The 115,343-nt window shown below is 56.5% G+C and carries 85 protein-coding genes and 1 tRNA gene (1 of these 86 cut by a window edge); 49 read left to right on the forward strand and 37 right to left on the reverse strand.

Translation table 11 applies throughout. From position 1 onward, the window contains the following. Both IEW66_RS06930 and IEW66_RS06935 read left to right on the forward strand, forming a co-directional pair. The coding region (locus IEW66_RS06930; RefSeq protein WP_188681506.1) for a hypothetical protein at nucleotides 1–935 on the forward strand (935 nt) is incomplete at its 5' end. A gap of 71 nt (nucleotides 936–1,006) precedes the next feature. Further along, nucleotides 1,007–1,816: an FkbM family methyltransferase gene (locus tag IEW66_RS06935; RefSeq protein ID WP_188681507.1), complete on the forward strand. Its 810-nt coding sequence runs from the start codon at nucleotides 1,007–1,009 to the stop codon at nucleotides 1,814–1,816. A gap of 151 nt (nucleotides 1,817–1,967) precedes the next feature. On the opposite strand, the gene glpK is transcribed toward IEW66_RS06935, so the two are convergent. Then, nucleotides 1,968–3,473, reverse strand: a complete 1,506-nt coding sequence (gene glpK, locus IEW66_RS06940) for a glycerol kinase GlpK (protein WP_188681508.1) — start codon at nucleotides 3,471–3,473, stop codon at nucleotides 1,968–1,970. A gap of 889 nt (nucleotides 3,474–4,362) precedes the next feature. On the opposite strand from glpK, the gene IEW66_RS06945 reads away from it, so the two are divergent. The 5 genes from IEW66_RS06945 to IEW66_RS06965 all read left to right on the forward strand — a co-directional run bounded on the left by IEW66_RS06945 (nucleotide 4,363) and on the right by IEW66_RS06965 (nucleotide 11,152). Beyond that, nucleotides 4,363–5,811 (forward strand): extracellular solute-binding protein, encoded by a 1,449-nt coding sequence (locus tag IEW66_RS06945; RefSeq protein WP_188681509.1) that lies wholly within the window; start codon nucleotides 4,363–4,365, stop codon nucleotides 5,809–5,811. Between the two features lie 101 nt (nucleotides 5,812–5,912). Then, the gene (locus IEW66_RS06950; RefSeq protein WP_229657549.1) at nucleotides 5,913–6,725 is read left to right on the forward strand and encodes a carbohydrate ABC transporter permease; all 813 of its coding nucleotides are present in this window, start codon (nucleotides 5,913–5,915) and stop codon (nucleotides 6,723–6,725) included. A 10-nt stretch (nucleotides 6,726–6,735) separates the two neighbouring features. Further along, a complete protein-coding gene (locus IEW66_RS06955) occupies nucleotides 6,736–7,647 on the forward strand; it encodes a sugar ABC transporter permease (RefSeq protein ID WP_229657550.1) in 912 nt (303 codons plus the stop codon). A gap of 9 nt (nucleotides 7,648–7,656) precedes the next feature. Beyond that, nucleotides 7,657–8,787 (forward strand): ABC transporter ATP-binding protein, encoded by a 1,131-nt coding sequence (locus tag IEW66_RS06960; RefSeq protein WP_188681510.1) that lies wholly within the window; start codon nucleotides 7,657–7,659, stop codon nucleotides 8,785–8,787. A 31-nt stretch (nucleotides 8,788–8,818) separates the two neighbouring features. Beyond that, nucleotides 8,819–11,152, forward strand: coding sequence for a glycoside hydrolase family 31 protein (locus IEW66_RS06965; protein WP_188681511.1), 2,334 nt, complete (start codon nucleotides 8,819–8,821; stop codon nucleotides 11,150–11,152). Here IEW66_RS06965 and IEW66_RS06970 read toward each other — a convergent pair. Then, nucleotides 11,138–12,970, reverse strand: a complete 1,833-nt coding sequence (locus IEW66_RS06970; protein WP_188681512.1) for a glycoside hydrolase family 13 protein — start codon at nucleotides 12,968–12,970, stop codon at nucleotides 11,138–11,140. The genes IEW66_RS06965 and IEW66_RS06970 overlap by 15 nt on opposite strands. A gap of 77 nt (nucleotides 12,971–13,047) precedes the next feature. Between IEW66_RS06970 and IEW66_RS06975 the strand changes: the two genes are divergently transcribed. Further along, the gene (locus IEW66_RS06975; RefSeq protein ID WP_188681513.1) at nucleotides 13,048–14,061 is read left to right on the forward strand and encodes a TrmB family transcriptional regulator; all 1,014 of its coding nucleotides are present in this window, start codon (nucleotides 13,048–13,050) and stop codon (nucleotides 14,059–14,061) included. Nucleotides 14,062–14,457: 396 nt separating this feature from the next. On the opposite strand, the gene IEW66_RS06980 is transcribed toward IEW66_RS06975, so the two are convergent. After that, nucleotides 14,458–19,473 carry a glucodextranase DOMON-like domain-containing protein gene (locus IEW66_RS06980; protein WP_188681514.1) on the reverse strand — a complete coding sequence of 1,672 codons (5,016 nt, stop codon included), beginning with the start codon at nucleotides 19,471–19,473 and terminating at the stop codon, nucleotides 14,458–14,460. A 1,153-nt stretch (nucleotides 19,474–20,626) separates the two neighbouring features. Here IEW66_RS06980 and bgaS point away from each other — a divergent pair. Together bgaS and IEW66_RS06990 are read left to right on the forward strand one after the other, a co-directional pair. After that, a complete protein-coding gene (bgaS, locus tag IEW66_RS06985) occupies nucleotides 20,627–22,102 on the forward strand; it encodes a beta-galactosidase BgaS (protein ID WP_188681515.1) in 1,476 nt (491 codons plus the stop codon). 536 nt (nucleotides 22,103–22,638) lie between these two features. After that, nucleotides 22,639–23,184: a carbonic anhydrase gene (locus tag IEW66_RS06990; protein WP_188681516.1), complete on the forward strand. Its 546-nt coding sequence runs from the start codon at nucleotides 22,639–22,641 to the stop codon at nucleotides 23,182–23,184. On the opposite strand, the gene IEW66_RS06995 is transcribed toward IEW66_RS06990, so the two are convergent. From IEW66_RS06995 to IEW66_RS07005, 3 genes are all read right to left on the reverse strand, one after another. After that, entirely contained in the window at nucleotides 23,175–24,320 is a 1,146-nt protein-coding gene (locus IEW66_RS06995) for a DNA methyltransferase (protein WP_188681517.1), read from the reverse strand. The genes IEW66_RS06990 and IEW66_RS06995 overlap by 10 nt on opposite strands. An 8-nt stretch (nucleotides 24,321–24,328) precedes the next feature. Then, nucleotides 24,329–25,447, reverse strand: a complete 1,119-nt coding sequence (locus IEW66_RS07000) for an alkaline phosphatase family protein (RefSeq protein ID WP_188681518.1) — start codon at nucleotides 25,445–25,447, stop codon at nucleotides 24,329–24,331. Nucleotides 25,448–25,631: 184 nt separating this feature from the next. Continuing rightward, on the reverse strand, nucleotides 25,632–26,156 hold the full coding sequence (locus tag IEW66_RS07005) for a hypothetical protein (protein ID WP_188681519.1): 525 nt from the start codon (nucleotides 26,154–26,156) through the stop codon (nucleotides 25,632–25,634). Nucleotides 26,157–26,449: 293 nt separating this feature from the next. Here IEW66_RS07005 and IEW66_RS07010 point away from each other — a divergent pair, with 293 nt between their 5' ends. Then, complete coding sequence (locus IEW66_RS07010) at nucleotides 26,450–27,052, forward strand: DUF998 domain-containing protein (protein WP_188681520.1); 603 nt, start codon at nucleotides 26,450–26,452, stop codon at nucleotides 27,050–27,052. Nucleotides 27,053–27,163: 111 nt separating this feature from the next. Next, complete coding sequence (locus IEW66_RS07015; RefSeq protein WP_188681521.1) at nucleotides 27,164–28,462, forward strand: MFS transporter; 1,299 nt, start codon at nucleotides 27,164–27,166, stop codon at nucleotides 28,460–28,462. Nucleotides 28,463–28,467: 5 nt separating this feature from the next. On the opposite strand, the gene IEW66_RS07020 is transcribed toward IEW66_RS07015, so the two are convergent. After that, the gene (locus tag IEW66_RS07020; RefSeq protein ID WP_188681522.1) at nucleotides 28,468–30,099 is read right to left on the reverse strand and encodes an acyl-CoA dehydrogenase family protein; all 1,632 of its coding nucleotides are present in this window, start codon (nucleotides 30,097–30,099) and stop codon (nucleotides 28,468–28,470) included. Between the two features lie 287 nt (nucleotides 30,100–30,386). Here IEW66_RS07020 and IEW66_RS07025 point away from each other — a divergent pair, with 287 nt between their 5' ends. The 7 genes from IEW66_RS07025 (at nucleotide 30,387) to glgX (ending at nucleotide 43,331) form a co-directional block, all read left to right on the forward strand. Then, the gene (locus IEW66_RS07025; protein WP_188681523.1) at nucleotides 30,387–31,823 is read left to right on the forward strand and encodes an MFS transporter; all 1,437 of its coding nucleotides are present in this window, start codon (nucleotides 30,387–30,389) and stop codon (nucleotides 31,821–31,823) included. A gap of 299 nt (nucleotides 31,824–32,122) precedes the next feature. After that, nucleotides 32,123–34,114, forward strand: coding sequence for a thermopsin (locus IEW66_RS07030; RefSeq protein ID WP_188681524.1), 1,992 nt, complete (start codon nucleotides 32,123–32,125; stop codon nucleotides 34,112–34,114). A gap of 87 nt (nucleotides 34,115–34,201) precedes the next feature. Continuing rightward, nucleotides 34,202–36,337, forward strand: coding sequence for a 1,4-alpha-glucan branching protein GlgB (gene glgB, locus IEW66_RS07035; RefSeq protein WP_229657552.1), 2,136 nt, complete (start codon nucleotides 34,202–34,204; stop codon nucleotides 36,335–36,337). 19 nt (nucleotides 36,338–36,356) lie between these two features. Next, nucleotides 36,357–38,258 carry an alpha-1,4-glucan--maltose-1-phosphate maltosyltransferase gene (locus IEW66_RS07040; RefSeq protein WP_306789771.1) on the forward strand — a complete coding sequence of 634 codons (1,902 nt, stop codon included), beginning with the start codon at nucleotides 36,357–36,359 and terminating at the stop codon, nucleotides 38,256–38,258. Then, nucleotides 38,255–39,913, forward strand: coding sequence for a maltose alpha-D-glucosyltransferase (gene treS, locus IEW66_RS07045; protein ID WP_188681526.1), 1,659 nt, complete (start codon nucleotides 38,255–38,257; stop codon nucleotides 39,911–39,913). The genes IEW66_RS07040 and treS overlap by 4 nt, the downstream gene beginning before the upstream one ends. Beyond that, on the forward strand, nucleotides 39,910–41,181 hold the full coding sequence (locus IEW66_RS07050; RefSeq protein WP_188681527.1) for a phosphotransferase: 1,272 nt from the start codon (nucleotides 39,910–39,912) through the stop codon (nucleotides 41,179–41,181). The genes treS and IEW66_RS07050 overlap by 4 nt, the downstream gene beginning before the upstream one ends. A 35-nt stretch (nucleotides 41,182–41,216) precedes the next feature. Further along, nucleotides 41,217–43,331: a glycogen debranching protein GlgX gene (glgX, locus tag IEW66_RS07055; RefSeq protein WP_188681602.1), complete on the forward strand. Its 2,115-nt coding sequence runs from the start codon at nucleotides 41,217–41,219 to the stop codon at nucleotides 43,329–43,331. Here glgX and treZ read toward each other — a convergent pair. Further along, on the reverse strand, nucleotides 43,228–45,102 hold the full coding sequence (treZ, locus tag IEW66_RS07060) for a malto-oligosyltrehalose trehalohydrolase (RefSeq protein WP_188681528.1): 1,875 nt from the start codon (nucleotides 45,100–45,102) through the stop codon (nucleotides 43,228–43,230). The two genes, glgX and treZ, sit on opposite strands and share 104 nt — an antisense overlap. Beyond that, the gene (gene treY / locus IEW66_RS07065; RefSeq protein WP_188681529.1) at nucleotides 45,099–47,384 is read right to left on the reverse strand and encodes a malto-oligosyltrehalose synthase; all 2,286 of its coding nucleotides are present in this window, start codon (nucleotides 47,382–47,384) and stop codon (nucleotides 45,099–45,101) included. The genes treZ and treY overlap by 4 nt, the downstream gene beginning before the upstream one ends. A 625-nt stretch (nucleotides 47,385–48,009) precedes the next feature. Here treY and IEW66_RS07070 point away from each other — a divergent pair. The 5 genes from IEW66_RS07070 (at nucleotide 48,010) to IEW66_RS07090 (ending at nucleotide 51,483) form a co-directional block, all read left to right on the forward strand. Then, complete coding sequence (locus IEW66_RS07070) at nucleotides 48,010–48,168, forward strand: hypothetical protein (protein ID WP_188681530.1); 159 nt, start codon at nucleotides 48,010–48,012, stop codon at nucleotides 48,166–48,168. A gap of 15 nt (nucleotides 48,169–48,183) precedes the next feature. Beyond that, nucleotides 48,184–48,609 (forward strand): glycosyltransferase, encoded by a 426-nt coding sequence (locus tag IEW66_RS07075; protein ID WP_188681531.1) that lies wholly within the window; start codon nucleotides 48,184–48,186, stop codon nucleotides 48,607–48,609. Between the two features lie 51 nt (nucleotides 48,610–48,660). Next, nucleotides 48,661–48,894: a glycosyltransferase gene (locus IEW66_RS07080; RefSeq protein WP_306789772.1), complete on the forward strand. Its 234-nt coding sequence runs from the start codon at nucleotides 48,661–48,663 to the stop codon at nucleotides 48,892–48,894. 733 nt (nucleotides 48,895–49,627) lie between these two features. Continuing rightward, nucleotides 49,628–50,800: a CRISPR-associated endonuclease Cas1 gene (gene cas1, locus IEW66_RS07085; protein WP_075056584.1), complete on the forward strand. Its 1,173-nt coding sequence runs from the start codon at nucleotides 49,628–49,630 to the stop codon at nucleotides 50,798–50,800. After that, nucleotides 50,797–51,483 carry a TylF/MycF/NovP-related O-methyltransferase gene (locus IEW66_RS07090; RefSeq protein WP_188681532.1) on the forward strand — a complete coding sequence of 229 codons (687 nt, stop codon included), beginning with the start codon at nucleotides 50,797–50,799 and terminating at the stop codon, nucleotides 51,481–51,483. Before cas1 ends, IEW66_RS07090 begins: the two co-directional genes overlap by 4 nt. Nucleotides 51,484–52,012: 529 nt before the next feature. On the opposite strand, the gene IEW66_RS07095 is transcribed toward IEW66_RS07090, so the two are convergent. Continuing rightward, nucleotides 52,013–52,086: transfer RNA gene (locus IEW66_RS07095), tRNA-Pro, on the reverse strand. A 163-nt stretch (nucleotides 52,087–52,249) separates the two neighbouring features. On the opposite strand from IEW66_RS07095, the gene IEW66_RS07100 reads away from it, so the two are divergent. From IEW66_RS07100 to IEW66_RS07130, 7 genes are all read left to right on the forward strand, one after another. Beyond that, nucleotides 52,250–54,829 (forward strand): MMPL family transporter, encoded by a 2,580-nt coding sequence (locus IEW66_RS07100; protein ID WP_188681533.1) that lies wholly within the window; start codon nucleotides 52,250–52,252, stop codon nucleotides 54,827–54,829. A 357-nt stretch (nucleotides 54,830–55,186) separates the two neighbouring features. Continuing rightward, on the forward strand, nucleotides 55,187–56,011 hold the full coding sequence (locus IEW66_RS07105) for a G1 family glutamic endopeptidase (protein ID WP_188681534.1): 825 nt from the start codon (nucleotides 55,187–55,189) through the stop codon (nucleotides 56,009–56,011). 267 nt (nucleotides 56,012–56,278) lie between these two features. Continuing rightward, complete coding sequence (locus IEW66_RS07110) at nucleotides 56,279–56,950, forward strand: helix-turn-helix domain-containing protein (protein WP_188681535.1); 672 nt, start codon at nucleotides 56,279–56,281, stop codon at nucleotides 56,948–56,950. Nucleotides 56,951–57,034: 84 nt separating this feature from the next. Then, complete coding sequence (locus tag IEW66_RS07115) at nucleotides 57,035–58,633, forward strand: ABC transporter substrate-binding protein (protein ID WP_188681536.1); 1,599 nt, start codon at nucleotides 57,035–57,037, stop codon at nucleotides 58,631–58,633. Nucleotides 58,634–58,636: 3 nt separating this feature from the next. Beyond that, entirely contained in the window at nucleotides 58,637–59,656 is a 1,020-nt protein-coding gene (locus IEW66_RS07120) for an ABC transporter permease (protein WP_188681537.1), read from the forward strand. After that, a complete protein-coding gene (locus tag IEW66_RS07125) occupies nucleotides 59,653–60,540 on the forward strand; it encodes an ABC transporter permease (protein ID WP_188681538.1) in 888 nt (295 codons plus the stop codon). The genes IEW66_RS07120 and IEW66_RS07125 overlap by 4 nt, the downstream gene beginning before the upstream one ends. A gap of 4 nt (nucleotides 60,541–60,544) precedes the next feature. Further along, the gene (locus IEW66_RS07130) at nucleotides 60,545–62,617 is read left to right on the forward strand and encodes an ABC transporter ATP-binding protein (RefSeq protein ID WP_188681539.1); all 2,073 of its coding nucleotides are present in this window, start codon (nucleotides 60,545–60,547) and stop codon (nucleotides 62,615–62,617) included. Nucleotides 62,618–62,789: 172 nt separating this feature from the next. On the opposite strand, the gene IEW66_RS07135 is transcribed toward IEW66_RS07130, so the two are convergent. The 5 genes from IEW66_RS07135 to IEW66_RS07155 form a co-directional block, all read right to left on the reverse strand. Further along, entirely contained in the window at nucleotides 62,790–64,415 is a 1,626-nt protein-coding gene (locus tag IEW66_RS07135) for a B12-binding domain-containing radical SAM protein (protein WP_188681540.1), read from the reverse strand. A gap of 103 nt (nucleotides 64,416–64,518) precedes the next feature. Next, nucleotides 64,519–65,244, reverse strand: coding sequence for an SDR family NAD(P)-dependent oxidoreductase (locus tag IEW66_RS07140; RefSeq protein ID WP_188681541.1), 726 nt, complete (start codon nucleotides 65,242–65,244; stop codon nucleotides 64,519–64,521). Nucleotides 65,245–65,275: 31 nt separating this feature from the next. Beyond that, entirely contained in the window at nucleotides 65,276–65,710 is a 435-nt protein-coding gene (locus IEW66_RS07145; protein ID WP_188681542.1) for an SRPBCC family protein, read from the reverse strand. 20 nt (nucleotides 65,711–65,730) lie between these two features. Then, complete coding sequence (locus tag IEW66_RS07150; RefSeq protein ID WP_075056600.1) at nucleotides 65,731–66,273, reverse strand: isochorismatase family protein; 543 nt, start codon at nucleotides 66,271–66,273, stop codon at nucleotides 65,731–65,733. Next, entirely contained in the window at nucleotides 66,245–67,600 is a 1,356-nt protein-coding gene (locus IEW66_RS07155; RefSeq protein WP_188681543.1) for a purine-cytosine permease family protein, read from the reverse strand. Before IEW66_RS07155 ends, IEW66_RS07150 begins: the two co-directional genes overlap by 29 nt. 133 nt (nucleotides 67,601–67,733) lie before the next feature. Between IEW66_RS07155 and IEW66_RS07160 the strand changes: the two genes are divergently transcribed. Further along, complete coding sequence (locus tag IEW66_RS07160; protein WP_188681544.1) at nucleotides 67,734–70,214, forward strand: penicillin acylase family protein; 2,481 nt, start codon at nucleotides 67,734–67,736, stop codon at nucleotides 70,212–70,214. A 10-nt stretch (nucleotides 70,215–70,224) separates the two neighbouring features. Next, the gene (locus IEW66_RS07165; protein WP_188681545.1) at nucleotides 70,225–70,578 is read left to right on the forward strand and encodes a hypothetical protein; all 354 of its coding nucleotides are present in this window, start codon (nucleotides 70,225–70,227) and stop codon (nucleotides 70,576–70,578) included. On the opposite strand, the gene IEW66_RS07170 is transcribed toward IEW66_RS07165, so the two are convergent. Both IEW66_RS07170 and IEW66_RS07175 read right to left on the reverse strand, forming a co-directional pair. Then, entirely contained in the window at nucleotides 70,568–71,143 is a 576-nt protein-coding gene (locus tag IEW66_RS07170) for a hypothetical protein (RefSeq protein WP_188681546.1), read from the reverse strand. The genes IEW66_RS07165 and IEW66_RS07170 overlap by 11 nt on opposite strands. Next, entirely contained in the window at nucleotides 71,133–72,623 is a 1,491-nt protein-coding gene (locus IEW66_RS07175) for an alkaline phosphatase family protein (protein ID WP_188681547.1), read from the reverse strand. Before IEW66_RS07175 ends, IEW66_RS07170 begins: the two co-directional genes overlap by 11 nt. A 251-nt stretch (nucleotides 72,624–72,874) precedes the next feature. Here IEW66_RS07175 and IEW66_RS07180 point away from each other — a divergent pair, with 251 nt between their 5' ends. After that, nucleotides 72,875–74,407, forward strand: coding sequence for a xylulokinase (locus IEW66_RS07180; protein WP_188681548.1), 1,533 nt, complete (start codon nucleotides 72,875–72,877; stop codon nucleotides 74,405–74,407). On the opposite strand, the gene IEW66_RS07185 is transcribed toward IEW66_RS07180, so the two are convergent. Continuing rightward, on the reverse strand, nucleotides 74,398–75,777 hold the full coding sequence (locus tag IEW66_RS07185) for a pyridoxal phosphate-dependent decarboxylase family protein (protein ID WP_188681549.1): 1,380 nt from the start codon (nucleotides 75,775–75,777) through the stop codon (nucleotides 74,398–74,400). The two genes, IEW66_RS07180 and IEW66_RS07185, sit on opposite strands and share 10 nt — an antisense overlap. A 167-nt stretch (nucleotides 75,778–75,944) precedes the next feature. Here IEW66_RS07185 and IEW66_RS07190 point away from each other — a divergent pair, with 167 nt between their 5' ends. Then, complete coding sequence (locus IEW66_RS07190) at nucleotides 75,945–76,373, forward strand: SCP2 sterol-binding domain-containing protein (protein ID WP_188681550.1); 429 nt, start codon at nucleotides 75,945–75,947, stop codon at nucleotides 76,371–76,373. Nucleotides 76,374–76,375: 2 nt separating this feature from the next. Further along, nucleotides 76,376–78,067: a thiamine pyrophosphate-binding protein gene (locus IEW66_RS07195; RefSeq protein ID WP_188681551.1), complete on the forward strand. Its 1,692-nt coding sequence runs from the start codon at nucleotides 76,376–76,378 to the stop codon at nucleotides 78,065–78,067. Here IEW66_RS07195 and IEW66_RS07200 read toward each other — a convergent pair. Further along, on the reverse strand, nucleotides 78,057–79,322 hold the full coding sequence (locus tag IEW66_RS07200; RefSeq protein ID WP_188681552.1) for an MFS transporter: 1,266 nt from the start codon (nucleotides 79,320–79,322) through the stop codon (nucleotides 78,057–78,059). The genes IEW66_RS07195 and IEW66_RS07200 overlap by 11 nt on opposite strands. A 127-nt stretch (nucleotides 79,323–79,449) precedes the next feature. Between IEW66_RS07200 and IEW66_RS07205 the strand changes: the two genes are divergently transcribed. After that, complete coding sequence (locus IEW66_RS07205; RefSeq protein WP_188681553.1) at nucleotides 79,450–80,487, forward strand: TrmB family transcriptional regulator; 1,038 nt, start codon at nucleotides 79,450–79,452, stop codon at nucleotides 80,485–80,487. A 38-nt stretch (nucleotides 80,488–80,525) separates the two neighbouring features. Here the strand turns inward: IEW66_RS07205 and IEW66_RS07210 are convergent, their stop codons facing one another. From IEW66_RS07210 to IEW66_RS07235, 6 genes are read right to left on the reverse strand one after another with little or no spacing between them, the layout of a single operon-like run. Then, nucleotides 80,526–82,241 carry a glucosidase family protein gene (locus tag IEW66_RS07210; RefSeq protein WP_188681554.1) on the reverse strand — a complete coding sequence of 572 codons (1,716 nt, stop codon included), beginning with the start codon at nucleotides 82,239–82,241 and terminating at the stop codon, nucleotides 80,526–80,528. Continuing rightward, the gene (locus IEW66_RS07215) at nucleotides 82,220–84,145 is read right to left on the reverse strand and encodes an amylo-alpha-1,6-glucosidase (RefSeq protein ID WP_188681555.1); all 1,926 of its coding nucleotides are present in this window, start codon (nucleotides 84,143–84,145) and stop codon (nucleotides 82,220–82,222) included. Before IEW66_RS07215 ends, IEW66_RS07210 begins: the two co-directional genes overlap by 22 nt. Then, a complete protein-coding gene (locus IEW66_RS07220) occupies nucleotides 84,120–85,208 on the reverse strand; it encodes an ABC transporter ATP-binding protein (RefSeq protein ID WP_188681556.1) in 1,089 nt (362 codons plus the stop codon). The genes IEW66_RS07215 and IEW66_RS07220 overlap by 26 nt, the downstream gene beginning before the upstream one ends. After that, nucleotides 85,208–86,056, reverse strand: a complete 849-nt coding sequence (locus IEW66_RS07225) for a carbohydrate ABC transporter permease (RefSeq protein ID WP_229657555.1) — start codon at nucleotides 86,054–86,056, stop codon at nucleotides 85,208–85,210. The genes IEW66_RS07220 and IEW66_RS07225 overlap by 1 nt, the downstream gene beginning before the upstream one ends. 1 nt (nucleotide 86,057) lies before the next feature. Next, complete coding sequence (locus IEW66_RS07230) at nucleotides 86,058–86,981, reverse strand: carbohydrate ABC transporter permease (RefSeq protein WP_188681557.1); 924 nt, start codon at nucleotides 86,979–86,981, stop codon at nucleotides 86,058–86,060. 11 nt (nucleotides 86,982–86,992) lie between these two features. Next, the gene (locus tag IEW66_RS07235) at nucleotides 86,993–88,312 is read right to left on the reverse strand and encodes an extracellular solute-binding protein (protein ID WP_188681558.1); all 1,320 of its coding nucleotides are present in this window, start codon (nucleotides 88,310–88,312) and stop codon (nucleotides 86,993–86,995) included. Nucleotides 88,313–88,660: 348 nt separating this feature from the next. Between IEW66_RS07235 and IEW66_RS07240 the strand changes: the two genes are divergently transcribed. From IEW66_RS07240 to IEW66_RS07265, 6 genes are all read left to right on the forward strand, one after another. Beyond that, nucleotides 88,661–89,341, forward strand: a complete 681-nt coding sequence (locus tag IEW66_RS07240) for a helix-turn-helix domain-containing protein (protein ID WP_188681559.1) — start codon at nucleotides 88,661–88,663, stop codon at nucleotides 89,339–89,341. Nucleotides 89,342–89,502: 161 nt separating this feature from the next. Beyond that, nucleotides 89,503–91,344, forward strand: coding sequence for a phosphoenolpyruvate carboxykinase (GTP) (locus IEW66_RS07245; protein WP_229657556.1), 1,842 nt, complete (start codon nucleotides 89,503–89,505; stop codon nucleotides 91,342–91,344). Between the two features lie 115 nt (nucleotides 91,345–91,459). Further along, complete coding sequence (locus IEW66_RS07250; protein ID WP_188681560.1) at nucleotides 91,460–92,638, forward strand: 4Fe-4S dicluster-binding protein; 1,179 nt, start codon at nucleotides 91,460–91,462, stop codon at nucleotides 92,636–92,638. A 5-nt stretch (nucleotides 92,639–92,643) separates the two neighbouring features. After that, nucleotides 92,644–93,858 (forward strand): hypothetical protein, encoded by a 1,215-nt coding sequence (locus tag IEW66_RS07255; protein WP_229657557.1) that lies wholly within the window; start codon nucleotides 92,644–92,646, stop codon nucleotides 93,856–93,858. A gap of 21 nt (nucleotides 93,859–93,879) precedes the next feature. Beyond that, on the forward strand, nucleotides 93,880–94,869 hold the full coding sequence (locus IEW66_RS07260) for a thiamine pyrophosphate-dependent enzyme (protein WP_373286579.1): 990 nt from the start codon (nucleotides 93,880–93,882) through the stop codon (nucleotides 94,867–94,869). Nucleotides 94,870–94,911: 42 nt separating this feature from the next. Next, on the forward strand, nucleotides 94,912–96,312 hold the full coding sequence (locus IEW66_RS07265; RefSeq protein ID WP_188681563.1) for an FAD-binding oxidoreductase: 1,401 nt from the start codon (nucleotides 94,912–94,914) through the stop codon (nucleotides 96,310–96,312). On the opposite strand, the gene IEW66_RS07270 is transcribed toward IEW66_RS07265, so the two are convergent. The 4 genes from IEW66_RS07270 to pheS form a co-directional block, all read right to left on the reverse strand. Continuing rightward, on the reverse strand, nucleotides 96,309–97,067 hold the full coding sequence (locus IEW66_RS07270) for a hypothetical protein (protein ID WP_188681564.1): 759 nt from the start codon (nucleotides 97,065–97,067) through the stop codon (nucleotides 96,309–96,311). The two genes, IEW66_RS07265 and IEW66_RS07270, sit on opposite strands and share 4 nt — an antisense overlap. A gap of 14 nt (nucleotides 97,068–97,081) precedes the next feature. Next, a complete protein-coding gene (locus IEW66_RS07275; protein WP_188681565.1) occupies nucleotides 97,082–97,702 on the reverse strand; it encodes a hypothetical protein in 621 nt (206 codons plus the stop codon). A gap of 6 nt (nucleotides 97,703–97,708) precedes the next feature. After that, a complete protein-coding gene (locus IEW66_RS07280; RefSeq protein ID WP_188681566.1) occupies nucleotides 97,709–98,230 on the reverse strand; it encodes a hypothetical protein in 522 nt (173 codons plus the stop codon). A 98-nt stretch (nucleotides 98,231–98,328) separates the two neighbouring features. Next, a complete protein-coding gene (gene pheS / locus IEW66_RS07285; protein ID WP_188681567.1) occupies nucleotides 98,329–99,792 on the reverse strand; it encodes a phenylalanine--tRNA ligase subunit alpha in 1,464 nt (487 codons plus the stop codon). Between the two features lie 78 nt (nucleotides 99,793–99,870). Between pheS and IEW66_RS07290 the strand changes: the two genes are divergently transcribed. Beyond that, entirely contained in the window at nucleotides 99,871–101,520 is a 1,650-nt protein-coding gene (locus IEW66_RS07290) for an acyl-CoA synthetase (RefSeq protein WP_229657558.1), read from the forward strand. 1 nt (nucleotide 101,521) lies between these two features. Here IEW66_RS07290 and IEW66_RS07295 read toward each other — a convergent pair whose 3' ends face one another. Together IEW66_RS07295 and IEW66_RS07300 are read right to left on the reverse strand one after the other, a co-directional pair. After that, entirely contained in the window at nucleotides 101,522–102,259 is a 738-nt protein-coding gene (locus IEW66_RS07295) for an ABC transporter permease (protein ID WP_229657559.1), read from the reverse strand. Further along, nucleotides 102,231–103,145 (reverse strand): ABC transporter ATP-binding protein, encoded by a 915-nt coding sequence (locus IEW66_RS07300; RefSeq protein ID WP_188681568.1) that lies wholly within the window; start codon nucleotides 103,143–103,145, stop codon nucleotides 102,231–102,233. Before IEW66_RS07300 ends, IEW66_RS07295 begins: the two co-directional genes overlap by 29 nt. Nucleotides 103,146–103,283: 138 nt before the next feature. Here IEW66_RS07300 and IEW66_RS07305 point away from each other — a divergent pair, with 138 nt between their 5' ends. The 5 genes from IEW66_RS07305 to IEW66_RS07325 all read left to right on the forward strand — a co-directional run bounded on the left by IEW66_RS07305 (nucleotide 103,284) and on the right by IEW66_RS07325 (nucleotide 107,987). Continuing rightward, a complete protein-coding gene (locus IEW66_RS07305; protein WP_188681569.1) occupies nucleotides 103,284–103,643 on the forward strand; it encodes a DUF805 domain-containing protein in 360 nt (119 codons plus the stop codon). Between the two features lie 61 nt (nucleotides 103,644–103,704). Beyond that, complete coding sequence (locus IEW66_RS07310) at nucleotides 103,705–105,135, forward strand: MFS transporter (protein WP_188681570.1); 1,431 nt, start codon at nucleotides 103,705–103,707, stop codon at nucleotides 105,133–105,135. A gap of 60 nt (nucleotides 105,136–105,195) precedes the next feature. Further along, on the forward strand, nucleotides 105,196–105,714 hold the full coding sequence (locus IEW66_RS07315; protein ID WP_188681571.1) for a hypothetical protein: 519 nt from the start codon (nucleotides 105,196–105,198) through the stop codon (nucleotides 105,712–105,714). Between the two features lie 90 nt (nucleotides 105,715–105,804). Further along, a complete protein-coding gene (locus IEW66_RS07320) occupies nucleotides 105,805–106,701 on the forward strand; it encodes a winged helix-turn-helix transcriptional regulator (RefSeq protein ID WP_188681572.1) in 897 nt (298 codons plus the stop codon). Between the two features lie 59 nt (nucleotides 106,702–106,760). Continuing rightward, complete coding sequence (locus IEW66_RS07325) at nucleotides 106,761–107,987, forward strand: MFS transporter (RefSeq protein WP_188681573.1); 1,227 nt, start codon at nucleotides 106,761–106,763, stop codon at nucleotides 107,985–107,987. 5 nt (nucleotides 107,988–107,992) lie between these two features. Here IEW66_RS07325 and IEW66_RS07330 read toward each other — a convergent pair whose 3' ends face one another. The 6 genes in view from IEW66_RS07330 to IEW66_RS07355 are tightly spaced (at most 5 nt apart) and all read right to left on the reverse strand, a layout consistent with a single transcriptional unit that may run on beyond the window. Continuing rightward, nucleotides 107,993–109,042, reverse strand: coding sequence for a M24 family metallopeptidase (locus tag IEW66_RS07330; RefSeq protein WP_188681574.1), 1,050 nt, complete (start codon nucleotides 109,040–109,042; stop codon nucleotides 107,993–107,995). 5 nt (nucleotides 109,043–109,047) lie between these two features. Further along, the gene (locus IEW66_RS07335) at nucleotides 109,048–110,652 is read right to left on the reverse strand and encodes a hydantoinase B/oxoprolinase family protein (RefSeq protein ID WP_188681575.1); all 1,605 of its coding nucleotides are present in this window, start codon (nucleotides 110,650–110,652) and stop codon (nucleotides 109,048–109,050) included. After that, nucleotides 110,618–112,297: a hydantoinase B/oxoprolinase family protein gene (locus IEW66_RS07340; protein ID WP_188681576.1), complete on the reverse strand. Its 1,680-nt coding sequence runs from the start codon at nucleotides 112,295–112,297 to the stop codon at nucleotides 110,618–110,620. The genes IEW66_RS07335 and IEW66_RS07340 overlap by 35 nt, the downstream gene beginning before the upstream one ends. Beyond that, nucleotides 112,290–114,329 carry a hydantoinase/oxoprolinase family protein gene (locus tag IEW66_RS07345; RefSeq protein ID WP_188681577.1) on the reverse strand — a complete coding sequence of 680 codons (2,040 nt, stop codon included), beginning with the start codon at nucleotides 114,327–114,329 and terminating at the stop codon, nucleotides 112,290–112,292. The genes IEW66_RS07340 and IEW66_RS07345 overlap by 8 nt, the downstream gene beginning before the upstream one ends. A 5-nt stretch (nucleotides 114,330–114,334) precedes the next feature. Further along, complete coding sequence (locus IEW66_RS07350; protein WP_188681578.1) at nucleotides 114,335–115,072, reverse strand: aspartate/glutamate racemase family protein; 738 nt, start codon at nucleotides 115,070–115,072, stop codon at nucleotides 114,335–114,337. Then, a protein-coding gene (locus tag IEW66_RS07355; protein WP_188681579.1) for an MFS transporter crosses the window boundary here: on the reverse strand, nucleotides 115,069–115,343 show its 3' portion. The gene runs 1,105 nt beyond the window's last position; 275 of the gene's 1,380 nt are visible here — the last part of the coding sequence; its start codon lies beyond the right edge, outside the window; it ends in the stop codon at nucleotides 115,069–115,071. The genes IEW66_RS07350 and IEW66_RS07355 overlap by 4 nt, the downstream gene beginning before the upstream one ends.

Consider the following 115,343-nt stretch of genomic DNA (forward strand, 5'->3'; position numbering starts at 1 on the left):
ACGGAAGTGGGAGCGTTAACGTCACTTACTCCGTGAGGACCGGTGGTGGCGAGAGCATATTCAGCATGCCACCCGGCATCACGTTCAACGCACAGGTCACCTCGATAACCCTCGGCCCCACATGTGAGAGGGGCAGATTGACCCTGGTGGAGTATGGCCTTCCGGGCGGAGATGCGTGGTCTGTCTCTGTGGGAAACATGACATGCACGACAACCAGCGATATGGTTAGACTCAACCTCCCCTACGGAAACTACAGTGTGCAGGTGACGGCACCAGGCGGCTTCAGGGCGTCCCCGGAGGATCTCAATGTTGATATCAATGCGCCTGAGGTGCTGGCTTCGGTCAACTTCTCCAGGATCCTCTACACACTGACACTGAAGGTTGACGTACAGGGTGGTTACGCATGGCTCCTAACAGTAAACGGTGAGAGCGTGAGGGAATACAGCAGCGAGGCAGAACTGGAAGAGCCGCAGGGCCAGATCAACGTGAGCGTTTCAGCGCCCGGGTACCATACATACTCTATCTCTCTCACCCTCTCCTCAAACACCACCATTGATATCCCGCTTATCCCATACGAGTACCCTGTTTGGATAACCACTGTGCCGGCAAGGTGGCACCTTATTGGGGTTTACGCCAGCGGCAGCCCGGTCCCGGTCTCCAACGGCACCTTATACCTTGCGAACGGCTCCTATAACCTTGAGATCGTTCTGTCGGACGGCCACGCGACCAGGGAAGTGTGGGAAAACATCACCGTTGCAGGGTCTCCGCTTGTCCTGACTGTCCGGGTGCAGGGGAGGTCACTGGATCCCCTTTACGCTATCATTCCAGCGATCGTCCTCGCCTCCATACTTGCCTTCGACAGGCTCTTCATGGTGCCATGCAGAAAGTGCGGGCTCCTGATGCACCCGCTGATAGGGAGGCACAGGCACAGGTAGTGCCACATACACAGCAATCGATACGGGGATGTGCAGTAAACCCTTTTATCCGAACAGCCGGATGGTGTCACGTGGACGGTTACGGCATATCCAATGCGCTGAGGTTCAAGGCCAGGTCGTTCCAGTACTACAGGAGGACCGGCATTGTCAGTGCAGGCATCAAAGACATCATAAGGGAAGCCATGGACAGGGACTACAGGAAGTCCAGGTATGCCAGGTTCCTTTCCGGCCTCTCCGCCTATGTGGAGAAGAATTACGGGATAAGGTTCTCTGACGACACTCCGCCATGGAGCCTCACGGAAATATTCCTTGACAACATATACGATAGCATAGGCGAGTTCATTCCAGGCAAGGGTGACACCGTAGTGGACGTTGGCGCACAGTTCGGCGATTACTCGCTCCTGTGTTCCAGGTACTATGGCTGCAGCAGGGTAATAGCTTTCGAGCCGCTGTCAGGGAACTTCAGGGTACTGAGGAAGAACCTTGAACTGAACAGCGCGGCGAACGTTGAGGCCGTGAACGCTGCGGTGGGTGATGGAGAAGGGTACATTACAATAGGGCACGATGGCCTGATGGCGAGCGCGTTCGGTGGCCCGCTGGAGGAGAGGGTAAAGATGGTGACCCTAGACAGCCAAAGGTTGAGGCCCGACATCATGAAGGTGGATGTTGAGGGCTATGAGATGCACGTCCTGCGCGGCGCATGTTCAACGATCGAGGCGAACATGCCTAGGCTCATAGTGGAGACGCACAGCCTCTCACTGAGGAAGAGCGTAACGGAGTTCCTCACGGGCATGGGTTACAGGAAGCCCATAAAGGGTAGGAAGGTCATGAACAGGGTGATGGGGGAGGTCATGAACCTGTACTTCTTGCCGGGAAGCTGAACAGCTGTCCCGTTGAGCTGATCAAAGGCCCGTCCCCTGGCATACTGTGGCTCTACCAGCCCCTGTGAGGTCCGTCAAATATCCCGATGGTATCTTTCAAGGTCAAACTAACCCGTGCCCAGGTGATGGCGGGCTGGACATCACTGCCAGATCACGGCCTGCCATAACCAGACCAGCCCATTGACCTCCTGACTGCCTCCTTCCATCCCCTGTAGAGATCTTCCCTCTTAGACCTGTCCATACGGGGCTGAAACCTCCTCTCAACACGGTAAAGTCTAGGCAGTTCATCCAGGTGCCATATGCCGGCCGCAATGCCCGCGATGAATGCTGCCCCACGGGACGTAGTTTCGAGGATTCCGGGCCTCACAACCTCCACACTGGAGATATCGGCCTGGAGCTGCATCAGGAAATCGTTTCCCGATGCGCCACCGTCCACCCTCAGTTCGGAAGGTCGCGATCGAATGCTTGAGGACAGGGCCCTCAGCACGTCCTCAGTCTGGTAGGCAATTGATTCCAGTGCGCTCCTGGCAATGTGTGCCCTCGTGGTGCCCCGTGTTAGACCGATGATCAGACCCCTGGCATGGGGGTCCCAGTACGGTGCACCCAACCCGGCCATTGCGGGCACTGTGTAGACGCCGCCGTTATCAGCCACAACTTCCGCCTGTGACACGAGCTCGCCCACCCCCTTGAACAGGCCAAGGCCATCTATCAACCACTCCACGATGGCTCCGGAGACGAAAATGCTGCCTTCCAGGGCGTATATAGCCCGGTGATCTTCAAGGCTGTAGGCCACAGTTGTAACCAGCTCCCTGGAAACCACAGGCCGGTTCCCTGTGTTCACCAGGACGAAGGAGCCTGTGCCGTATGTGTTCTTGACCTGTCCAGGCGAGAGTGCGGTGTGGCCAAAGAGTGAAGCCTGCTGGTCACCGATCATGCCAGTCACCGGTATGCTCACGCCCGTAACGGATTCGTCGGTATAGCCGTAGGTGAATGAGGATGGTCTGACCTCTGGGAGGATGCTCCCGGGGATTCCGAACACCTCCAGGAGGTCATGATCCCATTGGAGCCTGTTCACATTGAAGAGCATTGTCCTGGATGCGTTGGTATGGTCGGTGCAGTGCACCCTTCCGCCTGTAAGTTTCCAAAGTAGCCAAGAATCGATTGTGCCGAACCTGAGATCCCCCAGCAAAGCGAGATCCCTTGCCCTTGGCACATTGTCCAGCACCCACCTGACCTTCGGGGCACTGAAGTAGGGGTCGGGTATCAGGCCCGTCCTTTCCCTCAGTTCCCCGGGGTTTTCCTTGAGCATGTCGGTGTATGATGAAGTCCTCCTGTCCTGCCACACAATCGCACTGTACACAGGTCTTCCGGTCCTGGCATCCCAGAGAACCGAAGTCTCCCTCTGGTTCGTTATGCCTATCCCCACAAGTCTCCCCTTCTCAATGCCGGCCGATGAGATGGCGTCTTCCGCGGCCCTCCACTGAAGGTGCCATATCTCTTCGGGGTCCTGCTCCATCCACCCGGGATAAGGGTAAAACTGGGTGACACCGTACTGGCCTGAACCGCGTGGGTTCCCCTCATGGTCCCACACTATTGCCCTCACACTTGTTGTCCCGGCGTCCAGTGTCAGAACATAACCATCCTCAGAACCACACATCGTCAGAAGTAATGGGCCCCTGCTTTTAAGTGCCTCGGCTCCACCGTGTCTAATTTTTAAGGTTCTCTGTCCCCAGTCCACCTTGCTGCCATGACAGGTCAGGCATTGGCTAACAGCGCCAAACGGCAGGGTGCAATGTCACGGAGCCGGTTCCTTTGGGATGGTGCCCATCCTAGCTTGCACTTGCAGGGCTGGGCAACTTCTCCGAGACGTTGAAATGGCGACATCTGTCAGATGAATGCTTCAGAACTGTTCCCAATGCCTTCAACCGCAAACGGAAACCCTTGTCTGCCTTACATTCGCCGGCCTCGCAGGTTTCCCTGGCCCACTGGAGACGGTACAGGCCATGCCAGGCAGGCGGTATCGACCTGACAGGCAGAGTCAATTACTGTAGAAGATCCTCGCCCTGAACCCGTTTAGTATCCATTTGCTCTCATTTAAACTGAATCGAACACCTGCACTGACGGTAATGCCACATGGGAAGGAAAGCAAGGCCACAGTGATGAAATGTTCATCCTGCAAGCACTTCAACCCATCAAGGTCGAAGACCATAAAGCCACCGGATTCAAACTGTTGGGCTCGAGATAACGAAAGCCGCTTAACGACGTGGTATAGATAGTCCGCCTGTGGAAACGTTTTCATATTCGCTGAAGATAGACCGTAACTTAGTGTTAAATGGTGGAGGTACTCACTGCCTAACACTCTTGCATGCCAGTGAGTTTAGTGTGCCTGGTATGATTCACCTCACCTGAAATAAGCGGAGCAACCTGCCTGTGAGAAGCTGTATATATGTATCGCCTGATATGGATGTACCGCCAGATAGACCGGGTTAGATTGCCAGTCGTGTATCCAAAGAAATATATTTATAGATCATTTTTGTTTGACTACTATGGACAGTAGTAAGGGTGGCCCAAGGGGCCCGACTACCGGCCCTCCAGCAAGGAGCAACAGGAACGTGATCATAGCAGTCGTGGTCGTCATCATTGTGGTTGTGGCAGCTGTTGCAGCGATCGAGCTGACGAGGCATCCGAGCTCGCCCACCAATAAGGTTGTCATAACCATCTGGGGCTCGGGTTCTCCGGGAGGCGAGCAGGAAGTCTTCAACCAGACGGTGGCCGCGTTCGAAAAAGCCTATCCTAACGTGACAGTTGAGGATGACCCTGCAGTTGGTGTGGCATCAACTACGTTCGTCAGCGCTGCACATGCGGGCAAGGCACCTGATATATACAGGGATACCAGCGATAATGCAGGCGTTCTCTTCGCAGGTGGCCTGGTGCTTAACCTCTCTAAGTACCTACCGGCCAGCTACTTCCAGAATTTCACGGCGGGAACCCTGGCTGACTGGACACTGAACGGAGCAGTTTACGGACTGCCGATAAACACCAATGGCGTTGGCCTCTACTACAACAAGAAGTTCGTCAAGACGCCACCAACCACTCTGTACCAGCTAGTGCAGGAGGCTGAGCAGATCAACGCAACCTACCACGTCTGGGGTCTGGTGTACGGCCTTGGCAGCGACTCCGGATACAGGAGTGCCGCGTTCTTCCCAGCCTTCGGCGGATCAATATTCAACAGCCAGGAAATGCCGGTGCTTAACTCCAGCCAGGATATAGCAGCAATAGGGTTCCTTTATAACCTGACATACAAGTACCACATAAGCCCGCCGGGACTGACGACTATGACAGAACAGGAGGACATGTTCATGGACAACGAGAGCGCCTTCATGATCGATGGTCCGTGGGACCAGAGCATGTACATGGCTGCGCTGGGCAATGACCTCGGAGTGACAGCGATACCGTACAACAACCAGACCGGTGACTGGCCAGAGCCGATATGGGGCTCAATCGGCTACTTCATATCCTCACCCCAGGCCAGCGGAGCATCCAGTGCACAGATATGGGCATCCCTGAAGTTCATCGAAATGGCCGTGAACGCAACCAACCAGTGGAACCTCTTCGTGAAGGCCGGCGACTTCCCATCGCTGAAGTCCGTTGCCAACGAGATCTACACCAACAGCTCGATAACAAGCATAGACCCACTGGCACCAGGCTGGATAAGCCAGGAGCAGCACACCCAGATACAGCCCAACTTCGTCAATATGAACTACTACTGGCCCAACTTCGCAACATACGTCGGCAACCTCTATGACAACGGCACCAACAACGTGTCCAGTGTCATGAACGCCTTTGAGAAGGCGGTGCTCACCGACATACAGCAGGCCTCCTCGTCCGTTGCCATGCTCATGCCCTCGGTGCACCTGAGCACAACGATCCAGGAGATCTCGTCCGTGCAGAACGTGAAGCAGTCCACACTAACATCAGACTCCTGGAAGATGTGATGGCTCGCCGGGTGGTCTGATTGGACTACATGGAGAGGAGGAGAAAACTTGAACTGAAACCAATAATATATGTACTACCTGTACTGGTAGTATTGATTTTTTTGAATTTCTATCCCATTGCATATTCAATATACCTCTCGATGACGGACTTCAGCGTCATCCACTTCTTCAACTACCATTTCATCGGCCTTGAGAACTACAAGTTCGTTCTGACCAGCCCGCAGTTCCTCCTGATACTTAAAAATACGGTGATATGGAGCGCGGGAAGCATAGCGGTGATGGTCCCTGTGGGGTTCATACTGGCCAACATAATGGTGCAGCCAGGCCTCAAGGGGATGTCGGCCTTCAGGGTCGTGTACCTGATACCGTGGGCATTCCCCGCTTTCATAACGATCCTGATCTGGTCTAACATGCTGGCTGCGAACGGAGGGATAATAAACGATGTGCTGAGGGCCCTGCACATCCCGGCACCTTACTGGCTTACTTCACATAGGTTCGCCATGCTGTCAATGATCCTTGTTAACCTCTGGCTCTCCTTTGCATACTACACTTTCGTATACACGGCGGCCCTGCAGAGTGTGCCACACGAACTGTACGAGGCCGCCAGCATGGACGGATACGGTGCACTCGGAAAGCTGAGGCTCGTAACAATACCACTGCTAAAGAGGCAGATAGCCTTCATAACCATATTCGGCTTCATATTCACGTGGAACAACTTCTACATACCATTCCTGCTTACCGGAGGTGGCCCGGGCTACGCAACGCAGATATTCATTACCTACTCGTACCTTGAGGCCTTCAGCTACACCAACTACGCCCTCGGCGCAGCGTACGCGATTATCTCTATAATCATACTGCTGGTCTTCGTTGTACTGGCGAACAAGTACACCAGGATGATGTCAATACTCTACTGAGGTGATATGGTTGGAAAAGGATGTGAGTGAAAGTATCCTCAAGAATAGGAGCAGAAGGGAGTACGAATACAGGAGGAAGAACGTCTATTACAGGAGGCTCAGGGCCATAAAGAAGATCGCCTCCTACATAATACTGACAGCGGTGGCGGTATATGCTGCCTTCCCCATATACTATGCGGTTGAAACTTCTCTCAACAGGATAGGAGCACTGGTTCAGTCATCCATATCAGACCTTGTACCGGTTCACCCCACACTATCGAACTACTACCAGCTGCTCTTCAAGGAACCTTTCTTCTTGTGGCTCAAGAACACCCTGGTACTCGACCTTGCTGCAACCGCCATAGGTGTTGCCCTTTCGATAACCTCCGGGATAGCCTTCTCGAGGATGAACGTCCCGCTGAAGAAGGCGCTCCTCTACATGCTGCTCATACTATCTCTCTTCCCGTTCACGATCATGGTCATCCCCTTCTACTTCATGTTCGCGGAGCTGAGGCTCGTTGGCTATTACAGCCTCATCATACCTTATTCAGCCGGTGCAGTCATATTCTCAAGTTACCTGATAAAGAACGCAGTTGATGCCATCCCGAAGGACTTCGAGGAGGCAGCGCAGGTCGATGGTTACACAAGGACCGCAGCCCTGTTCCGGGTGCTTGTGCCAATGTCAAGGCCCGTGATCAGCTTCGCTGCGGTGGTGGCCTTCATGGGGCCTTACACTGACTACGCGCTCGCGAGCACCTTCATAACCAGGGCGAAATTCTACACCATGGCCATTGCCCTCTACTATGTATCGCAGGGCACGATACACATAAACTACGGCATATACGCTGCATTCTCTGTGCTCATGGGCATACCGATATTCGTGCTGTTCTTCGTTTTCCAGAGGTATTTCATATCGGGCTTCAGCATAGCCCAGTACAAATGAGGTGGTACCTTGGCCAGATTGAGACTCGACAACATAGTTAAGGACTATGGAAGGGGAAAAGGGGTATTCGGTATCTCGCTGGACATTGAGGACGGGGAATTCTTTGTCCTGCTGGGACCAAGCGGTTGCGGAAAGACCACAACACTCAGGGCCATTGCGGGCCTGGAGACCGTTGATTCCGGGCACATCTACCTGAACGACTACGAGATAACAGACTACCCTCCAAAAGACAGGGACATGGCCATGGTGTTCCAGAACTACGCCCTCTATCCCTTCATGACCGTGAGGGACAACATAGCCTTTCCACTCAAGAAAAGGAGGATGCCAAAGGGGGAGATAGAGAGCAGGGTTGAAGAGATAGCAAAGATCCTGGGCATATCCGAACTCCTTGACATGAAGCCGGGCCAGATATCAGGGGGGCAGAGGCAGAGGGTGGCCCTCGGCAGGGCGATAGTGAGGGAGCCCCAGGTGTTCCTCATGGACGAACCCCTCTCTAACCTGGACGCCAAGCTCAGGACCACAATGAGGAGCGAGCTGAAGAGGCTGCAGAGGAGGTACGGCACGACCACAGTGTACGTGACGCACGACCAGGTGGAGGCTGTCACACTCGGTGATAGGGTCGCTGTCCTGAATAACGGGCGCCTGGAACAGCTGGGCAGGCCGATGGAGATCTACGAGAGGCCTAAGAATGTATTCGTGGCATCGTTCCTTGGCGATCCAAGCATAAATATGCTCGATGCGAGGCTTGAGGAGAAGAACGGGAAACAGGTAGTGACAGTGGCAGGGTTCTCCTTCGCACCTGAGATGGTGGGACTCCACACAGAATCGATCAATGGGGCAAAGCTAAAATTCGGCGTGAGGCCGGAGGATCTCCAGGTCTCCGAGGAGGGGATTGCCGCGAAGGTCATAGTTGTTCAGGACCTCGGGAGGAGCAGCATAGAGCACTACGAGGCCTCGGAGACGGGTGAGGCCATTGTCAGGGTAGCCCAGAGTTCCGAGAAGAGGAGCGAGGGGGAGATGGTGCACCTGATGCCCAACCTCTCAAGATCACTTGTATTCTCTGAGGACGGTGACCTGCTCACCGATTTCGACCTCAGGAACTCGAGCAGAATAAAAGCCGGTAAATCCGTGCCACAGTAAATTTTAATATATACTATTGATAGTAGTATCTATGGAAATCAACAGCCTGCAGCTCAACAACCTGAGGAGGCTCAGCGAGATCTCCTCGTTCCTCTCAGAGCCCATAGCCATAGAGGCCCTGAAGTACACACTCACAGTCGAGGATTTTGAAAGAAAGGTGGCCAGGGACCTGCCTGTGGTCTCTCCAGGCCACGTCACCGGAGTTTCACTCCTTCACGACAATGAAGCCAGAATATCCTTTTCGTCAGGGATTTCCCTCAGGGTCCGTGCCTTCGAGCGTGGCATGCGACTAACCTGGGTGGAGAGTAAGATAGACACTGGCATTTCAGATAGGTTGCTAAAGCCAGCAAAGCTGGTGCAGGAGGGCAGTGGGCCGGTCGTCCTCTCCAACGGCTCGTTCAAGCTGAAGGTGGAGGATGATGGCACGATCCACTACCTCCTTGGTGAGAGGGAGTTCAGGAGGGATGACCCGCCGGAGTTCGTTGGAGATGGATTCAGGCAGGCATCATCAATTGAGGAGAGTGCCAGGATACACGGAACCGGTGAGAGGGCCATGAACTACGACCTCCGCGGTTCCCTGCTGAAGATGTGGAACCACGACGCCAACGGAAGTTACGGCTCCTTTGAGGACCCCCTCTACATCTCCATACCCGTCTACATCGTGGAGGGTGAGGTGACCTACCTCGTCTTCCACAACAACCCCAGCCAGGGCGAGATCGACATGGACTTCAACCACCAAGGCATGATAAGGGCCCGGTTCAGTGGCTGCGGCCACGACATGTTCATCTTCCCCGGCAGCTTGAAGGAAGTCCTAAGGTGTCTCAGGGATATATCCGGCCCACAATCGCTACCACCACGGTGGGCCCTGGGCTTCCACCAGTCCAGGTACAGCTACATGAACGGGGACGAGGTAATGTCCGTGGCCAGAGGTTTTAAGGACAATGGCCTGCCCATCTCGGCAATACACCTGGACATAGACTACATGGACGGTTACAGGGTGTTCACGGTTGACAGAAACAGGTTCGTTGATTTAGCAGGAATGAACAGGGATCTCGCATCGATGGGCATAAGGACGGTCGCGATAATAGACCCGGGCGTCAAGGTGGACGATAACTACAGTGTCTACAGGGAAGGACTGAGGAGGGATGCTTATGTCAAGTGGCCTGACGGAACTTACGTGAACTCTCCGGTCTGGCCTGGCAACGTTGCCTTCCCTGACTTCACTGAGGAAAAGGTCAGGGATTGGTGGGGCAGCAACTATGAGTTCTTCGAGGAAAACGGAATATCGGGGATATGGCACGACATGAACGAGCCAGCTGTTTTTCCAGTGAGGGGCGATAACTCACTCCCGTGGTTCGCAGACCACCACGGCAGGCTGCACAGGGATGTCCACAACATCTATGCGATGCACATGGCCAGGGCAGCCTATGAGTATATGGTAAAGAGGAGGGGGGAGAGGCCTTTCATACTCTCAAGGTCTGGCTGGGCAGGCATACAGAAATACTCGGCGGTCTGGACAGGCGACACCGAGAGCACCTGGGATGCACTCAGGATAACGATACCGACCATACTGAACCTGGGGCTCTCCGGGATTCCGTTCGCTGGAGTGGATGTCGGTGGCTTCAGTGGCTCGCCCTCAGATGAACTCTTCGTGAGGTGGTTCCAGATGGCAACCTTCCTCCCCCTCTTCAGGGTGCACTCCAGCAAGGGATCCAGGCCGAGGGAGCCCTGGCACTTCCCCAGGCACCTTGAAATACTGAGGAAGTACCTTAGGGTCAGGTACTCACTGATTGACCACATCATGACGCTCTTCTACATTACCAGGGACACTGGTCTGCCCATCGTGAGGCCCGTATCTATGGAATTCCCTGGAGAAGAGGTCCTGGACGATGTTGCCTTCATGCTGGGTGACAGCATCCTCGTTGTGCCGGTGCTGCAGCCAGGGCAGAGGTACAGGTACACCAAGCTACCTGGAAAAGGCCACTGGTACAGCTTCTGGAACGGCGAAAGGGTGAGCGGCATAGTTGAAGAGAGGATATCCATTCAGGACATTCCTGTCTACGTGAGGGAGGGTTCCATCATTCCAGTAAGGGATGGGGAGAGGCTCCGCCTGCATGTGTACACCGAGTCGGTGGCAGAGGGCAGCCTTTACATGGACGATGACGCGGTAGACCCCAGGTATGCCTTCTGGACTTTCAGGTTCAGGGTGGATGGCAACAGTGTGGAATACTCAGTATTCAAGGAGGGCCAGCTGGATACGGATAACGAGTTCGTATGCGTACTGCACATGACATCGAGTGAGGGGAGGCCAGTCACCAGGGAGTTTGAGGTCACGGGCAGGCAGGGAGGCCTAACCCTCAGCTGAAAGTACAAATCCGCTGGCTACCCCTTTCCATAGTCCTCCAACATCTTGAATGGCCCCGTTCCACAGGACCGGCTCTCCTTGGATCCGCACACCTGCCCCTGGCGATCTGAAGACGTAGAGCCTCAGTGCAGAGTCCCCTGACTTCTTCAATATGGTGTCGACGCCATGCCTTTCCTCGCATTCTAGGATGCCTGTGCGTGCCGCCCTGTAGTGTCCCCTCAGTGAGCCAAGCTCCCTGAAGAACCGAACAAGTTCCTGGTCCATTTCATCCCAGGGCATCGTTCTCCTGCAGTCCGGGTCCCTCCCTCCCCTGAGGCCGGTCTCGTCCCCGTAGTATATGGTCGCCAGACCGTTCAAGATGAAGAGGAGCGTGTACGCCAGCATGAATCTGTCCCTGTCACCCCTCAGGGTTGTCATGAGCCTCACGGTGTCGTGCGAGTCCAGGATGTTCATCATCCGGTCCTCGTTCTGGCCGTATAGAATGCATTCCGAGGTAACTCCTCTGACAAGGTCCGCAGCCCCTATCCTGCCCCTGACGTAATCTAGGATGAGCCGGCGGACGTGGTAATTTGTGAGGGAATCGAAGTGCAGCCTTCCTAAGATTGGAGAAAGGCACCAGGCCTCCCCCACCGTGAAGAAGCCGTCTGCTGAAGGGCCATCATACCTCAGTGCCCTGCAGGCTTCTGGGGGAAGCGAATGCCCCACATCCACCCTCACAGCATCTATGCCCCACTCCTCCACATAGTACCTGATGGTTTGCCTTATCATATCAATGACTGCCTGCGACCTGTGGTTCAGCTTGGGCATCCCGGCGTGTCCCTCAAACGTCTCGTACCCAGGAAAGTATGTGCCGCTCTTCCTCCTTGCCCTGGGCACCCTTACATACCAGTCGTTTCCACGCTCCATGAACTCAAGGAACCTCGGGTGACGGACCGACGTGTGGTTGAACACAACGTCTAGGATCACTCTTATCCCCAGGCCGTGTGCCTCCCTTGTGAGTTCCCTCATGTCGTCCCCGGTGCCGAGGAGGTCATCCACTCTCGTGTAGTCGTCAACGTCGTAGCGGTGGTTTGACCTGCTCCTGTATACAGGATTCAGGTATATGTAATCAGCACCCAGGCTCGAGATGTAGGGCAGCCTTTCCCTTATGCCCTTCAGCGTGCCGCCATAGAAGGATTCCCTGCTGGGCCTGGAGCCCCAGGGTGCAAGGCCTGTGGCTGCCGCCGAACCAGGGGTTTTCATGAACCTGTCCGGGAATATGTGGTACACAATTCCCTGCCCCTCCGGATCACCGCCCACAGGTACCTTAAGGGCCTCATCAAGCAGTCCCTCCTTTCCATCGATCTTGAAGTTATATGCACCGCTGCCCCTGACGGTGAACACATCAGTGGGTATGCCGTTCACATCGAACCTTTCATGCGAAACCAGCCTTGGGCCATCGAGGAGGATTTCAACACCGCTCTTACCTGGGTTGAAGATGCCCAGGATGGTGTAACCGCCTGAGGAGTAAGCAAGCCTCAGACCGGCATCGCCGTGCACCGGGAACGGGGGGATGACATCAAGTGGCTTCCTCCTCGCAAGACTCTTCCGGTTCTCATCGATCCTCCTGTACTGGTTGAGCCTGATCTCGTAAAGGTACCTGCCTGGCGGGATGGGTGCGGATATCTCCCACCTGCTCCCTGTCCTCGTGAAACGAAGGCTGCCATCACCGAAGCAGTTGAATGACCCGGACAGCCAAAGATCAACATCATCTTTCCTTGCCGGGACCGATATCCTGACCTCCTGGAGGAACTTCCTTGAATAAATGATGTCCAGCACAGGTGGTCAGGCCAGATAATGTCATAAAGCTGATGGTTGAATTTATAACCATTGCTTAAATAATAGTGCTGGTCGAAGTGGAAGAAGACGTGTTCCAGGTCCTGCAGGACTTCGGGCTCTCTCCCTACGAGATAAGGGTGTACAGGGCCCTTGTCCTAAACGGGCCGCAGACCGCGGGAGAGGTCCTCAAAAGCTCTGGCATACCGCAGCCAAGGGTATATGACGTCCTCAAGAAGCTCTCAGAGCGTGGGCTGGTGGATGTATCTGCAGGCCACAGGAAAGTCTACAGGGCTGTTGAGCCATCGGTATCACTGAACAGGCACATCAAGAAGCTCCAGTCCGGCCTTTCGATACTGAACGAATACATCAGGAACTCCAAGTCCCAGAAGGACCCATCAGAGGCCAGGCTCTGGCTGGCCACAGGCACACAAAGGACAATGGACAGGATGCGATCCCTCATAGAGGGGGCCTCCAGCGAGGTTATCGTTTCGGCGCCCCTGACCAAGCTCCTTGAACTGAAAAGGGAGCTCACGGAGGCCTGTGAGAGGGGCGTCACGGTTGCCATAGTGAGCTACGATGTGGACGAGGCCAAGATGATGAACGCCCTCGGGAGATCGTTTGTGATGAAGAAGAGGGAGTTCAGGGCAGCAGAGGTCTTGATCACGGACAGGGAGAATGTAATGCTGAACCTGGGAACAGATGGGGATTCGATGTACAGCATATACTCCGAGGAGAGCGAGATAATACACGTGATATCCTACTTCTACTACTATACCATCTGGTACCCCTCCTCATACGTTTCGGACTTCCCATCTGATAGGGAGCTGCGCTTCAGCACCGCATGGCTGGCAACTGAAGCCATCCAGTCCCTGCTGGCAAGGGGCCTGAAGTTAAGCGCGGACATCACATGCATACTCAGAGAAGGCGGCAGGAAGAGCTTCACCGGGCAGGTAACAAGGATCGAGAGGGTGCTTGGGCTCAAGCACACCTTCTACGTCACGTACAGGGGCAAGGAGATCTCCGTGGGTGGGAGGACGGCCAGGGTTGAGGACGCAAGGCTCCTGCAGGTGAAACTCAGGCCCTATTCATGAGAGTGCGGAGATACTGAACTTATACATCCTTAACCTCATAACAGGCAACACCCTCAGGGGCTTGGGCATGCGCCAGCAGATCCCACCGCAATCCCTGCCTGGGCCAGAAGGTGCTTAACTCGCCCCGGGAGGCGTGATGGACATGGTTAAAGTCTCTCCAGAGACGGATACAAACATGGGTGGACCCGGAACCCGGACAGTCCAGCGTGGATGCATCAGCCAGTGCGGTCCCCCTGGTGCTTGAAAGCAAAAGGCCGCCCAGGCACCACCATATCGTGCCTGTGCAGGATAAAAATTTCTATAATCTATGAAAGAAAATGCCCCATGCTGAGGGATGCCTATATGAAAAATGAGATTGGATATGAGCCCTGAAAGTAGGGCTCAATATATGATGCATCACCTCCTGATCCTGACCGCATAGGCCACAGCTATGCCTGCAACGACAGCGACCACCACGACAGCAATCACAACTGTCGTGTACGGGAATGACTTCGCAGGAACCTTCGGGGGCGTGGTTACAGGAGATGACTGGTACCAGCTTATGCTTGACCTGAGGCCCCAGACTACGTTCTGGTTCTCAGCCACACCGTGCCAGGCGATGAGCAGGCTGTCGTTCCTGCCGTTCTGAACGATGTAGAGGAATGGCTGGTCCATTGTGTTTGGACTGGTGGTGATTGAGGTCGCATTGGAGAACCTGGGCATTGCGGAGGCCACTGTGATGTTGGTCACGTAGAGGCCGTAACCGGCACTGGAACCGGTTGAGTAGATGATCCAGGCGTTTCCGTACGAGTTCACCGATAGGTCGATGCCGGTCAGGTTCTCATATGTCCGGTATGTGTACTCGCCCAGCAGGTTGCCACCCGTGGACATGTATGCCAGGCCGATGTTGTCGTATGAACCGTTGTAAGAGTAGAAGGCCACATACAGGTGCGAGTTCCAGCCGGATATGTAGCCATAGGAGTTACCGCTGAGGTTGAGTGCCCTGTTGATGAGGTAGTCAGAGCCCGTGATGGTGGAGGAGGAGCCTCCCATGTCACTCATGTTGAATGCCAGCAGGCTGTATGAGTATCCGGAACCATTCGTGTAAGAGGAGAGTATGTACGCCGTGCTCCCGCTGATGTACATGGTGGCATACTGGGGCGCGATCTGCAGGTGGTATGTCAGATAGTTGCTGAGGTCAGAAGGTGACAGAGTGCTGAAGTTCAGTATCTCGAGGCCACTGGAGCTGCCAAGGAGCACGTAAACGTTCGAGCCCCAGTAGAGGCTTGAAATGTAGGAGCCATCGGCGCCCGGCAGGGCAACAGGCTCTGACCAGTTCACCGCATTGCTGCTTGTTGAAACGTAGAGCTCTGCTGTTCCGGTCGCGTTGGACAGGTAAAACATGTAGTACATTCCGTTTGAGTAGTAGATCTGCGGGTACGCGTTCTCCACAGGGCTGATCTGTGTGTGCGAGGTCGTGGTGACGTTTCTGAGGAGTGGCAGGCTGATGGGGACCAGCGTTGCGTACTTGTGGTCTGTGGCGCTGAAAGATGACAGTGCCTGCTGCTGTGTAAGGGAACCCTCTCCCACTGTGGCCGGTGCTATGTACGTGTATATGTTGGAACTCCATGGCGGGTTACCGCCTCCACCCTGCCATCCGCCGTTGGTGGTGTTTGTCTGGTCAACGACCCTCCAGCCGTTCACACCGTACCCGTCATAGGACCCGGCAACTATGATGTACTTGTAGCTCTCGAAGTTGCTGCCTATGTAGGAGAGTGGCACGATCACAGTTATTGTCCTCGCGGACAGGTTGGCAGAGGTTATGACTCCCTGCGTCTGCTCTCCGCTCGGAGTAAGCACATAGGTGCTCCAGCCAGATATGTATATCATGGTCTGCCATGGTACGGTGGAATTGGCGTTCGGGCCAGTGCCCAGGTAGTAGCTGCCTGTGCTGCTCCCGTCCGAGATGAATATGTTTATGATCTGGTTGGAGAAGCCCAGTGGGCCGTCCCAGATGTTCCAGAGCTGGGCGTAGGTGAACACCCACTTCATGTCGAACTGGTTTGCGGATACGTTTATGTATTCAAGGTCCAGTGAGCCCGGCGGTATCTGGGTTGGCTGGTCAGGGTAGGTGTAGTTGCCGTCACCGTTCGGTGGCACGGTGTTGTGGATCGAAGAGATCGGTGTGTACTCAGCGAGCGAAATTGGGAGTTTCACCATGACGGGAGAGATGTAAGACCCGGTTCCACTCGTCCCGTTATACAGGTAAACACCCATGAAGAAGCTGTCCCCTGGGACGTAGTTCAGATAGGTGAGCGGGATCTCCAGCTGTATAACAGTCCTGGCGTATGCCGTTGGGGGGTTCACTATGTCTATGTCCTGCCTCCAGGAGTTGAAGCCACTGGCGACGTAGAACCCGTAGTAGCCTTCGCCGTTGGAGAATGTTGCCGGGAGGAGTTCCACCGCATACTGGGCTGCGAAGTCTAGGTTCTGGTGGCTGTAGACCGTCGAGAACGCGGCGTTTGGCACATCCAGTGTCAGGTTGTAGTCTATGAAGGGGTTGGCACCACTGAAGTATACGCTGAGGTAGTCATTCAGTACCGAGCCGTACACAGAGGCGTTGCCGTATGTGTAGATCTGCAGGTAGAGGGTCGTCGGGCTGTAGGCTATGTCGAGCTCCCTTATGTTGCCGTTCGCCTTCGAGGTGTTGTTGTAGTAGACTATTGTTCCGTTCCATGGGTTCGTAAGCGAAGGCGATGAGGCAAGGCCAGCAGAAGTCTGCACCGTGCCCCACGGGTACCCGTTGAGCGTCGGGGTGTGCGCCTGCGTGTAATCTCCCATTGAGGCCGGCGTGACAGGCGGTGTGTATGGTGTGTTGAGGTAGTTGGGTACAGGTATATTCAGCTGGCGCAGTGCGTACATCAGGTCTCCCTTGAACAGGTAGTCGAACGGCACAGAGTTGGAGCCACTGATGGTCCAGGGGGCCATCTGGAAGAACCAGTCACTGCCCTCAGCAGCGTATATTGCGTTCCAGGCCCTCGTAAGGTTGCCCTCAAGGGTGTTCGCCGTGAGGTTCTGCTCAAACGGTGTGTAGTTCTGCAGCTGCACCAGGTTGTGCTCCTCCTGGAAGTTAAGGACGAGGCTCCTCACGTTATTGAGCGCCTCCCAGTAGAAGTCCTGGACCTGGTAACCTGACCACTGTGTCAGGTAGATGTTTGACTGGTAGGGCGCAGGCTTTCCGTTCCCGCCGTTCCAGCCTGCCGTGGCTATGTGCTTCAGCACCGGCAGCTGGTATCCCTCCTGCTTGACCATTTCCAGGTACTGCTGCGGTGTCACCGTGTGGATGTAGGTTGAGTTCTGCTCCAGTGCGGTGTAGAGGTCCTCCAGGAACGGCACACCGTCCTCTGCGAACGGAGACATGAACATCCAGTTCTCGCCATCGAGGCCAACGGTTACGAGGACGTGCTCGTGGTCTGAGGCAGGTATTGCGGAGTATATGCCCTTGAGGTAGTTGATGAATGTGTCCACTGCAGTCCATGTGGGCATGCTGCCGAAGTTGAAGGCCCAGTCATTTGAAATGTAGCCGTCCCTGAAGAAAACATAGATGGATGTGTTGTTCGGCCCCAGGGCTTTGTACGGGGTATAGAGGTTGAGCATCTGCGTGACGTTGCCGCCGTTGCCATATGGCAGGGCATCGATGCCAGACCCCTGCAGGGCCGCGTCCGCCGCGTTCATCCATATGGCACCGGACTCATTTGCGGCCTGGATCATCTGGTACGATACCGTGAACTCCGGCGCATACATTCCGGTTGGCCACTGGCCGAAGAGGTGGTAGAACTGCCCCCTGCTTATGTTCATCTGCGCCAGGACATCAGAGAAGTATGACGCCTTGTATATGGTTCCAGCAGGCCCGGTGAGGTTATTTGCCAGGAGAAGCGGTGTGAGTGGGTGGTAGAACGGGCTTGTGAAGAGCTCCACATTGTTGCTACCGCTGGTGTTGCCCTGCATGTCGCTCCTGAATGCAGGTATAACCTGGCCAGTGAGCCACTTTGAATACTGCAATATTTCCTTCAGGTCTGTCTGGTTGAAAGATGTCTGGTTGTGCAGGGCCCATATGGTACTGTTCTTCCACTGTGCACCAAGCTGCCCCTCAACCAGCGGTGTGCTCACATCGTACAGGAACCAGAGCACCTTCGCATCCTCAAACTGTGTGGCGTTAAGCGTCTTTCCAGAGACCCACAGGGAGTGGAGCTGTGCGTAAAGGTTCGACGCTGGCTCGTTCAGGCTGAACACGTATGACGGTATGCTGAAGTAGTCATATGTGAGGTTTGCCAGAAGGCTCCTGTTCTGTGTTGTGTTCAACTCGCTGTAAGGCACGAAGGCGTAGTGTATGAATGTGTCATTGAACTCAGGGTCTGTGGAAATGTTGACGAGCTGGTATAACAACGAACCGGACAGCTCGTATGTCACGTTTACTTCAGGGAACATGTGGGCTATGAGAGCCTGTTCTATGTACTCGGCAGTGGCGTGGGCCTCAGTCCACGGGAGGACGTAGTAGTTCGACCCGACAACCTTGTACAGTGGCTGGTGGTCGTTGAATATGATGGCCAGGTTTATCGGTGGCGCGGTGGGGGTTGTTGTCTTCACGGTACTTGGGATGTTCACCTGGCCGAAGTTCAGGCCTATGGTATCGTTAACAACAAATTCTGAGATGGAGTTGCCATCGTTATACTTACCAACCTGGCTGTATGGCATCCCGATACCGACCCAGGCACCGCTACCGCCCACTATGAAGGCGGATATGTTCATGTGTAGCGTGCCGGAGTAGCCGTATGGGAACAGGGCCTGCCAAGGTATCCTTATTTCCACGGTGTTGTTGGAGCCGCCGAATACGAAGTAGTTCTGGATGGACACAGCACTGGGCGAGGTGTTGCTGGCCGAGAGTGGCGAGTTCACCATGAACGCATCCTCGCCGCTGGGATCAGAGTTCGGGCCACCGAAGTAGACTGCTGCGAAGTAATTCACCGGGCTTGTGAATGATATGGCACGGTTCCAGGTGTTTAGATTTGTCATGTTGTACGTGCCGTACTGCGTGTTCGTATCATTGCTCAGGAATACCATCAGCGAGTTCCCATCAATGATCTCCTTGACACCTATGAAGAGGTAGGTCGAGTTGAATGATACATAGAGTGCAGTCAGGTTATTATCAGGACCCCATGGGGTCGCATGGGTGTTCTCATAGATCTGGTGCCCTGAAAAATCGTTCGTTACGTTGCCTGTGAACGTTATATTGGCCTCAGAGACGTTGATGTAATTAGCACCACCGGACTGTGATGGCGCTGCACTCACAGCACTTGCCGACCCCAGAAAGAGAGAGGAGACAAAGATCAGCACCATGGTCAGGACAAGTATCCTTGTCTTACTACTGTTCATAGTAGGGTAAGTGCAGATCGAGTACTTATATCTTATGTAAAATTGTTCACCGAAAGATATTTTAAGTGAAATTCTTACACGTGGCGGGATCCAGACCTGAGGTGTTTCCAGGATCCTCTGAAAGTATACCGGCGTGCCCCAAAGACCGCATAATCCATCTTTATGCCGGACCTACGTTTCCCTGCCAGTATACATTCAAAGTCACTCCACAAACACAACCGGTTCTGGGCGGCCCCAACTTAACATCGATATAGCCTTAATGTACAGGGCCACAGTGGGATGATGGGGTACGGAACACCTGCTTCTGGATGCAGTGCGAGAAAAATTGAAGGGATTTCAGGTTCCCGAGGCTTGCTGGATATTTACCGATGTTGTCGGTGCACCTCCGGTGTAGCCCTGGATCCACCTGATGTTGAGAAACTTACTCCGGCAAATTGAGTTGAATGGTGCCCCTTTCTGGAAAATATCCACTGTTGAAGGGCCAGCACCCCACCATTACAGATCCAGCAGTTAAGTGCACGCCATCAGAGGCACATGGGAGATTAACTGGGTTTTAACGCCATACATGAACTGAACACGGGCCCTGAAACCCCCCTATACTGTACTGGGCAGAAGGGTATGCAGGATCCTCACCTGGAAGCCGCACACACCTAACCTGGGCGGATTACCTGTGAGAAACAGTTCAGGCCCACCGAACTTAAAGAGGCGGGCCCTCTACCAGCAATCATGTATCTATTGCCCTGTCTCAGGTAGGTGTCAGTGGCGCAGAGGTAATTCATAGGCGGAAAGCCAAATCAAAAGATCTCTTATTGAACGGAGACAGAGCCTGATCCATTTCTGGTGAAGGGCCCACGGGCACCAATCAAGGCACGCCACTCTGTTGAGCGTGTAGTTTGCGGGTAATGATCTTCCTTGGAGGGAAAGCAGTTCAATGTGTGTATAACAAACTATTATGATTCTTCGATACTTCTTAGAACAACCTGTTTGTGGAATTGCCAACCTCAACAGGTCAGGTGTGTCGGAACAACTGGTTCCCTGAATTTCTGCGTCTTGGTCGCCTGCATCTGCCCGTACACTCGGGGCTCTCCGCAAAGATTAATCAATAGGCTATCGCCTGCTCTCATTTAGGGAAAATAAGGGGCGATGTCGAGAGATGCTTCCTAAGGGCTTTATGTTGGGCTACTCTCTTGCAGGCTTCCAGTCGGAGATGGGCATCTCGGAAGAGGACAGGAACTCGGACTGGTGGGCCTGGGTCCACGACCCGGTGAACATAGGCACAGGCATAGTATCTGGCGACCTTCCAGAGAACGGGATAGGCTACTGGGACCTCTACGAGAGGTACCACAACCTAGCAGTGGAGACTGGAATGGACACAGCCCGTTTGGGAATTGAATGGAGCCGGATATTCCCGGAGAGCACGGCGGGTGTGAAGGTAACCGTGGACTACGACGGGCACGACCTAGTTTCGGTGGACGTCGATGACCGTGCACTGGAGCACCTCGATAGGCTCGCTAACATGAGGGCTGTTGAGCACTACAGGAAAATATTCTCGGATGTAAGGGAAAGGGGAATGAAGCTCATAATAAATGCGTACCACTGGCCCATACCCATATACCTGCACGACCCCATAGAGAGCAGGGATTCTGGGCTCAGAAACAAGAGGAACGGCTGGCTAAACCATGACACTGTTGTGGAGTTCGTGAAGTACGCGAAGTACATTGCATGGAAGTTCGAGGACCTGGCGGACATGTTCTCGATAATGAATGAGCCCAATGTGGTCTGCGGTGCCGGGTACTTCAACCCCAAGGCAGGGTTCCCCCCAGGTTTTCCCAGCCCTGAGGGCGGACTTCTCGCGAAAAAGCATGAGATAGAGGCAATTGCCAGGGCCTATGATGCGATGAAGGAAGCAACAGGGAAGCCAGTCGGCCTGATAATGGCCAATGGAGATATACAGGCGTTCAGCGACGAAGACCATGAGGCTGCTGAGGTGGCGACCCACAGCGAGAGGTATTCCTTTGTCGACCCGCTCCGCACAGGCGAGATGAAGTGGGTGGAGGCCCTCTCACAGGGCAGATCGTTCAGGGAGAAGAGTGCAGGGTACAGGGAGGATCTTGCAGATAAGCTGGACTGGATCGGGGTGAACTACTACTCAAGGTCCGTGGTGAGAAAAAGTGGCCAGGGCTACAGGGTGCTGGGCGGATACGGTTACTCAGCCACAGCGGGTATGAGGAGCAAAGGAGGCAGAGAGGTCAGTGACTCTGGCTGGGAGGTATACCCGGAAGGGCTTCTGAATGTCCTTTCGTCCTACTGGGAACGTTATGGGTTGCCAATGATAGTCACGGAGAACGGCATAGCCGATGCATCAGACCGGTTGAGACCGGGATACCTTGTTTCGCACATGAAGTATGTGGAGAGAGCTATTGAGAAGGGCATGGATGTGCGCGGCTACCTCCACTGGTCCCTCCTCGACAACTATGAGTGGGCGTCAGGCTTCTCCATGAAGTTCGGTCTGTACGGCGTCGACCTCAGGACAAAGAAGGTTCAGACCAGGCCAAGCGCCTTGGTATTCAAGGAGATTGCCAGGGCACGTTGTGTGCCTGAGGAGTTAGAGTGGATGGTACAGGAGTGATCACTGTGTGTAAACCCAGTTAATGATAATCCTTGAGGGAACCACGAACTGATTATCCTGCGACATAAAGACCTGGAAATCGAGGCCGAATACATGTCCCGGCAAGAGTCTGTTGTCCATCAACTACTCCTGTAGTCAAGGCATGCCTGAACCATCTTAAGTGAGTGGCCCTTTCATGTCCGTGGGCATTAATAGTTGTTCCCGGACTATTTTCACACAGCCTTTAGAGACCTTGCAGACAGTTAGGGCCAGAAGGCGCCTCTATGAACTGAAGGCCATGCTTAACAGGCGCAGATGGCGCGGGAAATCCAGCAGCACCTGTGACAGCGAGTGGCAAATGGCTGCGGAAATTCGGGAAGGGCCTATTCCTTGACTGCATAGTGCCCGGAAGATCACTCAATTTGATGTTGGGAGTGCACCATTAAGCTGGAGCATGCAGTTGCTTGATAGATAAACTGACCCGTGCCAAGACTGCTTTCCGATCTTCGGGCAAATGAAGAAGGAAACGATTTATCAAGTACTACCATCCGTATGTAATGCACCTCATCATCTCGTGTATGGACAGGCGGCTGAACAGGTACCTGCAGGGCATGGCCTCCGGACAGACGGTCTTTGTCCGCAACGCCGGGGCCAACGTTGCCACCCTTAAAGACACACTGGGATCGCTGGAGGGAGTTGAGAGCGTTACGATAATAACGCACACGGACTGCGGTGCAATGGGCGTGGTCGAGCAGGTGCTCCGTGGAAACGACCGGCCGGATGATCTTGCGGAGTTCATGCGCCCGTTCATAGGCCTGAGGCCGGACAGGGATGAGATAGAGAGGGAGAACGGGGAGCTGCAGGCCGATGCCGTGAGGAAGATGATGGATGTGGAGGTCAAGAGCATTCTTGTGAATACAGGTACGCTGAGGTATGAGAGCACGGGAAGGTACAGGGCCCTCTTCATGAGGCCGTCCGGAAACACGGTGCCGAAGGAGAGGGTTGACAGCACCTACGTGATACAGAACAGCCCCGGGGACAGGAGTACCGACATATACATTGCGAGGAACTTCCTGAAGATCAGGGAGTTCGATCAGGAGTGAGCCGGCCTCCTGAAGAGCACGATCCTGTTCGTGTTCGTGCCAAGCCTGTTGTTCTCAACACCCCATATGTGGGAGGTCTTGGTGAACCTCTGCACGTTTATGTATGTCACAACGTGTTCCAGGCCGGCCTCTGTGCCGCATTCCCTCACGATCTCCTTTAGGTCGGCCTTCCTGGTCTCTCCGACCTCGAAGGCCACGTAACCGCCAGGTTTCGTGATGCGGAACAGTTCCCTCATTGTTGCGGAAATGAAGGACTTCCAGGAGCCAAGGTCTGAGAGCACAGTTATGCGCCCCTTCACCTCACCTGCGTCTATGCAGTTGAACCAGAGCCTCATCCAGTTGTCCTTTGCGTAGTCGACGAGGTTGATGAAGGGCGGCGAAGTGACCGTGAGGTCCACAGTGCCGTCTCCGACCGATACGAGGTCCCTGCTGTCGTCCGACGTGAACCTCGCCTTGCCTGAGACTGCGGAGAGCCTCTCCAGGACTTCAGGGCTGACGTCCCTGAGGAGCGATGCACTCTTCCTCAGGACTATCTTCTTGACATCCCTGTACTCCGGCTCCTGCCCCAGCCTCCTGTTTATCCTCTCCTGCTCCTCCGGCGATGCGGCCTGGTTCGGTGGGAGGGAGTAGACGGAGAAGAAGCCACTGGAGTGCCCCGTGAGCCTGGTGGTGGCCACCATCCTTATCCACCTGTCGACCCTGTCCTCCTTTCCGGATTCCCTCCTCTCCATCAGGTAATCCCTGAGCGAAACGACCTCCGCCTCGGTCCTGGGGTGGTAGAACATGGAGAGGTCGATGCCTGCACGTGCACCGTAATCAACCGTGATGGATGACAGGCGCCGGGCCACCTCATCGAGGCCAGGTGGTTCAAGCCTGGGCCTTGTCAGAATTTCGGAAAGTGGGTTTGTGTCATTCGAGATAGGTGTCCTCAGGAGGAGGGCGGCCTCCACCGCTGTTGTGCCGCGACCAGAGAATGGATCGAACACCGTGTCTCCCGGGCTGGAATACCGTTCTATGAAGAACTTCGGTAGCTGGGGCTTGAAGCAGGCCCTGTAGGGCACCTCGTGGAGGCTAGACGCCTGCCTCTGCCTGTTGGTCCAGAAGGAGCCGGTGACGTCACTTGCGTCTGACTGCATAGCAGGGCTCAGAGGATGAGCAGCGGGATGTACATCTCCGATGCGCTCAGCCCGCTGTGTGACCCGACCATGGTTGGCGGGTTGCTGTTCCTGAAGTTGTAGAAGTAGCCCCTATTGTCCGTGGGCACCGCTATGAAGTCCGGCATGACGTCGTCCAACCTGGGCCCCTTCGACGGCCCCATCAGGCCCTTCAGCTCCTCGCTGTTCTTCGCGAACACCTGCATGTTGCCGTACCTCTCCTCGAAGTAGCGGGCTGCGTCCTGGCCGCCCCTAATCATCACAGCCCTGGGGTCGCCGTACGGCGGGCAGTTCAGGAGGCCCATCAGGTCCTGGTTGTCGTTCATTACGACCCTCTCGCTCAGCTCTATGTGCCCGTGGTCAGCGGTGAGCAGGAACCTCCACCTCCCCCTGAACTGTTCGAATACAGACAGCACCCTGCTGAATATGTACCTTGCAGATTCCACCGTCGGATCAGATGAGGGCCCGTATGCGTGCGCCATCTGGTCCACGTAAGGTATGTAGAGGTGCACGAAGTCATAGCCCTTCTCCAGTGCGTTCCTGTAGACCTGGAACGCGTCGAACACGGTCTTGTATGTCTGTATTTCCGCGGTTCCATAGAGCATCCTCGAGTATTCCGACTGCCATATGTTGGACGGCTGGATTATCAGGACCCTCTTGCCCATGTCGCAGGCGCTCTTCACGGTGCTGCGGAAGTAGAACATTGAAGCCATTGGCTCCACCTTGGCCAGCATGTCCCTGCCGAAGCCCTGTGCCGCTGTGTACTCAAGGGTATTGACCACGACACCGAGTCGCTTGGAGTAGAGCGTATAACCTATGATGCCGTGCTCCGACGGGTACCTGGCGGAGAACAGGGTGGCGAGCACGTTCGAAGTGGTGGATGGGAACACTGTCGTGAACCTCTCCGCGCTGGATATGTCCAGGCCATAGGCCTCGCACATCTCCCAGCCGAGGCCGTCCACCAGTACGAGCGAGAGGGGCAGGTCCGTGTCCTCCACCTCGCCCAGCACCCTGGTGCTCACGTCGGCATCGATCCTGAGCTTCCTCGCTATTGAATTGGCGAGCGTGTATATTGACCTTGACCTGTAGTCCGGGTATACGAAAGACACGCTGTGGTTATCTGCCCATCGGATAAAAGGATTGCAATGGCGCCCTCCGGAAAGCGCATGCAGCCCGGGCCCGAAAGGCCTCAGGGGTCGGTGCTGATGGACTGACGCCATGTACATATCGGCGCCACTCTCTCACTGCAGAGCCGCCTCGACCGCTAAGAGCAATATTATGGCCCACGGGCACTCACACATGCGGAACAGCCTCCCCTGAGACGCCGACTCCCCTCCTGAGGTCCTCCAAAATCTCGGCCAGGTTCACTTTCATGAGCGTGCAGACAGGCATCCTGGAGGACACCTCGCTGTACAGGGTGAGGTAGGTGGGCAGGTCGAGGTCCTGCTGCCTGATGGACCTGTCAAGGTAGGCAGAGTAGACCAGGCGCATCCCCCTGTAAACGTATACCTCGCAGGAGCAGAGGACGGGTATATCCTGGAACTCCGGACCGCTGTTGAAGTCCTCCCAGTCAATGTAAAGCGTGGCCCTGTACCTCCCGGCCCGTGCCTCATAGAGCTCGTAGGTGTCCACGGTGACCCTGGACGCGTTGGCCCTGACCCAGGAGGCGAGTTCTGAGAGTTCAGATTCCGGAATGGATACGTCCCTGGGCCTCTGCAGGCATTCCGGCGGGCCGGAATGCCCCAACAGTGCATACATGATGATGAAGGACATGACAGATACAGTAACGAGGACCAGGATGAGGGTCGGCCAGGGCACGGACGCTCCGCCGGGACTGTGGAGAACAGGAATCGCTGAAGCCAGGTTGATCGTTCAGACCACCTCCCCCATGTATATCGGTGAGAGCGAGCGCCCGCCGCCTTAAATCATGTGCCACGCTCCTCCAGTACCTGTTCGAGAAGATCTCCTCTCTCCCCTGCGGTTCAGTGTGGCAAGCCAGTGGTTGCCCGCTCACCATGGCAGTAGCGGAAGATAGCCCGGCCTGAGTGCCCTGGGTTCCCGGGGAAAACATAGGGGGCGAAATATTTTAACCGCCTCTCACTGATTCATCCATGGACTCCCTCAGGGCCGCCACCATCAGCGGCGTGGCCGCCATGGTGACGGTGTGGGCCTTCATCCTCACCTCCATGCACCTGAACCCCTGGTTCTCCGTGACCGCTAATGCCCTCAGCGACCTGGGCGGTGGGAACCTCACGGCAAACGGACACCCTGCGCCCACCGATCCGTGGGTCTACAACGCGGGCCTCATGGTCACGGCAGTGATCATAGTGGCCTTCGCTGGCATATGCATAAGCATGTCCCGGGACAAGCTGGAGACGGTGGGCCTTTCATTCTTCGTGATATCTGCCCTGTTCCTGGCCCTCATAGGCATATACCATGAGGGCACGTACCCGCATGACTTCGTATCGATCTGGTACTTCATCCTGGCGTCCATAGCGTTCGTGCCCGTGTCCCTATCACTGGCGCTCAGGAGGAGGCCCTTGGGGGCTGGTATGCTCATAACAACCGTCCTGGCATGGATCATATACGCGACCGTCAGGTGGCAGTCCGTGGCAGAGGGCGAGATATTCGGGATACTCGTGATCGAGCTCATCGTTTCTCTCTACCTCACGGACATGTGGAGGCACAGGAGTGAAGAAGGGGCACAAACTTAGATTACCTCTGCCATGCATCAATTCAATGGACACCGCCGTGTGTCGAACTATAACTTATGACTTCTGGGGTGAAGTGAAATTATTTTAATATGTTAAGGTACTTTCCTAACAATGACAGTCACAGGCACTCATGTGCGCTCCTCATGGAGGGGCGTTGCCTGGGGAGCATTCTTCGCCTCCTGGGGAGGCTGGCTCCTCGACGGTTTCACAGCATCGGTGTATGCCTTCGTTGCGCTTCCCGCGACGCAGTACCTTCTTCCGGCATCGCACATCCCCCTGAAGTACGAGAGCTTCTTCCTCGCGGCCTTCTTCTCAGTGTTCCTCATCGGGTGGGGTACCGCATTCATTTTCGGGCCACTAGGTGACAGATACGGTAGGTTCAGGGTCCTGGCCATCAGCATAGCACTCTACGGAGTGGGTTCTGTGCTCAGCGGACTCTCAACTAACGCCTACGAGTTTATGGCTTTCAGGTTCATCACGGGCCTCGGTATCGGCGCGGAGTGGTTTGTCGGTGGGACCAGCGTTGCTGAGATCTTCCCAGAGGACAGGAGGGTGTTCGGTGCCGGCCTATTCCACTCCGGCTACTACTTCGGCTACTTCTTCGCTGCCCTGGCAGCGCTGTTCCTGCAGTCCATCATCGGCTTCAGGGGCATGCTCATCCTCGGCGTAATACCGGTGGCCTTCATAATGTACATAAGGTACACAACAAAGGAGCCTGAGAGGTGGGAGAGGGCCAGGGAGAGGATGGGCGGGAACATAAGCTCCTGGAAGGCGTTTAGGTCCATATTCAGCAGGGAGTACCTGAGGGTCACCGTGGTCTCCTCCGTGGTCATGGTAGCGGTCATCCTGGGCCTCTGGAGCGGCACTGTATATGTGCCCACGGCGATAGAGAAGATGGCTGCCATAGACGGAATAGCGAAGACGCAGTTCCTGAGGCTCTCGGCGCTTGGAGGTGCTGTCACTTCAACCCTCACAATCGTTGGCTGCATCCTCATGCCGCTGATGGCAGAGAGGGTGGGCAGGAGGATAACTCTTATCGTTTTCCTTGCCTGCATGGCCGTGTCTGTCTACGTGATCTACGGAATAGTCTACTACCTGCACAGCCTCACGGACATGTTCGCCCTCCTTGTGCTGCTGGGCTTCGGAGGGGCCGATTTCTCCGTCTTCTCCCTCTGGCTGCCTGAACTCTACCCCACCGAGGCAAGGAGCAGCGGCTTCGGCGCAGTGACTACACTCGGCAGGTACTTCGCTGCTGGCTTCGAGTTCCTCATAGGCATAATAACCCTGGCCGTGGGCTTCGGCCATGGCATTGCGTACACCGCCATAGCATTCGTGGCTGTGATGCCGCTTGTCTTCCTGATCAGGGAGACCAGGGGCAAGGGCCTCAGGGAGGAGGTGCTCAGGGGCTGATGGCCTCACCCCTTCCTTCCCAGCAGCATCCAGCCGTACAGGTCGGTGTACTGTGAGAAGTCCAGGTTGCCGTGCACCTCGGTGAAGTTCCTCCTGTAGTAAAGGTCGGCTGCCATCCTGACCAGCCTTTCCCCCGTGTCGGTATATGCATCGTAGAGATAGGTCAGTGCCATGAGCCTGGCGAAGCCATCGGCTATCTGCTTCTGGTAGTACTGTAGAGTGCCGGACTCCTGCGCTCCGTACAGGGTGTCCATGACCGAGTCCAGCGCGACCTTTAGGTTGCCCGAAACCGCCCTGTCAGAGGCGTCCCTGACCCTCTCCACCTCCTCCTGGATGGCCTCCCTGACCCTGGGCAGCACCTCCATGAAGTCCAGGGCCTGTATGTTGCTGGTGCCCTCCCATATCGACGTTACTATGGCGTCCCTGTGCAGCTTCTCCACCACATACTCCGAGAGGAATCCCCTGCCGCCCATGAGCTCCATGGCGTACCTCGTCACCCTGTCGGACGTCCAGGCGGCCAGGTTCTTGGCCAGGTGCGACAGGGCCCTTGCGTATTGGTACAGCGGCGTGTAAGGTGGCCTCTCGTCTATGCACCTGGAGAACCTGTCCGCAGCGACGAGGGAAAGTACCGTGGCCGCCTCAAGGTCAGATTCGAGTTCAATGAGGTCCCGCTGGGCCAGGGGATGCTCCACAACGGGCCTGCCGAAGGCGCTCCTCGCGGATGCGTAGAGGCAAGCCTCCCACAGTGCCTTCCTCGCCATGCCCACAGCGGCCATGGCATCGTCTATCCTGGACATCGTAAGGATCTCAAGGGCCTGGTATATCCCGTCCCCCTGCTTCCCGAGAAGATAGGCCTCTGAACCCTCCAGGATGACTTCACCAGTTGGCACAAGTACCGTGCCGAGTTTGTCCTTCAGCCTCCTGACCTCGTAGTTGGGGGTGCCGTCGTCCCTCCTTGCCGGTACGAAGAAGGTGCATACGGATCTGATGCCTGGAGGCGAGCCCCTGACCCTCGCCGTCACTATGGCGCCGTCCGCAAGTCCCGCGTTGCTGGCGAAGTACTTGTTACCACCGTGCAGCCTGAACCTCTCACCGTCTGGAACGGCCTCCGTTCTAGTGTTCGCCAGGTCACTGCCTGCCTGTATCTCGGTGTAGAACGTGGCCCCAAGCCACATGTCAGGGCCAGCGAACCTCTCAACGTACCTATCAAGGGCGCCGCTGCCGTATTTCATGAGAGCGTAGAGCGTCTGGCCCGTGAGGGTGAGAGTGCAGAACAGGCCCGCATCGGAGACCAGGTAGGCGGAGAGGAAGTGCGTCATCAGGTCTCTTTCCCTGTATATTGAGGAGTTCACGCCCATCCCGTGGAGGCGGCGCAGTATGTCCCAGTGAGATCGGGAGAGCCAGACCGCATCGAGCCTCCTGTCATCAATGCCGTAGCTGACCAGCTTCGGGCGGCCGAAGTGGTCAAGGAACATGGCCTCCTCCATGAGCTCCTCTGACACATAGAGGCCGAGGCCCGAGAGCGTGCCAGACCTTTCCCTGAAGCCTGTGTACTCCAGGAATGTCCTGAGGGGCCTGTCCTCACTGAAGTAGTTGATCCCCTTTGACAGGAAAACGCTGGAGAAGTCGAGTCTCATGGGGAATGCATGTTGGAAAGCGTTAATAATGGTTTCACAGTGACCCCAGGTATAAAGGAATGCTCCCGTGGCTGCCTATGCCATATTCCGTCCCCGGAGGTGGCATGGAAATGAGGTCACCTGCAGGCCACGGTACCACTCGGACCGGCTGGTTTCCTGCCTTGGCGGGAGAGCGGGGTACCACCTAAAGGCTTAAGAAATAGAAGTAAATACGACCCCGCTCCTTCTTTAGGGGCGCTGGGGTGCTCCGACCCCGCTGGAATGCACCGATTCCAGGGGTAGAAGAGATGAGTGAACACAGGAACCTGATTCTGGCAAGCGTGATGATAGGCATGCTCATGTCGGCCATAGACACCACCATTGTTATACTGGCACTGCCGACGATCACAGAATCGCTCAAGGCACCCTTCCTTGACACAATCTGGGTCATACTGATATACCTACTGGTCCTCGCGGCGCTGACAACACAGCTGGGGAGGCTCGGGGACATATTCGGCAGGGGGAGGGCATTCAACATAGGCTTCCTGCTCTTCATAGCCGGCTCCGCTGCGTCTGGCGCCGCACCCGATGCCAGGTTCCTCATAGCGGCCAGGGCCTTCCAGGGCCTGGGCGCCGTCCTGATCCAGGGGAACAGCAGCGCCATAGTAGCTGACTACTTCGAGCCGAGCCAGAGGGGCAGGGCCTTCGGCATAACCTCCATGGGCTGGAACATAGGCGGTGTCCTCGGGATTGTCTTGGGCGGCATAATCACCACGTTCATAGGCTGGCGGTACATATTCTACATCAACGTGCCAGTGGGCCTCATAGGGTTCGCTTTAGGCCTCAAGTACATAAGGGACAACAGGAGGACAGAGACAAAGATCGACTATGCGGGCACTGTGCTCCTCGTGCTGCTGCTCTCCCTCATATCATACGGTGCGGTGGAGATCGCAGGCAACGGCGTGAAGGCCTCCTACATAGCCATGGTCCTGGTCGGCCTCGTCCTCCTTGTGCCATTCGTGCTCATCGAGAGGAGGGTCAGGGACCCCGTGATCTCGATGTCCGCCTTCAGGGAAAAGCTTCTCTCCCTGTCCCTGACGGCCGCAACGCTGCAGGCTGTGGGATTCCTCTCAGTGCTCTTCCTCATCATAATGTACCTACAGGGCATCAGGGGCATGACCCCCCTGGACGCCTCACTCCTCCTTGTCCCTGGCTACGTCGTGTCGAGCCTGCTCGCACCCAGGATGGGGCGCCTCTCCGACAGGGTCGGACCCAGGCTCATCGCTGGCACCGGCATAGCACTCATGGCAGTGGGCGTCCTCGTCTACCTGCAGATGGGGGTCAGCACATCGATATACATTGTTGTCCTGGGCTCGATTGTTACAGGGATCGGAGGTGCAATGTTCTGGCCCTCTAACAACAGCGCAGTCATGGCGGGGGCCCCTAGGAACCTCTACGGCTCAATATCTGGCCTCCTGAGGACACTGACGAACATAGGCACTCTCATGAGCTACGTCATAGCCATATCCATAGCCGCACTGTCGGTACCCAGGTACGTGGCATTCGAGGTCTTCCTGGGGGTCACGAAGCTGGTTGGGGGCGTGTCGTCAAAGTTCATGGTGGGGATACACGCCGCCCTGATAGCGAGCCTGGTTATACTCGTGGGAGCGGCGATTGCGTCCTTCTCAGGCGGGAACGGGAGGGCCAGGCAGGACTACCGACCCGAGTCTGCGGGTAAGAAGTGATGCTGGAATTTCCAGGGTCCCAAACCATTACCCCCGGGCCGCCAGGATTAACAGAATGCTGGACTATATGCCTGACATGGCATCCCGCAGGATTCTGTTTCCCTTGATGTTACACCCAGCTGCGTGTGATACGCGCCTGGAGCGATCCGGCCCCATCCCCTGAGTGCCAGTATCAGAGCACCGGGGTCTACGGAACATGGTGGAGGGGCATCACGACCTGCAAGGGCCCTGCGATCATGTGTTCGTGCCCGAAACGGTGTGAGGGGAGAAACTTTTAAGCCATCCAGGGATGCTCAAGCATGCTGAGGTCCCTCACGCTAATCCTTGTGATGCTCCTCATCCTAACCCTGATCCCGCTCTCACACCCTCATGCCCAGGTACAGGGCGGCGTTTTCCCGGGGAAGGGCATGCAGGTCAACCCGTTCAGCTCCTACCAGGCCGAACCGGCCCCTGTGGGCATAGCGGACTACGGCATAGGCCCAGGTGGCACCCCTTACGAGTACAGGACCAGTTCCTTTCTAGGCACTGTTAGCATAGGTTCGCTGCGAACCTATAACGGCTCGCTAAACAGCACCGCCAGCGACATGTCCATACAACTGAATGTCAACCTGGTCTTCAACGATTCCGGAGTGCAGTATGTGTACTGGGTACAGGACGTTGCGTTCCTGAACACCACAAATGGCCAGGTGTTCTTCATAGACAACATATGGAACATGAGTTCTCCAGGCGCGAGCATGTACAACTCAACGGTCTCAGGCAACGGCACAGTGGCGCCTGCGGGAAAGAGTATCGATTACTATTACTACGCGCCCAACAACACGCTCCCCGGCAACGGAATAGACCTGAGGTACCCTGCAACCCTCGACCTCATGGTCAACGCCACGCAGCCAGGCAGGGACCCCGAGGTCACCTTCTATTACAATGACGGGTACGGGTGGGTGGCCTTCGACACCGTTACATTCACCTTCGCAACCAACGTCTCCGGAAAGCCCGTGTTCGAGGTGAACGGCTTCCAGTACGAGCCCACAGGATACACGTTCTACGATGCGGAGCTCATACTCGGCGGGCCGGGGAACGGGACGGGCACTCAGGATATGGATTCGAATGTCTACCTCTCGCTCCTCTACTACAACGGCCACAACTTCCAGGAGATAGCGAACGCATACAACTTCGGCTCTAACACTGCAGAGACCCTGTGGAACGCCACGGACAGTGCCTACTACTACCCGCAGAACGGGTCGCTGTTCGCCCTTGTGAAGAACAGCTCCACCGGTGACGCCCTTGGAACCATATACACGAGCAACGAGGTCAGCTTCCTCAACATCTCCACCGGCTTCTACTCTGGGTACGTTGAGGTCAACAACACCGGGTATGCCTTCAGTGGCTGGTCAGCCAACCTGACACTGGCCCCCGGCACGTACGAGGTCAGGCTGCTGGACAGGGGCCAGGTGGTATTCCAGCAGAACGTGACTCTGAAGGCCGGCCATTACAGGCACCTGGACGCCGGGAAGCTCTACACCGTCACGTTCACAGAACACGGCCTCCCACAGGGTTACGGGTGGGAGGTCAGGCTGGACACAGGCACAGTGCTGAAGGGAGACGCGCAGAACCTCTCCGTGCAGCTCTCCAATGGAACCTACAACTATACCGTCATATCGCTTGAGAACACCTACTTACCTGTGAACTCCACCGGCACGTTCTTTGTCAACGGGTCCAACACCGTGCTGTATGTGAACTTCACGCTCCTCACCTACAGGGTCGATTTCATGGAGAGCGGCCTGCCTGCCGGCGCAAAGTGGTCGGTAACCATAGGCAACATGAGCGTCAGCACATCGAACAGGACCATAGTGTTCGAACTGCCCAACGGCACCTATAACTTCACTGTACACTGGAGCAACACCACCTATCTGCCATACCCGGACATGGGCACGTTTTATGTGGACGGGAAGGGCATTTCCCTTTACATAACGTTCTACAGCACACTCAACACCGTGACGGTGGAGGAGACGGGCCTCTCAGGGCAGGTGTGGAAGATCGTGGTCGGAAACTATACGGTCGAAACGTCCAGCACGGCCCTCAGCATACTCATGCCGAACGGGACATACAGTGTCCTGGTACAGGCTCCTCCCGGGTACAGGGCAGAATACAACAGCACCCTGAGGGTGGACGGTTCCAACGTGACACTGCAGATAAAGTTCGAGAAGGTGTCAAACGGCCTCCTGACGTTTGGCCTCGTGATCCTGATCCTTGTTGCGGTCGTGGTGGCAGCCGCAGTGATCAGGAGGAGGTGAGGCCCCCACCTCCGTAGGTGCACCAATAAGGTACCCGGCCGGTTGGGTTTATTAAAGAACATGCACTATCAACGCATCATGCTGGCAATGGAGCCCGTCATACGTTTCGAAACATCCAGGCCGGATTCCGTGCTCGGGCCCCACACTGAAGGGGAGATGGTGAGGATTAACGCCTACCTGCCGCTTGCCTTGGAGGCATGGGTGGAGACGGCCGGCGGGAGGATCGGCATGGAGGAGGTGGGGGAGAAGTTCTTCACGTGCCTTGCAGGCAGGGAAGTCCTTCCGCATGAGTACTGGGTGTGCTACAGGGAGATCGGTGGGTACGTCTCAAGGCGTAAAGACCCTTACTCCTTCAGGCCGTCCATAAGCGACTTCGAGATATACCTGTACAAGAGCGGCAGGCTCTACGAGAGTTACAGGACCCTGGGTGCCCACATCATGACGATAGAGGGCGTCGAGGGCGTGAGGTTTGCCGTGTGGGCGCCGAACGCCAGGGCGGTGTCCGTGATCGGGAACTTCAACCACTGGAAGCACGGGGCGCACCCCATGGTGAACGTACAGGACTCGGGCATATGGGAACTCTTCGTGCCCGGGATCGGTGAGGGTGAGGTATACAAGTACGCCGTGCGCTGGAGGGACGGCACGGTAAAGGAGAAGGCGGACCCGTACGCCTTCAGGACAGAGAAGAGGCCGAACACCGGTTCAGTGGTCGCCTCCCTGGACTATGAGTGGAGGAGCAGCTTCAGGGGTGAGCAGTCTGATGCTTCAAGGCCCATGGCCGTCTACGAGGTGCACCTGGGCTCCTGGAAGCGCGACCCTGCCCGGCCCAACGACTTCCTTTCATACGACAGTATAGCAGAGGACCTGTGCAGGTACGTGAAGAGCATGGGCTTCACGCATGTGGAGTTCCTGCCCCTCATGGAGCACCCCCTTGACGAGTCCTGGGGTTACCAGGTCACCTCGTACTATGCGCCGAGCGCCAGGTACGGCGATCCTGTGGGGCTGAAGAGGCTCATAGACCGGCTGCACTCCGAGGGCATAGGCGTGATCCTGGACTGGGTCCCCGCACACTTCCCTGACGATGACTTCTCGCTCTCAAGGTTCGATGGAACGCACCTCTACGACCATGAGGACCCGAGGCTGGGCAGGCACCCTGACTGGGGTACCAGGATATTCAACTACGGCAGGAACGAGGTGCGGAACTTCCTCATATCGAGCGCGCTATTCTGGCTCAACGAGTACAGGGCAGACGGACTCAGGATCGATGCAGTATCGTCGATGCTCTACCTGGACTATTCAAGGAAGCCAGGTGAGTGGATACCGAACCGCTACGGGGGGAGGGAGAACCTTGAGGCCATAGAGTTCCTCAGGGAACTGAGCAGGGCGGTGAAGCAGTACAGGCCCGATGCTGTTCTCATTGCAGAGGAGAGCACAGCCTGGCCCGGCGTCACAAGGACACCGGAGGAGGGGGGCCTGGGCTTCGACTACAAGTGGAACATGGGGTGGATGCACGACACCCTGGACTACTTCTCCAGGGACCCCATCTACAGGAAGTACGAGCAGGACAGGCTGACCTTCGAGATGTGGTACGCATACAGCGAAAGGTACATACTGCCCCTGTCCCACGACGAGGTAGTGCACGGCAAGGGCTCACTGATAGGCAAGATGCCAGGCGATGCCTGGCAGAAGTTCGCCAATCTGAGGCTCATGCTCTCCTACATGTTCATGTTCCCTGGCAAGAAACTCCTCTTCATGGGAAACGAGATAGGGCAGTTCTCGGAGTGGAACGTGAAGGGGCAGGTGGACTGGGCACTGCTCTCCAGGACCGAGCACAGGGGCCTCCAGGTCCTGGTCAGGGACCTCCTGGCCCTCTACAGGGAGACGCCCGCACTGCACCAGGGCGACTGCGACAGCCAGGGGTTCAGGTGGATAGACTTCTCGGACAGGGACAACAGTGTCATAAGCTTCATCAGGAGAGGTAAGGGTGATGAGGTGGTGTGCGTGTTCAACATGACCCCGGTGGTCAGGCACGGGTACAGGGTCGGTGTACCGGAGCCAGGGTATTACAGGGAGGTCTTCAACTCGGATTCTTCATTCTACGGGGGCTCCAACACCGGCAACATGGGCGGCCGGTCCTCTGAGAGGGTGCCCTTCCACGGCTTCGGGCAGTCCGTTGAACTGACGCTGCCGCCACTGGCCGCTATCATGCTAAGGAGGGATTGACCTGTCAGGCACCATAAGGATAAGCCAGGTATGGCCCGTGGTCGAGTGCAACCGGTACCCGGTGAAGAGGACCGTTGGCGAGGATGTTGAAGTAAGGGCGAGGGTCTTTTCTCACGGCACTGACGTTGTCCTGGCAGCCCTGAGGTACAGGGCCGCCGGTGGCAGGTGGAAGGAGGTCCGCATGAGACCGCAGCCCGACGACTACTTCACCGCATCGTTCACGATAGAGAGGCTCAGCGACTACGAGTTCTCGGTCGCAGGGTGGCACAGCCCGCTCCTCACATGGGCCAGGGACTTCGCCAAGTGGTACGCTTCTGGCGAGGACGTGAGTATGGACGCGGAGGAGGGCAGGGAGATACTGTCAAGGGCCCTCGGGAAGAGGCCTGCCAGCAGGGCAGCGGTGCTCAAGCGCCTCATGGAGGCCATAGTTGCCAGGGACTACGGCACCATCGCTTCCCTCTCCACCTCACCCGGACTGACGGAGGCGGCTTTCCTGTTCGACAGGAGGCTGCACCTGGAGGAGGGCGAGGCCGTAAGGGTCAGGGTGGAAAGGGAGGAGGCAAGGTTCGCATCATGGTACGAGTTCTTCCCCCGCTCGTGCACCTCCGACCCGGGGAAACACGGTACGCTCAGGGACTGCACGGCCATGCTCAGGCATGCCAGAGACCTCGGTTTCGACACAGTGTACATAACGCCGATCCACCCGATAGGCAGGACGAACAGGCGTGGAAAGAACGGAGTGATACCGTGCGCGCCCGGGGACCCGGGGAGCCCGTGGGCCATAGGGAGCGATGAGGGCGGGCACAAGAGCGTGAACCCTGATCTCGGCACACTGGAAGACTTCAGGGAATTTCTGAGGAAGGCGAGGTCGATGGGCCTCGAGGTGGCCATGGACATCGCTCTCCAGTGCTCCCCCGACCACCCGTACGTGAGGGAGCACCCGGAGTGGTTCAGACACAGGAAGGACGGTTCGATCAGGTATGCGGAGAACCCGCCGAAGAAGTACTTCGACATATACCCCTTTGACTTCGACACCACCGACAGGGAGGGCCTATGGAACGAGATGCTCTCCATCTTCCTCTTCTGGGCAGAGCAGGGCGTCAGGGCCTTCAGGGTCGACAACCCGCACACCAAGCCCACAGACTTCTGGGAGTGGCTGATAGCGAAAGTGAGGGAAAAGTACCCTGATGCCATATTCCTCGCAGAGGCGTTCACGAGGCCATCCATTATGTACGAGTTATCGAAGGTTGGCTTCTCCATGTCGTATACATACTTCACATGGAGGAACTATGACTACGAGATCAGGGACTACTTCACCGAGATAAACAGCGGCGAGGTGGCGGAGCATTTCAGGCCCATGCTCTTCACCAACACCCCCGACATACTCACAGACGTTCTGCAGAAGGGGGGCAGGCCAGCGTTTATGATGCGTGCAGTGCTTGCGGCCACGCTGTCACCGCTATGGGGCATATACAGCGGCTTCGAGCTCTGCGAGAACAGGGCCAGGCCGAACTCGGAGGAGTACTTGGACTCGGAGAAGTACGAGGTGAAGGCCAGGGACTTCGGTGCCCCGGGGAACATAAACGCCTTCATAGCGAGGCTGAACCAGATCAGGAGGGAGTGCAGGCCCCTGCAGTTCTTCAGGAACGTGGAGTTTTACAGGTCAGACAACCCGAACATAGTGTGTTACTCCAGGTGGCACGGTGATGAGTGGGTCTACGTGGTTGTGAACGTGAACCCATTCGAGGAGCACTCCGCAACGGTGCAGGTGCCAGTATGGAAGTTCGGCATTGGCTTCAACGAGCCCTACAGGATGGAGGACCTGCTCAGTGGTGAAGTTTATAACTGGGTTGGGGAGTACAACTACGTGAAACTCACACCAGGAGAGAGGTGTGCACACGTTCTGAGGAGGAGAGCATGATAGACAGGACGAACCTCCTCTGGTACAGGGATGCGGTCTACTACGAGCTGCACGTGAAGTCTTTCTACGATTCCAACAACGACGGGATAGGGGACTTCAACGGCCTTAGGGAGAAGCTGGATTACCTGAAGGGCCTGGGCATAGACTGCGTCTGGCTCCTACCCTTCTACAAATCGCCCATGAGGGACGACGGGTACGATATATCCGATTACTATTCGATACAGCCGGAATACGGGACGATACAGGACTTCAGGAAGTTCCTTGACGAGGCGCACGACATGGGCATAAGGGTCATCGCGGACCTCGTCCTGAACCATGTGTCGGACCAGCACCCCTGGTTCCAGGAGGCCATAAAGAGCAGGGACAGCCCGTACCATGACTGGTTCGTCTGGAGCGATACAGACCAGAAGTACAAAGGCGTGAGGATAATATTCATAGACACAGAGAAGTCGAACTGGACCTGGGAACCGAACACGCAGCAGTACTACTGGCACAGGTTCTACAGCCACCAGCCGGACCTGAACTACGACAACCCAGCGGTGAGGGAGGAGATAAAGAACGTGGTGCGTTTCTGGCTCCGCATGGGCCTGGACGGGTTCAGGTGCGACGCAGTCCCGTACCTGTTCGAGAGGGAGGGGACCAGCTGCGAGAACCTACCGGAGACGCACCAGTACTTCAAGGAACTCAGGAGGATGATCGATGAGGAGTTCCCGGGCTGCATCCTCCTGGCCGAGGCCAACCAGTGGCCCACGGAGGCGAAGCAGTACTTCGGGAACGGCGACGAGTTCCACATGGCCTTCAACTTCCCCCTCATGCCCAGGATCTTCATAGCTCTGGCCAGGGAGAACGCCTTCCCCATAGAGGACATCATAAAACAGACGCTGCCAATACCTGAGAACTGCGACTGGATGATATTCCTCAGGAACCATGATGAGCTCACGCTCGAGATGGTGACCGATGAGGAGAGGGACATAATGTTCAGTGAGTACGCTAAGATACCGAGGATGCGCCTGAACCTGGGCATAAGGAGGCGCCTCGCGCCCCTTGTGGACAACGACAGGGCAACACTGGAACTGCTGCACGCGATGCTCCTCACGCTGCCTGGGAACCCAATCCTCTATTACGGGGACGAGATCAACATGGGCGACAACATCTACCTGGGCGACAGGAACGGCGTCAGGACGCCCATGCAGTGGAGCGCAGACAGGAACGCTGGCTTCTCCAAGTGCGACCCGGAGATGCTCTACTCCCCCGTCATAACGAACCCGAACTACCACTACGAGACCTTCAACGTTGAGGCGCAGTCCAGGCTCCAGACATCGTTCCTTAACTGGCTTAAGAGGATAATAAGGGTGAGGAAGCGCTACTCCCTCGTCCTGGGCCGCGGGGAGATAGAGTTCCTGCACGGCGGCAACGAGAGGGTCCTCGCCTACCTGAGGAAGTACGGGGAGCAGAGGATGCTCTGCCTCTTCAACCTGTCCAAGAAGCCCACCTACCTCCAGCTTGACCTCAAAGAGTACAGGGGCTACACCCCTGTCGAGACCATATCCCAGGAGCCGTTCCCGCCCATAGGAGAGCTGCCGTACTTCTTCACCCTCCCCGGGCGCGCATACTTCTGGTTCGAACTGCAGCAGACGCAGGGTGGTGCACAGTGAACGGCGGCCTGGAGAGGTTCCTCTTACAGACGGTGCCGAAGATGAGGTGGTACCCCTTCAAGAGGGAGAGGATCACGAAGGTCTCGGTGGAGGGGCAGGTAAGGATAGATGGCGAGAGGTCTGTGGTGTGCTGCAGGTATTTCTTCAACAGCGGCAGGAGCGAGCTCCTCATGATACCTGTTGTGGAGATGCACGGGGAGGCCCTTGACGGCACACAGGACGAGGTGGTGCAGGACCATCTGCTCCAGATGATCGACATGGCCTCCGGGGAAGGCGTGGTTTTCCAGGGCAGGAGGTTCAGCGGCGCACCCAGGAGGTACGGAGAGAGGAGGATCTTCCAGGGGGAGCAGAGCAACACCAGCATCCTCTTCGGCAGGGAGGTGATGCTGAAGGTCATAAGGAGGTTCACCCCTGGCCCCAACCCTGACTGGGAGATGCCCCTCATGCTGAGGAAAGGTGGGTTCAGGAGGGTGCCAGAACCCATCGGGATAGTTGAGGCAGTTATGGGCAGCGAGAGGGGGACATTCCTGAGCGCTTCAGGGTTCGTGGAGAACGACGGCGATGGCTGGTCAAGGTTCACGTCAACGCTCACAGGCAGTGGCAGTGGCCTGAAGGCAGATGTCACTGACCTGGGTGAGAACCTTGCCAGGATGCACAACATCCTCCTGGAGTCCGGGAGCGAGGTGGCATCCAGGCAGAGGATAGAGACACTGAGGGCATCCGTCATGCGGAACCTCTCCGCACTGAGGGAGAGGGTGCAGGAGGGCAGGCCTTCTGAGGTACTGGGTTCACTCTCACTTGTGAATACGATCGACGGTTCCCTTGCCAGCGTCCTGGGGACGAGGTTCTGCAGGATACACGGGGACCTCCACCTGGGTCAGGTGCTCCACAGCCCGGACGGGTATTACTTTATAGACTTCGAGGGGGAGCCGGCAAGACCGCTGGAGGAGAGGATCGCCATGAACTCGCCCCTGAAGGACCTGGCTGGCCTGGTGCGCTCGCTGCACTACGCCGCCACTTTCGCCTGGAAGGTGGGTGGCGCGGACAGGGACTCCATGGAGGCATGGTATGGGGAGCATTCCGACCTGCTCATCAGGAAATACATGGACAGGTCGGAACTGGTGGATGAGATGGGGGAGCAGAGGGCCACCGCAGCCCTGAGGTTCTACACAATAGAGAAAGCGCTCTACGAGGTAAGCTACGAGATGAACAACAGGCCCGACTGGGTCCAGATACCCCTAGAGTACATAGGTGGCCTCATAGCATAGTTTTAATATTGTACGAGAGCTGCAAGGGGGTGGATATGCTGAAGGTTGGCAGGGGCTCCCCGTTCCCCGTCGGACCCACGTGGTCCGAGGAGGAGGGGGGCGTTAACTTTTCAATATTCTCGGAGAATGCTACCGCGGTCTACCTTGAGATCTATGGCAGGCCTGATGACAGGGACCCGAAGGAGGTCATAGAGTTCAGGGAACAGGACGCCTTCCTGTGGCACTCCTTCGTCTCAGGCCTGGGCCCCGGCACCCTGTACGGGTACAGGGTGGACGGCCCATACGAACCGGAGAAGGGGCTGCGGTTCAACAGGAACAAGCTCCTCATAGACCCCTATACCAGGTCGATAACGTCGGAGATAAAGTGGAGCAACGACCTCTTCGGCTATAATATAGGTGATAGCAGGGAAGACCTCTCCTTCAACGAAGCCGATGATGCCGGAAACATGCCGAAGTGCGTCATCGTGGACGGGAACTTTGACTGGAAGGGGGACAGGAGGCCCAGGCACGAGTGGACAAGGACGGTCATATATGAGACGCACGTGAAGGGCATAACCGCAAGGCACCCGGAGATAGAGGAGGAGATCAGGGGCACATACAAAGCAATGGCGTCCGACAGGGTCATCTCTTACCTGAAGGACTTGGGCATCACCTCCGTGGAGCTCATGCCCGTGCACCACCATGTGGACGACAAGTACCTGGTGGACAGGGGCCTCAGGAACTACTGGGGCTACAACACCATAGGCTTTTTCGCCCCTGACTTCAGGTATTCCAGTGACAAGTCTCCGGGCGGGGCGGTGAGGGAGTTCAAGGAGATGGTCAGGCGCCTGCATGAGAACGGCATAGAGGTCATCCTCGACGTTGTATACAACCACACGGCGGAGGGCAACCACCTGGGCCCCACCCTGTCCTTCAGGGGCATAGACAACCTCTCCTACTACCGTTTAGACCCAAAGAACCCCAGGTACTATGTGGACTTCACCGGCACGGGGAACAGCCTCAACGCCTCAAACCCCTACGTGCTGCAGATGGTCATGGACAGCCTCAGGTACTGGGTACTGGAGATGCATGTGGACGGCTTCAGGTTCGACCTGGCCGCAACGCTTGCAAGGCAGCTGTTCGATGTTGACCGCCTATCTGCTTTCTTCGACATAGTGCACCAGGACCCTGTGATATCAAGGGTCAAGCTCATAGCGGAGCCCTGGGATGTTGGCCCTGGCGGGTACCAGGTGGGCCAGTTCCCGGCGCTCTGGGCGGAGTGGAACGGAAAGTACAGGGACTCGATGAGGAGGTTCTGGAGGGGGGACCCCGGGATGATGGGTGAGTTCGCCACCAGGCTCTCCGGCTCGCCTGACCTGTATGAGGAGAACGGCAGGAGGCCGCACTCAAGCATCAACTACATCACATGCCATGACGGCTTCACGCTCAACGACCTCGTCTCCTACGAGAGGAAGCACAACGAGGCCAACGGCCACAACAACGAGGACGGCACAAACGACAACTACAGCGTCAACTTCGGCGTGGAGGGGCCCACTGAGGACAGGGAGATCCTGGCAAAGAGGATGAGGAGGATGAAGAACTTCATGATAACGCTCTTCACCTCGCAGGGCGTCCCGATGCTGCTGGGAGGCGATGAGATAATGAGGACGCAGCAGGGAAACAACAACGCCTACTGCCAGGACAACGAGATATCTTGGTACGACTGGAACCTCGACGAGAGGAAGAAGCACTTCCTGGAGTTCGTGAAGCTGGTCATACACCTCAGGAGGAACAACAACGTCCTGAGGAGGAGGAACTTCCTGAGCGGCGAGAGGCGACCGGACACAGGGGCCAGGGACGTAATATGGCTGAGGCCGGACGGCACGGAGATGACGCAGGAGGACTGGTCAAAGGCAGAGCAGAAGTACCTGGCCGTGCACCTCTCGGGTAAGGTCAGGGACCCGTATGACGAGGAGGCGACAAACGGTGACCTCATACTCCTGTTCAACGCTTCCGACAGAGATGTTATGTTCAACCTCCCGCACAGCGAGCGCGGCTGGAAGGTGCTCATCGATTCTGTGAGCGATTCCCTCCAGTACTACCCTGCCCCTGTCTACCAGGACCGCTACCTGCTGCGGGCCGATTCCGCTGCGGTGATACAGGAGATGTGAGCGTGTGCCCCTCCGTCATGTATATTACGGCCGAGGAGTCCTCAACGGCCCTGGTGTTCTCCCTCTCCCCTCCGTACTTCTTCCACCCCGTGTCCAGGAGCACCCTGGAGAGGGGGAGGAGCATCCTTCCGTTGCCGGGGAATGAGAGGGCCACGTTGAGTGTGTAGCCGTCGTGCCTGTATGCGAACACCACACCCCTCTGGCCGAACTTCCTGGCACCTATGAACTCCGAACCGATCACCATGGTCCTCCTCATGGATATCAGGTCGCTATAGAGCCTCCTGCAGCTGCTGTTCGCCGCCTTCGTGAGGGAACGCCAGTCCAGCTTGCTCCTCTGGAAAGCGGACACGTCCGTGGGGTCGTAGAGGTCACCTGTGCCGCCGAAGGCCATGAACTCCCTTTTCCTGCCCTCCCTTATGGCCTTCTTCATCTCCCCGTCCGGCGGGTCGGAGAAGAAGAGAAAGGGGTTCTCCTCCATGTACTCCTCACCCATGAAGATCATGGGCGTGAACGGAGACATTATCGTTGCAACGGCGCCTATTTTGTACGTCTCGAAGTCAACCAGGGTGGACATCCTCTCGCCCCTGAACCTGTTGCCCACCTGGTCGTGGTTCTGCATGTAGACGACGAAGCGCCACCTGGCAAGCCTTGACGCATCGGCCCCGTGCGTCTTCTGCCTGTATGCGGAGTAGCGGCCGTTGTAGACGAACGAATGGTTGTATGCGTCCACCAGGTCCTCTATCCTCCCGAAGTCGGAGTAGTAGCCGTTGTTCTCGCCTGTCATTACCGCATGCAGTGCATGGTGGAAGTCGTCGCTCCACTGCCCATCGAAGCCGTAGCCGTAGGGCCCCGGCGATACGACCCTCGGGTCGTTCAGGTCGCTCTCCGCTATGAGCACGACCACGCGGCCCTCCTCCTGCGCAACCCTGTTCGCCCTCTCCGTCATCTCGGTGAGTATGTGCTTCGGTGAACTGTCAAAGATCGCGTGCACGGCATCGAACCTCAGGCCGTCGAACCTGAATGTCTTAAGCCAGTACTCCACGTTCTGCGCGAATATCTCCCTGACGAAGTCAGAACCGGGGCCGTCGTAGTTGATGCACCTGCCCCAGGGAGTGGAATAGCGTTCTGAGAATATGTTGCACAGGGGGTAGAAGTGGTTGCCCACCGGGCCGAGGTGGTTGTATACAACGTCCAGGATGACGGAGAGTGCCAGCCTGTGGCAGTGCTCCACAAAGTCCATCAAGTCCCTGGGGGTGCCGTAGTTGTGGTTTGGCGCGAAGGGAAAGACGCCGTCGTACCCCCAGTTGAAGGATCCCATGGCCTCCGCCACCGGCATGACCTCGATGGTGTTCACGCCAAGGTCCAGGAGGTCATCCACCTTCTCCGCCGCTGCCCTGAACGTGCCCTCGGGGGTGAAGGTGCCCACGTGCATCTCGTATATTATGGCATCCTCCAGGTGCCTCTCCGGGTTCCTGACCCTCTTCTCTGGACCGGGAAAGTACATGGCGGTGGGGCCGAACACGCCCTCCGGCTGGTATCTCGACAGAGGGTCCGGTACCTTCGACCCGTCCTGGAGCACATAGAGGTACTGCTTCGAGTCGCCAGGCACGTCAACATGGAAGGTGCCGTACTCGCCCCTCTCCATTGCATATAGATTGCCGTCAACCTCTACCTTCATCTCCTTCTGGAGGGGCGCCCAGACCGTTATCCTGATGTCCTGGCCGTCCCTCCTGGCCCCGAGTTCCTTTGCTATCTCCCTTGGAAGCCTCAATTCAGTTCCCTCCAGAGCAGGTCAGCATAGGTCCTGCCGGGTGAATACATCCCGGCATATATGTTTCCGTCCCTCATGCTCCTCCAATTCCCTGGCGGCAGCTGCACCTCTGAGCCGCAGACGGAGAGGAGGGCAAAGGCCTCCACAGAACCGTCGGTGGAGTGTACCCACAGCCTCCCGCTGTCCTTGAATGCGCCCAGGAGCCTCACCGAACCCCTGCCGTTCCTGAAGAGTGAGAGGGATTTCCTCACCATTTCCTGCTTCCATGGCACCTCCTCTCCCTCCCTCCTGCCCTGCCCCAGGGCCTCAAAGTCCATCTGCCTCCTGTTGTCAGGGTCAACGAAGCTGAAGTTCCCCACCTCGGAGCCCTGGTAGAAGTCAGGGACGCCCGGGCATATGACCTTGCATGCTGTTGCGAAGAGCGATATCTCGTTTGCAAGCAGCCTGACCTTCTCCGAGATCGCCCCCAGGCCACCATCTTCCATCATTTCCCTCGCTATCCCTGTGACCCTGCTTTCATAACCGGTGTCCGGTGTCTCCCATGATGTGACCAGGGAGCTCTCCCTCATGGCCTTCGTCAGGTGGGCAGTGAGCCTTTCATAGACATGCCCGTTTCCGTGGAGCGCGATGGCCAGCTGGAGCGCAGCGCTCAGGTGCTCGGCCCTAACGTCAGGGAACGTCCTTGCATACCTGACGAGGTGCGCTGTGTACTCGTCGGCAAAGTAGGATATGGCCGTGACCCTCCACCTCAGGTCCTCGCCCAGCTTGGTGTCGTGCGTGGATGTTGCGTTCATGGAAAGGGGCCACCTGGAGCGGCCCTCAATGAACCTGGTGAACTCTTCATGCGATGAGGCCGGGTGTGACGGGTCATGGCCCACCTCGCATATTGAGATGAGTGGCGTGTACCTGTAGAAGGCCATGTCCTCAACAGATTTTGCGTGGCAGGAGACACAGAGCTGCTGCAGCCTCCTCACGGCATCAACGAGCCTCCTGTCGCCCAGGTGCTCACTTATGACCCGTGATACCTGGCCGGGTATCTGTTCCATTATCTCCTGTATCTCTGAAGACACCCTACCGCTCAGGTAATACCTGTACCTCCCTGCCCTTACAAGGAACTCGACCACGAACTTCTTGTACTCCTCAAGGGGGGCGTCGTAGGCTTCGGGATAGCCCTCCATGGCCTTCTTTAGCGTGGACGAGACGAAGTCCACATCGGGCCGGAGGCCCCCTTCTATGTTAGCGAGCTTGCACTCCTCCACCACCTTCCCGAAGCTGGCCTGGCCCGTGAGGCCCAGGTAAGTGCGCAGTACCTGTGAGAACCCATCGTTGCTGACCAGAAATGAGTCCAGCGCGTACATGAAGTCGTAGCCGGTGGTGCCCTCCACGGGCCAGTCGGGGTGCAGGGCCTCGTTCCGTGACAGGACCTTCTCCACATAGACCTTCAGTCCGCCGAGCCTCGAGCGAATGGACTGGAGGTAGCCTGTCGGGTCATAGAGGCCGTCTATGTGGTCGATCCTCACGCCATCTATTATGCCCTCGGAGGCAAGGCGGAACAGGAGCGCATGGGTATCCCTGAAAGCGTTCTCGTTCTCCTGCCTCACGGCAATGAGGTCGTTGACCATGAAGAAGCGCCTGTAGTTGATCTGTGCGTTCCCGTAGCGCCAGTACATGGGGTGCATGTTGAGCATCCTCACGAGCCTGTGCTTCTCTGTTTTGTTCGCTTCGATTGTCCCATCACCCCTCCTAGGGAAGTTCTTCAGCTCCCCGGCCACATCCCTGGGCACAGGCCATGTACCTGAGGGGGTTACGAGGCCCGGGCTGTCACCTGCAACGAAGGTTAGTGTGCCCTTTTCCAGGCAGGCATCGTAGGGTTCAGGGAGGAACGGAAAGGCGACCTTCCAGTCCTCCTGGCCACTGTGCCTGAGGTCAAGGTATGTTGAGTACCTGGAGGCGAAGCCGTTGACCATGAAGTCCCTGAGGAACACGTTCTCCGGGCTGTAGGCCATGTGGTTCGGAACAAAGTCAATGATTATGCCCATACCCCCGGACTGGCAGGCCCTGGAGAGCGAAATTAGATCCCTTTCACCACCCAGCTGCTCGCTTACCTTCGAGTAGTCCACAACATCGTAGAAGTGGCTGCTGCCCTTCCTTGCCTCGGTGATAGGTGAGAGGTACAGGTGCGATATCCCCAGACCTTTGATGTAATCGAGTGCCTTCAGTGCGTCACCGAAGCGGAAGCTGCCGCTGAGCTGGAGCCTGTAAGTGGACGTGATTTCCGGCACGGTACAGAGAGGGATTCATCGTGTAAAACCTTTCAGCCAAAGTCACTAAGGGTCAAAAGAAGAAGTTGATCGTGTTGGCCCATAGGAAAACCGATATAAAATAGGTTCAGTGGCATCCTCACCCACTATAACTTAAACCACAAAGTCAAAGGCCATTGGAGACAATATGTGCTCAATAGAGCAGTGATTTAAGAATCCCAAAGAAAAAATCTATGAGAAATAACAGTAGACAGCTAGTAGGGCCGTTCTGATTTCGTGTTATTATTCGCCCAAGGGGCCATGAGGTTCAGACTATCAGGCGTTCTTTGGAACTGTGCTCAAATAGATATGCCTAGGTTACTAGACTCTAGATTGCGTTCGAACTTAACACTATTACTTGATAGTAAATCGGATCCGTATATAGCGATCTTTTTCAGGATCCAAAGGAGAGGTTGTGGATAAAGTGCGCATTTTTCTCTTTTATTGCTTGACGTCAACAAAGATTGCTTTGTTTGGAGTGGCCTACACTTGATTTCTGGCCTTAACATGCCGCGTTTTGCCGTGGCCTGCCTTGCATTTATGAAACTCCAGAAGCACCGAATTTTCTAATCTTTATAACATGCAAAGTTGATCCTAGGCTGCGACGGTGGGCATAGACAAAATTGCCGGCCTGAACAACGTGCCAACTGCTCGCGGTATAGGGGAATTCGCTGGGAGGATGCAGGCCATTCTAGGAAAGAACGTAGTCTCACTCGTTACGGATAAGCGTTACTGGGACATGGATTATCCTGGAGAAAAGGTGTAAGGCTATTTTCCACCATTGACAAACGGCTACCTACTAAACCTCTTTACCTTTAGGTCTCTCATGAAGAAATACTATAAGGGAAAGTCCCCACATGTGCTTACTCCATTTTTCTTCATTGGAACGGAATACAGGGCTAAGAGCGTTGTTACGCTGCACGATACATATTTCAAGTGGAACAACTCATGGCTGATTAGGCTGACGTCAAAGATCGTCAGGAAGTATGCCAGCTTCAGTAATGTGATTTCTATATCAGAGCAGACGAAGGAAGAGCTTATTAAGGATGGATACAGGGAAGAGAATTTCACAGTAATATACCATTACATAGACCCCGTGTTTAAGAAGATTGAGGGAATCGACAAGGAAGAAAAGACTGTCCTTAATGTGGGTGACTGGACTCATAATAACAACTCTATTGTTAACAAGGCCATCAAGCGAAAGTAATACCACATTCACGTAGGCAGAGATGTTGTGGCAGATGAAAATTAAGACCTGATCCCGCACGAGGAACTCGCAAAGCTATATAACAGGGCGTCAGTGTTGATTAGGCTTTCTGATTTTGAGGGGTTTGGTTATCCACCTCTAGAAGCTCTGTTCTGTGGAACACCAGCTGTTGTGAGCGATATAGCTGTCTTCAGGGAGACCCTGGTTGAGGCAGGCGTCTTCGTGAAGAAAGATGAAAGGAGCATACTGGACGGAATCGAGTATGCTTTAGAGAACAGAGTTTAGTTGGTGAACAAGTTTGAATCAATAGGGTGTCTCACATTTCCCAGATGGCTCGACGAGTGCCTAAGAACATCAGGCGGGGTTGAGCGGGACCCTAACACTGTAGATTTCTATGAGGGGATCGTATACATCCTTGCTGTGATATCAAGCATCAGATCGATAGGAGAGAGATATGGTGACGCTAAATCGCTGACAGACATAAGATGAGACACCCTTAGGGTGTCTCATCCTTCAGCAAACGACGATCTCCATTACCTCCATTAGTCTTTCTCCTCTCTTCATGTTTGATATGGTCATGAAGTTGTAAGCAATTGCCTTTAGTCGGAGTGATGTTCCGTAACCCCTGTCCTTAACATGCCAGGTGTTCACTCCATACCCATTATGCCTTCAAGTAGGGAGAAAGTGCGTTCTATTTCCCACCTGAGCGAGTGAAGAGGAGGGTATTCCTTCCTCAGATCTATGCCTATCTTCCTGTAAACAGATAACCGTTCAGGTACGTGCCCCTCATCCTATTCGTATCTATTGTGGGAATGCAATGTGTGTTCCCGAATGTGTAATCATAAAATCCGATGTCATTTATTACTGGAATATTAAACTTCAAAAATGTCTTGAATGACAATCCTCTTTTAACGATACTTAGATCGTATTTTATTGTTGATTCCTTCAATGGCAATGTTGCTGAAAACGGATATTCAAATTCAGTATTGAAGGAAATACTTTTACCAAAGGTGATCCGATGAATCCCTTACTGTTATCCGGCTTTGGCATTTCAATAGAGGTGAATAAAGCACATCTTATCATAAAGCAGAAAGATTTCATAAAAGACTTAGAACCTCACCGGATACCTTATGATTCAATCATAATTGACGGTCATTACGGTTCGATCAGCTTTGAAGCGATGAGATGGCTTTCAAAGCACGATGTTTCAATAGCGTTATTGAACTGGAATGGAAATTTATTATCCGTAACACAACCTCAGGAAACACTTAATGCCGATCTGAAAATGAAGCAATATGAAAAATACCATGATCCTGAATCGAGGTTATACATAGCCAGTCAGATCGTGAAACAAAAGGTCAAGTCCTCATTAGGCTTGATTAAGGCATTATCAAAATTCTATGATATCGATTTAACAGCAATAAACAGGGAAATTCAAAGAGTGGATTATGATAACATAAACGGTCTTATGATGTATGAGGGACGCATTGCATCGGCTTACTGGACTGAGTTATCCAAGATATTCAATTCTCTGGCAAAAGATTTCAATTTTCAGTCAAGGAAAAACCTATCATACTCGTGGAATATGAATGCGTCCGATCCAGTCAACGCTTTACTGAATTATGGATATGCGATATTAGAATCAATGGTAAGGAAAGATATCAATACAATAGGGCTTGATGTCTCTATCGGATATCTTCATGAGATAGCGCCGTCCAAGCATCCTCTTGTCTACGATTTACAGGAATTGTTCAGGTATGTTGTTGATTATTCTGTTATCGAATTACTGGAAACAAAATTGAAGAGATCGGATTTCATAACAACCGAGAATTACCATATCAGATTGAAGCCAAACACCGCTAAACGGCTGATTGAAAAAATTAAGGACAACTTCAACAAGCGTTATGAATTCAGGAATAAACAGCACACGCTTGATAACATAATGTTTGAGAATGTTAGGGAATTGAGCAGATACGTATCTGGAAAAATAAAAACGTTGGATTTCAGGATACCTGATATTGAAATCTCAAGAAATGATACTATCGATATGCAGGATAAGATTATGTCAATTGATCCTGAAAAAAGGAAAGCCTTGAAAATTAATAAATCAACTCTCTGGTATCAGCAAAGAAAGATTAAAGAGGGTAAGACCATTAAACTCTATAACAAGACAAAGGTGAAGATAGAATGAGCATATATCAATCAATTCAGAGGATTAGCCCTATCTTATGGTGGAAGCATAGTTTTACAATTGAGAATTTAAATTTGAATCCGTTATTAAAAAAATTCTTTGATGAAAATAAGAATTGCCCAAGTTTCAATGATAGGCATGAGCATTTCAAGTACATCAACGATAAAGTAATCAAAGAAGACCCGATTGATTACCTTGAATTTGGTGTCTATAAAGGGGATTCCATTAGGGAATGGTCTTCTTTAAACAAAAATCCAGTTAGCAGATTCTATGGCTTTGATTCATTTGAAGGGTTGCCTGAGGATTGGACATATACAATGAGGAGAGGTGAATTTAACTTGAACGGAAATATTCCACATATCGATGATTCAAGAGTTAAGATGGTTAAAGGTTTATTCCAAAATACCCTACGCCCGTTCCTAAAATCTTTTCGAAGGATACAGAGAATAGTTGTTCATCTTGACGCAGATTTATTTTCGAGCACATTATATGTTTTAACTTCACTAGACCCTTTTTTAGAAAAAGGAGATGTTTTGATGTTTGATGAGTTTAGTGCACCAACCGGTGAATTTAAGGCATTCATAGACTATAAGACAGCTTTTTATAGAGAATTCAAAATGGTCTCTAAAGTACCATTTAATGGTTGGCTTGCTAACCAAGTTGCTTTCTTGATAGAGAAGTAATGGTAATTCTTTAGAACTTTTCAATAACTCGGCTGTGCCAGAGCTTGAAACACAGAATCAAACAATTTGGACGAGACTCGGGTTATTGGTATAGATGATGATTCATACCTTGAATACGAAAATATCAAGGAATTCTATGAATGGATTTTATCATAGAGGCCTAAGGATGTCAGGGATATGGGAATATCACGACAAGCCCTCTACAAAATAAAAGCAAAGATAAAGAGTGGAAAGCATCTGAATCCAAGGGTTAAGATCGTTAAAATTCTCTTAACATTGTATAACGTTAGCAGATTGGTAAACACAAAAAGTTAAAAAAATTAACTTGTAAATGTCAAACGTTAGACATATAAAACATTGGTAAATTTTAACATTGACACAACTTTACATTTGACCCAAATAGTCTAATATGCCCGACTTTAAGGCAAATTTTCTGAAAATAAATTTCAATTATTAATATATCAAAAAAACATATTTATGATAAAAACGTCAACTTTTTTCAGCCTTATCTATATCCCCATAATTTAAATGGGCCCGTCCGGATTTGAACCGGAGTTTCCAACTCCCGAAGCTGGAAGGATGGCCAGGCTACCCCACGGACCCTGCTATCCTGTAATTGCGGATCCGTATTTCTTACTTTCTGATACTACACCTTGCTTGGGATGGCCTTAACCACAGAAGTACGTTCTGACCCAGGCATGCCTGGTGCATTCTGTAAAGAGCATTTTGATGCAGCGTTATAATTGTGTCCAATCTCCCAACTGGCATGCAGCCTGTGAGAAAGTTAATTCGCAGGAGAATACCGATTATTGTAATATGGGTAGTCATAGTGCTGGCGATAACGCCTGCAGTTCTCGATTCGTCACACTACATCAACTATTCGAACCAGGTGGTGGTCAACAGCAAATCCGAATCTGCCCAGGCCCAGAGGATAATCTCCTCAGATGTCTCGAATAACTCATCGCTCATCGTTGTGATACAGGAAAGCTCCTGGTCTTCCGTATGGGCAAACTCAACAGCACAGCGCGTCCTGCAGTTGCAGAGTGCCTTACAGGCATCAGGAGTGCCCCATTACTCACATTCCACGTCAGTGTACTCCGCTTACGCCTCGCTTATAGACAAGTACCTCTCTGGAAAGGCCCTGTCCCTCATCAAGGAGACATATGGTGAAGTCCAGAGCAATTCCAACTACCTCTTCACGTTCCCCCACACATTCTACACCGAGTGGTCAAAGTACGGGTTCAGCAACTCATCGATCTCCCTTGCGGCAAAGGCCTCTGGGTTTAATGGGAACAACAGCTACGAGGCCGCTTTCCTGCAGAACCTCAACATGACCGCTGGCATGCCAGGCCAGAGGATCGAGGAGGCAGTCTCCATCTCACTGGTCAAGAACTACATAAACGATTCCCTTGTCCCGGAGTTAACGGTGTTCAACTACACCTCTGTAAGAGCGCTTTCAGAGGTAACCTCGGGCATCATATCAGAGGCTTACGGCTTCAACCTGGACTGGCAGTACATCGAATCGGCGGTCAGTTCCAGCGACCCTGGCTACTTCTTCGTCACCCACTTCGGCCTATCCGGCATACCCTCCTTCCTGAACTCCACATACGACGCATCGAACATAACGCTCCTCTACGTTGTATTCTCCACACCCTCAGGTAAGGACGTTCAGGGGAGTGAGACTGCCTCAGAGGCTGCTTACAGCAAAGTGAACGCAATCGTCAGGGGCTACTTTGACAATGCCATAGTGACCGGGAACGGCGCCATTGCGTACGAGACGAACCAGCAGACTGCAAAGTCTGGCTTCATCTTCGGCCTCCTCTTCATATTCCTGGCAATCTCGATCCTCTTTGCCCTGTGGTCCTGGAAGTCTGCAGTCCTGGTCTTCATCTTCTCCGGCATCTCGCTGCTGCTCGGCATGGCTTCGGAGTTCCTGGCGGGCCTGATCTTCCACAGCGTGAGCTTCATCGTGAACTACACCCTTGAGGCAGTACTGCTCGGCATATCGGCTGACTACCTCCTCTTTATACTATCTAGGTTCAGGGAGGAGCTGAGGGCTGGCAGGAGTGAGCAGGAAGCAATTGAGACAGCAGCGAAGGAGTCGGGCAAGTCGATACTGGTGAGCGGCCTTACCGTCGCTCTCAGCCTCTTCACCTTCTACTTCATACCTGGCTTCAGGGACTGGGGCTTCGTTCTGTTCGTGGCAGTGCTGTCCACCGTTGCCCTGGAGACACTGCTCCTGCCACCTGTGGCTTCCATATTCGGAAAGAGGCTCTTTATCCAGGGAAAGCTGAGGCCCGCCAGTGTAGAGGATACCAGGAAATCTGCGTTCTACAGGATCTCCGATAGGTCCATCGGGAAGAGGTACGCGGTGATTGCAGCCGTAATGCTCATAGGGACCGCAGGCGCCTACGGCTTCTTTCACGTGCCGACCACGTACAACTTCAACACCGGCCTGCCGGAGAGCCTCCCCGCAGTGAGGGGCCTTAACCTCATCCAGAGTGACTTCGGGGCCAGCCAGATCTATCCAGTGTACGTGATCGTGAACCTCTCTTCCCTCCCTGACCCTGAGAGCGCACTGCACTCCTACGCACAGATGCTCCTCTCGGTCCCTGGCATCGCCAGGGGTTACGGGCCTTACCTGAACGGCACTGAGGTATCCAGCGGATCGAACTACAGCCAGTTCGTGATAGGCCACAGGTATGCCCTTTACACCCTGTACCTGTCTTCGTCACCATATTCACAGTCCGCAATAGACACCGTGAAGGAGATCAGGTCGGAAAGGAGCCTGATAGTGGGCGGCCTGACGTCGAGCATAATCGACCAGCAGGCCCAAAACAGTAAGATATACTCTGAACTGGAGGCTCTCATAGTGGTCGTTATCGGCCTGGTCATAGGTCTCTCCTTCAGGACCTGGAAGTATCCCCTCGTCTCGCTCACCGGTGTGCTGTTCAGTGTCTCCTGGAGCACACTCATACTCTACGCTGTTTCCAGGTACCTGCTCCACGAGGCCCTGATATACCTTATCCCCGTGATCCTCTTCCTGATTCTCTTCTCACTGGGCAGTGACTACACGGTGTTCATAATATCAAGGATAAACGAGAACAGGAGGTCACTAGGGCTCAGGGAGTCGATCAACAGAGGGATAGCGTCTTCCGGCAGGACTGTATCGACGCTCGGCATAATACTGGCGGTTTCCCTCGGCTCACTAAGCGCCATACCAGTACCCTTCCTGCAGCAGCTCGGCATATCTTTCATAATATCCCTGCTCTTAGACACGTTCCTAATAAGGACAGTGTACTTTCCTGCGATGATATCTGCGCTCTACAGGAGGCAGGAAAACTAGTGGTGAGGTCCCCGAATGAAGAACGGACTTCCCGAAACAACCTTTTTAGGTGCTCCAGCCCTGCGGGATGCCCATGCGGAAGTCGTGTCCTTCCTGAACCCTTAGGACCCTGGAGCAATAGGATCTTACCTTCAAGTTAAAGCTAGCATCCCACTGCACTGAAACACCAAACACGTATCATCCCGGCTCCAGGGTATCAGGTCTGCAGAATGGCACGAATGCGTACCTGTGGGCATGCTATGCAGACATAGGCCCAGTAATGGAAGGAGAGCAAATGCACCTCCAGGTCAGGGGTGCCCCGCGGTACTTGAGAAATTTGATCTGAAAGTTTAATATAGATACTGTCGAATGCCACATGTGGAAAAGGTTGGATCAATTGTTATAGTGTTAACAGTTCTCCTATCCGCTGCACTGTTTTCTGTGGCCTCACAGGCTGTAGCGCACCCCACCATGGGAGGAGCGATATTCAGCCAGTCTGAATCGCTAAACTGGGCTGGCTACGTTGCCGTATCTTCAGATTACAGTGTGCACAACGCCACGATGTCCCTGATCATACCGGACACGAGCACCTCGGGCAACTCATATGCAGCCTTCTGGGTGGGTATTGACGGTTACAACGATAACACGGTGGAGCAGACAGGCATACTGGCAGAGCCCAGTGGCTTCGGGCACAACGAACACACCGTGTACCTGGTCTGGTACGAGTTCTACCCAGCGGCGCCCGTATATGCCAGCTTCACAGCCCAGGCAGGAGACTATGTGTACGCCAGCGTGACCTATGAAGGGTCGCAGACCTTCACGACATCCATAAGCGTCTACACACCCAGCGGACAGCTTGTCGGTACGCTCACGGATACGGCCACCGTCTCAGGTGCCCTTGACGACAGTGCGGAGTGGATAGTGGAAGCCCCGTCATCTAGCACTGGCATACTCCCACTTGCAAATTTCGGAACAGCCTACTTCGGCTATGACTACACCGGAATACACACGACGGACTACGCCTCCATATCGGGCCTGTTCGCCCCCATGGGTGCCTTCTCACCCACAGAGATCGTCATGGTGAACAGTGCTGGCCAGGCCATGGCAGTGCCGTCCGCAGTGTCCTCTGACGGCACGAGCTTCTATGTGACGTATGAAGCGACTTCGTCGCACCACGGGCCGCACTTTGGCAGGGCACAGTAGAGGTTACAGATGGATCAACCTAGGGCCCTTTATATGGGCCCACTCTTCTCTCCCCTAAAAGGCCGGCAAAATTCAGTGCACGCCGAAGCTGCCCGCACTTCACCTGTAATGCACCACCTCCGGCCTGAGAGTTGCCATTGGGGCCGCGTGTAAATATTTCAACTCATTCCGGTAGTCAAGAAGTAGGTGTCCATTACCAGGGTGCATTGCTGATAAAAACGTTCCGTAACCCTGGAGCATTTAATATATGCGGACACATTCACACCGGTGCATTATCTCTACGCTATAGACATAACACAGAGGGACTGCCCTCACATCGCGGTGAGCAAGAACATCAGAGGACTCCGCGTCTTCGTGCTTGGAGGTAACCCTTCAGGCAGCCGCATGGAGATGGTGTCCCTGTTCGCATCAAACAGGGATGGTACAGTGGACGAGGCCCTGAGGTTCATATCTGAGCAGGACCACGTTGGCGACCTGGACGTGCTTGTGAAGAAGGGCAATGCCGCAATATGCAGGTACAGCATAGCCAGGACTGAGGCGCTGCATACTCTCATGAACTATGGCCAGAGGCTATACCCGTTCATCGCTTCCAACGGGATCGAGAGGTGGATGTTCATCTCCGACGAACCACACCTTGAGAGGAAGGTGCACGACACGGAGATGACAAAGATCACCGGGATACGCAGGCTCAGCAGCGAGGAGTTCCTTGACCTCTACCTCTACACCCAGGTGCAGGTCTGGAAGGCTCACAGGTACTCAGGGGACGGCTTCGAGGGATACAGGCTGATAGCGGAAAGTGTGGCGCTTGGGTACTTTGACTGGCCCAGGAGGGTGAGCCTGAGCGAAATGAGCAAGCGGCTCAACGTCCCAAGGACAACCCTGACATACAGGATCAGGAAAGCGGAGCGTGACGTGCTCAACGACATTCTAGACCTCTGACCTGCCATAACATATCATGTCTTTTTAATAAGATTTGTCACTGTTCAAAAAACTGTTTTATGTTGGTTTTAAAATTTCATTGGGATGAATCGTAGAATCGTAGCTGTTGTTATTGTGGTGATTGTTATCGCTGCCATAGGGCTGGGAGTAACTGAAGGCTATCTCCACAGCCACAGTGCAAAGCAGCAGAGCGGGAACACACTGATCATTGCGAGCTCGGCCACCCCCACTTCAATAGACCCTGCGGTGGCCTTTGACACAAACTCAGTCTTTTTCGACGACCAGATCTACCAGACCCTGATCGGGTACGGTACCACGACAGTGAACGGCCAGACAGTGGGCTCGCTCACCCCTGTGCCGGAGCTTGCGACGAACTGGACAGTGAACCCCAACGGTTCGATACTGTTCAACCTGAGGCAGAACGTGACCTTCTCCAACGGTGACCCATTCAACGCCACAGACGTGCAGTTCACCCTCGACAGGGTCATCACCATGTCACAGGGTGCTTCCTTCCATGTTGCACAGTTCCTGAACGAATCCGGTATACATGTACTTGGGCCGTACAAGATACTGCTTGTCCCCCAGGCACCCTACCCGTGGTTCCTGAACCTGTTCCAGCTCTGGGTCACGGGGATCGTTGACCCCAACTACGTGAATGACCACGGCGGCGTGCAGAAGGACTCCGTGAACCCGTACATGTCGGACCACGCCATGGGCACTGGGCCCTACATGCTGCAGAGTTACAGTTCCAGCGAGATCGTGCTTGTCGCGAATCCCCACTACTGGGGCCCGCAGCCCAACGTGACCAAGATAATATACGAGGTCGTGCCGAGCCCGGCCACACAGGAGACCCTGCTGGAGAAGGGGTCCGTGAACGTTGCGCTGAACATACCGCTGAACCAGATGTCCACGCTCTCCAACTACACGAACCTGAAGGTTAAGGCCGGCCCTACTTCTTCCGAGTACTACATAGGCCTGGATGAGAACGTGACACCATTCAACAACCTTGACGTGAGGAAGGCAATTGAATATGCTGTCAACGCAACCCAGCTCACGCAGTTCTCCACATTCGGCTACGGCCTCCCGATACAGAGCGTCATAGCGCCCACCATCGAATCGTACATACCGGCGTTCAAGAACTACACCCAGAACCTCACGCTTGCGCAGGAGTACCTGGACAAGGCTGGCTACCCCCATGGCTTCACCACGACCTTCTACTACACCTCTGGCGACCCCATAGGTAGCTCGATTGCAACGATACTGCAACAGCAGCTGGCAAGGATAAACATAACGCTGAAGCTCCAGAGCGTTGAATCGGCCACCTTCAACGACGAGGTGGGCCTGGGGCAGTGGCCCATGTTCTACGAAGGCTGGGTCAACCTGCTTGCAACACCTGACGATGGGATGAGGCCACTCTTCAGCTCTCTGAACATCGGTATATACGGGAACTACAACTACTTCAACAATTCCACCGTGACCAACGACCTGATACAGGCAGGCAAGGACTACAACCAGACGCAGAGGGACAAGCTCTACCAGCAGGTTCAGGACATACTGGCACAGCAGGCGGTTGAGGTGCCGCTGTTCAACCTCGAGAACGTCATACCCATGACGACCAACGTGCACGACCTGTACATATACCCGACCTTTGACATATTCGTCTACCAGGTGAAGATGGGATAGGCCATGAACAGCCTAACCCGATTCATCATTTTTAGGCTCCTCGCACTGGTACCGACGGTATTCGGCATCATCGTCGTCACCTTCATACTCTCCCATATTGTCCCTGGAAACCCTGCCCTGATACTGATAGGTCCGGAGGTGAACGGTGCCGAACTGAAGGTGCTCGAGAACGAACTCGGCCTCAATAAGCCCCTCTATGTGCAGTTCGGCATATACCTGAACGACCTGATACACCTCAACCTTGGCTATTCATACATACTCGGTGAGCCCGTCAACTACGAGATAGCAACGCGCTTCCCGGCCAGCTTCGAGCTTGCCATTGCTGCAATGGTCATAGGTCTCCCAGCAGGGATATACCTCGGTATATATTCAGCTCTCAGGGCCAACAGGGCCGGTGACCACATAAGCAGGGTCTTCTCGCTGCTTGGCATTTCGATGCCCGTGTTCTGGATAGAGATCGTCATGATCTTGGTCTTCTATACTTACCTGGGCTTGGCACCGGCACCGTTCGGTCAGCTGAGCCCCTCACTGACACCGCCCCCGAGGATCACGGGAATGGTGATCCTGGACTCGCTGATAACCGGAAACTTCGTGGATTTCGGCAATGCCATCTGGCACATAATCCTGCCCGCCGTGGGCCTCTCCCTTGCCCTCATAGCCACGCTGTCCAGAGTGGTCAGGTCAAGCATGCTGGATGTCCTGAACAGGGACTTCATGAGGACGGCCTTCGCCATTGGGCTCCCGAGGAACATCCTCATGAACAGGTATGCCCTGCGCAATGCCCTGCTTCCGGCAATAACCGTCGCTGCAATCCAGGCCGGTGCCCTGATGAGCGGGGTCGTGCTCACCGAGACCGTGTTCTCATGGCAGGGGCTCGGCCTCTACGCAGTCCAGGCCATAGACCAGCTTGACTATCCGAGCGTCATGGCAGTGGTGCTGGTCTCGGGCCTGCTGTTCGCACTCGTTAACTTCGTTGCGGATCTGCTCTATGCCTATGTTGACCCGAGGGTGAGGCTACAGTGAGTGAGGCGAGAGTGTTAGGCCTGGTCCGAAGGCGCAGGGAACCTGGCCTCAAATTTGAGGCCCTAAGGCTCTTCATGCATTCACCCACCGGGATAGCCGCCATCGTGATCCTGGGAATATACGTTGTCCTGGCCGCCTTTGGCCCCTACATTGCTCCCTACAGGCCGGACCAGATCGACCTGGCCGCCAGGATACTGCCCCCCTCGCCTGCCCACATAATGGGCACTGACGAGTACGGGAGGGACATCTTTTCCAGGATCCTCTACGCAATAAGGCTCGATTTGGCCATCGCGTTCCTCTCCGTAACGCTTGGATATGCACTCGGCGTCCTCATAGGCCTCGTATCCGGGTACATGGGCAGGATCACGGACAACGTTGCCATGAGGGTCATGGATATACTCCTCGCATTCCCGTCGATACTCTTGGCAATCGCTATTTCCATAGCCATAGGCCAGGGCTTCTGGACGATAGTGATAGCGGTCACCGTGGTCTCCCTGCCTGGCTTCGCCAGGGTTTCCAGGAGCTCGGTGCTCTCTGCCAAGAACGAACTTTATGTCACAGCGGCGGTTTCCATCGGCGCGTCGAGGGCCCACATAATGCTCCGGCACATACTGCCACAGACCATAACGCCAACCATCGTGCTCTACGCCCTCAACCTTGGGAATGCGATCCTCGTTGCCGCGGGTCTGAGCTTCCTTGGTGTGGGCATACCTCCGCCCACCCCAGAACTCGGTGCCATGGTGACAGAGGGCCTGCAGTTCGTGGTCTCCGGGCAGTGGTGGGTCTCTGTATTTCCTGGCCTCTTCATTGTGTTCATAGTGATAGCGTTCAACATGCTAGGGGACACAATAAGGGAGGTAACAGACGTAACACTAAGGAGGTGATCAGATGTATGACGATTACACCCTCTATGTTGAGGACCTTTCCATAGAGTACACCCTGGGACTCAGGCGGGTTTACGCACTGAACAACGTGACCTTCGGCATAAGGAAGAATGAGAGTGTTGGAATCGTCGGGGAGAGTGGCTGCGGCAAGTCCACCCTCGCCATGGCCATAGGGCACATACTCCCACAGAACTCTGTCGTGACATCAGGGAGGATCTACTTCAACGGAAAGGTTATCGTGGACAGCGAGATGGGTGCCTCCTTCTCCCTCAGGAGCTCAAAGAGAGAGAGGAGGATAGAGGAATCCCTGAAGATGGTGCGCTGGAAGGGCATCTCCGTTGTGTTCCAGGGTGCGCTTGACAGCCTGAATCCGCTGCTCAGGGTAGGTGAGCAGATCTCCGATATATTCATATACAGGGCTGAAAAGGCGCCTGACGAGGCCAGGGAACTCAGCCTCCAGCTACTCAGGTCGGTTGGCCTTGATGACTGGGTCTACGACGCCTTCCCACACCAGCTGAGCGGGGGCATGAAGCAGAGGGTAGTCATTGCAATGGCCATATCCCTCAGGCCGAGCCTTGTCATTGCAGACGAGCCCACAACCTCCCTTGACGTGCTCACACAGTACAAGATAGTGGAGGAGCTCCTGCGCCTAAGGGATACCTTCAACGTGAGCCTGCTGAGCGTGTCCCATGACATTTCAATGATCTCAAGGCTCTCCGACAGGATCATGGTCATGTACGCGGGCAAGGTGGTCGAGATGATACCCTCATCCGATTTCTCCCGGGCAAGGCACCCGTACACATTCATGCTCGTAAACTCCATACCGAGCATCCAGGAGGACATATCGGAGGTCTTGCCCATAGAGGGGTCACCGCCCAGCCTCCTGACCAAGCCAACCGGGTGCCCCTTTGAACCAAGGTGCAGGTACGCTACAGGGAGTTGCAGAGAGCCAGGGGCAGATGAACCTAGGGTCGTCGAGGCCGGCCACACAGTATCGTGCACTGTACTGCCGCAGATGAAGAGGGACGCAAGGGCAAGTAGCGCTGTCAGGGAAAGTGCCCATGGCCCGGAGGGTACACCGATTATTGAGGTCAGGGACGTCACGAAGGTATTCTCCAAGAGGTCAGGCCTCAGGGAAGGGAAGGCCTCCGCGGGGAGCGGTGTAACTGCCCTCGACGGCGTCAACTTGAGTATCTACCCTGGCGAGTGCGTGGCCATCGTCGGTGAAACGGGATCAGGCAAGACAACACTCAGCAGGATTGTGGGCCTACTCGATGAACCCACCTCAGGATATATATCATATATGGGGGAGAAGGTCGACCTGAAGGACAGGAGAGCTGTGTCCAGGCTCCGAACCAGCATACAAAGTATATTCCAGGACCCCTTCCAGAGCATAAACCCCAGGTTCACTGTGGCCAGGGCAGTGGCTGAGCCCCTGGAAGTGAATGGCCTGAGAGAGGGCCTGGAAGAAAAGGTGATGGACGCACTGGAGAGGGTAGAACTTAGGCCTGTGGAAGAGTACATGCACAAGTACCCGCACCAGCTCAGCGGCGGGCAGAGGCAGAGAGTTGCCATCGCAAGGGGACTGGTCCTCAACCCGTCCCTCCTCATTGCTGACGAGCCCATATCCATGCTCGACGTCTCCCTGCGTGCTGGGATACTGAACCTGCTCAGGAGGCTCAAGCAGGAATCTGGCGTATCAATAATGTATATAACGCATGACATAGCGTCAGCAAAATACATAGGAGACAGAGTCTACGTGATATACAGGGGTCAGGTGGTGGAGAGTGGAAGCGTGGGCCAGGTGATCTCGGAACCGCTGCACCCCTACACAATGGCCCTAATGGTGGCGAGCAGGGGCTTCAGGGGATCCGCCAGGAGCGAGCTGGGAGAGAGGATATTCAGCACAGAGGAGGGCAATAGGGACACCGGGTGCCTGTTTGAACCCAGGTGCCCATTTTCCAGGGACGTGTGCTCAAGGGAAAGACCTGAATTGAAAGAGATATCCAGTGGTCACAGTGCGAGGTGCCACTTTGCGGGCACACTGAGGGCTGAGGCAATGAAGGCTCAGGCCTGAGACGGGGGTACGTGGGATGCGATACCCATCATACCTATCTCCGCACCTTTTTGGAGTGTGCGATAAGCGACTTAAGGGCACCATCATAATGTGACTATTAACAGTGGAGGATCGAATTCCCTGAACACCGCACTCAGAATCCGAGGAAATGGGCCGAAACCAAAAAGGAGTATTATGAGGATACGGATACCGCACCCTTGCTCTCCTGCTCCCTGTGTTTGTTTATGACGGAGAGTGAGAGCCAGTACACGGACTTCACGGCACCGAGCATGCCGGAGAGGTCGATCTTCGAGTAGTCGTAGGCCTTTCTGCCCTTGGTCTCCATGAACTCCTTGAACACGTCCTCGATGCTGCTGAATATCCTGTCCGTCATGAACTCCACCATCTTCGCCACCACGCCGTTGTTAAGCCTAGCGTTGAGTCCTGGCATGAGGTCCCTGGTGACCTTCAGGTCGTGCTTCCAGGCGATGTAGAGCAACTCCCAGTACTTCGACGGGAGCTTCTCGAGGGCGGGGAACGGGTTCTTGGCAAGCCTGGTGCTCGTTATCGGTATCACGGGCAGAGGGAAGACCCACACCTTTACGCCGCTCTCTATGATGTCCTCCACCAGCCTTATGCTCTTCTCCACATCCTCGTCCGTCTCATCCGGGTAGCCTATGGTCATGGTGTAGCAGGCGTGCACGTGGTTGTCCGCCAGTATCCTCGCGCTCTCCACTATGACCTCTCCCCACTGCTCCGGCCTGTACGGGAACGGCTTGCCCCTCATGTACTTTGATATTATCCTCTCGCTCCCGCTCTCAAGTCCGATCACCGGCGTTTCCGCACCGTACCTGTCGTACTCCGCTATGTGCGATATGGCCTCAACGGTCTCAGGGCTCTGCACCACCGGAGGTGCGGATATGTGGCTGAAGTACATCTGCTCTATGCCCATCTTCTTGACCTCGCTGAAGAGGTTCACTATGGCCTCGTGGTTAACGCCCAGCCTCTTGGAGCCGTAGAGCATGATGTCATCCGTTATCAGGTCGCTCACCGTCTCTCCAGCCGCTATGTTTATGGACAGCTCCCTCTTTATCTGCTCCATGGGTATTGTCCTGAAAGTCTCGGGCGTGATGGAGCAGAACTGACACCCCCTGGGGCAGCCCCTTGTTATCTGCACCTCGCCCATCCTGGACGGCTTTATTATGGTGGGTATCTGCTCCACTGGCGCGTTCCTGCCGTTCACGATCCTGGGCACTTCCCTGCCCGCCACCAGGTCGTTTATGACCTTCGGCATGTCCACCTCAACCTCGCCGTTGAAGACCACGTCCACCCAGTCGGGCCTCTCCAGGCTCATCTGCCACACGCCAGGGCCGCCCACTATTACCCTGAAGCCGTATTTCTTCTTCAGTTCAGAGACCTTCTCGCCCAGTTCCTCAAAGAACCTGGCCGTCCATGAGGGGCCACCGCCGAAGAGCATGGTGAGCTTGGTGGAAACGGGGCTCAGCCCGTATGGATCGTGCACTGATATACCTACTACCTTCGTGTTGCTGTCCACAGCCCTCTCTAGCGCCGAGGGCGGGACGACACCAACGCTCTTTATGCCAGCACTGTAAACCGATGCCTCTACCTTCCTGAGGGCGTACGGAGCGAACTTTGCTTCCACTTCTCTGCCGGTCTTCAGCTCTGGAGCGAATATCTTGTCCATCATTATCCTCGGCACCAGCCTGTAGGGCATGCAGGCCACATAGCCCAGAGCGGTGCTCCTGGAATAATCCGTGAAACTACCCCTGTCAGCGGTTATGACAACAGAGTAGGACATATTTTTTTATGAAATCTATATTTAAAACTTTAATGGATCGGGTAAAAATTAACTTCTTATTATTGTACGGAGGTTAAAATTTAAATCCCAAATCGGGTGCTCGTTAGGAAAGCGAGATGCCGCCGTCCACAACGATGACCTGGCCTGTTATGTAAGAGGCGTCTCCGGAGAGGAGGAACGATACCACCCTTGCAACCTCTTCCGGGGAGCCTATCCTCTTCAGCGGTATCCTGTCCTGCACGGAAGAAAGAGCCTTCTCGTCCCCCCAGAGCCACTGCGTCATGTTCGTCCTTATGAAGCCCGGGGCCACGGTGTTCACCCTGACCCTGGGCGCCAGGGAGAGCGCCATTGACCTTGTGGCGTGTATGAGCGCTGCCTTGGTGGCCTCATAGGATATGGAGCCCAGGCCCACCCTGAGGCCTGCCAGTGAGGATATGTTCACTATCGCAGAGCCGTCCTGCATCCTTGTGTGCAGGGACCTCACGAGGAAGACCGGCGCTGTGAGGTTCACGCTTACGACCCTGTCCCATACCTTTCTCTCGACTGCAGTGACGTCACCTATGCCACCAACGCCAGCGTTGTTGACCAGCCCGTCAAGCCTCACACCCATCTCCTCGATCCTCCCAGAGACCGTATCGATGCCCTCCTGCCCGGAAAGGTCAGTGACAACGTCCACCACCATGTCCCCGTACCTCTCCCTGACCTCCCTGAACTCACCGTGCTCCTTCCTGTGCACTGCAATGACCTGCCAGCCCCGCGAGAGGAGGTCAGATACAACAGCGAGGCCCATGCCCGTGGCTGAACCTGTGACAAGTGCAGTCCTGGCCATACACTCCCATGGCTGACATGTACTCAAAGATTCAGTGGCTCTCCGGACTTAAAACGCCACTCTCCGCACTGGCCCTCTCGCACTCGTGCTTTATCCTCATGAGTGCGTGCCTCGTGCCCGTCCTGAAGTGCTCCGCAATCCTCCCCTCGAACAGGCGGAGGTAGAGGGAGAGCGACACCTCCCATGTGGAAGAGAGGCGTGTCCTCCCGCCCTCGCCAGAGACCTCCTCCACCTTCATGCCCTTAATGGGCCCTGTGAGGTAATGGGTCTCGAACCTCCCCTCTCCCATACTGAACCTCACAGTCCCGGTCCGCGGGAAAGCGAACCTTATCCTGTAGACATCGGGGCCACCTGAAAGCTCCCTGGTGCCGTGCCAGAACTCCGGTATGGTGCTTATGTTGCTCACGACAATGAACACCCTCTCCGGATCGGAATCTATTTCCACGCTCTCCCTGAACCTTATCATGGTGTAAGGATCTAAACACACTATATATCTGTGGACTGTGCCCACGAAGAGAGGCGACTGTATGCCATTATGTTCGCCTCGCTCAAGACCTTCCTGAGCACACTTACACCGGCTTTCTGGCCCTGGTCACCATAAGTGTCTCCAACTAGCTCGAAGCACACCACTGGCCTAACACCTATGTCGAAGAGCTGCATCGAGAACATCACCACAGAGGCTGAGGTCTCCACGCCAGTGACGAGCACTTCCCGAATCGCGTTTTCCCTGAGCCACACAGAGAGCTCTGCTGTCAGTGGGCTGTAGGTGTTGTGCCAGAACACAGGATAGCGTGAGAAATCGAACTCCTGCATAAGTTGCCTGTCACCCTGTTCCCTAAAGCCTGGCCACCACTCCATGAAACTCCTGAATGGTGAGATTTCATCGTTCTTGAAGGCGCACACAGCCACCGGAAGCCCGCTAAATGCCTCCGTGCGAAGCAGGTCTGCAACCCTTATCAGCGCAACAACCGTTGACCTGCACCTGAGCCCTCCTGCGGGTCTATGATGACGACGGCCTTCGTGTGCCACCACCTCCGAGGAGCACGAGAGAAAGAACAAGAGAGACGAAAGAGCCCAGCAGTACACCTGCATCGGAATTCCTGAAGATTCCTGTGGCAAGGGGCCCAGTGAAGAACGGAGACGAGGAGAGGAGGAAGGCCACTGCCGTTCCGATGAGCCAGGAAAGCAGGGGCCTGGCAGGGCCATGTACCCGCACCCTCCCAGAGAGGAGTGTGTGTACCACCATGACCATGCTCCATGGTCCAGCCCAGTCACCAAGCAGGCTCAAAAACGACTCGAAAGACCCCAGGAAACTCCTCAGGGAGAGGAGTATGAAGGCTGCACCTGCCCCGGACACAGCGGCGTCGATCCAGACGCTCCTGTACCTCGGCATTCTCAGGCCAAGGAGCAACAGGTTGAGGCCAGATGAGTAGGCGTTCATTATGTTTGTGCTCGTGTTCATACCGAACCCCAGGACATAGTAGACGGCAAGGAACCATGCCGGCATTAGGGAGCCTATGAGCAGGAAGGGGTTAGAGGAACTGGCTATCTCTTCCCTAGACACGAGGAGGAAGCCGAGCATCGAGAGGGCGAACAAAGGCAGGAAAGCCCCGATCAGTGGGTACAGGACTACTTTCTTCTCACTTGTCCCCAGTGGCAGGTACCTGCTGTAGTCAGATGCGTAGTTCACCCAGCCCAGTGTAGTGCCTGAAAATATGAACGTGACAGCAGACACGAATGCGCCAGGGCCAGCCCCTGGACTGTCCAGAAATGCATAGTCCACGTGTGGCCAGAGGAAGAGTATCACAGGTACGGTCAAGAGGCCGAACGTGTACGAGGCATACTTCTGGAAGGAGGATACGGTTGCGTGCCCAAAAATAGGCCACACAAAGGTTGCAGCCAGCGATACCGGGAGTGAGACCGAGACCGCTTCCAGGTAACCGAACCCAAGGAGGCGCTGGAACAGCGTGGTGAGCAGGAGAGTGCCCACACACATTAGCGCAGTCTCCCAGCCGAGGACTGTCAGGTACGAGAAGAGCGTGGGCAGTATGTTGCCCCTCCTCCCGAAGACCACGGACGAGGAGACCATCATTGTCGATCCCTGCCTCACACCCGGCAGGGAGAGGATGCCAACAATGACGAATGTGAGGAGGCCTGTACCTATGGCAGCTACAGCCTGCCAGAAGTTAAGGCCAAGTGAGGCCACAACTGCACCGTACACTATGTTGAGGATGCCAAGGTTGCTGGCAAACCACAGGTAGAAGAGCTCGCGTGCATGGCCGTGCCTGTGTTCCACGGGCACTGACTCTATGCCTGCACTCTCGATCCTCAGTGGCCTGTCATCAAAATCAACCATATGGAACCACTGTCCGAACATGTGTTCGACATATTAATACATAATGTTCCCTTCAACTGCGGTCTGTGATCGCTACGGCATGTATTTAAAAGAGTGGGGGAGTTTTATTTAACTGGTTTCAGTTAGGGCTACCGTGCGCAGAGAGGTCTATGTTGCTGCAGGTGCGGTGATTATAATCGTAGTGGTGGTTGTTGCATCGTTCACGCCACTCTTCACTATACTTAACCCCAACAGCGGGGTAGAGCAGAACTCAAGGAACCTGGTGATAAAGAACGAGACCTACTTCGTCCAGGGCCTACAGAGGCCTGTGGCTGTCATAGAGGACAGGTACGGCGTCTACCACATATACGCCGAGGACAACAACGATATGTTCCTGACGCTCGGGTTCCTGCAGGCTAAGGAGAGGCTCTTCCAGATGGAGCTCATTGCCCTTGCATCAATGGGCAGGCTCCAGTACCTGCTCGGAAGTGGCTACGCCAACTACGACAGGTTCCAGACGCTCGTTGGGGTGCCGGTGACAGCACAGAAGGACTGGCAGGAAATGCTGGGCAACGCGACAGTAAACGCCACCGATGCCGAGAGCGTGCAGGCACTTGAGGCCTATTCGGAGGGCATAAACGACTACATAAACTACTCGCTGGCCCACAACCTCCTACCACTGGAGTTCAAGCTCCTTGGCAAGAAGCCCCTTTACTGGAACCCGGTGTTCTCCATCGCCATTCAGGAATACATGATACAGGTCCTAGAGTTCAGCGATGACCCCCTGCTCTACAGCCTCATGTACAGCAGGATGGGGCCGGCGATAAACTCGATCATACCGCCCTTCAACCCCATACAGACATACTACTACGCCGGCTACTCAGGAGAACCGAACAGTACCGTGCTCGCGATATCGGAGAACAACTACATGGTAAACAACACGGTGCAGTCGCTTGCGCTCAGACTGGCGGAGGAGTGGGACCCGCTCAACCTCCTCGGTACCAACCCGCCGGAGCACAGCAACGAGTGGGTCGTGGCCGGGAACAGGACGTCCACCGGGCACCCGATCCTTGTGGGCGGCCCCGTGCTCTCCTTCACCCTCCCCTCCATTTGGTTCCAGGTGCAGCTCACAGACCCGTACTACAAAGTCTACGGCGTTGTGCTGCCCGGTGAACCCGCAGTCATAATAGGGCACAACGAAAACATCGCGTGGACTCTTACGGATACAGAGGCGATATCCTGGGGCACCTTCTTCTTCGTGCAGACCGTGAGGGATGGGCAGTACCTGTGGAACGGCACCATGCACCCCCTCACACACTACCATGTGAACGGCATGACCGTGAACTGGACGAACCTGGGGCCGGTGATGGTGCAGGACGGCTCGACTGCCCTGGTCATGGACTGGATGGGGAACAGGTTCAGCAACGACCTCGGAGCGCTCCTCGGTGTCATGAGGGCCTCCAACTACACGCAGTTCAGGGACGCCCTCTCCATCTGGGAGGCGCCATACCAAAACTTCGCTTTCGCTGACAGCAGCACCATTGCTGACATATCGCCCGGTTATTATCCTGTCTTCGCAGACAGCAGCGGCCTGCCGTACAACCCCAACGGCATCATGCCCGGGAACGGAACTGAGTACATTGTTTCCTCCATACCTTACAGCATGGTGCCCCAGGCCGTCGACCCCGCAAGCGGCTTCATAGTCAGTTCGAACCAGAGGCAGGTGGGGCCGGCATACCCGTACTGGTTCGGGGATACGATGAGCTTCTCACCAGGGTTCAGGGCCCAGCTGGAGGTGGACTACCTGGAGGACCACACAGAGCTGACACTCCGGGACATGATGACGCTGCAGTCCGAGAACTTCACGGATACGCAGGCGGAACTGCTCCTCCCGCATATCGAGGCTAACCTCTCTTCCTCCATGAACGCAAGCGTCGAGGACGCGCTCTCCATACTCTCCGGCTGGAACTACAGCATGGAGCCCTCATCGAAGGCCGCAAGCGTCTGGTTCTTCTCTTACATGTATATCTTCAACGACACCTTCAGCCACATATTCGAGGACTATGGAATATACCCTGCATACAGGAGCGTCCTGAACGTCAGCGGCATGGGCGGCAGCTTCCTAAACACGATAGGGATACCATCGCTCGGCCTCGCACTGACGGAGATGCTCATCACAGGGCATGGACTTCCCGGACTGGGGATGAACGTGACGCAGGTCGAGGTGCAGGGAGTGGAGCAGGCCATGCACTACCTCTACAGCATGTACCCGGATGGGAACTTCACCTGGTCCCACTTCTACGGCTTCCAGTTCCCCAGCATCCTAGGCATTAAGTCAATAAGTGTGGGCCCGGTTACCGTTGGGGGAGATTACAACACCCCCAACGACGCGCCTGGAGTTGGCCCCTATAACTTCCCAGCGTCAGGGCAGAGCTTCAAGATGGTGGTGAACCTGGCCAACATATCCGATTCCTTCGGGATCTACCCGGGCGGGCAGAGCGGTAATCCAGCCAGCACACAGTATGCAAACTACATCAATGACTGGGCCAACGGTACCTATCTGCCACTGCTCTATTACCCCAGCTACGACGTGTTCCCTTCCAGGGACATAATGGCGGAGATAAGCATACTGTGAGGTGGTGGAAGTGAACAGGTACGCTTACCCGCTATCCTTCGGCGTTGCGGCAGCCCTCACATACCTTTTCCTTATGTCGCCCATCTGGTACCTTACCATCCTCGCTGGCCTTCTCTCCGCACTACCGTTGTACGGAAAGCCAATACCTGTGGCCCTCTGCTCCATGGCCGGATCCGCGGTGGGGCTGGCAGGTTACCTTTACCCCCTCATACAGGATGGCCTGGGCAGGGAGATGGCTGTGGTGGGTGCCATTGCTGGCATATCCGGTGGTGTCCTCACTGCACTGGTCTTCGTGCTGACCATGGCAATGGCGGCTGGCGGCTCGCTGATAGGGAACTACGCCAGGTCGTTCGTCAATTTCTGATTTCCCTCCGTGCGCTGGAAAATGGAGACAGGAACATGGCCACAGTAACCGCGAGGGACACGTAGACCAGTGCGTCGAGGAGCTCTGCCAGGTTTTGCTGCCCGCTGGCCTCATAGAGGACTGCGAACGCCAGGACTATGAGGACCGAGAGGAGGGAGGATAGGAAGGAGGAGGCTATCCTTCCCCTCACACCCAGGCGCGGTGAGTAAAGGTGGGCGATGGGCATGCAGACCGCAGTGACCATGAAGGTCACTGCAAGGAGGCTCGTGTTCGGGACGACGAGGTGCTCTGCCCTGACCAGTAACAGGCTCCCTGCGGAGAGGACCACCGCAGCGGTTGCCTTGTAGGCCAGGGAGTGCCTCCCGTGGAGGAGGTAACCGAGGAATGTGAAGAGGGATATGCCCCCGACTAGACCGGCGAACAGGTACGGGAACTGGTTGGTGTAGCCGAGGAGGTATATCAGGTAATAGGCATAGCCCTCAGTGAGAATAAGGGAGGAGGAGAGGAGTGATGCAGCCACAGGAAACGGAATGCCACGGAGGATCGATGTTGCCCTACCTTCCATGGCCACCCCTCCGCCTGAGATACCCGGCAGTAGCAACTGCCACCTGGACCAGGACTATAATGCCATAGAAGAGAGGCTGCTCATAGAACGGTATTATATAAGTGTCCTTCTGCACGAAGACCGTGGAATTGACCCGGGAGAGATTGAAGTCCGAGCTGCCGTACCTTGCGTAGGGCAGCTGCGAGAACGGTATCTGAGGCTCCAAGGGGAAGAGGGAGGTGAAGTTGTAGCCTGATGTATTGTTGACAGGCCTGAAGTATATGGTTTCCGGGACCGGGAAACCCTCCTGTGCGCCGAATACGATCGGTGGCCTTGCGGTGTAGTTGCCCCTGTACTCATGGGTGAAGTCGAACATGTCGATGGGTATGTTGGAGAGCGCCACCAGGCGGTTCAGTGCCGGGAGTCTCCAGTTGTAGTCGATGAAGGCTATGAGGGAGGTGTGCGTCATCAGGGTGCCAGATATGTAGTCCTCCTTTGCATACGGCGATATGACGATAAGGGGCACCCTGAAGCCCAGCTGCACGCCGCCTATGGAGGGCGGGGGCACCTGGTCATAGTACCCTCCGAACTCGTCATAGGTTATGAATATGGCAGTGCTGTTCCACTCGGGGCTCCTCTCAAGGAGGTCCACAACATAAAGCAGGAAGAGTTCGCCGTTGAGCACGTTGTCTGGGGGGCCCTGGTCATCGAAGGAGCCCTGGGAGTAGAGGTAGCTGACGGCTGGCAGGTCGCCGTTCCTGGCCTCCTGCACGAACTGTGCCCAGGACTGGATGTTCTGCCTGTGCTCCGCCAGGCCCTGCACGATGGCCAGCTCCGGAAACGGCATAGATGCATTCATTATGTAGAAGCCCCAGGATATGCCGTAGTGCTGCAGCTCACCGAAGATCGTTTCGCTGAAAGGCACGTACGGGGGCGGGCCGTAGTCGTTGATGACGGGCGAGAACCCGGCTATGTAGTAGAGGTGGTTCGGCATGCTCTCTGATATCTGCGGCGCGAAGTAGTTGTCCGCAATTGCGTACTCCTCTGCAAAGTCCCACTCAGGCGCCATCTGGTCAGCAGTGTAGTATGTGAGCGACTGGGGGCCGCTGCCCTGCAGGAAGCCGTCCATCTTCCCGTGGGCCCAGTCTATGTGGTACTGCACGTAGCCCTCATAGGGATCGGGTGTGGTGAAGCACCCATAGGGCACCTGGTGCAGCATTGACAGTATCGAGGTGTTGTTGAGCAGGTTCAGCGGTCTGGAGAGCTGCGATGACAGTGTGGCGTTTCCGGTGAACCGGTTTTCCGGGAATATTTCGAACATGTTGTCGAAGCTGTGGTTTTCCAGGAATATGTTCACGACATGCCTTATCGGCGTCCTTGTGCTGTTCTCACCTGCAGCGTATGCCTGTGCATACCCTTCATGGACGCCCTGGACCCGGAGCCCTCCGGGGATGGCGGCGGACAGGATGAGCAGGGCTGCGAGGATGCAGGTCCACTTCATGCCATTTGCCAGTCATATTTTTTATATAATATTTGGCAGCCGTGAGTGTAGGACACAGTGTCCCATCACAACCAGGTGTGATGGAACCTTTCCATGGGGCTGCATGACCGCCAGAACTCTTGTGGTGCGCACACCCGGACTTGCCCGTCAATCCCATCCAGGTATCCGTTTCCCCATGATGGGCTGTTAAGGAACTTTATTAGCAGCTGTTCGCATAATGCATCAAATCAGTTCAACCGGATGGTGATGGATTGGACAGAACTGGTCTCGCCGTCCTGGGGATAGACCTCGGGACATCTTCAGTGAAGGCTGCCGTGTTCGATGCGTCCGGTGGGCTCCTATCCTCTTCCGTCAGGCCATACGGCATCAGGGTGGACAGCTCCGGCATGGCAGAGCAGGACCCCAGGGACTGGGTGAGGGCGAGCATCGATGCTGTGAGGGACGCACTTGACGGTGCCGGGAATGTCAGGGTAAGGGCCATAGGCCTCACCGGGCAGTGGTCCGGAACTGTGCCCGTTGACAGTAACACCGAACCCCTAGGCAACGCCATAATCTGGATGGACACCAGGGGTGCACGGGCAGTGAGGAGGCTCGCAGGTGGCTTCCCATCCCTGGGCGGCTACAGGGTCGACAAGCTTGTCCGTTGGATCAGGATAACAGGCGGCGCACCCGCGATGTCAGGCAAGGACTCGCTTGCCCACGTCCTCTACCTCAAGGAGGAGGAGCCGGACAGATACAGGGAGGCATGGAAGTTCCTTGAGCCCAAGGACTTCCTCGCTGCCAGGCTCACCGGTTCAGTGAAGGCGTCCTGGGACAACATAGCTCTCATGTGGTGCACCGACAACAGGAACCCTGGCAATGTCATGTACGATAAGGGCCTTGTGAGGCTCGCTGGACTGCAGATGGACAAGCTGCCGGAGATAGTCAGCCCGGCAGACGCGGTGGGCGGCCTCTCCAGAGAGATGGCCGGCGAGCTGGGGCTGGGCGAGGGGCTGCCGGTGATCTCCGGGGGCGGCGACATGCAGTGTTCCCTGATAGGCTCAGGCTGCACACAGGAGGGTGAGGCCCTCCTCTACCTGGGCACCTCCTCGTGGATAACGTCGCACGTGAAGAGGAAAAAGACAGATGTGGCCCACAACATCGCCTCCCTGCCAGCAGCGCTCCCTGGCCTCTACTTCCTGGCCGCGGAGCAGGAGAACGCAGGCTCCTGCCTTGAGTTCGCCTGCGACCTCCTGGGCCTGAAGGGAGACTATGGGCGCGTACACGAGGCCGTAGCAGCTTCCGGGGAAAGCGGTGCGATCTTTCTACCATGGCTCATGGGCGAGAGGGCGCCGGTGGAGGAGCCCTGGCTGAGAGGCGGCATCTTCAACGTCTCCCTCTCCACAGGGAAGGGAGAGGTTATTAGGTCCGTGATGGAGGGTGTTGCCCTCAACTCCAGGTGGTTGCTCGGGCCAGTGGATGCATTCCTTGGGACAAGGTCTGAACCACTCAGGATGGCTGGGGGCTGCGCGCTCTCTCCAGACTGGCCCCAGATATATGCGGACGTGACTGGCAGGAGGGTACAGGTAGTCCGTGATCCCAGGGAGGCAACTGTCAGGGGCGCAGCGATGCTCGCGGCCATGTCCACTGGCCTCGCTGACATGGATGCGGTGAGGAGGTGCTGCTTGCCATACAGGGAGTTCAGGCCCTCCGGTAAAGACTACTCGGAGAGGTACGAGGTGTTCTTGGAGCTCTACAGGAAACTCAGGAGGGAGATGAGGAGGATGAACTCGCGTCAGGTGTAGAGCCACTCCACTATGTCCTTAAGGAAAGCGTCCACCTGCTCCGCAGGCAAGGACATGGCTGTTCCGTATACAGGGGCCATGCCTGCGGTGCTCCCAGCGTGCTTCGCCTGCACGGAGGCCCAGGCCAGGTCTTCCAAGAATTTTCCAGTGACCTCGCCGCTGACGTGCCTCATGGTGAGGGCTATGTGGAACGCGGGTGGGTCGATGAGGCCGCTGAGCATCCACCCCCTGCTGCCCATCAGGTCCATTATGGCGTGCGGGTTCCTGTCATCGGAGGTGAAGGCGATGACCCAGAGAGGCTTACCCAGCACCCTGATCCCGTCCACAGACCTGGCGCCCTCCACGATCCTCTTTCCGGCCTCCAGGATCCTCTTTGAGGCCTCCCTGTAGCCCCTCCTCCCCATGAGCCTCATGACCGCCCATGCGGCTGCTATTGGGTACCCGGGGCGGCTGCCGGCCATCGTGGGTGTGAAGTATATGCCGCCCTGCCACTTGCCCGTCGCGTATAGCTGCTCCTTGAACAGCTCCGGCTCCCTGTAGAGGACAACAGAGGTGCCCTTGGGTGCGAAGCCGTACTTGTGCGTGTCCATGGATATGGATGTGACGCCAGGCAGCTCGAAGTCGAACCTGCCAGAGTAATAACCGAGCTCCCTTGCCCAGGGCATTATGAACCCGCCCAGGCAGGCGTCCACGTGCATCCCGATGCCGTGGTCCATGGCGACCTCCGAAAGGTCCTCTATCGGGTCAACGGCGCCGTGCGGGAAAGATGGGGCGGAACCGACAATTGCGACTGTGTTGCTGTTCACAGCCTCCTTGACCTTCTCCACGTCTGCCCTGAAGTCCCCGTCAAGGCCAACGAACCTAGGCCTGATGCAGAAGTAGTCACAGGCCTTGAGGAAGGCGGCGTGTGCGGACACCGGTAGGACCACCTCGGGCCTGTCTATCCCATTCTTTTTCCTGAAGTAGTCCCTGTAGGTCTTCATGGCCAGCAGGATGCTCTCCGTGCCACCGGATGTGACAGACCCCCTGGTGAGCTCGTCGCCGTGCATTATGGAAGAGCACATCCTGACTATCTCCCTCTCGTACTTGGTCAGGCTGGGCCATATGTCCGGGTGGAGAGGGTTCGTCTGGGAATATATCCTGTAAACTCGCTCATAGAACCCCGTCATTTCATCCCCACCATGGTACACTGCGCCTGATACCAGGCCCTGCTTCCAGCCCTTCTCCTCCTCCCTGGTGTAGGAGGACATCTCCTCCACTATGGTGTCCGCATCAGTGCCCTGCTCCGGGAGTTCGCTGATGGAACCTCTGGCCTCGTACGGTTTCATCTTCCTCTCTATCTGCTCAAGGAAGGAATCGCTGTCCGGCATGCAGGCAAAAGTCCAATGGCCTATTTTAGGGTTTCACATTTTTCCCGATTCCTTCTACCTTGTGTGCTGTGTGTGCCGGTATACGCGCCAAGGTGTGGAAAGTGTTATAGCACGACGCAGGATCAGTGGTGGCGTCCTTCTGCAGGGCGCAGGGCAGGTGTTCGGATTTGGAGTTCGGCACACTCGAGTACATGAGGGAGGTGCAAAGGGTAACGAACGGCGACAGCAGGTTCGCACAGATGATGTCCGGTAACGACGCATCGTTCACATTCGTGATGGAGGAGGAGCCTGAGAGGGGCGTAGACAGGCCGGTCACTGTGGGCTATTCAGTCAGGGCAGGGAAGATCGATGACGTCTGGACAGGGAAGAGGGAAACTGACTACACGATCTCAGGAAAGTACTCAGTCTGGGTGAACCTGCTCCTCGGGAGGCAGACCGTCACGAGCGCGTTCCTCTCCAGGCGGCTGAGAGTTGATGGTGACTTCAACCGCATACTCAGGATGGTGCCTGCCACAGAACACTGGCTCACACTGCTCAGGAGGGTCGCCACCGAATTCCATGGAGATTACTCGAAGTTCAACCTGAAGGGTGAGTGAGCATGGCAAGGAGCGCTGCTTCCCTCATCACCGAAACGCTCGGGAATTACGGCGTGAAGTTTGTCTTCGGCGTGCCCGGCGACCAGCTCTACTCCCTCATGGACGAGTGCCTCCGTTCGGGAATAGAGTTCATTTCCTTCAGGGATGAGAGGTCAGCGGCGCACGCTGCCGGGGCATTCTCGAGGCTGACCAACCGCCTGTCAGTCGTCGCCTCAACCGTCGGGTCAGGTACAGCGAACCTGGTGGGCGGCGTCTACCCCTCATGGGCTGACGGTGTCCCGGTCCTGATAATAACGGCACAGAACCAGACCTTCAGGCCCTACGCTGACAGAGGATCCATGCAGGCCCTTGACCAGGTGGCGCTCCTCAGGGGCGTGACGAAGTGGAGCGCGTACATAAGCAACCCGGATGCTCTGCCCGGCAGCCTCGTCAGGGCCATACACACCGCAACAAGCCCCCCTTTCGGCCCAGTTCACCTGGACGTGCCATCTGACGTGCTCTTCTCCAGGGACTACACATCAAGGCCCGCAACTGAGTTTCCCAGGTACGCCCCCTCAGGCCCATCCCCGGAGCAGGTTGAGGCCGTGGCCAGGGTGCTCTCCGCAGCCGAGAGGCCCCTCCTCCACCTTGGCAGAGGGGTGGTCGCATCTGGCGCGGAGGACCTGGCATTGGGGCTGGCAGAATTTTTAAGGATACCGGTGACCACGACCATGCAGGCACGCGGTGCCATACCCGAGGACCACGGCCTGTGCCTCGTGCCGCTGAGCTACGGTGCCATAGCGGCACAGAGGGACGCTGACCTCGTGATCTCCGTCGGGTGTGGCCTGAACGACCTCGACTTCTTCGGCAGGCCCCCGGTGTGGGGCGAGGCCGGGCAGAGGTGGGTCAGGGTTGATGTGGATCCCGGGAGCTTCGCCAGGGGCAGGGTTGCAGACATACAGGTCGTCTCCGACGCCTCCGTATTCCTCTCGTCCCTCCTCAGTCACCTCCGGAAAACAGGAGCGGGAGAGTTCAGGTGGGACATGGGGAACTACAAGGGCCTTGAGGCCTCCTGGACCTCGGCCATGTCAGCGGGCCTCCAGAGAGATGGAAGGCCAGTGCACCCCCTCCAGGCTGTGGCTGCCGCGAGGGCCTCGTTCCCCAGGGACGCGGTCTGCATAGTGGACGGAGGCAACACTGCTGTCTGGGCGCACTACCTGAACAGGGTGTACGAGAAGAGGGCGTTCCTGAGCAGTGCTGTGGGGAGGGCAGGTTACATAGGCACTGCGGTGCCTTTCGCAATAGGCGCGAAAATTGCGAGGCCGGAGAAGGAGGTCTTCTGCATCACCGGAGACGGCGCCTTCGCCTATTCCATGAGCGAGCTGGAAACCGCAAGGAGGCTCGGCACACCGTTCGTGTGCGTGGTCCTGAACGATGCCTCATGGAGCATGATGAAGTCGGCGCAGACAACATACTACTCCTCAAGGTACGTTGGCGTGGACTTCGGTGATGTGGACTATGCCGGCATAGCGAGGTCCATGGGCTGCTTCGGCGTGAAAGTGGATGACCCTGGAGAGCTCAGCAGGTGCATAGCCCAGGCCAGGGAATCGGGCATGCCTGCAGTTGTGGACGTGAGGGTCGATCCAGGGGTGACGCCGCCGGACTTCCAGACGCTGACCGAGATATGGCTGGAGGGCTGCGACCTCAGTCCCTGACGCCAGCCTGCCCCGCCATGCCGCTCCCTGCCCCGGGCCTCGTCTCCCTTATCATGAGGGACAGGAGCGCTCCTGCAAGGACGAGAATGGCAAGGACGAGCACCGCCAGGAACCCCGGGTCAGACGCCTCCACTCTGAGGGCGTCCTGCAGGCTGTACAGTGACGGCACCACCACTATGAGGAGGAGCGCGCCGACCTGTGAGAGGAGCCAGATGAGCCCTGCGGCCGTGCCTGCGTTTTCCTCCCCTGCGCTCTCCAGAGATATCTGCAGGCCCAGGGGCGCCAGGGAGATCAGGAAGAATCCCTCTGCAAAGGAGACGACGAAGTAGTAGCCAGCGGGCATCCTAAAGGAGAGGGCGAAGAGGAATAGGGCGGAAAAGAGGCTGTTTGCTATGACGAATTTCCTCAGCGAACCCCATTTCTCCGCCACCACGGGGACAGCCACCATTCCGGATATGCCTGCAACGAGCATGATGGCGCCGGTGATCCCACCATCGAGGGGGCTGATACCCCTGCCCGCCATGATGGTCTCGATCCACTGGGCCAGGGAGCTAAATACCCCCACACCTATGAAGAAGAGTGCCATGAGGACCTGGATGTTCCTGATCCTGATGACACTCCTCATGCTGCCCATGAAGTGCGCAGACGCTTCAGGAGGCGTTGCCATGGGCTGCTCCCTGGAGAATGCCAGGAATGCCAGGAATGAGGCCGTGCAGACCGCCGATACCAGGACCATGCTCCTCACAATCTCAGCATACGAGGGTGATGGCACCATTAGGGGCACGGTGACGAGCGCCAGTATCATGCCCAGGATCTGGCCCATTGTTCCTATCCCGTTGGCCAGGGCCTGCTCCTGCCTGGGGAACCACTCGCCTGACAGCTTCGATATACCGTTGAATATGAAGGGCTGCCCCACGGAGGCCAGGCTCTGAAACACGAAAAGCACCTCAAAGTCAGTACCTGCCAGGAGCCTGAGCCACGAGAAGACCATGACGGTGCCGGCACCTGCAAGCACAGGTACCCTGAAGCCCCTCCTGTCAATGAGGAGGCCCACAGGAATCGAGAGGGGTATAAACACCAGGGGCCAGACAGCGGACATCAAGCCCAGCATGCCCAGGCCCGCGTGGAATACGTCCTGAAACTGCGGGGTGAGTATGCCGGAGAAGTTGAGCCAGACGAACTGTGACGAGAGGGCCACCATGGTGTAGCCAATGAGCACAGGCCACCTGCGCGGGTCAGCTGAGCTTTTTTCCATGCCGGAAAAACAATGGTGAAAGGCGTATATAAGCGTATCATTTTTCTAAATATATTACACAAACTGGCGGAAAGCGAGGGCACGGGCACGGATAAAGGTATATTATATCCAAGAGCATATTTGCCCGATGGCATCCCCCAGGCGCCTCAACCAGGATGAGGCCACTGTGAGGTCCATCCTCATAGACCTCGGGCTCACCGAGAACGAGGCAGACGTTTACCTGTCGCTGATAGAGCATGGCAGCATGTCGGCCGGAGATATGCTGAGGAACCTGAACCTCAGGCAGCCCCAGCTCTACGACATAACCTCCTCTCTGGAGAGGAAGGGCTTCATAAATGCCGTTGAGGGGAGGCCCAAGAGGTTCGAGGCCATCAGGCCAGAGGCGATACTGCTGGCGAGGGAGGAGACCCTGAGGCGGAACAGGGACTTCTTCCTCAGCTGGGCCAGGGCAAAGGAGGGCGCCGAGTATATACAGCCGGCGCTCATAAACGCCAGGAACTTCAAGGCTGTGATAAACAACGCCATCCAGGTGGTCCTGGACGCCAGGCACTCGGTCTACGTGGAATCAACGCCTGACATACTGGACGAGATCGCCCCGGTGCTGGGCCTCGCCATGTCCAGGGGCGTAAGGGTAACAGTCCTCCTCTTCAGCCACACGCCTTTGCTCGAGTTGCAGCAGAAGGTGAGGTCACAGTTCAGGGACCTGAGGACCGTGCACCCAGGCCAGTTCTTCACGGTCATAGGCGACGACAGGCAGTCCGTCTTCATGCCGAGGAGCGTTGCCCTTGGCCGGGACGGAAGCAGATACGGCTACGTGTTCAGGGACAGGGACATGAGCTGGTTCCTGGTGCACAACTACTTCAACGCCTGGTACAGGGCCACAAGGATAAATGTGAGCAGTGGGCCTGCAGGGAAGGTGTACTATTCACACAGGCTGGCCATTAACGACATCATGGAGTACGGCCTCAATGGGAGGAGTGCCGTGCTCACAGGGGTGATGAGGGAGAGCGGGAAGAGCGTGACCATGGAAGGTAGGATCCTCTCCTTCACCGTGAGCGAGGACATAGTGAACTTCACCTTCAGTTCCGGGGATGAGAAATACACTGTCGGCGGTTATGACTCGCAGGTCGAGGACATAGAGATGGTGGCCCTGGAGGTCCTCTAGGCCCGGGCGCACATGGGGCCTGGAGCACAAAGGATCGGTCAGCCGGAAAGGACATCTATGTCCACCTGGCCCTGCGGGGTGACCACGTTCCTCATAGACAGGCTGGGCAGGCCCAGGTGCTCAAGCACCTCCGGGCATTCCCTCTTCTTCCCCCCACCCGTGGGATCGTAGCCCCCGATGGCCTCAACCAGTGCCTGTATGAACATGGCAGCGCTCCAGGCCTGCAGGTAGCAGCCCTCCCTGTTCGACATTTCAGGGAAGCAGCCCGGGGAGTACCTGCCCAGGGACCTGGAGAGGCTGAGGAACTCACGCATGGCCGGCCCCACAAGGCCGTACCTCATCAGCCCTATGGCAGCAATGCCGTTGTTCACGGGCATCACTGTACCTCCAGGCGACACAGTGATGCCCCCATCGCCGCTTATTCGCAAGTAACCTGAAGATGCGAATTCCCTGGCCCTCTCCTCCGAGGACATGCCCATGAAGAGTGGCAGTACTGAAGTCCAGAAACCGAGGTCCCTTGGCACCCCTTCCACTATCCTGTTGGCGTATGTGCCAGTTTCCGGGAGCCAGAAGGCCTCGAGCAAACGCCTGGAAGACCGGAGCATCTCCCCCACCTCCTCCCTCCCCAGGCCCGTGGCACCCAGAACACCTTCGGGCACTGTGAGGAGGAGCTCCAGGGAGCGGGTGAAGAAACACACCGTATCTATGTCTATCCCGGAGCCCCTGTCCTGGTCCTCCATGATCCCCCTGCCTGTTAGCCCTGTTTCCCATACGTACCTGACACTGCGGCCCACAGTATCGGAGAGTTCGGAGAATAGGCGCCAGCTGCGCCTCCACATGCTGGCCTCCGCCACGACTGCTGGGAAGAGGGCGCTCTCCTCCAGGTCGCCGCTATTGTACACGACGCCGTTGGTCACCACCTCATGCGGTATCCTTCCACCTGAAGACCGCGATGCCAGGAACCTCAGTGTGTCCGCCACGGCCCTCCATTCACCCGTATACATGGCACCCCTGGCCGAGAGGAAGGTGTCTATCGCGAAGAACCACGGGAAGTCTGGGTGCCCTGCAGTTAGCAGGTGTTTCCCTCCCCAGCGCTGTATGAGCATGGCGATGTTCGACTTCGCCATCTGGCACGCACCCGCAACCCAGGAACCCTGCGGCTCAACCTGGACCATGCGCAGCGGGAGTAGGTACCTGTGCGAAGGGTAGGAGGCGAGGGCACTGCCCCTTCCCTGCGGCAGGATGAGGAAGCTCCCGTACCTGCCGAGCCCCACAGTAAGCGTCTCGCCCCTGAGCTCCATGCGTTCCGCCCGCACGGTAAACTCCAGGCCCCCGCACACGAGCACCACAGAACCGCCCTTGGAGATGATGGAACAGCCCCTGCCTGTGGAGAGCCATACCTCCTGGGGCCTCAGGTCTATGACCATGTCCTTATGGCGCATCCACAGGAACGATATCTCGAGGCCACCACCGGTCAAAAGCGATACGGTCAGTTTCCCCTCCCCAAAGGTGGCGTTGAACTTCCATGGGTACCACTGAACCCTGTCGGGCCTGAGGCGTTCACCCCCACAGTACACGTGCATGGAGCGGAAGAGCCTGAAGGGGTGGTGCCAGTAGCCTGCCATCTCTCCCCTCACGTGGAAGCCCGCATCCGCTTCGCCGAGGTCTGTGGGGAATATCAGGTACTCGTCCTGTGAAGATATTGTGGCGAACCTCCTCTGCGGTGCCTCCTCTACCGGGAACGCTCCTGCCATGCAGCCTCTTCCTCTAGCCTGGCACCATCCTTCCCAAGCACAATGGTATAGCGTGTGCCCCTGTAATTAATGTTCCCTATCGTGGCCCGCCCGGAGGGCCAGCCCTCTGGCAGCCTGCCAGTGAGGGCATCCTGCAGGCCCAGCCATGGGTCCGGTGTAAGGCCGAAGAGCCCCTCGATCACCGACTGCACGAAGAGCGATGAGGACCAGCCCTGGGCAAACTGGCCTGTGGGCACGAACTCCGATGCTGAATAGGTCTCGTTTATCCTCCCGGGGTCATCGGAGCTGAATGCGGCGTCCACGAACGTCTTAAGGGCCTCGAGGCCCCTGTCACGCATACCGTTCCTGAAGAGGGCCAGGGAGAGCCAGCCGGACATCAGGGGCCATACGGTGCCTGTGTGGTACCCACCGTCGTACATCGGGTCCGTGGTGGACATTGACCGCATTCCCCACGGCGTGAGCATGTGCTCCCCTGCCATGAAGTCCAGGAAGCGCCTGCACTCCTCGCACTCCATGTACATGCAGGGCACCACAGTGGATGAGGAGAGTATCCTCCTCTTCCCCTCGCCTATGGAATCAAGGAACACAGACCCGTCCCAGAAGGTATCCCTCACCTTCCTCATGTCCACCTCTCCTGATACACCCATGCCCCACAGGAGGCGCCTGGCCTCGGTGTACCACGCGTTGGCGTCAACGCACTTCCCGTCCCTCCTGTCCGCCCAGGACTCCGGCCAGCCTATGAGTCCCTCTGAGAACCTGTTCTCTATCAGGCCGTCAGAGTCGCTGTCCAGGGATGCGAGGAACCTGGAGACTTCCAGGAGTTCTTCCCCCATCGGGTGCTCCCCTGTCCAGAAGACATAGCGGGCGTAGGCGAGAACCCAGAGCGGGCTGCTGTCCACCGACATGTACATCGTGCCTATCTTCTTCTTCCCTATCTCGAAGCTTGGGTCACCGTCGCCCGTAATCGGGATTTCGTGCGGGATACGGCCCCTGTCGGAGTGGGAGAAGAGGAGCCTCAGGTGCTCCAGTGCCTCCCTCTCCAGGCCAGCGGCCATGGCGGCCATCGATATCCAGAGCCCGTCCCTGCCGAAGAACCATGAGAAGACGGGGTACCCAGCAAAGAACCCTGACCCCGCGGGGGTGGTGTTGAACATCTCCAGCATGTCGTGCTTTGCCCAGAGGAAGACCTTGTCGAACCTGAAGTCACCGCTCCGAAGGACGCAGTTATCCCTGACCCTTGAGTGGTAAGCCAGTGTCGAAAGCAGGTCACCGTCCCTGTAATCGCCGAGCAGGGACACAGTGATGCGGTTCTCACCTGGCCCGAGCATGACCCTCACTGTATTTCCCCTCGCCTCAACAGTGCCGGTGGTGTGTATGCTCACTGGAAGCATACTCCCGCTCACATCCGCACGGCCTTTCCTGACAGCGATTGAGTTCTCGCCTCCGGTGGCCGTGGAGGGCCATGCCCTGGACTGTGTGGTATCGATCTCGACCTCCACCTCCTCCTGCCCCCTCAGGAAGCAGACGAACTTTCCCTGCCCGGGCACCATGAACTGCACGGTCTGCGTCATGCCGTAGTCCCTGGCTATGTAGCCCAGGCCACGCACGTATTTCCTTATCCTTTCCGCCGACCTCATGCCCGAAAACCTGAAGCGGATCGAGCGGGCCACGCAGACGTCAGCGAACCATAGGCCCGTCCTGGACCTGTGCCCGTCCGTAACCAGGGCATCGCCGTTCTGGTAGGACACAAGGTGGGAGCCGTTGCCCGATATGAGGGAGAAGGAATATGAGGAGAGGGGGCCCCTGAACTCCTTCACCCATACCTCCATCTCCCTGTGGTTGTCCCCCTCTCCCACCCTCGTGAGTGTGGAGAGTATCTCAGTAAGGATTTGCCTGTCCCGCATCTATCTCCTCCACCAGTCTCTGCGTCTCAGCATCGAATATGTAGACCTTCGAGTTACGTGCCGTGAACCGGAGCGTTGAGTTCTCAAGCACCTGCCCCCGCACATCCTTCCTCGGTACAAGGGCATTCACCGCTGTGCCGTCAGGGAGTGAGGCTGTGACCAGGAGCATGTCGCCCATCATGGTGCTGTACCTGAATTCGGCCACGATCTCACCGTCGTCTGAGAGCGAGAGGCCCTCCGGCCTCACACCAACCATGACCGCCCTCCCCTGTCCGAAGTCAGTTGAGGTGCGTATTCTCTCACTGCCCAGCGCAACGCTGTGCCCATTGGCCACGCTCCTGATCAGGTTCATGGCGGGGCTGCCAATGAACGACGCAACGAAGACCGTAGCCGGGTGGTCGTAGAGTTCCTCGGGCGTTCCTGACTGCACTATCCTGCCCTGGCTCAGCACCACGATCCTTGAGGCCAGCGCCATGGCCTCGTCCTGGTCGTGGCACACATATATTATGGTCTTCTTCACCTGCTCGTGGAACCTGCGGAGCTCGGAGAGCATCTCATGCCTGAGCTTTGCGTCCAGGTTCGAGAGCGGCTCGTCCATGAGGTAGACCAGTGGGTCCCTGACCATCGCCCTGGCCAGGCCCACCCTCTGCTGCTCCCCGCCGGAGAGCTGCCTTGGCCTCTTGGAGAGGTGCTTCTCTATCTGCAGTGCCTTTGCGACACGGTTCACCCTCTCCTCTATCTCCTCCCTCTTCAGCCCCTTTATCTTCAGGTTCAGTGCTATGTTGTCGTGCACGGTCATGTGCGGGTATAGGGCGAAGTTCTGGAACACCATGGCCACGTTCCTCTCAGACGGATAGAGGTCAGTGACGTCATTGCCGTCTATGTAGACCCTGCCCTCCGTGGGTTTCAGTAGACCTGCAATGCAGCGGAGCAGCGTTGTCTTCCCGCTCCCTGAGGACCCGAGGATCACCAGGAACTCCCCGTCCTGCACCTCCAGGTCTATGTGGTCCAGTGCGACCTTTCCCTCGTATGAGACCGTCAGGCCTTCGACCTTAACTGACATTATGAAACAGGCCTCCCCTGGAGTGCTATCCCTTCCACAAAGTAGCGCTCAAACACTATGAACACTATGAGCGTCGGTATCATCGCCAGTATGTTGACTGTCATCATCTGGTTCCAGTAGATCTGCGTGCCGTTCGCACCCTTGAAGAAGTTCAGGACAAGCGGCAGGGTGAAGAGCCTTATAGAGTGCACCTCCATCAGGGGCCAGAGGAAGTTGTTCCACGAGCTTATGAAGGAGTATATCGCAGTGGCCGCTATGGCAGGCTTCGCTATGGGTGCGGAGATCCTGAAGAAGATCTGCCAGGGGCGGAGGCCATCTATCTTAGCCGCGTTCTCTATGTCATCCGGTATAGTCGTGAAGTACTGCCTCATCAGAAACACGTTCAGTGCAGACGCGATCTGGGGCATTATGAGGCCCTGGTAGGTGCTGAGCCAGTGTATGTCGAGCATGAAGACGTAGGATGCTATCGATATGACAGGGAAAGGTATCATCAGCGTGGCCAGGACTGCGTAGAACAGGATATCCCTGCCAGGGAATTTCAGCCTGGCGAAGGCGTAGCCAGCAAGGGCACCTATGAACACACTCCCTGCAACGACACACACAGAGACGAAGACGCTGTTGAAGTACCAGAGTGGGAATGAGCCGAAGCTCCAGACTGTCCTGAGGTTCTGGATGAAGTAGTGCACGCTCGTCCTGGAGAGGGGGTTGAAGTCCGGGGGGAAGTTGGCGAATATGCTGTTCCTGAAGGACTTCAGGAAGGTCCAGTAGAAGGGTATCACGTAGATCACGAGAAGCACCGACATGAGGATGTAAGCGATTGCGAGCGATACCGTTTTCCTCAGGTTCACCTCACCACCTCCTCTCCGATATTATGCGCCTCTGCGAAATGGTCAGGGCCATTATTATGATGAAGAGGATGAAGGAAGCAGCCGCCGCCAGCCCTATCTCACCTGTGTAGACAAATGTCCGGTTGTAGATGAACATGAGGGGTACGTAGGTGGACCTGGCAGGGCCGCCATCGGTTATGACAAAGACCTGGTCGAACAGCTGCATCGCGCCAGTGAGGCCCAGGATCACCACAAGCACCGTTGAAAACCTAAGCATCGGGAAGTATATGTACCTGAACCTCTGGAGCCCGTTCCTTATGCCGTCCAGCATAGCTGCGTCCATGACGTCCTGCGGTATTGACCTCAGGCCCGCAGAATATATTATCATGAAGTAAGGCGCAGTGCTGAATATGTTCATGGCCATGATGGCCGGAAAGGCATATGTGGTGGAATAGAAGAAGTTGATGGGGTGCACCCCGAACAGTGAGAGGAGGTAGTTTATGGGCCCCTCGGTCGAGAAGACCCAGATGAATATTATCGACATTGAAACCGGCGAGATCACGGCTGGTATGAAGACTATGGCCCTCACAACCCTGGAGTAAGTGGAGACCCTGTTGAAGAGGAGGGCATAGCCGAAGGCCAGGAAGGTCTGCACAGTCACGACCACAGCAGTGTAGATGAGGACGTTGACTATGGCCCTGGCAAAGGCAGAGCTCGTTAACACTGACACATAGTTCGACAGGCCAACAAAATAGATCTTGTGGAAGAACGGGTCGTAGTGGAACAGGCTTATGACGAAGGAATAGACTGCAGGGAAGAAGGTGAATGTGATGAGAAATAAAAAGAGGGGTATTATGAATATTATTCCGGTCCTCCTCTCGGGATCGCTGGAGCGCTTACCTTTCCTCAACCCCACCCTGACGTTTTCGTAAGCCTCCGATGCCATCGGTCAGCACCTTACACGGTGGACGATCCCTTCAGCCCGCTGTTTGTGACGTTCACTATCTGGTCGTAGGCCTGCTGTGGTGTCAGCTTGCCAGCGAACAGGTCCGCTATTGCGTTGTGACACTGGGCCTCCACTGCTGTGAAGTTGGTTGTGTTGTAGTTCCAGCCGTAGGCGAACGGGAACTGCTCACCCGCAAAGCTCTGTATGGGGAAGTTTGTCCTGTACCATGAGGATTCGAGGATCGCTGTCCTGGAGGGCAGTGCCAGGCCCTTGGAGACCCACTGCTGCTCACCTGATGGCCCGGTGAAGAACTCCACGAACTGTACGGCAGCCCACTTCTGCGCGCCTGTCAGGCCAGCGTTCACCGCCAGGCCCACGTTGAACATCATCGTCGCATTCTGCACGTCGTAGGGCATGAAGGCGTAGCCTATTGCTGATGTGTCGTTCTGGAAGTAAGAGCCGTTGGCCAGCAGCACTGGCACAGTCCAGGTGCCGGTAACGACCATGCCCACCTTGCCGGTCGCGAAGTCACCACCGTTCCAGCCAGCGCTGAGGTTGGAGTTCAGCCCGGCCAGGCCTGAGCTGTAGAGGTTGTACCAGAACTCAATTGCAGTGAGCAGTGGCTGGCTGTTGCTGGCCATTCCAGTGCCCGTCTGGTTTATCCACTGCCCGCCTGCCTCGTGCATGAACGCGAGTATCCTGGCAAACTGCGGGCCCACCACCATGGGGTAGTAGCCACTGCCACCGTTGGGGAGCATGCTCATGTTGGCCTTAAGCTGCTTGAGCACGTTCATCATGGTCGTCCAGTTCCAGTGGGTGTAGTTGGTCGGATAGGGCACATGCTCGGCGTTGAATATGTTCTTGTTGAACAGGACAAAGAGAGGGCTCCAGTCCTTCGGCGCGGCATAGAGCTGGCCGTTCTGGTAGAATGTCTGCAGTATCGTCGGGGCGAAACCGCTCAGGTTGTACGAGGCGTTCGCGGAGAGGTAAGGTGTCAGGTCAAGGAGGTAGCCTGCCTTAACGAACTCCGGAAGGGCGTCGTTCTCCATGTACATGACAGCGGGTGCAGAGTTCGTGGAGAACTCTGTTTCCAGCGTGCCATAGTAGTTGCTCGTTATGGGCACGAACTTGACAGTAACGTTGCTGTGCATGGCGTTGAACTCGTTCACCATCTGCAGGTCAAACTCGTACTCCTCGCCGCTGGAGACCCAACCAGAAAACACTATGGTGGTCTTGGCCGGCGTGCTGTGCGCGTATGCCTCGTAGCCTCCCACACCAGCGATAACGATCACCACGACCGCTATCACTGCAATCAGGTTCCTTCTCTCCAATGTATCACCTTCATTCTATACTAATTGTCGTTAGTAATAACTATATTCAGCTATATAAATGTATCCATGCGGTTCTCCACATATGTCCACAAGTATGTATCACCGTTACACGTGGCACCGGTAACTCGCCCGGGAGAGGAGTGCACTCCCAGTAATCACTCCGCGCCGGCACCGGGCATGGCACGAACCATACAGCATGGTGGTGTGCCGTGGATTCTGTCCAGTACGGGCCACTTCCTAATGTGATTGATAGGACATATTTCCTCTCCACAGCGAGTTCCGTCAAAACTTTCCACATACGCTCCGTGAACATGATAAGTTCATATATCAACACGTACTCTTATTTCTGTGTATATATATGAGATAAAGATTACCCAGAGTGATTGCCCACACATCGATGTAACGAACGAGTTCAGGGACGTTTACATACTCGTGATGAACACGATGGAGGAGATGGAGACGCAGAAGATGTTCTCTGTGGTCTATTCACGCTCCCAGGAAGACCTGACATCTGCCCTGAAGTTGCTCGACTCCCACAGGCTCGTGAACGAGCTCGAGCTCATCTCCAGGAGGCCCAACGTGGCCGCGATCTTTTACGAAATGCAGGAAACCTCCATGTACAGGAGGACTGCCAGGGAGGGCTTCAGGATACACCCGATGGTGGCGCACAGGGGGATGGAGAGGTGGTTCGTGGTCTGCAAGAGGGACAGGTCCGCTAACGAGATATACAGGGCCGATGAGACAACACGCATACTCAGCGCCAGGCAGCTGAGCTCCGAGGAGTTCCTGCACGTCTATCCGAGCGTCTTCTACGACCTGCAGCTCCTGCAGCTCTTCGGCGACCTAACGGAGAGCGACTTCAGGCTCCTGAAGGTGGCATTCAACACGGGCTACTTCGAGTGGCCGCGCAAGGTCGACCTGGCTGAGCTCAGCAGGATCATGTCATTGCCGAAGAGCACGCTCTCTTACAAGCTCAGGCAGATAGACAGGAAGATCGCTAAGGTCGTTGACGAGAGGCTTTCCGGGTGAAAAATACTCCTATATAATCTTTTTCACAGGATGACGGGCCGTTTGCCGAATTCTTATACAGGTGGACGTGTATTCATGAGTATATATTGATTCTTCGCCTCCATGGACACAATATTTATTTAAGCACCCCTAATAGACAAAATGTCCTCAGGTGGGCTGCAGTGGCCCGCTCTGAAGATGTGGTTGAAATGGTGACGACGGAGTTTGGATGGTTTGAGGAGGAAGAGGAGGGCTACGCTGAGAAGTACAGGGGAGCCGTGGACTCCCTAAAGATCGAGAACGGTGTCCTGCGGAGGTACCTGACGTACTTTGCGGCCCTCACCAGGCCGGACAATATCGTGCTGATCAGGGGGGACGAACTGGAGGGCATCATCTCTTCCCTTGTCAGCGAGGGTAAGCTGATAAGGCTCAACGGTAAGACGTACCCCAATTCATACCTCTACAGGAGCGACCCCAGCGATGTGGCCAGGTCGGAGAAGAACACTTACATATGCACGCCCGAGCGTGAAGACGCAGGGCCAACAAACAACTGGATGAACCCTGCAGACGCACTTGCCAGGTTCAGGGACCTGGCCAGGGGGGCCTACTCCGGCAAGACAATGTACGTTGTGCCGTACATACTGGGCCCGGAGGAATCGCCTTTCGCAGAGACCGGCGTTGAGATCACGGATAACCCGTACGTGGTCGCGAACATGATGATGATAACAAGGAGCGGGAAGAGGGCCCTCGATCGCATTGGGGAGAGCACCAGATTCGTCCTCGGGGTGCACGTCACGGGCAGCCTGAACCCTGAGGAGAGGTACATAATGCACCTCCCAGAGGACGACATGATACTGAGCGTGAACACGGCCTACGGAGGGAACGCCCTGCTGAGCAAGAAGTGCCATGCGCTTAGGATAGCGAGCGTGCACGCGAAGAGGGACGGGTGGATGGCGGAGCACATGATGGCCATAGAGGTCGTCAGGCCCGACGGTAGGGCCTTCGGGATAACTGGCGCCTTCCCCAGCGCCAGTGGCAAGACGAACCTCTCCATGATAATGCCGCCAAGCGACATGGAGGGCTGGAAGGCGTACCTGGTAAGCGATGACATAGCCTGGATGCACAGCGTCAACGGCTCCCTGTACGCGATAAACCCGGAATACGGCTTTTTCGGCGTTGCCCCTGGAACGAACGAGAGGACGAACCCGAACGCCCTGGACGCCATAAGGCACGACACCATATTCACCAACGTTGCCCTCACAGACAGTGGTGAGCCATGGTGGGAGGGCCTCGGGCCCAGGCCACCCCACCTCATAGACTGGCAGGGGAGGGACTGCAACGGCTGCGAGCAGGCCGCACACCCGAACTCCAGGTTCACCACGCCCATCCTCAACTACAGACAGCTGAGTGCGAAGTACAGCGACCCCAGGGGCCTGAAGGTGGACGCCATGCTCTTCGGTGGCAGGAGGAGCACCCTCGTGCCCCTTGTCAGGGAGGCCAGGAACTGGGCCCAGGGCGTCCTCTTCGGCGCAATGCTCAGGGCAGAGACGACCGCTGCCATAACAGGCAAGGTCGGTGTGGTCAGGCAGGACCCCATGGCAATGATAGCCTTCTGCGGCTACAACATGGCGGACTACTTCAGCCACTGGCTCAGGATGGGCAGCATGGTGAAGGATCGGCCTAGGATATACTACGTCAACTGGTTCAGGAAGGACAGCAAGGGGGAGTTCATCTGGCCCGGCTTTGGAGAGAACATGAGGGTGATCGAGTGGATCACCGGCCGCGTGTCCGGCGAGATCACAAAGGGCATAGAGACACCCATCGGCATACTCCCAGAGGTGGATGACATAAGGGCTCCTGGGGTCAGCAGGGAGAGGCTGGAGGAGATACTCTCCGTGGACAGGGATGGCTGGCTCAGGGAATTGGACGAGGTGGAGGCCTTCTTCAGTCAGTTCGGTGACCGGTTCCCGGTGGAGCTGAGGAAAGAGATCGAGAGGATGAGGGAAGGCCTCGAGAACTGGTGATCCCCTTCTCTGTGTGGTGGGTCATGCCTATTGAGCATGGCCCGGAAACAATATTCTTTTGAACCTGTACAAAGAAACACTAATCTGTATACTTTTTGTACACAACACGGTGGCAATGGATAGAGGACCCGTTGTGAGCCTTGAACAGGCGAGGATGAAGAGGATCGAGATACACTACAGGGGGATCTTCCAGAAGACGCTTGCGAAGCGCATCGGTGGCGACCTTGTCAAGATCGCTGTATCGCAGGGCAAGGTGGCCTTCTCTAACGGCAGATACAGCGATTCTCCCGAGAGGGACGGTATACCTGCCAAGTACTTCGTCTACATGTCCGACGAGCTGTCAGAGGAGGACCTTGAGGCAGTGTGTGGTGCGAAGCTGGAGGCTGACAAGGTCGACATCTCCATAGTCCTGGACGACACGATGATAAAGGGCGTTGAGCCCTGGGCGTGGTACGGCATCAGGCCAGTCAACGATAGGCTTGTGGCCAATGCCGTGCAGGTCTTCGTGAGCAACCGCACCTTCGATGATATCCTCTCTCACCTGGAGAAGAAGGACTTCGCCTACAGGATCGGCATACTCCCGGGCGAGGCCAGCTTCTCAGGCCTCTGGTACTACAGGGACGACGGCACGGACGTCAGGGTCCTCGGTGCTGTGGCCAGGGCAGACCCGGATGCGGTTGACATAGACCATGTGCTGGAGTACGTGGAGAAGAAGTACGGGAAGGAGAAGGCGGCCATGGCGAAGAAGGCCTATGAGGAGCTCAGGCTCAGGGATGTCAGGCCTGGAGAAGGGATCGTATGGCCATACCAGAAGCCTGTACTGCCAAAGTGGACTGAGTTCCAGGAGGGCGTCGTGGTCGAGGGAGTCAAGGGGCAGTTCAGGAAGGGGCCCAGGGGTACCCCGAGGAACCCGCACTTCAAGAGGGGGACGAGCAAGACGCAGAGGCCAGTGATCCGGTTCGACCTGTGCACCAAGTGCACGCTCTGCTGGTACGAGTGCCCTGATGAGGTCTTTGATGTCACCCCAGAGGGCTACTACGACCCGCACTATGAATACTGCACGGGCTGCGGCAGGTGCGCCGAGGCATGCCCGGTGGAGGAGTGCATAGTGATGGTGGACGAGAACCGCTTCGACAGCTACGACAGCCCGTGGGAGATGTACAGGAAGGACCCGAAGGGCTACATAGAGTGGGTGGAGAGCAAGAAGGGGGACGAGAGGGTCGTGCCCTCATACGTGACGGGCATGGGCATGAGGGTTGAGAAGGGCAAGAAGGTACCGGCGAAGGTGAGGTGATGGCTGTGGAGAGCGTTAGTGTTAAGAGCGCTTACGAGAGGGAGGAGCTGCTCAACGGCTGCCAGGCCGTTTCACATGCGGTCAGGCTCGCCGATGTGGACGTGGTGGCGGCCTACCCAATAAGGCCGTACACGGAGGTCATGGACCAGATATCCAAGTTCATTGCAGACGGCGAGTTCTACGCTGAGTACATAATAGCGGACGGGGAGCACTCCCAGTTTGAGATCGGCAAGCACGCTGTTTCAGTGGGTGCAAGGGCCTTCGTGGGCAGCAGTGGCACAGGCTGGATGTACGCCACCGAGGCGCTGGTGGCCACTGCAACTGACAGGCTCCCCCTGGTCGCAATGTGCGGTAACAGGGCCCTGGACGACCCTGGTGCCTTCGGTGTGGAGCACAACGATGCCCTGATGCTCAGGGACGTGGGCTGGAACCTGGTGTGGGTCGACACCGCACAGCAGGCCCTTGACACGACTCTGCTGGCCTACAGGATCGCGGAAGACCCCGCGGTCATGATGCCCACAGCCGTGTCGCTTGACGGCGCCTTCCTGACGCACTCCCAGCACATGGTGAAGATACCTACCAAGGAGGCAGTGGACCAGTTCCTGCCGCCGTACAACCCGAAGGTCAAGCTCGACCCGGACAACCCAGTCTCGATCGCGCCGCAGGCCAACGAGGACTGGGTCATGGAGATAAGGAGGCAGAACTACGAGGCGGGCAAGAGGGCCAAGGGCGTCATATACAGGGCCTACAGGGAGTTCAACGAGATATTCGGCACCCACTACGAGAACCCCTTCTTCGAGGAGTTCATGACGGCGGATGCGGACTTCGTGCTGATCGGGATGGGCTCCATTGCGATGCCCGCCAAGGCGGCGGTGAAGGAGATGAGGAGGAAGGGCGTGAAAGCGGGGTACATAAGCCTGCACTGGCTAAGGCCCTTCCCCACAGAGGAACTGAGGAAGGCGCTCTCCAGGTTCAGGGGCATAGGCGTAATCGACAGGGACTTCGCCATAGGCACTCCTGACCTGGGCGGTGTCCTGTTCCACGAGATCAGGTCTTGCATGTACAGGAGCAGCAGCAGGCCAAACATCCTGAACTTCATAAGCGGCCTCGGTGCCAGAGACACGAGTATAGAGGACTGCATGAGGATGATCGATATTGTGAGCCACGCGAAGGGTGACGAGACGGAGCAGGTCGTCACCTGGATAGGCGTGAGGGAGTGATGTGTGATGGTTGAGGAAGAACTGACGAAGGAAGAGCTGGAGAGGAGGGCGAAGGTATACAGGGGAGTGCACGACATAGACCTTGAAGAGTACTACACCTCGGGCCACAGGACGTGCCAGGGGTGCGAGAGCGCCCTGGTCATGCGCTCTTTCGCAAAGGCTTCCGGACCCAACACGGTCGTGACCGGGGCAACTGGATGCATGTACGTTGCGAACACCTCCTACATGTCCACACCCTGGGCGGTACCATGGATGCACACCCAGCTGGGTGCCGGGGGTTCGTCCGCTGTCGGCATGGCGGCGGGCCTCAGGGCACTTAAGAACAAGGGCAAGCTGAAGAAAGACATACCGCACGTGATAGCCTTCTGCGGTGACCTCGGTGGCGGTGACATGGGCCTGGGAGCGATCTCGGGTGCGCTGCAGACAGACTACGACCTCCTCATAATCATCTACGACAACGAGTCTGCCGCGAACACGGACATACAGGCCACCGGCCTCACCACATGGGGTGCACAGACCACATTTACACCGACAGGGAGCGTGCACAGGATAATGCAGAAGAGGTGGAAGAAGAACGTCATAGGCATGATGGCTGCCGGGCATCCCAACGTCAGGTACCTGGCCACCGCATGCGCAACATACCCTGCGGGTGATTACCTGAACAAGGTCAGGAAGGCACTGGCCGCTGGGGGGCCCACACTGATACATACCATCGACCCGTGCACGAAGGGCTGGGACTACCACCCGAGGTACACGGGCCTGATAGGCGAACTTGCTGTCAAGACCGGCATATTCCCCGACTACGAGATAATAAACGGCAAGGTCTACTACACCTACGACGCCAGGAAGAAGAGGGTACCTGTGAGGGAGTACCTGGAGAAGCAGGGCAGATTCTCGCACTTCACCGAAGAGGACTACGAGTACGTGCAGTCCATGGTCGATGAGATGTGGGAGGACTGGGAAATACCTGGAGTGGTTCCGTTCCGCGGAGACCTGAAGGTGGCCGACTGAGGGGGTAACAAATTATTTACCCATAATACAGTTTTGTATTTTATGGAGGAGATATCTGCATCCTCGCTTGCCGGTGAGCTGGCCGCCATCGTTGGCGAGGAGAACGTTTTAACGGACGGCCCGGAGCTCATCCCTTACACCAGGGGTTCCATAGATTCCGGTTCACACAGGCCCCTGGCCGTGGTATTTCCAGGGTCTGTGGAGGAGGTGTCCGGCATCATAAGGGTCGCAAGGCGCCTCAGGGTACCGGTGGTGCCCAGAGGCGGGGGTTCGAGCCCCACCGGCGCCGTTGTCCCAGTGAAGGGCGGCATCGTCCTGGACATGAAGAGGCTGCACGACATAGTGGTTAGGGTCGAGGACGGCCTCGTTGAGGCCGGTGCAGGCGCAACACTGCAGGAGGTGGACGCGGAGTGCAGGAGGCACGGCTACTTCTTCCCCCCTGACCCGTCAAGCGTTCGCGTTGCAACGGTGGGAGGTGCCATATCGGAGAACTCCGGGGGCATGAGGTGTGCCAGGTTCGGCGTGGTCAAGGACTGGGTCCTCAAGGTTGAGGCTGTGCTCTCCGACGGCACTGTGACGAGGTTCGGCGAGGAGACCTACAAGAACAGGGCGGGCTTCAACATCCTCGGCCTCCTCATAGGCAGCGAGGGAACGCTCTGCGTCTTCACAAGGGCGTGGCTCAAGATCATGCCTCTGCCGGAGAGGCTCAGGAGGTTTGCCATATTCTTCTCCACAATAGATGATGCTGCGGAGTGCATCATGGACATTAGGAGGAGTGGGGTGAACCCATTCATCCTGGAGTATGCGGACAGGCACGGCATAGAGGTCGCGAACTCCGTCAGAAAGACGGACTTCCCGGCTCCAGACGGAGGCATGCTCATAGTGGACATGGACTGCCTGCAGGGTTCGGAGCAGAGGGCCAGGCAGAAGCTCATGGAGGTTGTGGTGAGGCACAGACCACAGCTGGTGATGGAGGCGCAGACCAGGGAGGAGGAGGAAGCGATCCTTGAGGTGAGGAGGATCGCCTTCACAGCCCCGGGCAGGCTCTACTCGGGTTTCATCGACGGTGACATAGTGGTGCCGCTGTCCAGGATAAGGGAGGCCATGGACGGTATAGAGAGGATCCGGGAAAAGTATGGAGTGTACATAGCGACCTGCGGTCACGTGGGTGACGGGAACCTGCACCCGCAGATCGGCGCGGACATCAACAACAGGGAGGAGTGGGAGAGGGCAAGAGAGGCTGCCAGGGAAATAGACAGACTCGCTATCAATCTGGGCGGCTCGATAACGGGGGAGCACGGGATAGGCTACCTGAAGCAGGACATGCTTGTTGAGCAGTTTCGAGCGAGATCCATGGAGGCGAACCTTGACATCATGAGGGGCCTAAAGAGGCTCTTCGACCCTGACAACATACTTAACCCTGGAAAGTTCGCCCTGGACTAATGCAGCACCGATACTATGTTATAGACTATGACGGCCATGGAGAGCACATAGGCGAGGACAGATGACCCATAGGACATCAGGAAAGCGTTCCTCCTCCTCTTGAGCTGGTAGGAAAGTGCAGTTATGAGGAGCAGCATTGCCAGGACAGTTATGTATATTATCACCGCGTCCAGTGGCCTTGCGGACAGGACCCACCTCATTGATGGAGAGAGGAGCGAGAGGGAGAACAACACGGTGACTGCGGCCATGAGCAGTGCCATGCGCCTCCTCCTGAAGCCGGTGAAGAATACCACTGCGCCCACGGCCGCGTCAAAGTAGAGGACGCCCATGCTCACGCTTATGGCCGTGTCCGCGGCTGCGTCCAGGTGCGGCAGGAATATGAAGATGTCCCTGTGGGGCGTCAGGAGGAACAGTATTCCTAGCCAGGATATGATCGTGAGGAAAGGCGCGTAAAGGCTGTAGGGGAAGCGCGAATATGCTCCCCTTCCTTCACCCCCATCCTGTGGCCTCGCGAGGAGTGGAGTGGCGAGCATTCCTGTGGCCTTGCTCCTCTGGCCCCCCTCGTCCACGTATATTACAGGCTCATGCAGCACGAAAGAGGACGCAAGAGTGCTTGCCTCACCCTGCTGCCGGAGCCTGGCAGCACTGTCCCCCATTCTCTGCATGGTGTAGGTCAGTATATAATATGCTGCAATGCTCGCCACAATGTACTGCGGTATGAACGCTATAAGGTCTGTGGGGTGCAGGACGACCAAAAGGCAGCCTCACCTCAGAGGTATATGTAGAGGAGGGTGACGCTCACCGGGTATGAGATCACCGCAACAGGGTAACCGCTCTGGGAATCGGCCACAGCCACTATGTCAAACTGGAATTCCGCTGTCCCTATGCTGAAGCCTCTCCCTGGAAAGAGTGAGACGGAGAGGTTGAGCTCCGCACCCTGGCCACTGCTTATCGGGACTCCGGTGTAGTTGTATGTTGCCTTCCCATTACTGTAATGCACAGCAGAAACGGTCTGGTTGATGCCTGTTATGTTCAGGTACACGCCACTCACCATTGAGGACCCGTTCACAGAAAAGTTCACTGCGTCTATATATGTCCTGACATTCACGCTCTCGTTCACTGAAATGAAATCGCTGAAGGTCTGTGATGGCGTGAAACGCGTGAAGAGGCCGATCAGGAACGTTGAGGCGGATGAGTTGTACTCGGATATGTTTGTCTCGATCTTTGAGGCCGCGCTGGTGTCATTCAGAAATATGTCAGGCTCTTTCTGTGGCGTTATCCCCAGGGTTCCTGGAGAATAGACTATGACAGACGCGGTAGCTAGGGCTGGCAGCATCAGGAGTGCAACTGCCAAGACTGCGACCAACCTGACAGAGCCCCCCGATGCCATGGTCCATCACTCAGACCACTGAAGGCTGAGGTCTATGGTGCCTCCCGCATAGCTGCCCTGTATCCAGAAGGCCAGGTAGACGTCCTGCGTTGTCACATGTATGGCCGTGCCCGGCATCAGCTCAGTGCCGCTCAGGCTGCTGCCATCGAAAGTGATCGGGCTGGAACTGTAGTATATGCTTACACCGCTGGGTAAGGTCCCGTTCAGGTATACGTACAGTGGAACGTTTGTGCCCGTGCTGTTTACAATCTCCAGGACGTTGGTCAATATGGTGTATCCCGAGCCTGGCACGTAGGAGATCGTGAAGCTGTAGTTTGAGTAGTGTGAACCGACACTGGCATCGCTCAGGAAGTTCAGCTTCTCCGCTGTTGTCGCCCCTGGACCGAGGTTGAGGTACACGGGGTTGCTCGTCGTTGCGACGTTCGCTGTGACCGGCGCATCAACAATCACGGCGGCGGTTGCGATCACAGGTAGTGCTGCAAGCACCGCCACTGTAAGAGCAGTGATTGCCCTCTTTGATAACTTCATGATCCGGAGATGGTGTTAATATAAATAAAGGTGTATGAAGAACCACTGCATGGATGATTTCAGTATCATGAAGTGTAACTCATACCTTATATTGCACTCTACTTCTTCACCCTGTACGTCATCAGCCAGGAGAGGTCGCTCTGGTAGATCTTCCTTATGTCGTCAAGGCCGTAGTAGAGCATGGCCAGCCTCTCGAGGCCCAGACCCCAGGCTATCACAGGTTCCCTTATCCCCAGGGGTCTCGTCACCTCCGGCCTGAACACACCGGAGCCACCGAGCTCCACTTCCCTCCCGTTCACCTTCACGATCACGTCCATGCTGGGCTCAGTGTAGGGATAGTATGAGGGTACCAGCCTGATCTCCCTGAAGCCCAGGCGTGAGTAGAAGTAACGCATGAGCCATTTCAGCGTGGACAGAGACGATTCTCTGCTGTGCACCGCACCCTCTATCTGGTGGAGTTCGGCCAGGTGCTTCCAGTCAACGCTCTCGTGCCTGAAGACCCTCTCCACAGAGAATATGGCCAGTGGCGGTTCCGGGTTCTCGTACAGGTACCTTATGGTCGTGACCGTTGTGTGCGTCCTGAGGAGCAGTTTCCTCGCCTCTCCTACAGACCACCTGTACCTCCACCCCACGTACCTCCCCCACCCCCTCTCATGCACCCTCTTCACCACATCCACTATCTCGGGGTGCTCTATCCCGATGTCCTGCGATGCCTGAATGTAGAAGGTGTCCTGCATCTCCCTGGCCGGGTGGTCCTGCGGTATGAAGAGGGCGTCCATGTTCCACAGGGCCGATTCGATGTAATGGCCCTTCATCTCCTGGAACCCCATCTCCAGGAATATCTCCCTGACCTCGTCTATCATCTCAGAGAGAGGGTGCCGGCCCCCGTGCCAGCCCACAGACACCTCTGTGTGCAGGTCGTATGGGCTGAATCCCCTCTCCCTCCACGAGCCCGAGACTATGGCCTCATGTGTGAGCTCGCCTATGCCCTCGGCACCCTCCACCAGGGACAGGTCCCTGACAAGGGCCTTTATTCTCCTGGTGGAAGTCTGCTTCCTCTGAACCACGCCCTCGCGCCTCTGCAGGCCCACCGGCAGGTCTCCGGTGTATCCCGATGAGGCCAGCCTCCTGAGCGCTTCCTCGCTCCTCTCCACCTCCTCCCTGGCCCTTTCCGCCTCAGGTGCGGATATCCTGCCCCCCACAGGCCTGATGCCGAGCCTGGCCAGCTGGGCCAGGGCTATCCTGGCCTCCTGTTCACCGAGCTCTGAGAAGAGGTCCTGGAGTGTCGCTGAACCCCTGGAAGAGATGAACTCGATGGCCCTCCTCTCCGGGAGGCCTTCGCTCAGGTATCTGAGGCCCTCAGGCCCAAGCTGGTACCTGGTCTCGGTCACCCTCTCCGTCGACACTATGCCCTTCCTCTCCAGGTAAGATACTGCGCTCGCTATTTCCCTCTCATCGAGCCCTTCCACCCTGAGTTCTCTCTCGAGTACGCCGTCACCGGCCCGGTATATGGCCTTCAGTACCTTCCTCTCGTTGGCGCTGAGGATCGGCAGGGTCTGCATCCCTAGAGCATCGCTTCCCCAATAAATATATTAGCAGTCCGGAGAAACGTTTTAGTGCACCAGATCCAATATGATCACATGCTGCCACGTATACAGATGGAGTGGCCCCGCTTCAGGAAAGAGCACCTGGAGGACATACCACAGGAGTACAACTGGGGAACAGACTGGATCGACAGGCTCGGGAAGGAGGAGCCGGAGCGTGTGGCGCTCATCCACACAGACGGCAATGCGGTTGCAGCGTTCACATTCAGGGAGATCTCGGAGCTGTCAAGCGCCTTTGCCAGGTACCTGCAGGACAGAGGCATGGGGCGGGGCGATAGGGTAATGATCATGCTGGGCAACCAGCCCATGCTCTGGGTCTCCTTTGTGGGGGTGATAAAGGCAGGAGGTGTCTGTGTCCCCTCTGCCACTTCACTGAGGCCGTCTGACATAGATTACAGGATAACGAAGGGAAACATATCTGGAGCCATAATTGAGGACAGCGTTCAGGGCGCACTGGCAGGCTTACGCCACAAACTCAGGTACGTTGTGAGTGTGCCAGACGATATTGATGTGGACAGGCTGAGGAAAATGCCTCACTCCTTCACTCCGGTGGCCACAAGGCCCTCAGATGTGTCCCTCATATACTTCACCTCCGGCACAACAGGGCACCCGAAGATGGTGGCCCACAGCCAGGTGAGCTATGCCCTGGGGCACTATTCCACTGCCATGTGGCTCGGGATAGGCAGGGGTGACGTGCACTGGAACATAAGCTCACCAGGCTGGGCAAAGCATGCCTGGAGCAGCATATACGCGCCGTGGAACGTGGCCGCCACCACAGTCAGCTTCTCTTACACGGGGAGGTTCAGGGCTGCCGACCACCTGGGGGTCATAGAGAAACTCAGAGTGACGTCTGTATGTGCCTCACCCACGGTCTGGAGGATGTTTATACTCGAGGACCTGTCCAGGTACGACCTCTCGAGCCTGAGGTCAGCAGCGAGCGCGGGCGAGCCCCTGAACCCGGAGGTCATAGAGAGGTTCAGGAATGCCACCGGCATAACCATCAGGGACGGCTATGGACAGACAGAAACAACGCTGCAGATCGGGAACTTCCCGGGCATGCAGGTGAAGGATGGCTCCATGGGAGTGGCATCGCCGTTCTACAGGATAGCAGTGGTTGATGATTCCGGCAGGGAGCTGCCACCGATGACCGAGGGGAACATAGCCATCCGGGTCGCTGAGGGCAGGCCCCTGCCCCTCATGCTCGGGTACATGGAGGAGGAGAACAACAGGCAGGCGTTCCACGACGGCTGGTACTTCACAGGTGACAGGGCTTATGTGGACGCTGACGGTTACTTCTGGTATGTGGGGAGGAGCGACGATGTCATAAAGAGCTCAGGCTACAGGATAGGCCCATTCGAGGTGGAGAGCGCCCTCCTGAGACACCCCTCAGTGGCGGAGTCCGCAGCAGTTGCCTCTCCGGACCAGATACGGGGGGCCATAGTGAAGTGCTTCGTGGTGCTTAAGCCAGGCTACGAACCCAGCTACGAGCTGGCGAGGGAGCTGGCTGAGTTCGTTGCCCAGGAAACAGCGCCTTACAAGCACCCCAGGAAGATCGAGTTCGTCAGCAGCCTTGACCCTGTCAAGACTATATCGGGCAAGATAAGGAGGAAGGCGCTGAGGGAAATGGAGTACGGCGGGCCCAGGGTCGTGCAGGGGAGTGAGTTCGAGATACCGCCCCTCAGGTAGGCTACTCCCTCCACTTTGATTTCTTGGCCCCTATGAAGAGCATGACCGCCGTGACCGCCACGAGCACTGTCCAGTCAGCCCATATGGGGAGAGGTGACTGCCTCAGGCCCGCCAGGTTCTGGGCTATGGCAGCAGCGTATGTTGTCGGCGATATGAATGCCAGGTACCTGAATGGGAACGGTATGTAGGTTATCGGGTAGTACACCGGGGGAAGGGTTGAGAGTATGGGCGAAATGAGCCTGCTGAAGGCCCAGCTCTGCACTATGTCTGATGAGAAGGTGGACAGCATGAAGCCGAGCGTTATCGAAAAGGTGAACACCAGGGCAAGGTCGAGTATGAAGAAGAGCAGCTGCAGCGGGCCCAGGTGGAGGAAGAAGGACGATATCAGAGCCAGGACGAGGATGGATGGCACCGAGTATACGATCTCGGAAACGGCCATGCCGAAGACATAGGTGAGGGCAGAGGTCGGAGAGCTGACCACCATGTCCTGCAGCCTCATGTCGTTCTTCAGGTGTGACAGGTCGCCCTGCAGTGATGTGCCCGATGAGACCATGAGCATGATGAGCGCTCCCTCAGAAGCGACCCTTATGAGACCACCGTGTGTGGCGAAGGTGACAACCGCAAGCATGGACAGGGGCGCCAGGAGGGTGTTCACAAGCACCACCGGGTAATTGACCATGGCGTACACTGCGTTGACCAGGATGGATGCGTTAATCTGCGGGACTATGTGCCTCTCCACCCCTCTCACCCCTCACCAGGCTCTCGAACACCTCGTTGAGCGTGACGGGGCTTATGTAGAACCTTGTGCCCCTTGAGATCAGCACCCTCACGTATTCCTGGGCGGTACCTTCGTCCGTGAAGATCTGCTCCCCGTCCTCCATCCTCACCACCGTGCCGTTCTCCAGGGTTACCTCGGGCGGGGGCCCGTAGACCCTTATGCTGACAGGGTGCTTCATCATGGACCTCAGATCGTCCATGCTCCCCAGCGCGAGGAGCCTGCCATGGCTCATGACAGCAATGCTCCTGGAAAGGCTCTCAGCCTCGTCCAGGTAGTGGGTTGTCAGCACGATGGTCCTCTCCCTGGATATGTCCCTCAGTATTGACCAGAGGTCCTTCCTGGATATGTGGTCAAGGCCCGTTGTGGGCTCATCAAGGAAGAGGACCTCGGCTTCTGAAGCAATTGCGCAGGCAACAAGCACCTTGCGCTTCATCCCGCCGGAGAGCATCCTGTTCTTCACCCTTACCTCATCACTGAGGCCTACCCTGCCCAGCGCTTCCAGTGCCATCTGCCTGCTCTCCCTGTACGTGTAGCCCCTCCACATGAGGTAGGAGGACACGGTCTGCAGCGGCGTCAGCCAGGGGACTGCCCTGGCCTCCTGTGGCACGCACGCTATGATCTCCCTCACCCTTGGCGTGTCCCTGAGTATGTCGAAGCCGCCGACAGTAGCGGTGCCGCTGGTTGGTGTGAGCTGGGTGGCCAGGATCCTGACCAGGGTGGTCTTCCCGGCACCGTTCAGGCCTATTATTGAGAATATGCCGGGCCCCCTGAAGGAGATGTCTATGGGCCTCAGGGCCTGCTTGCCGTTATCGTATGTCTTCGAGAGGGAAAATGTCTCTATCTCCACCCTTAGGCCATTGCTTGGTGGCAGATGAACTTAGCCAGGGGCGCCCGATACGGCCCTCTCGCATCTTTATAGAAACCTATATATTCTTTTTGGAATAGTTTACATACCCTGAAGGAATACAGTGCTGAGGTGGTTGGAATGAGGATGACATGCGATGTGTGCCACGGCACAGGCTATGTCCATGACCAGGAGGACCACCTCGACGTATGTGAGAAGTGCTGGGGCCTCGGCTACATTGAGGTCAGCCCTGAGAGCGCCCCGGAGCTGCAGGCGACTGGCAGGATAAGGAGGAACTCGTTCATAATATCGGTTTCCTCCATCGCAGCCTTCTACGCTGTGGTGTTCGCCCTTGACGGCCTGTTCCACTTCACACTCATCGAGACCTTCCTCTTCATATTCGTGGCCTACTACATAGGCCTGCTTGCCGGCATATTCTACTCCAGACACGCCACGAAAAAGCTCGGTGACAGGGCGAAGATGGGGAGGCACGACACGTAATTTATACGTACTAGGTTTTAGGAATCCTTTCAACTTAAATATCCCTAAAGGATAATGGCACATGGACAGGCGCTCCCTGGTGCTCGTCGCGCTCGTCATCGGGACACTGATGTCCGCCATCGATACCACAATAGTGATCCTGGCCCTGCCTTCCATAACCCATGACCTGCACTCCTCCCTGATCCTGACGATCTGGGTCATAATAATCTACCTCCTGATCATAGCGGTTATGACCACGCAGCTGGGAGGCCTTGGGGACATCTACGGGCGTGCCAAGATCTTCAACACAGGCTTCCTGGTTTTCATCCTGGGGTCGGCCCTCTGCGGCGCCTCCCCTGACATATATTACCTCCTCGGCTTCAGGGCCATCCAGGCCGTTGGGGCCTCCCTCATGCAGGCCAACTCCAGTGCCATCGTGGCCGACACCTTCGAACCGGAGGTGAGGGGGAGGGCCTTCGGCTTCACGACACTGGGGTGGAACATAGGCGGTGTCCTCGGGATTGTCCTGGGCGGTATAATCACCACGTTCATAGGATGGCGGTACATATTCTACATAAATGTGCCCATAGGCCTGGTCGGGTTCGCCATAGGCCTGCGCGTCATAAAGAGCCAGGCCAGGAGGAAGGTATCGATAGACATAGCGGGCATGCTCCTGCTGGCCGCGATCCTCTCCACCGTTGCTTATGGGGCTGTGTACATTGCTGGCCATGGCTTCAGGGCGCTGAACATTGGCCTCATAGCCCTCGGTCTCGTCCTCATCGCGCCTTTCGTGTACCAGGAGAAGAGGGCCCAGAGACCCGTCATCAACCCCAGGGCCTTCAGGGTCAGGACGCTGACCTTCTCCCTCATGGCCACGCTGTTCCAGGCCACCGGGTACCTCTCCGTCGTCTTTCTCCTGATAATGTACCTGCAGGGCATAAAGGGCTATTCCCCACTCGATTCCTCCCTGATCCTTGTGCCCGGTTACGTGATAGCGAGCCTCTTCGCGCCGCGCATGGGGCGCCTCTCCGACAGGGTCGGCGCAAGAATGGTGGCAACGGTAGGCATAATCCTCATGGCCATAGGCGTCCTCGTATACATAACGCTGAGGGTCAGCAGCCCCTACTACGTGGTCATCATAGGCTCACTGGTGACCGGCTTCGGTGCCGCCATGTTCTGGCCGTCCAACAACAGCGCGGTAATGTCCTCATCGCCACCTGAGCTCTACGGCTCTTCTGGAGGCCTCATGAGGACACTCTCAAACATAGGTACGATAATAAGCTACGTCCTCTCCATATCGATTGCTTCGCTCACTGTCAGCAGGACAGTCGCGTACGAGGTCTTCCTGGGCGTCATCAGGCTCGGATCGGTGTCATCACAGTTCCTTGTGGGTATACGGACAGCGTTCATAGCGAGCGTCGCTATCTTGGCCTTAGCTGGCATATTCTCCTTCGTGAGGGGGCATGGCCACCAGGTGCCCCAGGGCACACCGGAGGGCACTGGAAAGAGGTGATTTCGTACAGAGACGTTACGCTGAAACATTTAAAAGATGGGTGCTTATTTAAATACCGAAATGGAGGAACAGGGCAACATAAGGGACAGCATAATAGAGGCGAAGTCTTACAGCACACTGCTCAGGCTCCGCGACACGGTTGCCTCGATGAGGGGAAGGGTCCCGTTCTCCGTCTACTTCGAACTCAGGGGCAGGGTGAACGAGAAGATAGCCCTGTTCGAGAGGCCAAGGTGCGAGAGCGTCAGCATAACCGTGATCGCGCCTGATGGCTCCAGGCACACGATCTCGCAGGACCAGTGCAGGGAGGCCCTGAGCACAGGCACACTCCCCGACTACGTCAGGTCGCTGTACGGGGAGGGTGCAGACATACAGATCGAACAGAAGATCCTGGCCGGCGGTGTCGAGCTAACGCAGGACAGGCTGGAGGGCATAATTGAGAGGATAGACAGGATACAGAAGGAGTTCGAGGAGGTCTATGCGTTCACGAGCCAGATACCAAGAATATCGTCAGAGATAAGGGAGATAAACATGAGGCTGGACAGCCTGAGCAAGCGCCTGGACGCCCTGCTGGGGCACTGATGCGTGCTCCGCCCCGATGGGAGCAGATATGTAAAAATATTTCTCCAAGTTTGTTACAGTGTTCGGCCATTATATGCCGGTTGGTCATATTTGGACGAAATAGACAGGAGGATCATCAGGCGCCTTCAGTGGCCCAATTCCGACACGGAGTTCAGCTTCTCAGACTTCGCTGTTTCCAGGTCAACCGGTGTCTCCGTCCAGACCGTGAGGAAGAGGATCGCCCGCATGGTGGAGAATGGGATACTCAAGGGCAACTACCTTATGCCCATGCCCTCACTGTTCGGCCTCTCCTCGGGCACCCTTGTGTGCAGTTACAGTAAGGAAGTTGCGGAGAGGCCCTGGGATTACCTGAATGCAGTGCCAGCACTATCCAGTGTGCACACTGCACAGACACCCCCGATGGCCATCATGGAGGTGATGCCGAGGATTGGGGAGGAAAAGGCAACAGTGAGGGAGGTCGAGTCACTGGGTGTGAGGGTTGAGAGCCAGCTTTGGCACTACCATGAGCCCGTGCAGCTGAGCAGGAGGGAGTGCCTGGTGCTCTCCAGGCTCATGGAGAACCACAGGATGAGCCTGAGGGAGTTATCCGAACGCACCGGTATAAGTACCAAGAGTGTGTCAAGGATAATGAGGGGCCTGATTAGCAGGAACTGCTTCACCATTGAGGTGGCCATAGACTCAAGGGCAGTGGACCACGGCACACTCTTCATTTTGCAGGCCACCGTCATGCCTGGCAGGGCCAGCCAGGTCATTACCCGCGTGGCATCAAAGCTCGGCGACCGCATGATGGGCTTCAGGTACCTCTCCGATGACACGATCCTGTTCCTCGCCTGGGCGGAGAACACCATGCGAGTGATGGAGGCCGGGCGGTTCGTGGAAAGCATGCGAGAAGTGGCGCTCTCCATCACAGTGAGGGACTTCCAGACGACGGTCAGGTACCCGGACACGCTCATGGAGGCCCTGAAGGGTGTGGCTGAGAAAAACTAGGGCCCTGGTTTTTACAAACCAGATGAGGATAAATACTGATATAAAATAACATAGGGTCGATGGCCACAAGCTTCTTTGAGGGCTTCAACCGGAACGTCTCCATAATTGCCCTGGGCAGGGTGCTGCGCAGCTTCTACTTTGGCTTCGTGGCCTTCATCCTGCCACTCTACCTGAAGCACATAGGGTTCAGTGTGGTGCAGATAGGCCTCTACGCACTGGTGGCAACCGTGGCCAGTTCCGTGCTGGTGCTCCTCTCTGGCTTCCTGGGTGACCTCATCTCCAGGAAGAAGACCTACATTGCGATGTCCTCGCTCTCGTTCTTCCTCTTCCTGATACTCCTCACCACCACTGACCACGCCATAGTCTTCCTCTCTTCCATATTTGGCATGACCTTCAGTGCCATGGGAGGTGGGGCCGGTGGGGGGCCGGTGGCACCTCTCATGACAGCAATGGTTGCGGAGAGTGTGGAGAGGAACAGGACAAACGTCTACTCAAGGCTGACGAGCCTGGCCACCATAGCTGCAGTCGCAGGTGCCGCCTTCTCCTCTGTGGTCTCCTCAGTTGTGCCCGACTATTACCACCTCCTCTTCCTGGTCGCGATGGTACTGAACGCTGTTTCCATTCTGTTCTCCCTCTTCCTCACAGAGAGGAGGGATAGGGTGGAGAAGGCGACAAGGCAGGATATCATACCGAGGAAGTCGGGCAGGAACATACTCTTCATCTCTCTCAGCGGTGCCTTCGGCAGCGTTGGCCTTGGCATGGTGATACCCCTCATCTCGCTCTGGTTCAAGATGGAGAGCCTCTCAACACCCGAGATATCGGTGATATTCGATATATCCTACATCGCTGCCGCAGTGCTTGTGAACTTCTCTCCCTACTTCGAGAGGCGCATAGGTATGATCAACAGCGTTGTGCTCTTCAGGATACTGGGCAGCGTGCTCCTCGTCTTCATACCCTTTCTCCCCGCCATGGGAGCGGCGGCCATATACATACTCCGCACCGGGTTCTACCAGATGGCTCTCCCCATAAGGCAGAACTTCTCCATGACTGTCTTCGCGGCGGAGGAGAGGTCCAGGGGCAGCAGCCTCACCGGCCTTTCCAGGCGCCTGCCCTACGGCTTTGCCACCACAGCCGGGAGTGTCCTCCTCGCATCTGGCATGTACCTTGCCCTCTTCCTGACAGCAGGAACCGTGTCGCTCCTTGACCCTATCCTCTATTACCTGTTCTTCCACGGCAGGGAGAGGAGGGGTGCCGTGTCGGACGCAGCGGCAGCACCCCAGCAGTGAACCCCTCACACCAGGACCAGGTCGTGGGTGAGGCGGTTCAGGTCCCTCTGCCCTCTCTCGGTGACGAGGACCATGTCCTCTATCCTTATGCCGAACCTGTCCTGCACGTAAACGCCCGGCTCAACGGTCACAACGTTGCCCGGCCTCAGGTACTGCGTGTTGTTGCTGTCCAGGTACGGGGCCTCGTGCACCTCCAGGCCTATCCCGTGGCCTGTCCTGTGTATGAAGTACCTACCAAGGCCGTATCTCTCAATGGCGTTCCTGGTAAGGCTGTCCACCTGGCTCCCTGTCCTCTCCGGTGACACCGACGACACGCCTACCGACTGCGCCTCCATGACCGCAAGGTACGAGGAGTAGAACATGTCATCGGGCTTTCCTGTGTAGAGCGTCCTGGTCGTGTCTGAAGCGTAGCCCCTGTACCTGCAGCCGAAGTCCACGACTATGCACTCCCCCCTCTTCAGCCGCCTGTTCCCCGGCCTGTGGTGGGGGTTTGCTGCGTTCTCACCGAAACACACTATGGTGCTGAACGACGGCCCGTCCGCACCGTTCGCCCTGAACCTGTCCTCCAGGTACCTGGCCAGGTCCGCCTCCGTCATGCCCTCCTGGATGTGGTCTAGGAGGTCTCTGAACGACCTCTCCGCTATGGATACAGCCATGGACATGGCCTCAAGCTCCTCACTGTCCTTCACGGAGCGCATTTCACTCACAATGTCGTCCACCAGGCCCTCAGGCCTCAGGCCGAGCCTCACCACATGCGAGTAAGGTATCTTCCCCTGTACCAGGACTGGCCTGCCCCTGACCCTCTCCGCCACCATCCTGAACGGGTCCTGGCCGTCGTGCCATACGATCCTCTCCATGCCCAGGTCGCGTGTCTCACCGTCGTGGAGGGATGGGACGACGAGCAGTGGTTCTTCAGAGACGACGAGGGCCACCAGGCGCTCCATGCCCTCCATGTAACGGCCGGTGAAGTAGTATATGTCCATTGGGTCAGTGATAACCGCGCATGAGCCGTCTAGCCTGTCCTTGAGCCGCCTCAAGCGTGCTGAGTGGTCCATAACAATCACCTGTAACCGTAAAGCGCGTCCCTCTCCTTCAACTCTTCCGGCCTCTCTTCCTCGTTCCCGTAGCCTCCCCCGCCACCGGTGACTATCTCCACCGTCTCGCCTTTTCCGAGGGGATAGGCCGACACATTCGCCAACTTCTTTCCCCCTATAACGACGTAGTTCGGCGTCCCCTCCCCCGGGTTCCCCCACGGCGGGTGCAGGGACCTGTTCATGGCAGCGGTGAAGAATGCCGGAACGAGCACCCTGTACACCTTCCTTATGCCGAAGCCACCCCTGTACTTTCCCCTCCCTGACCCGTCCTTAACGTTAAGCGAGAACTCCTCCACCCTTATCGGGTAGTTCCTCTCGATCACCTCCACCGAAGAGCAGTACGTCTCACCGTCAGCCAGTGAGACCAGGGCGCTCTCGCCATCACCGCTCTCTGTGGCACCCCAGCCACCCGGGTTAGGCTCCACCAGGACGAAACCCTTCCCGTTGACGTCCCTGCCGGCCACTATATCTGCAGCAACGCTGAGGAAGTGGCCCATGGAGAGCCTGTCAGGGAATACCGGGGCCAGGGCCTTCCAGACAGCGTCCGCAGCATAGGTTGTTGTCTCCCAGTAGACGCCGACGGGAGCTGGCTTCTCCGCGCTCAGTATGGTCGAGCGCGGCACCCTTATGTCCAGGGGCCTCACCAGCCCCTGGTTGTAGTCCGCGTGGGGGTCGACCACCGCCACGTAGACCGACCTGGCTGCGGAGACAGCGCCCGGGAGGGTCGTGTTTATCGATTCCATCACCTGCGGCGGGACGCCGGTGAACTCCACCTCCACCCTCGGCTCCCCTCCAGGCCTTATCCTAACCGTGCAGCCGAACTCCATGCCGTTGTCCAGCACCTCCCTGGATGTGTAAGTGCCCTGCGGGAATGTGGCGATCCTCTGCCTGGCCATTTCCTCCGACCTCCTCATTACCTCCGAGGACATGGGCCCGAACTCGAAGCCCTTCGATCTCAGGAGACCCGAAAGCCTGGAGGCACCCTTCCTGAGGGACGCTATCATGGCCATTATGTCACCCTCAACCACATCCGGCACCCTGCTGTTCTCAACCACCATGCCTATTATATCGCTGTCCACCTCGCCTCCCCTCACCACCTTCACAGGTGGTACCTGGATGCCCTCCTGGTAGACCTCCCTGTTATCAGGGCTCCAGCTGCCCACTGAGTTGCCGCCAATATCGTTCAGGTGCCCCTTGCAGACGCAGAACGCTACCAGGCCGTCATCGAACACTGGCATGACGAAGCCCATGTCGTTCAGGTGGGTGCCCGTGAGGTATGGGTCGTTCGTCATCACAACATCGCCCTCCTCCATGCGGATCCGCTTAACTACTGCCCTCACCATGAGGTCGAACACGCCGGTGAACAGCGGTATGCCGCATGATAGGGCAACCACGTTTCCCCCACTGTCCGTTATGGCGTTGGAGTAGTCCAGGACATCGTATATGACTGTGCTCCTGGCAGACCTCATTGTTGTCTGGAACATCTCGTCAGAGATCGAGGTGAGCGAACCGGTGAAGAGCTCAAGGTCGAATGGGTCAATGCGAGCCCCACTTCTCTGCTGTCTCTGCATCTATGTACCCCCACTGGAGGTCTCTCTCTATCAGTGGCCTGGGCCTCTCTTGGGCGGGCCCCCATGCGCCCCCACTGCCTGTCCTTATGCTGACCACGTCGCCCCTCCTCAGAGTCAGGCCGCCTATCCTCCTCCCCCTCATGTTCACGCTGCCTGAAACCACAAAGTAGTTGGGTGTCCCCCTGCCCCCACCGCCCGCTCCCCAGGCCGTGAACCTTGACCTGCCGAAGGACGCACTGAAAGACGCCTCGGAGCACAGTATGCGGTAGTCCTTCACTATGCCGAAGCCACCCCTGTACTTGCCGAACGATGGGCCATCACGGGTGTTGAGCTCCAGCCTCTCGACCCTGATGGGCAGTGTCCTCTCGATGACCTCCGCGGAGGCAAGGTAGGTCTCCCCGTCCCCACTGCACACCAGGGCGCTCTCGCCGTCCCGATCGAAGCTGGCCCCCCAGCCACCTGGCTGCGGTTCCACGATTGCGAACGGCTTTCCCCTCCCTGGCCTGTCGTCCACGCCGCCCACTATCGTTGCACCGACGGTGAGGAAGTGGCCCGCGGACAGCTTATCAGGTATAAGCTCAGCGAGGATGTGCCACACGAGGTCCCCTGCGTAGGACATCGATTCCCAGTAGGTTGAGGTTGGTGCCGGCCTGACGGGGTTGAATATCGAGCCCTCCGGCGCCACTACCTTAACAGGCCTGAAGAAACCGCCGTTCGGTTCCGTGTGGGGGTCGGAGGCGGCAACGAAGACCGTCCTGACGGACGAGACTGTGGCTGGGTACGGGCTGTTTATGGAGCCCCTCACGCTCCTGCTGCTCCCGGTGAAGTCCACCAGGAACTCATCATCCGTAACCGTGAGCCTGGCCCTCACCCTTATCGGCTCCTCATTGATCCCATCGTCGTCAATGAAGTCCTCGATTTCGAACGAGCCGTGAGGGAGCGCTCTCAGCAGTTCCCTGGCCTTCATCTCACCGGCCAGGATCGAGGATTCGACGGAGGCCCTGACCGCCTCGGACCCGTAGCGGTCAATGAGCCTGAGGATCCTGTTCCTGGCCACGCGCATGGAGGCCACCTGCGCCTCCATGTCGCCCAGGGTCATCTCGGGCGTCCTGCTGTTCGCTTCTATGATCCTGACGATCTCCTCGTCTATCCTGTCGTCCCTCCCTATCCTCACGTTGGGGAACTGGGTGCCCTCCTGGTATATCTCCGTGGCATCGGGTGACCAGCTCCCCATCCTCATGCCCCCGACCTCGCTCCAGTGCCCCTTGTTGACAAGCATGAAGAGTGCCTCGTCCTCGTGGAACACCGGCATGATCAGCGTGACGTCGTTCAGGTGGGTGCCCCCCCTGTAGGGGACGTTTGCCATGAATATGTCGCCCTTCTCCACACCCCTGCTCGACACCAGGTCCCTTGTGGCGTAGTCTAGCACGCCCAGGAAACCGGGGACACCGTTGGCCTGGGCAACCAGCTCACCTTCCGGGGTCGTTATGGCTGACGCGTAGTCCAGGGTCTCATAGATCACAGGTGACCTCGCAGCCTTTCCGAAGGCGTAGAACATCTCTTCCGCCGCGGCACGCAGGCCGTTAGCTATTATCTCCCGTGTGAAAGGGTCAACGTTCGTACCTGCTGTCCTCAGTTCAGTCAACGGACTCACGCTCCACTATGAGGTTCCCGAACCTGTCGGCGTGCACCCTCTGGCCCTCAAGGACGACTATAGTGGCAGTCTCCTCCTCCACTATGCAGGGCCCCTGCACATGCGTGGACGCAGGGATCTCCTTCCTGTCGTAGACCGGGACGTTTTCCTCTGAGCCGGCTAGGAAGACCTTCCTGTGTGCCTTTGGCCTGCCGCTCCCCTCCCTCTCCACTTCCGGCACCTTCACTCTGGACGCGCTCACCATGCCCACAACGTGAAGGTTCACTATTTCCACAGGGTTCCCTTCCATCTTGAACGTGTACTCCCTCTCGTGCTGCGAGTGGAACCTCCGGAGTGCCTCTCCCAGGTTCCCGGTCCCGATCGAAGGCGGCATGGGGACCTTCAGCGTGTGCTCCTGCCCAACGTACCGCATGTCCGCGTACCTCGCCAGCGTGGGTCCGCTGTACCCCTCCTGTCTGAAGAGTTCCACCATTTCCTCCTCCATCTCCCTGTAGGCAGACTCAATCTCGCTGAGGTTGCCCTCCTCAAGTGTGGCCACCACAGTCCTCAGCTTCTCGTGCCTTACATCTGCCGTGAGCATGCCCCAGGCGGAGAAGACACCCAGGGGTATGCATGGCACCATTATCCTGCTTATCTGCAGCTCGTCCGCTATGAACGGGGCCATCATGGGCCCTGCGCCCCCGAATGGGACAAGGGTGAAGTCCCTGGGGTCGTAGCCCCTCTGCACGGACACAAGGCGGATGGCGAAGGCTGCGTTCTCGTTCCCCAGGTTTATAATGCCCTCTGCCGTCTCGTTTGCCCCCATAGACAGCCTGTCGGCCAGTGCCTGGATGGCCTCCTCCGCAAGCTTCCTCTCCAGCCTTATCCTTCCGCCCAGGAAGTACGACGGGTCTATGAAGCCGTTGACCACATACGCATCGGTCAGCGTGGGTTCCGTGCCGCCCCTGCCATAGCAGGCAGGGCCAGGGTATGCCCCCGAGGCCCTCGGGCCCACCCTCAGCCTGCCGTCCTCCACGTAGGCTATGCTCGTCCCGCCGCTGCCGACCTCAACAATGTCCACCACCGGCACGCGCACAGGGTAGCCTGGGTTGAACCTGTCCCTTCCTATGTGGTAATCCGTCACTATCCTCGGCTCTGACCCGGACACCAGGGACGACTTCGTCGTGGTGCTCCCCCCGTCCAGGGTTATTATGTCGACCCTCGTGGAGCCGGTGCACTGCCTGACCAGGCTGATCGCGCCCATCACGCCGGACACGGGCCCTGACTCTAGGCTGTATATAGGGTAATTCCTCATGTGCTGTGTGCTGCTGAGGCCTCCGTTGGAGGACATTATGAAGAAGTTGCCCCGGAACCCAGAATCCCTGAAGAACCGCTCGAGGGTGTTGAGATAGCTGTCAACCTTCGGCTGCACTGCGGCGTTAAGGACGGCGGTGCTCGTCCTCTCGTACTCCCTCCACTCACCCGAGACCTCGCTCGAGAGCGTAACGTATTCGAACCCCATCTGCCTGATGCGCTCACCGGCCAGCCTCTCGTGCTGGGGGTTCGCGTAGCTGTTGATGAACGATACTGCCACACTCTTCACCCCGTGCTCCCTGAACTTTTGAGATATATCTGAAAGGCCGTCCAGGGCCAGCGGTGTCACTTCGGACCCTGTGGCGTCCAGCCTGCCATCGACCTCCAGCCTCAGATAGCGTGGCACGAAGGGCTCGGGCTTCCTGTACCTGAGGTTGTATATGTCCCTGCGGTTCGACCTCTGTATCTCCAGTACGTCCCTGAAGCCCTTCGTTGTTACAAGGCCAACCGTTGCGACGTCTCTCTGCACGATGGAGTTAATGACCACCGTGTGTCCGTGGATTATGTCCCTCACCTGGCGGAGGTCAATTCCTGAGGCCCTCACGGAGTTCATCACACCCTCCGCCTGTTCCCTGGTCGTGTCCACCTTCACGCTCACCATGTTTCCGTTTTCATCTATAGCAACGAGGTCCGTGAAGGCACCACCGATATCTATCCCGATCCTGTACATTGCGATCACACCCTGATACCCCACTCTAACCACTCACTCTCTGGAGAGGGCTCGAAGCGCCCCTTCCTGCTGTGCGATATGCCGGTCCTCTTCCTCACCTCTGCAAGGAACTCCGCATGCTTGAAGGGTGCCAGGACAGCGTCGACCACGGGCACGCCGACCTCCTCCTGCACCTGCCTGTAGAAGCCAAACTCTATGGTGCACCCGAGGATAATGACCTCGGCACCCTTCTCCACCGCCCTCCTGGCTGCCTGCACGATCCTCTTCTCCGTCTCCCGCGGCTCCCTCTGGAACTCGAGCACTCCCATGTCCACAGATTCGAAAGACACAAGCCTTTCGGACATGCCGTACCTCTGCACGTTTTCCCTCATCTGCGGTACCCACTTTGTCCTGCCAACCACTATGGAGAAAGAGGTGCCCAGCGACATGGCCAGGGCCATGGAGGACTCTGCAGGCGCAGTAACCACCATGCCGCTGAGCTCCCTTGCCTCGTAGAGGAAAGGGTCGTAGAAGCACCCTATGACGGCAGCATCGTAGCCCTGTTCCTCTGCCCTTCTCACCGTTCGCAGGATGTCAGCTGCCACCAGGGCCTCGTAGACAGAGTACTCGAGGTGGTGGGGCCCCCTCTCAAAGGACACAACATCCACCTCTGTGCCGGGCGCTGCATGCTTGATGAGGTAACCCCTGATCGGCCCGTCGAACTCATCCGTCCCCACGGGGTTGATCCAGAGGATCCTGGTCACTTCTGGCCTACCCCCCTTATGGCTATGGCCTCGTCCAGTGGCACGTTGAGTGTCTCCTTCAGGTAGTAGATGAAGATCACAGTGAGCCAGAGCGAGACGGCCACGATCACTATGACGCCGGTGAAGCCTATGACAGCGGCGGCCACAAGGAAGCCGAACATGAAAGGCGCAATGGAGTTCGAGATCCTCTGGGCCCCGCCCACCCAGCCCATAAGGGTGCCGCGGATGTTGCTCGGGTAAAGCTCAGGCTGCCACGCGTCCCAGACACCCC

The sequence above is a fragment of the Thermogymnomonas acidicola genome (assembly GCF_014646795.1).
In the GTDB taxonomy this organism is placed as follows: Archaea; Thermoplasmatota; Thermoplasmata; order Thermoplasmatales; family Thermoplasmataceae; genus Thermogymnomonas; species Thermogymnomonas acidicola.

Coding starts and splice junctions, on each gene's coding strand:
- IEW66_RS07315 (WP_188681571.1), top strand. CDS start 105,196: ATGGAGGAACAGGGCAACATAAGGGACAGCATAATAGAGGCGAAGTCT.
- IEW66_RS07230 (WP_188681557.1), bottom strand. CDS start 86,981: ATGGCATCGGAGGCTTACGAAAACGTCAGGGTGGGGTTGAGGAAAGGT.
- IEW66_RS07325 (WP_188681573.1), top strand. CDS start 106,761: ATGGCCACAAGCTTCTTTGAGGGCTTCAACCGGAACGTCTCCATAATT.
- IEW66_RS07130 (WP_188681539.1), top strand. CDS start 60,545: ATGTATGACGATTACACCCTCTATGTTGAGGACCTTTCCATAGAGTAC.
- IEW66_RS06990 (WP_188681516.1), top strand. CDS start 22,639: ATGCACCTCATCATCTCGTGTATGGACAGGCGGCTGAACAGGTACCTG.
- IEW66_RS07280 (WP_188681566.1), bottom strand. CDS start 98,230: ATGAAGTTATCAAAGAGGGCAATCACTGCTCTTACAGTGGCGGTGCTT.
- IEW66_RS07175 (WP_188681547.1), bottom strand. CDS start 72,623: ATGAAGTGGACCTGCATCCTCGCAGCCCTGCTCATCCTGTCCGCCGCC.
- treS (WP_188681526.1), top strand. CDS start 38,255: ATGATAGACAGGACGAACCTCCTCTGGTACAGGGATGCGGTCTACTAC.
- IEW66_RS06995 (WP_188681517.1), bottom strand. CDS start 24,320: ATGCAGTCAGACGCAAGTGACGTCACCGGCTCCTTCTGGACCAACAGG.
- IEW66_RS07200 (WP_188681552.1), bottom strand. CDS start 79,322: ATGGAAAAAAGCTCAGCTGACCCGCGCAGGTGGCCTGTGCTCATTGGC.
- glgB (WP_229657552.1), top strand. CDS start 34,202: ATGGAGCCCGTCATACGTTTCGAAACATCCAGGCCGGATTCCGTGCTC.
- IEW66_RS07025 (WP_188681523.1), top strand. CDS start 30,387: ATGAGTGAACACAGGAACCTGATTCTGGCAAGCGTGATGATAGGCATG.
- IEW66_RS07020 (WP_188681522.1), bottom strand. CDS start 30,099: ATGAGACTCGACTTCTCCAGCGTTTTCCTGTCAAAGGGGATCAACTAC.
- IEW66_RS07330 (WP_188681574.1), bottom strand. CDS start 109,042: ATGGACCACTCAGCACGCTTGAGGCGGCTCAAGGACAGGCTAGACGGC.
- IEW66_RS07120 (WP_188681537.1), top strand. CDS start 58,637: ATGAACAGCCTAACCCGATTCATCATTTTTAGGCTCCTCGCACTGGTA.
- IEW66_RS07155 (WP_188681543.1), bottom strand. CDS start 67,600: ATGGTTGATTTTGATGACAGGCCACTGAGGATCGAGAGTGCAGGCATA.
- IEW66_RS07100 (WP_188681533.1), top strand. CDS start 52,250: ATGCAGCCTGTGAGAAAGTTAATTCGCAGGAGAATACCGATTATTGTA.
- IEW66_RS07010 (WP_188681520.1), top strand. CDS start 26,450: ATGGACTCCCTCAGGGCCGCCACCATCAGCGGCGTGGCCGCCATGGTG.
- IEW66_RS07135 (WP_188681540.1), bottom strand. CDS start 64,415: ATGTCCTACTCTGTTGTCATAACCGCTGACAGGGGTAGTTTCACGGAT.
- pheS (WP_188681567.1), bottom strand. CDS start 99,792: ATGCAGACCCTGCCGATCCTCAGCGCCAACGAGAGGAAGGTACTGAAG.
- IEW66_RS07275 (WP_188681565.1), bottom strand. CDS start 97,702: ATGGCATCGGGGGGCTCTGTCAGGTTGGTCGCAGTCTTGGCAGTTGCA.
- IEW66_RS07205 (WP_188681553.1), top strand. CDS start 79,450: ATGGCATCCCCCAGGCGCCTCAACCAGGATGAGGCCACTGTGAGGTCC.
- IEW66_RS07140 (WP_188681541.1), bottom strand. CDS start 65,244: ATGGCCAGGACTGCACTTGTCACAGGTTCAGCCACGGGCATGGGCCTC.
- IEW66_RS07015 (WP_188681521.1), top strand. CDS start 27,164: ATGACAGTCACAGGCACTCATGTGCGCTCCTCATGGAGGGGCGTTGCC.
- IEW66_RS07030 (WP_188681524.1), top strand. CDS start 32,123: ATGCTGAGGTCCCTCACGCTAATCCTTGTGATGCTCCTCATCCTAACC.
- IEW66_RS07305 (WP_188681569.1), top strand. CDS start 103,284: ATGAGGATGACATGCGATGTGTGCCACGGCACAGGCTATGTCCATGAC.
- IEW66_RS07215 (WP_188681555.1), bottom strand. CDS start 84,145: ATGCGGGACAGGCAAATCCTTACTGAGATACTCTCCACACTCACGAGG.
- IEW66_RS06980 (WP_188681514.1), bottom strand. CDS start 19,473: ATGAACAGTAGTAAGACAAGGATACTTGTCCTGACCATGGTGCTGATC.
- glpK (WP_188681508.1), bottom strand. CDS start 3,473: ATGTGTGGTTCTGAGGATGGTTATGTTCTGACACTGGACGCCGGGACA.
- cas1 (WP_075056584.1), top strand. CDS start 49,628: ATGAATCCCTTACTGTTATCCGGCTTTGGCATTTCAATAGAGGTGAAT.
- IEW66_RS06945 (WP_188681509.1), top strand. CDS start 4,363: ATGGACAGTAGTAAGGGTGGCCCAAGGGGCCCGACTACCGGCCCTCCA.
- IEW66_RS07310 (WP_188681570.1), top strand. CDS start 103,705: ATGGACAGGCGCTCCCTGGTGCTCGTCGCGCTCGTCATCGGGACACTG.
- IEW66_RS07290 (WP_229657558.1), top strand. CDS start 99,871: ATGCTGCCACGTATACAGATGGAGTGGCCCCGCTTCAGGAAAGAGCAC.
- IEW66_RS07250 (WP_188681560.1), top strand. CDS start 91,460: ATGGATAGAGGACCCGTTGTGAGCCTTGAACAGGCGAGGATGAAGAGG.
- IEW66_RS07115 (WP_188681536.1), top strand. CDS start 57,035: ATGAATCGTAGAATCGTAGCTGTTGTTATTGTGGTGATTGTTATCGCT.
- IEW66_RS07195 (WP_188681551.1), top strand. CDS start 76,376: ATGGCAAGGAGCGCTGCTTCCCTCATCACCGAAACGCTCGGGAATTAC.
- bgaS (WP_188681515.1), top strand. CDS start 20,627: ATGCTTCCTAAGGGCTTTATGTTGGGCTACTCTCTTGCAGGCTTCCAG.
- IEW66_RS07335 (WP_188681575.1), bottom strand. CDS start 110,652: ATGCAGAGACAGCAGAGAAGTGGGGCTCGCATTGACCCATTCGACCTT.
- IEW66_RS07185 (WP_188681549.1), bottom strand. CDS start 75,777: ATGCCGGACAGCGATTCCTTCCTTGAGCAGATAGAGAGGAAGATGAAA.
- IEW66_RS07145 (WP_188681542.1), bottom strand. CDS start 65,710: ATGATAAGGTTCAGGGAGAGCGTGGAAATAGATTCCGATCCGGAGAGG.
- IEW66_RS07210 (WP_188681554.1), bottom strand. CDS start 82,241: ATGGCAGGAGCGTTCCCGGTAGAGGAGGCACCGCAGAGGAGGTTCGCC.
- IEW66_RS07265 (WP_188681563.1), top strand. CDS start 94,912: ATGGAGGAGATATCTGCATCCTCGCTTGCCGGTGAGCTGGCCGCCATC.
- IEW66_RS07345 (WP_188681577.1), bottom strand. CDS start 114,329: ATGTACAGGATCGGGATAGATATCGGTGGTGCCTTCACGGACCTCGTT.
- IEW66_RS07170 (WP_188681546.1), bottom strand. CDS start 71,143: ATGGAAGGTAGGGCAACATCGATCCTCCGTGGCATTCCGTTTCCTGTG.
- IEW66_RS07090 (WP_188681532.1), top strand. CDS start 50,797: ATGAGCATATATCAATCAATTCAGAGGATTAGCCCTATCTTATGGTGG.
- glgX (WP_188681602.1), top strand. CDS start 41,217: ATGCTGAAGGTTGGCAGGGGCTCCCCGTTCCCCGTCGGACCCACGTGG.
- IEW66_RS06965 (WP_188681511.1), top strand. CDS start 8,819: ATGGAAATCAACAGCCTGCAGCTCAACAACCTGAGGAGGCTCAGCGAG.
- IEW66_RS07220 (WP_188681556.1), bottom strand. CDS start 85,208: ATGTCAGTTAAGGTCGAAGGCCTGACGGTCTCATACGAGGGAAAGGTC.